Below are 108,902 nucleotides of genomic sequence, written 5' to 3'. Positions count from 1 at the left end.
GGCCACCGCCGTACGCGACCGACTGCCCTCCGGCACGCCCGGCATCGTCGGCGTCGGCACGGCGGCCGGTGTCGTCGTCGTAGCCCTGAACCAGGCTGCCGGTGAGGCGAATCTGAACGCCGCCGCGCTGGTCAAGCGGCTCCTCGGCGGACGTGGCGGCGGCTCGCGGGAACTGGCCCAGGGTGGCGGCCTGGCGGCCGACCGCCTCGCGGACACCCTGGCGGAACTGCCCCGCCTGGTCGGCGACCGCTGACGCGTCACCGCTGGCACCACCGGCCGGATCACGGTGGCGCTGCCCGACCGGGTCCTCGGGCCCACCCGCAGCCGAAGCTCTGCGGGTGGGCCGACGGGCGATCGTTCCGGGTGGTGGTCCCGTTTCGGCGACGGCCGTTCGAACCGGTACGGATCATGTCTCCACGGCGCGGTGATGTGTCCCGGCGCCGCTCGCGAGGCCATCCCTCGAACGGCTGACGGGAAGACGGAGACGTGATCATCGGTCGGCGGGCGCCGCGCCGGGCTCGAAGCGGATCGGGGCCTGGAAGCGGGCCTTGCGGGCCGCGCGGCGGAAGACCGTGAGCACGGCGGGACCGGCCAGGCAGACGCAGACGAAGTTGGTGACGGCGCGTCCGGTGTCCCAGCCGAGGGAGGTGGCCAGGTCGAAGGCGAGGTAGCGCTGGAACTGCTCGGTGAAGGGCAGACCGGGCAGATAGGCGATCGAGCTGTTGGGGTCGAGGGAGAAGGGCCAGAAGGAGAGGTTGAGGAGGAAGCCGAAGAGGTAGCCGGAGACGGAGCCGTAGACGGCGAGCATGGCCACCTCCCCCCGGCCGGTGGCCTTCGGGAGGAAGCCGGCGAGCATGCCGACGAAGGCGCAGCCGAACATCTGGTAGGGCATCCACGGGCCCACACCGCCGGTGATCAGGGCGGAGGCGAAGAGGGAAGTGCAGCCGAGGGTGAAGCCGAAGCCCGGTCCGTAGACCCGGCCGGCCAGGACGAGGATGAAGAAGACGGTCTCGATGCCCGCCGTCCCCGCTCCGAGCGGTCGGACGGCGGCGTTGACGGCCGACAGGACGCCGAGCATGGCCAGTGCCTTGGAGTTGATGCCGCCCTCGGCGATCTCGGACATGACGACGCAGAGGACGATGACGAGCAACACGCCGAAGATCAGCGGCGGGGCGTAGTTCGAGCCGAACTTCCCGGGTGCGACGAGGAAGGGCCAGAAGAACGCGACGATGCCGAGGAAGGCCGCCATGGCGATGACGATTCCGGCGCGCGCGTTGATCCGGATGGCTGCGGCACGTGCGGTCATGAGGTCGGGTCCGTCCCGTCGCCGGTGAGGGTGGCGGCCGCCTGGGCGACCGTGAGGTAGGGGAGGGGGGCGAGGATCTTCGCGGTCTGGGGTGCGAAGACGGGGGAGGCGACGATGACCTCGGTGGTGGGGCCGTCGGAGACGACGTCGCCCTCGGCCATGACGACGACGCGGTCGGCGGCGCGGGCGACGAACTCGACGTCGTGGGTGGAGATCACCACCGCCCGACCCTCGGCGGCGAGGTCGTCGACGATGCGGATCAGCTCGTCCTTGGCGCGGTAGTCGAGGCCGCGGGTGGGTTCGTCCAGGAGCAGTACCCGGGGCGCCGCGGTCAGCTGGATCGCGAGGACGAGGGCGAGCTTCTGGCCCTCGGACAGGTCGCGCGGGTGGGTGGCGTCGGGGATGCCGGGGGCGAGTCGGTCCAGGAGGGCGCGGGCCCGGATCCCGTCGAAGGCGACCGCGGACTCGGTGTCGGCCTGGTCCAGTTCCTGCTTCACGCTCTCCAGGTAGAGGAGGTCGGTGGGTGTCTGCGGGACCAGCCCGACCAGCTGCCGGGCCTCCGCGGCGGACAGTTTCCGCGGATCCCGGGGCGGCCGGGCGCCGCCGGGGGGCGTGACGGCCACGGAGCCGGCCTTGCGGGGGCCCGAGCCCTGGAGGGCCCACAGCAGGGAGGACTTGCCGGAGCCGTTGCGGCCCATCAGCGCGGTGATCTCCCCGCCGCGAAGGTCCAGGTCGACCTCGCGGACGGCCGCGACGCCCTGATACGCCACCGTCACCCCGCGGGCCTTCAGCAGCGTGGCGGCGTCGACGGTGGGCGCCGGGCGTACCGGTGGCGCAGTGGTTCCGGCGAGGCGGGCGCGCAGGGGTGCGGCGGCGCGGCGCGCGTCGCGGATGGAGAGCGGGAGCGGGTCCCAGCGGGCGGCGCGGCCGAGCTCGACGATGGGCGGGGCGATGGAGGACGTACGGAAGACCTCGGCGGGCGGGCCGCAGACGACGCGGCCGTCCCCGGGGAGGTGGATGACGCGGTCGGCGTACTGGACGACGCGCTCCAGGCGGTGTTCCGCCAGCAGGACCGTGACGCCGAGGTCGTGGACGAGCCGGGTGACGGCGGCCAGGACCTCCTCGGCGGCCGTCGGGTCCAGGGCGGAGGTGGGCTCGTCCAGGACGAGGACGCGGGGGTGGGCGGTGAGGACGGAGCCGATCGCGACGCGCTGCTGCTGGCCGCCGGAGAGTTCGTGCAGGGCGCGGTGGCGCAGGTCGGCGAGGCCCAGCAGGTCCAGGGTCTCCTCGACGCGCTTGCGCATGGTGGCGGGCGGAACGGCCAGTTGTTCCATGGTGTAGGCGAGTTCCTCCTCGACGGTGTCGGTGACGAAGCCGTCGAGGGGGTCCTGGCCGACGACCCCGACCACGTCGGCGAGCTCGCGCGGCGGATGGTGGGCGGTGTCGCGGCCGTCGACGAGGACGCGGCCGTACAGGGTGCCTCCGGTGAAGTGGGGGACGAGCCCGTTGACGGCGCCGAGGAGGGTCGACTTGCCGACGCCGGTGTGGCCGACGACCAGGCAGAGTTCGCCTTCCTCGACGGTGAGGTCGACGTCGCGCAGGACCGGCTCCACCGTGTCCTCGTAGTGGACGGTGACCTGGTCGAAGGTGATCACTTGGCTACCTCGGTGCGCTGTGCGGGGACGGTCGGCCGGGCGGGGGCCGTCGGGGGTGGTGCCAGGAAGCCGGCCGCGCCGGCGAGGAGGATCGCGGCCGCCGGGACGAGCGGCAGGGTCGGCCAACTGAGCGGGTAGATCGACGGGTTGAGCTCGGCGGCGTCGAAGCCCGCATTGCCGAAGAGCAGGACGGCGGACAGCACTCCGCATCCGGCGACAGCCCACTCGGCGGCCCGCCAGGGATCCGGCCGGTACGTGGTCCGGGTGACGCGGCGCCCCCCGATCCGCAGGCCCGCCACGCAGAGGGCGGCGCCGATGCCCAGGGCGGGCAGGCCGAGCAGCTTCGGCGCGGTCGCGTCGAGGAGCCCGTACGCCCCGGCGCACAGGCCGCACATGCCGAGCAGCATGAGGGCGCCGGTGGCCCGGCGGGAGCGCCGGGTGGCGGTTCCGGCGCGGCCGTAGCCGCGGGAGTCCATGGCGGACGCGAGGCGCAGGGATCGCTCCAGGGCGTCTTCGAGGACGGGCACGATGATGCCGCGCAGGGCGCGCAGCCCCTTGGCGCGCCCGGCACGCAGCCTGCGGGCACGGTGCACCCGCTGGACGCTCGCCACCAGTTGGGGCGCCACGCTGATGGAGACGGTGACGGCCACCCCCAGCTCGTACAGGGCCCCCGGGAGCACCCGCAGGGCGCGCTTGGGGTTGGCGAGGGTGTTGGCGGCGCCGATGCAGCACAGCATGCAGGCCAGGCGCAGCCCGTCGGTCGCGGCGGACAGCAGCGCCTCCAGGGAGACGGGGCCGCCGAGCTGGATGCCCGCGTACCAGTCCGGGGTGGGGATGCGGGGCAGGGAGAAGAGGAAGTGGTCGCGGGGGGTGATGCCGGTGGCGAAGACCGCCCGGAAGGTCACGCGGATCGCGACGACCGTGAGGGCCAGGTACAGGTAGTACTTGAAGCCGCGGGCCCAGGGGGCCTCGGTACGGCGCATGGTGATGACGTACCCGAGGACCGCGAGGACGAGGAAGAGCAGCAGCGGGTTGTTGGTGCGGCTGACGGCGGTGGCGAGCGCGAGGGCCCAGATCCACCAGGCGACGGGATGCAGGGTGCGGGGCAGACGGCGGCCGCCCGTGTCCGGCGCGGGGCCGGACACGGGCGGGGTGGCCGCGGCCGTGGTGGTGCGGGACACGCCGGCTACTCCGTACGACGGCGGCGCTTGGCCGCGTACACGGCGGCGGCGCCGATCAGGAGCACCAGCGCCCCGGTGGCGACGGCGGGCAGGTACGAGCCCGCGTCGTGCTCGGCGTCCGCGGCGGGAGCGGCCTCCACGACCTGGGGGCCGGGGGCCGCAGCCGCCGCCGCGGGAGTGCCGGACGGCGGTGGTGCCGAAGGGGACCCGGTGCCGCTCTGGGAGGGGCTCGCCGGTGCCGAGGGGCTCACCGGGGGAGAGGGGCTCGCCGGGGGCGGGATGCTCACCGGAGGTGTGGGGAGGGGCGGCGGAGTCGTCGCCGGACGGGCCGGGGGCGGGTTCTCCGGCTTGGGCCCCGTGTTGACGTCCGGCGGCAAGGGTTTGGCGGTGCGGGTGTCCTGGGGGGCGGGGCCGCCGGTGGGGCGGGCGTTGTGGGCGCGCAGTTGGTCGGGGGTGACGGCGGGCTTGCCCTCGGTTCCCTCGATGTCGGTGCCGCCGAAGATCCACAGGTCGACGCTGCCCGGCTTGGGCTTGTAGAGCATGGCGCCGAGCTGGCTGTACTGCCAGGTGTTCTGGCCGGGGTCGGCGTGCCAGTACGACCAGTAGGCGGAGGCCGGCGGGGTCAGCACGCAGTCGTCCTGCTGCGGCGTCGGGAACTGCCTGCCGCCCTGGTGGCCGCTGTAGCCGATGCGGCAGATGAAGGCGGGGCCGTCGTGGCCGGTGCCGGTCGTGGCCCAGCCGCCCTGGTTGAGCAGCTCGTACCCCGTGGTGGGCGTCGTGCCGCAGGACCGGTAGACGGGTCCGCCCCAGCGGCTGAAGTCCACGGCGAGGACCACCCCGGAGGAGGTGGTGCACTGCCCCATCGGCTGCGGCGCGGCGCCCGCCGGGGCGGAGGTGGCGGCGAGGGCCGCGACCGTCAGCCCCAGCGCGGCGGCCGTCCGACCCAGGGCCCGTACGACGCGGTGACTCCTCATGCCCGCCCCCCGGGGGTCGGGCGGCGGCGCTTCGCGGCGCGGGTGAGGCCCCAGCCGCCGAGGGTCAGCAGCAGGGCCGTGCCGGCGAGTACGCCGACCCGGGCTCCGGTGGAGGCGAGGGGACCGCCCGCGGACCCGGTGCCGCCCGCGGAGCCCGTTCCGCCCGCGGACCCGGTGCCGCCCGCCGATCCGGTGCCGCCCGCCGAGCCCGTGCCGCCGCCGTTCTCGCCCGGGGTGACGATGACGGGTGAGCCGTTGCCGCCGGAGGTGCCGCCCGAGGTGTTCGCGGAGCCGCCGCCCGAAGTCCCCCCGGACGGAGTGGGGATCGGCTCGGGGGTGGTGCCGCTCAGATCGCCGGTCAGTACGCCGAAGGAGATGCCAGTGGCCCCGCCGACGGCCTGGGCGGAGGCACGCAGATCGGAGCCGGGCTGGCCCCCCTTGACGACGTTGAAGCCGCCGTCGGCGTTCTGCTGGCTCGCCAGGAACGTGCGGGCCTTGGCGATCTGCGCGGCGTACCTGGGCGCGTCCAGGGAGAGCCCCTGGACGGCGAGGGCGGCGGAGTTGACGGAGTTGCCGGACGCGCCGGGGAAGCCGCCGTCCTCCTTCTGCTGGGCCGCGATCCAGGCGAGCGCCTGGTCCACGGCGGCCTGGGACGCGGCGTCGGGGAGCAGGTCGACGGTCATGGCGGCCATGGCGGTGGAGTCCACCTCGGGGCCGCTGGGTTCGCCGATCAGGCTGACCCAGGCGCCGGAGGGCGTCTGGAGGCTCTTGAGGTAGGCGATCGGTTCGGCGGCGGCGGCGTTCTCACCGGCGCGGAGCTGGGCCATGACACCGAGGGACTGCTTGAAGACGGAGGTGGCGTAGTGGTAGTTGCCCTTCGCCGCGCATTCCTGGACGGTCGAGGTCTTCTCCGCGCAGGTGATCTTGGCGAGGGCGGCGATCAGGTCCTGGCCGCCGAAGTCGCGGGGGTCGCGGCCGACGGCCTGGGCGAGAATGGCCGTCTTGCCGATGGAGCCGCCGCTCGCGTACTTCGTGCCGATGAGGGTCCAGTCGTGGATGCCGCGCTTCCTGCCGTCCTTGCCGCCCTTGTCCATGAAGTCGACGATGCGGCGCAGGGCGGCGTTGTCCCCGCCGGTGGCGGCGAGGGAGTAGGCGCCGTCGATGGTCATCCCGTAGTCGGCGAAGCCGGTGCCGGGCTCGCTCTCGTAGAAGCGGCCCTGGACCAGTTGGGAAGGGGCGGTCAGGTAGGCGACGCCCTTCCTCGCGTCGGGCCCCTCGCCCGCCGGCGGAGTGGTCGGCGGTGTGGCCGGCTTGGCGGTCACGGCGGCGAGATCGCTGCCGGCGCCCGCGAGGGCGGCGGTCGCGGTGGGGTACAGCCTGGGCTCGGTGTCGTCCTCGCCGAACCCGAATCCGCCCGTCGCCAACTGCCGCTTGGCCAGCCAGGAGACGCCGGCGTCCGCGAACCTCTCGTCCCCGAGGGCGCGCAGCGCCTGGGCGGCCCAGGCGGTGGCGGTCGGGTTGCCGGTCGTCTCGTAGTAGACGGCGGGCCAGGCGCCGGTGGGCAGCTGCGACCGCTTCAGGTAGTTGCGGGCCTTCTGGAGCACCGCCTCGTGGCCGCCGCCCCGCTCCAGGGCCAGGGTGAGCAGACCGGTGGCGCCGGCCTCGCTCTCGCATCCCGGGCTTCCGGGCCGGATGAGGATGCTGGTGAACCCGCCGTCCTCGCACTGGAGGGCCGCCAGTCGGGCCACCGAGCCGGCCGGCGGCGTCACACCGGCGTTGACCAGGGCGATGACGGCCATGGCCTGGGCGTCGGCCTGACCGGTGGTACGGAAGTCGCCCTTGGTGAAGCAGCCTTCGACCCTCTCGCCGTCCCCGATGTCGCGGGGGCAGGCGTACTTCACGAGGTCGCCGAGCAGGTCGTGCCCGCCGAACGCGCGAGGATCCTTGCCGGTGGCCTCCGCGACCAGCGCGAGCCGGGCCGCCGCGGTGGCGTCCGGGATCGCGTCCTTGCCGGCCGGGTAGGCGTACGCGTCGGTCTGCGCGGGCGTGTCGAGGAAATCGGCGATCTTCCTGGCCACGGGGCTCTTGCGGTCCGCCGCCACGAGGGCGAAGACGGCCTCGGTGGTGAGGAGGTGGTTCGGGGTGGTGGAGCCCTCGTCGACGACGCGGTCGCCTTCCTTGAGCGTCCCGGTGACCCAGCGCGTGGCGGCGGGGACGTCGATCCGGCCGGCGGGCACCTTGGGCGGGGCCGTCGGGACGGTCGGGTCGGGGGTGGTGTAGCCGCGTACGTCGTCGGGGGTGAAGGACGGCTGCCCCTTCGTGCCGCCGCCGACGTCGGTGCCGCCGTAGACCCAGGCCTCGACGTCGCCGGGCTTGGGCTTGCGGGCCATGGCTCCCAGCTGGCTGTAGGACCACTTGCGCTGCCCCGGCGAGGCCGTCCAGTACGACCAGTAGGCGGTGGCCTGCGGGGTCAGGACGCAGGCTTCCCTTTCCGGCGTGGGGTACTGCGTACCCGTGCCCTTGCCGATGCGGCAGAGGAAGGCGGGACCGTCGTGCACGGTGCCCGTCATGCTGAAGCCGGCCGTCTGGAGCAGCTCGTAGCCGGTGGTGGGAGTGGTGTCGCAGCCCTTCTCCACCCTGCCGCCGAACGGGGCGAAGTCCACGGCGACGATCGCGCCGGTGGTGGCGGTGCACCGCTCGATCGGGTCGGCCGTGGCGGGCCCCGTGCCGCCCACGAAGGCGGCGCTCGCGGCGGCCAAGGTCAGCAGCGCCGCTGACATGAGCGACAACAGCCCCGTGCTCCCCAGGTGTCGCTCTGATTGCTGTGCGGTCCCCACCACGGCCCCTCGTGTCGGCCGGGCGGACCAGTGCGTGGCGAAAAGGGCCTCCGCGGCCCGTGGGGTACACGGGGAAGGGAAGCCGTTCGAACCACGCCGTAGTCCGCGACGGCGTCTCTCGCTGCAAAAACCTGGCTCCAGGCATTCCGACTCGCCCGGACGGTGCCGGGCCTACGGTTGCGGGTCAGCGCCGGATTTCGACCGGCTTCCCCTGGAGCTGAGTGCTTATCAGTCGGAGTGGAACACGCGGATAAAGACAGCGTCAAGGTGGTCTGCGTCTCATGTGACACACCGTCGGCCGCTCCTGCCCGTGCCGGGTACGGCGGCTGGCGGACCCTTGATCACTCGGGTAGCGTCCTGGGCTGCCACATGGGGGAACCCGGCGCGAATCCGGGGCTGACGCGCAGCGGTGTGGGACGGCAGGGGGCCGTCCCGAGCCCGAATGCCCATGCGGCGAGGCACATCACAAGCCGTACCACGCGATCGGACGGCCGCCGCCGAGCTCCGGGCCGCCCGCCCGCCCGAGCCACGGCCTGGTCGGCGTCCCCCATTCCAGGAGCAGGCCATGTCCCGTACCCGTACCCGCACCTCCTCCCGCCGTCTCACCCTGGCGGTGCCCGCCGCGCTGGGCGCGCTCGTCCTCACCGCGCTGCCCGCCTTCGCCACCTCCTCGCCCGCCCAGATCGCCACGTCCAAGACGAACGGTGTGGCATACCTCAAGTCCCTCCAGGCCGCCGACGGTTCGTACGCGGGCGCGGGACTGTCCAACGAGTGGGCGTTCACGGCCTTCGCGGCCACCGGCACGGCCGTCGCCGACGTCTACCCGGGCGGCGACACCACCAAGAACGCCCGCACCGTCTACCGCAACCTGCTGTCGACGGCGGGCTGGCCGCAGGCCTCCCCGGTGGTCACCGACTACGAGCGCGGCGCCCTCAACGCGTACGCTGCCGGCATCGATCCGGCCCGCGTCTCGGCCTCCCGCAACCTGATAGCCAACATCTACTCCTACTGGCAGACCGCCGAGGCCGGTTACTTCGGCCCGTCCGGGAACTTCAACGGCACGGTCTTCGCCGCCCTCGCGCTGGGTGGCGCCAAGACCCAGGGCGGCGCGAAGCGGGTGCCGCAGGCGCTGACGGACTCCATGGTCACCCGCATCCGGGCCAACCAGCACGTGGACGGCGGGTGGACCTTCAACAAGGCCGAGGGCAATCCCACCGTCCTGAACTCGGCGAGCGACGTCGACATGACCGGCGCCGCCATGGCCGCCCTGTGCGCCTCCGGCGTCCCCAACACCGACACCGACGTCGTCCAGGCGAAGAACTTCCTCAAGAGCACCCTCGTCTCCGGCAGCGGCGCCTTCAACTCCCTCTACGGGGTCAACACCAGCTCCAACGGCTGGGGCGTGGCCGGGTTGAACGCCTGCGGCTTCAACCCGCAGACCGGCGACTTCCTCACCGGCAGCGGCAAGACCCCGATCGACTTCCTCATCGCCAACCAGTACAACCCCGCCGGCGGCTTCAAGTACAAGCCGTCCGACACCACCCCGACCGCGTACGCCTCCATCGACGCGCTGCGCGCGGTCGCGGGCGGCGGCTTCACCACCGCCCCGCCCGTCCCGGTCACCCCCGGAGCCCCGCAGTGGGTCGCCCAATCCACCTTCACCGCGGGGACGGCGACGAAGCTGGCGGTGACGATCGACGACGGCGCGGGCGGCCTCAAGGTCTGCTCGGTGTCCTTCACCCCGACCGCTGCGACCACCACCCTCGGTGACGTCCTCAACGCGGCGGTCACCTCCGCCGCTCCGTCCGGTTGCGTCACCGGCGTCACGCCGTCGTCCGGCACCGGGGCCGTCACGGCGATCAACGGCAAGACCAACAGCGGCTCCAACACGTGGAAGGTGAGCGTGGACGGCTCCTCCTTCGCCGGCGCCGCCCGCGACAAGGTCATCAACGTGGGCGACACCATCGCCCTGCGGTGGGGCGCCTGACCGCTCGCCGGCAGTCGACGAAGGGCCTGCTCGGCGCGCTGGAACCAGCGCGCCGAGCAGGCCCGACGGGCGATCGGAAGGCAGTCGGACACGTCGTGCGTGTCCGAGGGGCGAGGACTAGAAGGACGTCCAGGTGAAGGCGACCTCGTCACCCGCGTTGATCTTGAACTGGCAGCCGCCGACCGGGGTGGGGGCGCCGTTGACGGAGATGCTCCAGTAGGCGGATCCGCCACCGCTGACGTTCTTTATCGTGTCGACGGAGAAGTCGTCGAAGGATGCGTACCAGGTGCCGTCCCAGGCGAAGTGGTTGAGGCGGGCCGCGTCGTCGAGGGCCGCCGTCGGGGTGGGGACCTTGGAGGGGTTGGCCCCGCCGTTGGTCCCGTCGCACTTGTGGGTGCCGCCGGTGGCGGTCGTGACGTCGTGCCCCTTGGTCTTGATCTTGCCCTTGAACAGGAGCCCGTTCGGGCCCTGGACGGTGAGTTTGACCTTGACGGCCGCGTTCGTGTTCGGCTTGGGGGCGGCCTCGGCCACGGCCGGAGCGGTGGCGAGGGCGAGACCGAGAGCGACCGTGGTGATCACGGAGCGGCGGGCGAGGAGGCGGCGCATGGTGCCTTCTTCCTGAGAGGGACGAGGGGTCTGACCCGGCGGTCCCTCCGACACACGTGCCCGTCCTCCCGTCCGTCTCCGTGAGGAAACGGGCAGGGGACACCGACCCGGCGTGGGGGCTTCGCGCTGCAGACCATGACAGTGGGAAGCGGTACGCATCGCACCCCGGGTACTCCGACTCACGGTGCCTTCGACCCCGTTCACGGTTGCAGGTCAGCGCCGGATTCCCACCGGCTTCCCCCAGTCGTGCGCGCATTCGGTTGTGAGCTCCCGCCACGTGGGCCGGAGCAGAACGCATCGTACGGCCTGACGGGCATGCCGTGGAAGCGATTCGCGAGAGGGGGCCTCGGGTGGCTCCGCCGGCGTGGTTCGTCGAAGTGGTGAAACACCACGGGGGAAGCTGATCTGATGGTTCGTCGGGCCGTGCTGATATCGGGCAGCTCGCAGGTCGCACACGCGTGGACGGCGAGCAGGCCCGGACGTCGGCGAAGTCGAGCGGACGGGCTTCCGCCTGGCGGAGCGCTTCGGTCTGGGCAGGGCGACGTGGAGCGAGTACCGCTTCGGCGCGAAGATCATTCCGTTACCGCGCCTGACCTACCCGCCCGTCAGACCGAGATCCGCGCCACGATCCTGGGTTGCGACATCCTGATCCTTTCCACCCCGATCTGGCTCGGCCACCCCTCCAGCGTCGCCCAGCGCGTGCTGGAGCGTCTGAACGCGGAACAGGGCGAGAGCGACGACGCGGGGCGCGTGCTCGCGGGGGTGAGTGAGGTCCACACCGGGCCCGGAGACGATCGCCCTCAACCGGATGCCCTGCGCGGCGAGCATCTGGGCCGGGCCCCGCGCGCTTTCGCGCGGAGGACGGTTTCGAAGGCGTTTGCCGTCGAGGTCGCGGCGTCCTGTCGTGCCGCGGGCGATCCCCACGAGGGCCGGGCCCGGCGCCGAGGCCAGGCTCAGCCCACGGTGGTGCCGTGCGGTGGCCCGAGGACGAGGACGCCTCACTCGGAGTCGGCGCTGGGGACGGCCAGGGGTTCGCGTGGGGCCTTGGGCTTCTCCGCTTCGAGTCGTTCGCCGAGTTCGGTGAGCCGGTTGCGGCCCATGGCCTTGCGGACGTCCGGGAACCAGTCCTGTTCCTCTTCCTCCACGTGGTGGCGGACCTGTTCCATCAGGACGCTCATCTTGGCCTTGAACCGTTCGTCGGAGGCATCCATGGCCTTGAGCTCCGACAGCATCCACACCACCGCGTGGTGCTCCTCGACGCTCTCCAGGATGTGGTCGGTGGTGTCCGGTGCGGCCTCGCGGGCGGCCGGGTAGAAGACCTGCTCCTCGATCCAGGCGTGGACGGTGAGTTCCTCGATCACCTCGTCCACGATCCGGCGCCGTTCCCCGGTGTCCTCGTCCCCCGTCTTCTCGAAGCGCTTGAACAGCTTCTCGACCGTCTTGTGGTCGTCACGCAGAAGCACGATGCCGTCCATGGAATTCCTCCCGGCTGATGGTCGTGAGCGGGGTCTCGCCTCGTCGCGCCGCCCTAGGCAGGTCAGGGGGATGTCCTCGCGATTCGCTCGCGTGCAGGGTGCTCGCGGCGGTCGAGGTGTCGGGGACGGCCCCGGTGCGGCCCCGGCCGGGGAGGCCGGGGCCGCGTGGGATGGGGTCGTCGGCCGCACGGCGGTCCCATCTGGTCGTGCCGACCGCCGTGACCGGGGAGAGGAGGGGGCTGGTCGGCGCGACCGTTCGGGATGGTCCGTGACCCGGCGTGTGCCCCCTTTCGGGCGGGGTACACACACCGTCGTCGCCGGCCTGAAGCTCGCTTTCCGCTTCCGTTCGGTGGGTGGGGGTATAAGGGAGGTAACCAGCCTGGTCTGGTGGGAGACCCCGCGCCGCTGAACGGTCACCGTATGTGGCCGACGTAGGGTGCGGGTGGTCTCGCTCGGCTATCACGGCCTCGATTACCGTGTGCTTGACGGCCTTCTCCGCCCCGTCGATGGGGAGCCGACCGTTTAGGGCTCCGATCCGATGGGCGGATCCGAGATGTGTGACAGCGGCTTCGACGTCGACGTGCGCGTGCACGCCGACCGTGTGGTGATGAAGGTCGAGGGCGAACTCGACATGGACACCTGCCCGTGTGTCGCGGCCGCGGTGGCCGCCCTCGGCCTCCAGGGCCGCGTGTTGATCGTGGACCTCTCGGCGGTGTCCTTCATGGACTCCATGGGCGTCAACACCCTGCTGCGGATTCGTGAGCAGGCCCGGAGAGAAGGCTGGTCCCTGGAGCTGTGCGGAGTCCCCGACCAGGCGTCGCGCGTGTTCGAGCTGACCGGCACCCGGCGCCTGTTCCGCTTCCTCCCCGACTCCGACGTCGAGGCTGTCCGCGTGGACGGCGAATCAGGCAACTGAGCCGGGCTCCTCGCGGCCACGACACCGCGCCGAAGTGCGATGGCGGACCCGGTAGGCCCCTGTGGGAGGCGGACCCGGTAGGCACCCTGTGGGAAGGGTGGGCGGCCACCCATTTGTGGCGGTGTAGGCCCCCCTCCCAGGCTGTCCGCCGCTTTCCGCGTGCAAGGACGGCCGATGGGGGAAGGCGTACGGGACCCGCACACCCGAGAAGGGACGGACATCATGGTGCGACCGAGGATCGTGGTCGTCGGCGCGGGCTTCGCCGGCGTCTCCTGCGTACGCCGCCTGGAGCGGACGCTGTCACCCGAAGAGGCGGAGATCCTGCTGGTGACCCCGTTCTCCTACCAGCTCTACCTGCCCCTGCTGCCGCAGGTGGCCTCCGGGGTGCTCACTCCCCAGTCGGTGGCGGTGTCGCTGCGCCGCAGCCGCCGTCACCGGACCCGCATCGTGCCGGGCGGAGCCGTGGGCGTGGACACGCGGGCCAAGGTCTGCGTCATCCGGAAGATCACCGGGGAGCTGGTGGACCAACCGTACGACCACCTCGTGCTCGCGCCGGGGAGCGTGACCCGTACCTTCGACATTCCCGGTCTGACGGAGCACGGCCGCGGCATGAAGACGTTGGCCGAGGCGGCCCACCTGCGCGACCACGTCATCGCCCAGCTCGACCTGGCCGACGCCGCCGCACCGGGATCGCCGGAACGGGCCTCACGACTCGGCTTCGTCGTCGTCGGCGGCGGCTACGCCGGCACCGAGACGGCCGCCTCCCTGGAACGACTCACCGCCAACGCCGTCGCACGCTACCCCCGGCTGGACCGGAGCGAGATCAGCTGGCACCTCGTCGACGTGGCCCCGAAGCTGATGCCCGAGCTCGGGGACCGGCTGGGCCGGGCGGCACTCGACGTCCTGCGGCGGCGCGGCATCGAGGTCTCCCTCGGCGTCTCCGTCGCCAAGGCGGACGCCGAGGAGGTGACCCTGACGGACGGAAGGGTGCTGCCCTGCCGCACCCTCATCTGGACGGCCGGCGTCGCCGCGAGCCCGCTCGTCGCCACGCTCGGCGCCGAGACGGCGAAGAGCGGACGGCTCGTCGTCACTCCCGACCTACGGGTCCCGGGGGCGGACGGCGTGGTCGCACTCGGCGACGCGGCCGCCGTGCCCGACCTCGCCGGCGGCGCGGAGGGCGCGGTGTGCCCGCCGACCGCGCAGCACGCGGAACGCCAGGGCAAGGTCGCCGCCGACAACGTCGTCGCCACGCTGCGCGGTACACCGCTGCACCGGTACGCCCACAAGGACCTCGGTTTGGTCGTGGACCTCGGGGGCCGCGACGGCGTCTCCCGACCACTCGGCATCGACCTGCGCGGCATGCCCGCCCAGGCCGTGGCCCGCGGCTACCACTGGGCGGCCCTGCGCACCGGCGCCGCGAAGACCCGCGTCATGACGAACTGGCTCCTCAACGCCGTGGCCGGCGACGACTTCGTCCGTACAGGCTTCCAGACGTACAAGCCGGGGACCCTGCGCGACTTCGAGTACACGGATCGGTACCTCACCCCGGAACAGGTTCGGGCTCGCACGGCGGCCGAAGGAGACTGACCGTCCGGCAGGTCGCGCCGGACATCGCCGGGAGGTAGAGCGGCGTCGGGCGCCCTCCGCCGTGCCCCACACCGCGACGGCCGGCTGTAGAAGCCCGTACGAGAAGCCGCCCTGGGCACAACATCGGCTGCCACACGGCTGACGGCGCGGTCGCGGGGTAGGCGCGCCGTCACGACGACATGACCACCTTCGAACACCGCCGGCGCCGCGCTGAGCACGACGGACGTGTCGCCCGTTCCGGCGAAGAGACGAAAGGCAAGGTGTCCACGGCATGAGCACGGTGGAGCGGCATCACCAGGCTGCCGACGACTCGGTGGGCGTCCTGGTGTCACGCGCCTCGCAGCAGCTGTCCGAGCTGGTTCGCGAGGAGATGCGATTGGCACGGGCGGAGATGGCCCAGAAGGGCAAGCGCTACGGCAGGGGCGGCGGTCTCTTCGGCACGACGGCGATCATCGGCCTCCTGGCACTCCAGGCTCTGACGGCGACCTGCATCGCCGCTCTCGCGCTGGTTCTGCCGGTGTGGGCCGCGGCCCTCGTCGTCACCGCGGCCCTGGGGGTCGTGGCGGCCGTGACCGCCCTGGCAGGAAGGAAACAGATCGCCCGGGCCGGCACCCCGGCTCCCGAGCAGACCATCGACAGCGTCAAGGCCGACCTGGCCGAGATCAAGGAGAAGGCACACCGATGAACGACGACGCCCGCACCCACACAGGCACCCCCACCCCCACACCCGCATCCGACAGCCAGGACCCCGACGACCTGCGCGACCGGGTCGAGCGCACCCGAGACGAGCTCGGCAAGACCGTCGAGGCCCTCGCCGCGAAGGCCGACATCAAGGACCGGGCCAAGAAGAAGACGGTCGCCGTCAAGGACCAGACCGCCGAGAAGGCGGCGCTGGTCTCCGAGCAGGTCGGCGACACGGCGCAGCACGCCGCCGAACGGGTGAAGGACATGACCGCCCAGGCGGCGGTGCAGGCGCGTGAGAGCGCCGCCACATACGGCCGCTACGCCACGGAAACGACACCCGACCCGCTTCTGGAAGCGGCAGGCCGGGCCGCGACGGTCGCACGGTCCCGTCGGACTCCCCTTCTGGCGGCTGCGGCCGGGGCCGTCGCCGTCTTCCTGTTGGTCCGCCGCAGCCGGAGTCGGGGGCGTCGATGAAGGCATCCAAGATCGCCTACAAGCCCGTCGGGTTGGCTCTGGGCGTGCTCGGCGGCGCGATCGCGGGCGCCGCCTTCAAGCAGACGTGGAAGATCGTCGAAGGGGAGGGTGACGCCCCTGACGCCACCGACGAAGACCGGACCTGGCGGCAGATCCTGCTCGCCGCAGCCTTGCAAGGGGCGATTTTCGCCCTGGTCAAGGCCTCCGTCGACCGGTCGGGAGCCGTAGCGGTACGGCGCCTGACCGGCACCTGGCCGGGCTGACAGCCGCGGTGCCGGCCCCCCAGGGACCAGGCCGGCACCGCCTGCCCGACGCACCTCCGGTGGCGACGGCCCGAGCACCGAGGCCCGGCAGCCGGTTCGGTGTGAAGGAGCGGGCCCGCTTTCGAGCCCGTGGCGACCACCGACTGGCACACTTCATAAGGAGGGTTCGGCCAACCAAACCACCCCTCATACTCCGAAGACAGCCTCGATGGGCGGAGGGAGCGGGGGAGCGCATGACCAGCAGGCCCGGCTACGTCGAACAGGCCGTACGCCACGGTGGCTTTCCGCCGGCGCGTTTCCGAGGCACCGTGCCGTGCGGAACGGGCGGTACGAGGTGAGCGGGCACGGCTTCAACAGCGACCGGGAGCATCGTGCGCTGGAGCTGCCGAAGCCGCTGCTCCTTCCCATGGCAGGGGCTGTCCTGGTCTTGCACGGTGGTCGCGCCGACTCCCTTGAGCCCCCGCCCTTCCTCAACCTGCCGGGCCTGCGCATGCGACCGTTCGTCCGCGCCCTGAACCGATCCCCTCTCCTCACGAACGTTCTGGTCGCCTCCGTCCGATACCGGCTGCGAGGCTGGAACGGGCATCGAGCCGACCCCGTCCAGGACGCCGAAGACGCCCTCGAAGAACTACGGGATGTCGCAGGGGCGCTTCCGGTGGTGCTGGTCGGGCATTCCATGGGTGCCAGAGCGGCACTGCGGGCAGCGGACGATCCGCAGGTGCGCGGCGTCGTGGCCCTGGCCCCCTGGTGCCCGCCCGGCGAGCCGGTGTCTCACCTTGCGGGCCGCACGATCATCGCCCTTCACGACGAGGCCGATCGGATCACATCCGCGCGCGACACCTGGAACCACCTACGCCGCGCTCACACGGCCGGAGCCCGTACCCGGGCCATCCGCATGCCGCGTGGTCGCCACACGATGATCCGCGATGTGCGGCTTTGGCACCGCCTCACCACAGCTTGCTCGGCGGCGGTTCTCGGTCTGCCCGAGGGCTTCGGGCCCGGGCGCCCGGACGAGCAGGTCTGGGGACCACAGCCGGTCGATGCGGCCGACATCATCCGGCCCGGCATGTGATCGTTGGCCTCGCTCCTGGAGACCCACGTATCGGCCGATCGAACAGGCTCCGGGCATTGCCGAGTTCTCATCCCGGTTGCCTGATGCTCTCGATGATGCGGGCGAAGGCCTCCTCTCCGTGGCCCGCATCGATCTGGCGCTGGATGAGCCGTTGGACCATGGTGACCACCTCCGTGCTGATGCCCTGGTCGGAGCTGGCGGCGAGGAGGTCGGCGAGGTCGGAGAAGCGGAGGCTCTGTTGTCCCTCGACGGTGTAGTCCCCGCCGTCGATGACGGCGGCGAACCCTTGGAACGCGCCGGTCATGGAGGTCAGCCAAGGTGTTGCCCTGGCCGCGAACTCTGCGGCCGTGACACCGGCCGGCGCGACCATGGCGGCGCCGTGCATGAATCCGGCGAACATGACGTACATGCCCGCCAGCAGGGCGAGGTCGTACAGGGAGGCCAACCCGGCATCCTCGCCGAAGTAGGTGCTGGTGCCCCACAGGTCGAGCAGCGCCTTGTACCGGTGGAAGGCAGCGGCCGATCCGCTGTAGAGGAGCGATGAACCGGGTCGGCCGATCATGTGAGGAACGGCCATGATGCCGCCGTCCAGATAGGTGACCCCTGCCCGGGCGGCCCAATCGGCCAACTCCCGTGACTGATCCGGCGACGTCGTCGTCACGTTGAGCAGGGTTCGTCCGGCCAGCTCGGCGGAGAGCGGATCGAGCACCTCGTGGACCGACGCGTGGTCCAGCAGGCATGCGATCACCAGTCGGCCGGCCCGCACCGCATCGCGGGCCGTCTCGGCGGTCATGGCACCCTGAGCAACGAGTTCGTCCGCCTTCCCCGGTGAGCGGTTCCAACAAGTGGTGGGGTAACCGGCGTTCACCAGCGCTCCCGCGAGAGCGCTGCCCATGGCCCCCAGCCCCAGAACACTCACCCGCACCGTGCTGTCAGTCGTCATTTCCGGCTGCTCCCATCGTGTTCGCGTTCGATTGGATCCTCTCCCCAGCCGGTAGGGTTGACCAGTACGGACTAATTGGTCAGGTACTCACCTCCGAGTAAGTACCCCTGGAGGGCTGATGGCAACGGCAGCGCGACGCGGTCCCTATTTCTGCGGAATCGACGCGGCGATGGACGTGGTGTCCGGAAAGTGGAAGTCGCTCATCCTCTGGGAGCTGCACCATCACGGGACCCGGCGGTTCGCCGAACTCCGCCGCGGCTTGCCCGGAGTGAGCGAGAAGATGCTGACCCAACATCTGCGGGAGATGGAAGCGGACGGGCTGGTGCATCGCGAGGTGTACCGCGAGGTGCCGCCGAAGGTCGAGTACTCCTTGACGGAACAAGGCATGTCGCTCAACGTGGCTCTGAGCTCCTTGGGCGAATGGGGTACCGAACGCATTCGGCGGATCGGAGCACAGAAGGTCTTCGGTGACGTGGACTCAACAAAGCGCTAACGGAAGAGAATTGTCGGGACCGTGGAGGTGGGTACCTCGTTTGTCGCAGGGCGAGCGGGCACGGAGCCACGTACAGGGGCGCTCTAACGGCGAGCGGAGTCGCTGGAGTGCCGTCCCTTCGAGTGAACGCGAGACCTCTGGGCGTACGGCCCTGCGGGCCAGGGGCATGTGCGGAGCGTGAAGCATGCTGAAGAGGGTCCCGATCCGGCACATGTACGTCCCCGGGGTGTCGACGATCTGACAGTGGAGGCCTTGGGCTCCTTGTCGAAGGCGCTGGAGACGGTCGAGCGAGCACGTGGGCACCTGTACGGATTCCACCAACTGACCGGCACGGCCGACCTCGAGTTGGATCGTGCCGTGAGATTGCTGAGGGAAGCAGGGCACGACGGGTGGGCCCAGCGCGTCCACGAGGAGACACTCGGCCGGAACGTCATCCCCGGGCACTGGACCTTTCAGATCGTGGAGGCGTACAACCGCACCTACTACGAGCCGTTCCGGGAACTGGAGCGGCAGGCCCTGCAAGCTCTGGTCGAAGGGCGCGACCACCTCTACGAAGCGGAGATGAAGGAAAAGCGCCGAACCAAGGGGCATCCCGATCACACCGCGCGCCCCACGTGATCCGTACGTGGAGCAAGCGGGCTTCGAGTCGGCTCACCTCGAAGGGCGCTGCTTCGAGGCGCCTCCCCACGCGCTGGGTGGGAAGGCGCGGGCTGCCTTCCTGTCGCGCGCCATGACCGTGCCGCACCACGTCCAGACCGCTGATCGACGCAAGCCCTGTCGATCACTTCGGGCGGAGTACGAAGCCACTGCGGGGAAGCGTGGGCATACGGGACAGGGGAATCCGGAGGTCCTGGTCGGGGACTTCGTAGTCGAGCCGAGCCAGTTCCGTCGCGAAGGCCGCGAGGACGGAGACGGTGATGTCCTCTCCGGGGCAGCGATGGCCGTGGGCCGGGTCCCCACCCCCTTGGGGGACGAGAAGGGTCAGCGGGTCCTGCGCCCCCTCGGGGGAGGAGAAGCGGCGCGGGTCGAACCGGTACGGATCCTCCCACAGGGCCGGATCGTGGTTCTGGCCGTAGAGGTCGAGCAGGACCAGGGCGTCCTTCGGGATGGGTTCACCGTGCCAGGTCAGGTCCCGTGCCGCGAGGCCCGCCACGAAGGGGGCGAAGGGGTAGAAGCGCCGTACGTCGTGGGCGAACGCCTCGGCGTAGGTGCCGGCGACGTCCGCGCGCAGCAGGTCGCGGTGCTGGGGCCACCGGTGCAGCGCGTGGGCGGCGAAGGTGGCGTACCAGGCGATGGCGACCGTGGGGCGGATGATGTTCAGCAGTTCGACCGCGGCGGTACGCGGGTCCAGGAGCGCCCCGTTCAGGTCGCGGTGCCATGCCACGGCCTCCAGGGCCGAACCCGTGGAGTTCGCCTCCGGGGTGGTGCGCACATCGGTGATCAGGTCGGCGAGAGACTGCTCCTGATGGCGCCGTGCCCGGCGGGCGCGCAGGTGGCGGGGGCCGGGGGTGGCGAACCCGTCGACCATGGACGTGCAGTCGCGGGCGAGGTCGGAGGCCGCCGCGTCGGAGAGGGGGGTGCCCGTCCAGTCGCGGACGGCGAGGGCGAGGACCTTGGCGGTCTCGTCGAAGAGCACCACGTGGTCGTGCCGGCGATCGGCCATGGCTTCACGCCAGCGTCGCGTGAACTGCTCGCCCAGCCTGGCGACCCCTGAGCCGTCCTTGAGGAGCGAGACGAACATGGCTTTGCGCGCCCGGTGGACATCGCCGTCCAGGGTGTGGACGGCGCCCTGACCGAACAGGGTGTCCAGGACGGGGTCGGGCAGGGCCGCGGTGCGTACGACGTGCTTCTCGTCGTAGAAGAAGGCAACCGCTTCAGGGCCGCGCAGGGCGATCGCGGGCCGCCCCATCAGGCGGGTGCGGACCGTGCCGTCGGGGCTGCGGCGCATCCGATCGGGCAGCCACGCGTAGCCGTGCACCAGGACTGCGAGCGTGCTGTCGTTCCACGGGGCGGCCTTGGCATTGTGGGATGAGGACATGGACCGCGCCTACCCGGCGCGGCGTGGGGCACGCGTGCGACGGCCCGGTGTCACTCGCGCGCGCGGCCGGATGCGGCCGGAGGCGTCACACGCGTTGGGCGTGGTGGAGAAGGGTGCGCAGGCCGTGGGCGCGCAGGGCGGACCGTGCGGCGTTCGCGCCGGGTGCTCCGTGGACGCCGCCGCCGGGATGGGCGGCCGCGGAGGCCAGGTAGAGGCCCTTGACCGGGGTTTCGGGGCGGCCGGTCCCGGGCGTGGGGCGGAAGACGGCCTGTTGGTGGAGGGCGGTGGTGCCGTTGTTGACGGCTCCGTTGTGGAGGTTTTCGTCCATGGCCTGCAACGTGGTGGGGGCCAGGATCCGTCGGGCGCCGACGAGCCCGCGGAAGCCGGGTGCGAAGCGTTCCACCTGTGCTTCGACGCGGTCGGCCATGGCTTCCTGTTCGCGGGCGTCCCAGCGGCCGGTGATGCGGTCGAGGCCGGCGTCGGAGGTGATGTGCTGCGGGAGATGGGTGTAGGCCCACGCCGATTCCGTGCCGGCCGGCGAACGGGTGGGGTCCGCAGTGGTCATCTGGCCGAACAGGACGAACGGCTCGTCCGGGACCTGCCCCATGGCGACCTGGGCGGCGAAGCGGGTCAGGCCGTCTACGCCGTCCGCCACGTGGATCGTCCCCGCATCGCCGGCCTGCGGCGCCGTCCACGGCACCCGGCCGGTCAGCGCCCAGTCGACCTTGAACGTCGCGAAGTCCCACTGGAAGCGCTCCAGGTCCCGCAGCAGTCGGTAGGGAAGGTGCTCCTCGCCCACGAGGTGCCGGTACAGGGAGAGCGCCGACGTGTCCGCCAGGACCGCCCGCCGCGCACTGACGCTTTCCCCGGCTGCCGTTCGGACCCCGACCGCGGTGCCCGCGCGCACGACGACGGACACGACCCGTTCCCCGCAGCGCAGGACGCCGCCCTTGCGCCGCAGGCGGCTCACCAGCGCCGCGGTCAGGGCGCCGGCGCCGCCGACGGGTACGGGAAAGCCGTGGCTCTGGCCGAGCATGGACATCAGCCAGCCGAAACCGCCGCTGCCCGCCGCCTCCGGGGCCAGGTCGGCGTGTAGGGCGTTGCCGGCCAGCAGGAGCCGACCCCCGGCCCCGGCGAACTCCTCCTCGCCCAGACGGCGCACCGGCAGGGCCAGCTTCCGGGCCAGCCGCAGCCCCCCGGAGGTGCGGAGCTTCGCGGCCAGCCGGAGTCCGGAGCGGATCGGGGGGAAGGGCGTGAACAGGGCCTGGACGAGATCCGGCCCCACCCGTGCCCACGTCCGGTAGAGGTTCTCCCAGGCGTCGGCGTCGGCAGGGGCGAAGCCGGCCAGACCGGCGCAGGTGTCCCGCACCCGGCGCTCCAGCACCGCGCACCGTCCGTCCGGCAGCGGATGGGCCAGTACGGAGGGGGCACGGCTCCACCGCAGGCCTTCCGCGGCCAGGTCGAGACCCGCGAGGACGGGAGATGCGGCGGCAAGCGGATAGAAGGCGCTGAAGACGTCCGAGACGTAGTCCGGATGCACGCCGCGGTCACTGCGTACGGCTCCTCCGGGTTCCTCCTGCGCCTCCAGGACCTCCACGCTCCACCCGGCATCGACGAGCAGGTTGGCGGCCACCAATCCGTTGGGGCCGGCGCCGATCACCACCGCGTCAGGCACGGAGCACCTCGTCGGGCTGTTGCTCCACGACCCTGGCCAGGCGGGCCAGCATGCCCCGGTGGCGCAGCTGCAGGGCGGCCTCGACGACAGGATTGTGCAGGGAACCGCCGAGGCCGCGCAGGGGGTGCTCGTCGCAGACGACGAGGGTCTCTTCGCCCCAAGGCCGGAGCTGGAGGAAGATCCTCGCGGTGCCGAGCGCATTGAACGACGCCTCCAGCTCCAGCTCCTTGCCGCCTTCCCGGTGGCGTACCGTCGTCACCCCTTCGGTCGACCAAGGGCCCAACCGCACGGTGTAGCGCAACCGCGAGCCGACCTGCGGCCACAGCCGATCGAGGGGTGTGGATTCGGACGGTCCCACCACCCACTCCCCGTACAGGGTCGGGTCGGCGAGAACGGCCCATACGCTGCGAGGGGGACGCCGGATGAGCTGATGACGGACTGCCACGGGAACTCCTCCTGCTACCGGAACGGGAACTGTTGGTCGGGGCGGCTCACGCGCGGCCCGAGCCGGGGGAGGCGGGGCCGCCCGGCCCCGGCGGCGCGTCACGCGGTCAGCGACCGAGGGCGTTCTTGAGCTGCTGCTTCGTCATCGTGGAGCGGCCGTCGATGCCGCGCCTCTGTGCCTCCTTGTAGAGGTCGTCCTTGGTGCGCTCGGAGGAACCGCCGCCGCGGGACTTCTCGCCGCCGCGCTGCGAGGCGGACTTGCCCTGCGTGGAGCTGCGGCTCGCGGTGCTGCTCTCTCCTGAGCGGGCGCGTTCCTTGTTCACGGTGCGGGAGGCCATCTCCTTCGCGCGGCCTTCCGACATGCCGCGCTTCTCGCCCGACTCCTTGATGTGCTCGTACTGACGCTCGCGCTTGGGGCTGGAACCTCGGGGCATGACGGACACCCTTCGTCGACGGTGTGATGCCACGGTCATGGTGCGCGTACCCGGATCACGCCGCATTGCACGCATTTCGGACCGGTATCTCGAGCCGCGAGGCCAAGCCCCGCAGTTCGTCACGGCCATGGGCGCGTGGGGCGCGTGACGGCGGGACCTCTGACAGGCTCACCCTGTGCCCGCTCGGCGGCGGGTCGCCGCCCACGGGTTCCGTTCGTGTCGCCGACCGTCAAGGAGAGCTCGTGCAGACGTTCCTGCCGTTCCCGTCGTTCGAGGCGTCCGCGGCCGTGCTGGACGTACGAAGGCTGGGAAAGCAGAGGGTCGAGGCCGTGCAGGTCCTGCGGGGCCTGATCGTGCCGGGTTACGGCTGGCGCAGACACCCGGCGGTGCGCATGTGGGCGGGGTACGAGGAGGCACTCGTCCGGTACGGACTGGAGATCTGCGGGGCGTGGACTGCCGAAGGGCGCGCCGACAGCTGCGCCGTCACCCTGATCGACGACTTCGGGTCGTGGCAACCGGGAGGCGCCCCACGCACCCAGGAGCGGCTCGCCGCCGCCGGAGACCTGCCACCGTGGCTGGGCGCGCCGGATTTCCATCGAAGCCACCGGTCCGCGCTGGTGCGCAAGGATCCGGCCTTCTACCGTGACCGCTTTCCGGGGGTACCGGACGACCTGCCCTACGTATGGCCCCGATCCGACCGAGAGGCGGACGGGCCTCCATGAGCCGGGCACTGCGACGAGGGGATCCGGGCACCGTGCCACGCGGGGGACGGGCGGCTGCGGGGAAGTCCAGGAGTTCCGCTGCGCCGGCGCGGCGACCGTCACCCGTTCGGGGCAGGAGGGGTGGGCGGGAGGGGCAGAGTGGCCCAGACGGTCTTGCCCCGGCTGTCGGGCAGGATGCCCCAGTGCCGGGCGAGGCGGTCCACGAGGAAGACACCGTGGCCGCCGATGGAGTCCGGCCGGTGTGCGTGCAGCCGAAAGAGGTCAGGGTTGGGGTCGGTGACGGCGATGTTCAACACGCCGCTTTGGTGGGTCAGGCTCAGGCTCCGGATGCCGCCGGCGTGCCGGACGGCGTTCGAGAGCAGTTCGGCGGTGATCAGGAGGGCGTCCTGGCCTTGGTCGAGCAGGTTCCAGTCGGTGAACGTCTGGCGGGTCCAGGTGATCGCCTGATCGTAGGCTTCCGGCCCCTGGGACTCGTCCAGAACCAGTTCGCGGTGGTGTATCGCGGAGGGCGGTGGGTCCATTATCGGTCCCGGAGGCTGAAGGCGGGTGGTGCTTCGCGCCTGCCCCGCCGCCGGGCGCGTACTCCGACCGCAGCGCGCCGGTATCACCGTCGGTATCGGGCGGCCGCTTCGGCGATCGTGGCGTGGATGGCGAACGACTCCGTCGCGCCGGTGACGTCGAGGACGCGTCGGACGGCGGCACTGGGCGAGACGAGGACCAGCGGTACGCCGAGGGAGCGCGCTGTTTCCCGTAGGGCGAGGAGGAGGTTGAGGCCGTCGGCGGTGAACAGCTCCACCGCGTCCAGATCGACCGCCAGCAGCGCCGGAACGTACGCCAAGGCGTCATTCAGCGCCTGCTCGCCGATGGCCTGGGTACCGAGGTGGAGGTCACCGGCCAGAACGCACACGACGACGTCATCGACGCGCACGGTGTCGGTCTTCAGCCCCGGGGCGGGCATCGGAAGATCGGCTGCGGTGCTGCTCATGAGCGCCTCCTCGCCTGTCCCTCCCAGGCACTCGCGCGGAGCGCGTGGGTACCGCCCCGTGGCGGTCGCCGCCGGGACCCCTCCACCGTACGCCCCGCACCCCGGGGAGGGGCCGACCCCCTGGGAGCACCCACGTGGCCGGAGTGCCAGTCCCGGTGACGGATCCCGCCCGACGCGTCAGCCGCGCGGAGACCGCTCACGAGAGCCCGACGTCACCCGGTCCAGGACTGACCGCCACCGAGTCCGGGTAGCCGATAACCGCCGCGTCCCGGCGCCGGCCCTGGTGGTCGACGCGTGACGAAGACGCCGAGCCGCAGACCGCTTCCGCGAGCGGGCCTACATCTTTCCGCTCCCTCGACCGTATGTCCGTCAACCACGAAGCCTCCACGAGGAACTGCTTCCATGATCGGCTACTACATCCACCACCACGGCCTCGGCCACCTCCACCGAGCCCAGTGCATCGCCCGCCACGCCCGCACCCCGATCACAGGCCTCTCCAGCCTCGCCCCGCCCCCGGACTGGCCCGGGCCCTGGATCCGCCTCCCGCTCGATACCGGCGGCCACGCCGCCGTCGACACCTGCGCCCAGGGCCGACTGCACTGGGCACCCCTCTTCCACGACGGATACGCGGACCGCATGGCAGCCCTCGCCGGCTGGCTGGGCCGAACCCGGCCGTCCCTCGTCGTCAGCGACGTCTCCGTCGAAGTGACCTGCCTCGCCCGATTGATGGGAATCCCCGTGGTCGTCGCCGCCATGCGCGGGCAGCGCCTCGACCCTGCCCACCGGCTCGGCCACGACATGGCGCTACGCCTCCTCGCGCCCTGGCCCGCCGCCGTCCCCGAACCCGGCTGGCCGTCGCGCTGGTACGACAAGACCGTCTACGCGTCCGCCTTCTCCCGCGACGACGGTCGCACCCCTACCCCTCCACCGCGGGACGGGATCCGCCGCGTGCTGCTGATGCTCGGAGCGGGCGGCAGCGACATCACCTGCGAGCAGGTACGCGCGGCCAGAGCGGCGACGCCGCAGTGGCAATGGGATCTCCTCGGCGGCCCGGGCGGCGCGTGGTCGGGCGACCCCTGGCCGCGGATCTGCGCCGCCGACGTGATCGTCACCCACGCCGGCCAGAACGCCGTCGCCGAATGCGCGGCCGCCCGCCGCCCCGCAGTCATCCTGCCGCAGGACCGGCCCCACGACGAGCAGCACGCCACAGGCCGTGCCCTCCACGGAGCCGGGCTGGCCGTGATCCGCCACCATTGGCCTGAGCCACGGCACTGGCAGGCCGTCCTGGACGAAGCGATGACCCTGGGCGGCGAACGCTGGACCCGCTGGGCACCCGGTGACGGCGCGCAGCGCGCCGCCCGGGCCCTCGACGGCCTGGCCGGGACCCCCTGGCCGTGAAGCGCCCTGGATGAGGGAACGCGCCCACCCAACAGCCCCCCGGGCGTGGCGAGCCGTCCTCGACTTCGGCCTTGCGTAGCCGACGGCCGACGGTTCGTCCGGGGCAGCCGACGTCTGCCGATGCTGCCGTATCCCCGACGGCCGTGCGTAGGCGCCCGGTCCGAAGCGCGAATCCCTTCGAGAGCTGGAGGCGTGATGAAGGCAGTGACGTGACAGGGACGACGTGAGGTGAGGGTGGAGACCGTTCCCGACGGAGGATCATCGACCCATACAGCTTGGTGTAGCCGAAGAGGCCGGCGCCGTTTCCGTGTGCGTGGACCTGACGTCTCGCCCGCGCGGCCGGGCGCGGTGTCCAGGACTACGACCTTTCCCAGTACGGCGACCAACTCGCCGCCGCAGTCCGTGACGCCACCGGCGGCCGCGACCCCGACGCCGTGATCGACGCCGTCGGCATGGAGGCCCAGGCGGCAGCACGGCGAAGACCGCCCGGCCCCTCACCGGATGGCTTCCCGACGCCATGGCCGGGGCCCTCATGAAGAAGGGCGGACCGACGGGTGGTCAGCCCTCGATGCCGGTGGCGGTGTGGGAGGCACCAACCGGTTTGGACTCGGGGGAGCCGCGTTGGCGGAGGTAGATGGACAGGACGACCATGGCGGCTACCGCGAGGAGTTCGGACTGCCAGTTCTGCAGGGTCCGGCTCCAGAAGTCGGGGGTGGCGAGGTAGGACCACCAGCCGATGGGGTCCTCGAGCCGACGCAGCCTCTGGTCGTTGTAGGCCGCCGTGCCGGTGATCGACTGGGCCAGCCAGGACAGGATGAACAGGCTGCCCATCACGATGCCCAGCGATCGGGCGTACAGGGTCTGGCGCCAGTCCTTCGTTCCGGCCCACCGGGGCGAGTCGGGCCGGGCGTGGTCGCCCATGCGTTGGTCGCGCTCGCTCTCCGGGCCCGCTTCGTGGACTTTCTTCGACTCCGGTGACCCGCGCTGGACCAGGTAGACCGTACCGAAGATGTACAGGAAGAACTGGAGGAACTCCGACTGCCAGTTCTCCGTCACGTCGACGGCGAAGTCCGAGGACGTCAGGTACTCGGCGAAGCCGAGCGGTTGCAGCCCCTCCACGGTCATCTGCTCGTTGAACTCGGCCAGGCCGGCGAAGGCCTGACCGCCGAGTACCACCAGAAAGGCGATCCCGAAGGCGAGAGTGAGGCTGTTCTCCCGCCAAAACCCCGCTCGCGCCGAGTGGTTGCTGTCGGTCATCGCTGGAGCACCCCGATGGAGATGAAATAGCCGAGCCCGCCGACGATGATCACGAGGCAGGCGACGAACAGACCGCGCATTCCTTTCACGCCCCCTTGATCAGGCAGTCGTAGGGCCGGTCCGCCTGCGGGGTGCAGCCCGCAGCGACGATCCGCCAGCCGCCGCTGAAGAGGGACAGGAACAGCGTGTCGCCGGCCATCCGCACCTGCGCCTGTCGACCGTAGGTGAGCACCGCTCGGACTCCTGCCGCAGAGGGGAGATCCGCGGCCGCGAGTGCGGCCGGGCAGCCTGCCCGCTCGTCCTGCTCCAACTGCGCGCGGCTCTCGGGAGCGAGCAGTTCACAGGCCTCGACTCGGTTCCCCGTGGCCAGGGCGGTCTCGAAGGCGGTTGCCGTCGAGGCCGCCGCTTCCTGTCGTGCCGAGGGCGCCCCGCAGCCCGTCACGGCGCAGACCAGTGTCAAGGCCACGAGCAGCCCGTGGCGATGACCACCGGCCCGGGGCGGGCGAGGGGGCCTCACTCGGAGTCGGCGCTGGGGACGGCCAGGGGGGCGCGTGGGGCTTTGGGCTTCTCCGCTTCGAGTCGCTCGCCGCGTTCGGTGAGCCGGTTGCGGCCCATGGGCTCGCGGGCGGCCGGGTAGAAGACCTGCTCCTCGATCCAGGCGTGGACGGTGAGTTCCTCGACCACCTCGTCCACGATCCGGCGCCGTTCCCCGGTGTCCTCGTCCCCCGTCTTCTCGAAGCGCTTGAACAGCTTCTCGACCGTCTTGTGGTCGTCACGCAGAAGCACGATGCCGTCCATGGAATCCTTCCCAGCCGGTGTTCTCGAGCGCCGCCCTGCCTCGCTACGCCGCCTGAGGGCAGGTACGAAGCGGTAGACCCATCCATCCTCACCCCGATGCGCCCTACGCGAGCGCAATGGCGCCCGGGGCAGGCCCGAGGTCACCCGGTGGCCCCACCACCGACCGGGAGCGGCTCCGGGGGAGGCATCCCCTGACCTACCGGCAGCCGCGGACGAGCTCGTCAAGCGCGCGGGAGCCAGCCGGCGGCGAAGTCGGCATGGTCGCGTGTGCGCTGGGTCCGGTCCTCGAGGAGCCGGCGGAAGCCCGGCAGGGCGTAGCGTTCCCCCATGTCCGTGCCGGGTCCCGGGATGCCGGCCATCGTGGCCATGAGCTGCCGGGGCTGGGCTTGCCAGCCGGTGACCAAGACCCTCAGGGCCCGGCCTTCCGCACGACGGTGCAGGTCGAGAAGGTGGAAGAGGCCGTCGGCGTCCATGGTCGCGATGCCGCGCAGGTCCACCAGAAGATCTCGCTCGTGTCCGACGTGGTTCTCCAGGGCGCGCGGGAACACCCCTTCCGCTTCCTCGTCGAGTGCTCCGGTGGCGCTGAGGAGGATGGTGCTGCCCGAGTACTGGATTTCCACGCTGATCACTGCATTCGTCCCGTCTCCCGAAGGCGCCGGGGCCCTGGGGATCCCATCCTGGCCCGACGTGGTGCCGGGTGGGCGTGAGGCGCGCCTGGGGCGCCTGTCGCACGGCGTGCGCGCGACTACTCCGTTCGGGTGGATGGCTCCGAAGGCCGGATGCCGATGCGCGAGTGATCCCCGCGGCGTGGTCGCACGCTGCGGGGATCACCGTCACCGGTCGGGGGGCGTCAGGCCGGGCACTGCAGGCCGGTGCGGGCGGACTGCACGGCGCTGTCCAGCGTTTGCGCCTGGGGCTTGAGCTTGGTGGCGGCGTCATTGGCGGTGGCGTCGTCCGGCAAGTCGTCCCAGGTCTTCTTCAGACTGTCCGCCGCGGACTTCACGGCTTCCTTCTGCCCGGCATTCCATGTCGCCGTGGACTCCGAGACGTTCTCCCAGCTGTCCTTGACGCCGTCGTACGCGTCCTCGACCTGGTCCTTCGTCGCGGAGGTCGGGTTGAGCCCGAACAACGCGCTCGCGTCGGAACGGAGTTTGTTCAGGTCGGTGCACAACTGTGCTGCCGCTTCGCTCTGGTTGGGGGTCGGTTCGGCCGCGGATGCGGCTGACGCTCCGCCGAGAGACAGGACCAGCGCTGCGGCTGCGGTCACGGCAGGACTCGGAATGTGCCTCATGGGTTTCCCCTCGTTCGGGATTCCTCGGGTCGTCCCCGCCCCTGACGTCCCCGAGCTTCCGACCATCCACGCTGACACAGCGCACCGGACCCCGCAATCCGCGCTGGTCGGGATGTGCGGCCTTGCCGGTGGGCACCGTCGAGTCTCGTGGCCGCGTCACGGAGTCGGGGGCTTCTCGTCGTGGGTGAGCGCGGTGAGGAGCTCGCGGGCCCTGCGGAGGGAGCGGGGCCTGGGCGGGTCCCGCCAGGGATCGTTGGCCGGCAGGTCGTCTACGGTGGCCAGGGTCCAGCGGCGGGCGGTGAGCTCCGGGTCGTCGAGATCGTCCCAGGCGATCGGGGCCGCGATGGGGGCGCCGGGCAGCGCGCGGACGGCGTACGGGGCGACGGCGGTCTGAGCGTAGCCGTTGCGCCCGACGTCGAGGTAGAGGCGGCCTCGGCGGTCCTTCTTCCTGGGCTCGGTGGTGAACCGGTCGGGGTGGCGGGCGGCCAGGACCTCGGCGACACCGCGAGCGAAGGCCCGTACGTCGTCGCAGGGGGCGCGGCGGTCGAGGGGGACCAGGACGTGCAGTCCGCGGGAGCCCGTCGTCATGGGCAGGGAAGGCAGTTCCAGCTCGTCCAGGAGCCGGTGGAGGCCGATCGCGGCCTCCCGCACCGGTGCGAAGTCCTCACCGGCGGGGTCGAGGTCGAACACCAACCGGTCGGGTTGGTCGGGCCGGTCGGCTTTGGCGAGGAATCGGTGCGGGGTGGTGCACGCCTGGCCGGCGAGGTACAGGAGGGTGGCGGTGTCGTCGCACAGTACGTGGGTGACGGAGCCGTGTTCCTTGGGCAGCTCGGCCCGGTGGACCCATTCAGGGAAGTGGGCGGGGGCGTCCTTCTGCATGAAGGCGGGGCCGTCGATGCCGTCGGGGTGCCGTTCCAGCATGAGGGGACGCCCTCGTAGGTGGGGAAGCATGCGCGGGGCGACCCTACGGTAGTAGTGGGCCACATCGGATTTGGTGATCCCATCGCCGTGGACGCCGTCGGGGAAGAGCACCTTGTGCGGGCGGCCGATCTCGACGGCACGGCGGCCGACTCGGATGCGTTCAGGTGGCTCGGGTCGCTGTCGCGGGGTCATCGGTTCCTCCCGGGTGCCGGGGCCGGCGCGGCGGTTCGCTTCCGCGGCGGTCCGTTCGGTGGGGGAGTTCTGCGTGACCTACCGGGGCGCCCCGGTAGGTCACGCAGAACTCCTCCCTCCCTCGGCTACCCGGCTCCACTACCGTCACCCGCAGCCCACTGTCCGTAGCGCGGGCGCGGGCGGAGGGCGTGGTCGAACGGGGCGGTCGCGCGCCGCGTGGGGCGGCCGGTAGGGGGCAGGTGCGGGATACGGACCGCCGGGACCGGCCCGCGTGGCCGATCGAACCTCGGGAGACGCATCATGACCACCGCACGCGAGATCATGACCCCCGGTGCCACCTGCATCGGGGCGGAGGACAGCATCCTGGACGCCGCGAAGAAGATGACCGACCTCGGAGTGGGTGCGTTGCCGATCTGCGGGAGCGACCAACTCCTGAAGGGCATGCTCACCGACCGCGACATCGTCGTGAAGGTGCTGGGCGTGGGCAAGGACCCCGCCACCTGCAAGGCCGGCGAGTTCGCCCAGGGCGAGGCGGTCACCATCGGCGCGGACGACGACGCCGCGGAGATCATGAGGACGATGGCCGAGCACAAGGTCCGGCGCCTGCCCGTGATCGACGGACACACCCTCGTCGGTGTCGTGGCCCAGGCCGATGTCGCCCGCTCCCTGCCCGACCCCCAGGTCGGCGAGCTCCTCGAAGCCCTTTCCCGCTGACGCGCGGGCACGAGCGACCGGCTGAGGCGTGGCACTGTCCGTGAAGGTCGTCCACGCGTGCCCTGATCGCCGCCCCGATGGGGAAGGCGGCGGTGGAGGGTTCGGGCGACCTGGTGGTGTGCGGCAGGTCCTCACGCTCTGAGGCCCTGTCGGGCACCGCCATCGGGTCTTGCCTCCCCGTACGCGGCATTGGCCGCCGGCGCCGTCCATCGGGTCCATCGGTCGAGCGTGGCAAAGCTCTTGCGCCGACGCGCTGACGTTGCCGCACGGCCCGGTGGCCGGATCGCGCGTATCGGGGGAGTCGTGTCGACTTCAGGGTGTCAGCGACGGGCGCTCTTTCCGGTCAGTAGCCTTTCGAGCGGCCAGGTCGTGATCAGCCGATCCGCGTCGAGGCCGATCCGGGCCGCGCGGGCGTAGCCGGTGCTCTGCCAGTGCAGTTGTTCGGGGGCGTGGGCGTCGGTGTCCACGGCGAAGCGGCATCCCGCCGCGGCAGCCCGCGCGAGGAGGTCGTCCGGGGGGTCGCGTCGTTCCGGTCGGCAGTTGATCTCGACCGCGGTGCCCGCCTCCGCGCACGCGGCGAAGACGGCGTCGGCGTCGAAGCGGGACTGCGGGCGGCCCCGACCGGTGATGATGCGGCCCGTGCAGTGCCCCAGGACATCGACGCGCGGGTCGCGTACGGCGGTCACCATGCGGGCGGTCATCGGTTCGGGTTCGGAGCGGAGCTTGGAGTGCACGGACGCCACGACGACGTCGAGCCGGTCGAGGAGGTCGTCTTCCTGATCGAGCGAGCCGTCGTCGAGGATGTCGCACTCGATGCCGGTGAGCAGCCGGAAGGCCGGGCCGAGTCGGCGGTTCACGGCCGCCACGGCGTCCAGTTGGCTCCTCAGCCGGTCCGGGCTCAGGCCGTGGGCGATCGTCAGCCGCGGCGAGTGGTCGGTCAGAACGGCCCACCGGTGGCCCAGGGCGCGGGCTGCCTCGGCCATGTCCTCGATCGGGCTGCCGCCGTCCGACCAGTCGGAGTGCAGGTGGCAGTCCCCGGTGCTCGCGGCCGCGAGCACCCACGCCGCCTGTGCGTCGGTGCCGGTCTCGGCCTGGAGGCGGGCGAGGTAGCGCGGAACCGCCCCGGTCGACGCTTGGGCGATGACTTCGGCGGTCACCGGGCCCACCCCGCGCAGTCGTCCGACCCGATCGGCGTCCAAAGGGCCCGGCGGCAGGCTGCGGACGGCATCGGCGGCGGTGTGGAAGGCCCGCACTCGGTATGGGGACGATCCGCGCCATTCGAGCAGGAAGGCGATCTTCCGCAGGGCTTCGTCCGGGGTCACGGCAGCGGTTTTCCGCCGGTGGCGTTGACGATCTCGCCGGTGATGTAGGAGGCCTGGCCGGAGGCGAGGAAGACGTACGCGGGCGCCATCTCCGCGGGCTGCGCGGGCCGGCCCAGCGGGGATTGCTCGCCGAACCTGGTCGGGTCGGGCATGGTCGCCGGGATCAGTGGGGTCCAGACCGGCCCCGGCGCCACACCGTTGACCCGGATGCCACGCTCGGCGAGCATCTGCGCCAGGCTCTGGGTGAAGGAGACGATCGCGGATTTGGTCATGGCGTAGTCGAGGAGGTGCGGGCGGGGCTGGTAGCCCTGTACGGAGGCGGTGTTGATCACGGAGCCGCCGCGCGGCATGTGGGCGAGCGCGGCCTTGGTGAGCCAGAACATCCCGTACAGGTTGGTCTTCATGACCCGGTCGAACTGCTCGGTGGTGATCGCCTCGATCCCGTCGGGCTGGGACATCTGGTAGGCGGCGTTGTTCACGAGGAGGTCGACGCCGCCCAGCTCGCCGACAGTCTTGTCCACGAGGGCGGTGCACTCGTCCTCGTGTCGGATGTCGCAGGCGACGGCCACCGCGGTGCGGCCGGCCTCGCGGATCAGGCGGGCGGTCGTCTCCGCCTCCTCGGCCTCTTCGGGCAGGTGGGCGAAAACGACGTCGGCGCCTTCCCGTGCGAAGGCCAGGCACACGGCCCGGCCGATTCCGGAGTCGCCTCCGGTGACCAGCGCCTTGCGGTCGCTCAGCAGTCCGTGGCCGCGGTAGGTGTCCTCCCCGTGGTCCGGGCGGGGATCCATCGCCTCGGTCGAACCGGGGTGGTCCTGGTCCTGCTGCGGGAACGGGGGCCGGGGATGCAGCGTCACCGGATCGGTGAGGCGGGGCCGGTCGTGGGAGGCCATCGTGGTTCCTTCCGTCAGGTGCGCGGTCGTGTGGAGCGAACGGGTGGCCGACGTGAGGCGGCACACCAGGCGCGCGGTGTGCGAGACCAGGACCCGGCCCTGGCCGGGGGGCCGGCCGGGGATCTCGTCGAGGTCCGGCTACCCGGATGGGTACCGCGTATCCGGGTCTTCGGGCGGTCCGGGCGCTTGGCGTTTCCGGGTCCGGGGGGCCGGGCGGTGGGGCCGGTCGCATGGTCCCACTACCGGTCCGCCGAGCCGGGTTCCGCCATCCGGCGGTGCCCCGCGGCTTTGACGCTGTCGGGCAGCACCTTGTTGGCCAGCCCTTGCGCCTTGGTCTTCAGCGATCCCGCGACGACCTTGTCCTTGCCGGCGAAAAGGGCGTCGAGCCCCTGCTCGGCCACCTGGGCGGGGTCGTCCTTCTCGTCCCGGCCGACCTTGGTGTCGCCCATGTCGGCGCGGCGGAAGAAGTCCGTGTCGGTCGGGCCGGGCATCAGGGCGGTCACCGTGAGGGGCGTGTCCCGGAGCTCGTTCTGCAGGGCTTGCGAGAAGGACTGCAGGAACGACTTCGAGGCGTTGTACACGGCCTGGAACGAGCCCGGCATGGTGGAGGCGATCGAGGACGTGATCAGCATCCGCCCCTGCCCCGCCGCGGCCATCGACCGCAGCAGGCGTTTGGCGAGGTGCACGGTGGAGCGTACGTTCAGATCGATGATCTCGAACTCATCCTCCAGCTCCGTTTCGAGGAAGGCTCCGCCTCTCCCGACGCCCGCGTTCAGCACCGCGACGGCCACCGGCCGTCCGCCGGCGGTGATCGCTTCGACGAAGCGCTCCGCCTCCGCGTACTCGCGCAGGTCCGCGCGGACGGGTTGCACATCGGCTCCGGTCCGCCTCTCGATCTCCGCGGCGGCGGAACGGAGTCGTTCCTCGTTCGCGGAATTCACGATCAGGTCGAAGCCGCGTTCGGCGAGCTGTCGGGCGAGCTCGAACCCGATGCCGCTGGACGCTCCGGTCACCACCGCGAGTTCTCTGTTCCGGGTCATGCTCTGCACCTACCCGCACGGGGCGAACCATGCCCGGCGCTACGATTCTGTGGCAATCCAGTCACCGCTCACGGGATCGAGGCGGACCAGCCCCATGCGGGAGAACGCGTGGAGCCAGCCGTCCATGGGCCATCGGCCCCACCGGCGGCGGAAGAGGGCCCCGTTGCGCAGGATGTCGTCGAGGTGGTGGACCGGCGGGTTCCGCACGGCGTGGTACTGGTGGTAGGTGGGCGCACCGCCGAGCCAACACAGGTCCACGCCGGCGCGGTGTGCGAGACGGGCGAAGTCGGTGTCCTCGCCGCCGTAGCCGGTGTACGCCTCGCAGAATCCGCCGATCCGCCGCCAGGTGTCCGCCGTGAGCGCGAACGACAGCGACCAGAAGAGGTCCGGATCGCCTCCGGTCAGCAGCTCGCCGGGCGCCGGGGTGGGACGGCCGGGGTGGGGATCGGCCAGTTCGGGCAGTTCGGCGAGCCGGTACCCGCCATCGGGCGGGGGAGGCAGGTAGGCGACGGTCCCGCACAGTAGTACGCCGTCCCGGGCGGCCTCGGTGTACCGGCCCACGCTCTCGGGCGCCGGGACGCAGTCGACGTCGAGGAAGACCAGTACGTCGGCGCCGAGTTCGAGCGCGCGCCGGGCTCCCGCGTTGCGGGCGCGGGCCAGAGGCAGCTGCCCTGAGGCCGGCACGGCCACGGGCACCACCGTCGCCGCGGGTCGGCCCCGGGCGGCGAGGGCACCCGCCACCGGGTCGTCCATGGTGACGACCACGTAGGTGTCGGGCATCCGGGCGGCTTCGGCGAGGGCTGCCTGTTGGAGGGCGAGGTGCCGGTGACGGCCCGCCACCAGGGTGATGACCGCGACGTGCACGGCGGCCCGGGGCGCGTCCGGCCCGCTCGACGTCGCTCGCCCGCTCGACCCGGGCGCGTGGGATCCGATCACGACAGCAGCTCCTCGTAGAAGGCCTCGTAGCGGTCGGTCATGTGACGCACGGAGCAGAAGGCCTCGGCCCGTTCGCGGCAGGCGCGTCGGCTGAGCACGGTCGCACCGCCGACCGCCGCGGCGAGCGCGGATACGTCCGGGTAGGGGACGAGCCGGCCGCAGTCGGGGGTGAGGATCTCGGCCAGGGCTCCGCGATCGAAGCCGGCCACCGGTGTCCCGCATGCCAGGGATTCGGCGACGACCAGCCCGTACGGTTCGTCCCAGCAGGGGGTGACGAGGGTCGCGCGGGCCGAGCCGACCAGTGCGGCCAGCTCCGCCCGGCGCAGGTGGCCGGCGTAGCGGACGCGCGGGCCCAGTCGGGGCGCCACGCGCTCGCGGAAATAGCGTTGGTCGCCGACGGGGCCCGCCAGGGTGAGGGGCAGGCCGGCTTCGGTCGCGGCGGCGATGGCGAGGGCGGGTCCCTTCTCGGGCACGATCCGCCCGTACCAGACCAGGTCGCCGCCCCCGGGCCCGGCCGGCCAACGCCCGAGGTCGATTCCGTTGTGCACCACCCGTGCCGATCGCACCAACGGCTGCCAGGAACGCGCGGTGTGGGCACTGACCGCGGTGAAGACCCCCGAACCCGTCGCGTCGGTCTGGATGGCGGACTCCAGCCACGGCGTGGGCGGCGTGTGGAGCGTGGTGACGACGGGCGCCGCAACGGCGGGAGCCATGGCCACGGGAAGGTAGTGCAGGCTGTTGTTGTGGACGATGTCGTAGGCGGATCCGCCGTCCTCGCGGGCCAGGTCGAGCATGAGCCGCAGGTAGGCGTGGTGCTCGTCCATCGCGCTCGGGTCGGTCATGCTCAGGTCCGCCCGCGCCGCCGCACTGAGTAGTGGGAGGTGTACGGCGAATTCCCGTACGCCCAGGTTCGGATCCGATCCGGGCGCCGCGAACAGGGCGATGCTGTGGCCCCGTCCTTGCAGGGCGGAGGCGAGTGCCCAGGTGTGCGCCTCGAGCCCGCCGGCGAACGGCTCCCTGATGGGGAAGCGCGCCGAGGCGATGAGCGCGATGCGCAGGGGGCGGGTCATGCCAGGCAGCGTTCGTAGAGCGCCCGGTGGGCCGAGGCCAGGGTCGTACGCTCGACTTGGCGTGCCTCGGGATCGGCGCGCGGTGCCGGGCGGTGGGCGTGTGCCTGCCGGACGGCGGCGTCCAGGGACCGAGCGTCCAGGCCGTCGGGGCCGTGCCGGTAGAGGTGGCAGGGCCGCTGCTCGGCGTAGTAGCCGCAGTCGGGTACGGCCACCGCGGTGCCGAGGTCGTAACAGGCTTCGAGCCAGCCCGAGTGGGTACCGAAGGCGTACGGCAGTACCGAGAGGTCGAGGGAGCTGAGGTAGGTCCACAGCTCGTCGTCGTCGAAGTAGTCGTGTACGCGCAGGTCCACCAGACTCGCTCCGGCCAGCTCGGCCAACCCCGCCACCACCTCGGGTGCGTAGGCGCGGGTGCTCGGGTCGTGTGTGTCGCGGTGGATGTCGACCCGCAGCCGCGCGCCCGGCAGTCGTGCCACCGTGTCGGCGAGCGCCCGGATCACGGGCAGCGGTGCCATGTTGGGTCGCAGGCTCTTGGCGTGCACTCCGATGACGAAGCCCGCGCGTGGTGGGCGGGAACGGGAAAGCTCCGGCTCCTCCACGATGTGGGGGTGGGGCAGAACGTGCGCGGTGCGCCCCCAGCGCGTCGCGATCTCGGCTGCCGCACCGGGGGTGAGGGTGATCAGGGTGTCGGCGGCGGGGATGAGCACGTCCAAGGCGGCGTCGTGGGCGCGGCGGTCGGGGTGATGAGGATTGCGCAGGTCGTGGACGGTTTGCACCAGGGGCTTCCCGTGTCGCCGCAGCTCGGTGACCAGCTCGGCCAGTTGGCCGGGACTCTGGGCGTCGAACCCGAAGTGCAGATGGTAGACGTCGAAGTCGTCGTGGTGGTCGCGGACCCAGGCCGGGTCCAGCATCACCGGCGGCCACCAGCGCTGCGAGGTGCTCGGAGCGCCGTTGGGGCGGGGGTCCGGCAGCATCGAGATCCCGTCGGAGCCGTCCGCCGCGTGTACGTGGCGCACGTACACGTGTCCGGCGGGTACGGAGGCCACCCGGATCTCCTCGGGTGCGTCCGGGTGTGCCGGCCGACCGTGACGTGCGGGCAGGGCCGAGGCCTGGACGGAGGACATGCCGGGCTTCTAGTCCTCGCCCCGGATGATGTTCCCATCCGTCGTGACATCCGCGGCTTCCCGACCGTCGGCGCTCTCGGGCCGGGGCGGTCGTATGACGGCGGGACGACAGGTCCGGACGCCTTCCTCGATCGGTACGCGGTTCCAGACCGGCGGGGTCAGTGCGTGGGCCACCATGGCCAACATCCCCTTCTTGCATATCGTGCTGAATATAACGATTAGTCCCTTTGTTGATGGTTCGCATGTACCCCGGATGGTGAGGGCCATGCACCGCGCCGGAGCCGTCGGTGCCTCCGCGTGGCGGCGATCCATCGCGCGACTGTGACGTGTGGCACCGGGCAGGGGCCCGGGGTGGAAGGGATGGACATGAAACCCACCGCACTCATCGTGATCGACATGTTGAACACCTACGAGCACGAGGACGCCGCGGCGCTGGTCCCGTCCGTTCGCGAAGCCCTTCCGGGCGTCCGGACGCTGCTCCACCGGGCTCGGGGCGCCGGCGCCCCGGTCGTCTACGTGAACGACAACTTCGGCCGCTGGCGTTCCCACCACGGCGAGATCCTCGAGGCGGCCCGAACCGGCCGGCACGGAGACCTCGTGGAGCCGATCGCACCGGACGAGGAGTCCCTGTTCGTCGTCAAGGCGCGGCATTCCGTCTTCTACGAGACGCCCTTGGCCTATTTGCTGGGCCGCCTCGGCGTCGATCGGGTGGTGCTCTGCGGGCAGGTGACCGAGCAGTGTGTCCTGTACTCGGCCCTGGACGCGCACATCCGGCATTTCGACGTCGTCGTGGCCGTGGACGCGGTGGCCCACATCGACGCGGGCCTGGCCGAGGCGGCCTTGCGCATGATGGAACGCAACATGTCCGCCAGGCTCCGATCGAGCGGTGACATCGTCTTCGACGACGAGACCGCGTCAGCCTGACGGCGGCAGGGGGCGGGCGGGGCCACTCGGCCGTAGCCGTAGTGGAAGGGAACGAAGAGCACGCACGGGCGGATGGACTCGATGCGCAGGCGGCCGAGCAGGGCGCCGCACCGGGTGACGACCTCGACCAGGTTGCCCTCGCCCATGGCCCCAGGCGGACGGCGTCGGCTTCCGCGAGTCGGGGCACCCGACCCATTTTGGCGCGGGTTCGAACCGTTCCGATTTCCTGTCGGTGGTTACCTGGCCGTTCGTGCCCTCGGGGCCCGCTCGGTACACGGCCACTGGGTGGCGCTCGGGCCGCTGAGCTTCTCCTGGCTCAGAACCGTGTGGGCGCACGGACGCCCGCCCTCGCGGGTGTTCTCCGCCGCGGGCTGACCGTTCATCTGTTGCGCCCCCGAGCCGGACCGGCCGAGCATGCCGCGGATCAGGTGGAGGTTGTTCACCTGACGTCGATTCACGGCCGCTCCTCCACATCCGTGCACCTGGACCGTCGGTCGTCGAGCGGGGTGAGCATCGCACTGCCGCCGGCGGCCCAGGCCGCGGAAACGTGCCCGGCGAGACGGTCTTCCACCAGCACCGTCGCCGCGCAGCCGAAGGCGATGTCGGCCTCCAGGCCCGGTTCGTCGGCGAGGAGTCCGCCGATGACCTCGCGACGCACCACCTGCTCGTGCACGGCGTCGGCTTCCACGTGTTCGGCGTAGAAGCGCTCGGCGGCGGCCCCCGCCCCGCAGCGTCGCATCGCCTTGGCGAGCCGCCTGGAGCCGGGGGAGGAGGTGACCTCGACGCACGCGAAATGCCCGACGAGCGCCCCTCGGAGGGCCCTGTGGAGTCCGAACAGCGACATCAGGTTCACGGAGGCGAGGACGGGCGCCGGGGCCCGGTCGAGGTAGCGACCGTAGGCGGGGTCGAGGCCGAGGTCCACCATGAGGTCCGCGAACAGCCGCGCGTGCATGTCCTCGGCCTGACCGGCGCCGAACTCGTCGTACTCGATGGCGACCATGGCGGCCTTCGCGCGGCCGGTGAGGCGCGGGATGACCCAGGCGTGCGGGTCGGCTTCCTTCAGGTGGTACAGGGAGCGCATCGCGGCGTACTCCCGGAGCTGCCACAGCTCCCCTTCCTCCGCCAGGTGGTGGCTGAGGCTGCCGGAGAGGTCCACGGGCTCGACGAGGAGGGGTGCGAAGGCTTCGTTCACCGAGCGGGGCGCGTCGGCGGTGGCGGCGCGCAGCGTCCCGAGGAAGCGCTCCTCCAGTGCCTGGCGCAGACGCAACAGATCGGGGTCCCACTCGCGGTCCTCGCCGACGCCGTGGAAGCCCCGGTAGTGCAACTCGTAGAGGAGGTACAGCGCCAGGTGCAGGTCCTCACCCCACGGGTCGGCCCGGTGGACCGACGGGGACGCGCACGCGGGCGCCTCACCCGTGCGCAGGGCCTCGACCACGACGCGGGAGAGTTGCCCGCGCCCTTCGACCAGGCGGGGGGCTCCGGCCGTCGTGAGGGTGCTCGTGGAGGCAGCGGTCATGAGGGGGTTCCGTCCTGGGGCGTGGGCGTGGGCGAGGTGCGTGCGAGGGCTCGGTGGCCGGTGTCGTACCAGGGGTTGCTCCGGCTGCGGCGGCAGGTGCGGACGGCGACCGCGAAGCGGTCCGATCGGCACCGGGTCCCGTTGTCGAGCACGATCTCGGCGGGGACCTCCACCAGCACCGGCCCCCGCGGGCCCGGGGCGAGCGCCACGGTGCGCGCCGGATTGCGGCCTGTGGCGGGCCGGCGACCGCCGTTGTCAGAGGTACTGGGCACGGATGACCACCAGCTCCTCCAGCTCGTCGGATTCACCCGTCAGGCCCCTCTGCCTCAGCCAGGCCCGCCGCGACCGAAGGACCGGCCCCCACGGCACGAACGCCCGCGTGGTGACCTCGGCGAACAGCCCCGCCCGGGCGAGCCGGTCGAGGGTCGCCCCGACTCCGCACAGGCCGGAATGCACCATGAGCAGGACTCCGTCCGGCCGCAGCAGCGCGGGGGCGCTCACACAGATCCGGTCGATGATCGCGCGCCCGTCGTGGCCCGCGTCCCACGCCCGCTGGGGCCCCCGTACGGGAACCTCCGCTGCCGGCGCCGGCACGTAGGGCGGATTGGACATCACCAGGTCGAACCGCCGGCCCTTCACGGCCGACGCGAAGTCCCCATGGACCACGCGCAGGGGCAGCCGCCGCCGCAGGGCGTTCAGGCGCGCGGTGGCCACGGCCATCCACGAGACGTCGACCGCCGTGACTTCGGCGCCCCGACGCGCGGCCTGGAGGGCCAGCGCGCCGGTCCCCGTACCGATTTCCAACACGGCGGCCCCGGGCCCGAAAGGTTCCCGGCTGAGAGCCTCGGCCACCAGGCGGGTGTCGCCTTGTGGTCGGTAGACACCCGGCAGGGCGATCAGTCCTTCGGGCAGCGTTTCCCGAGTCAACGCCGTATCGGCCACGGTGCACCTCCGCGGGATGGGAGTGGGCTGTGAGGGGGGCCGAGCAACAACGGCCGCCCCCGGCAACTGCCCCCTCAGGAGCCACTCACTCGGGGAGCGCGGATCGTCTCGTCTGACGGGCGCGCACCGCCCACACGCCGCACGGCGCGCACGCGGAGGGCTCATTGCTCGGCAGCCGACGAGCCCCACCCGGTCAGGCGGCCGTCCCGGGGCGCACCATCGAGAACGGCTTCCGTCGCGCCATCGGACCGCCTCGACGGCGTGCACGTCGCGGTGGCGGCGGCGCGTTCCCCGCGGTCGGGAGCTCAGGCGTCCTCTCCAGCCCGGGCCGCGGCGGGTGTGGAGCCGGCTACGGCGGGCAGACGCCGGCCGCGACGACGCGCGTCGGCCGACGGGCCCGACGCACCGCCTTCTTCCACCGGCCACCCGTGCCAACGGGAGGGAACATGACACTCGGCGCCAACGACCTGGTCACCTACCGGGACGGCCGCGATGAGCTGCACCGCGGCCGGATCGAGGAGGTACGGGACCCGGGTCCGCACGCGGTCTATCGGATCCGCAACGAGCGGACGAACGAACTCCAGGTCATCACCCAGGGACAGCTCGAACAGGACGCCGGCCCCGATGCGGACACCTCCGTCGGCTGAGCCGCGCACCGAGCCGGACCCGCGCCGCCACGCGAAGGCGTTCAGGGAGGGGGATCACCCAGGGGCAGGGAGGACCCGTCGTTCACGGAGCGGATGACCTCCTCGTGGAGGTCGCGGCTCGCCGCCTCGTCGGCGCAGGGAACCGGGCTACCGGCGAGGGGCAGCCACTCGGACGCCCCGCTGTACTGCACGGCGACCTGCGCCAACCCCTCGGCCTCGATCCACGTGGTGTGGATGTCGAGCGCACCAGTGAGTGCGGGGCCGCCCCCGCCCGTCCGCACGCCGTCGCGGCCCGCGAACACCTGACGTGTGGTCCATGACGCCCAGCTCATCCGACCTCCCGGCAGTCCGTTGTCCCCCCAGTGTGCCCCGCCGACCCCCGTCCGGCCTGCCGCCCACGCGTCGAGAAATCGACCTCGGCTTGAAAGGCGCAGGTGCGGGCAGGTGCGGAACATATCGATCGCCCGTCCGTACCGGCTCGACCGTGCCGGCCGTACCGGCACAGGAGTGCAGAAGCATGGTGTACACGACCGGGTCCGCCGAGACGAGAGGGATCTCGGTGACGTCCCGAAACGCCGGGGTACGGGCAGGTGGCAGCCCGTGTGCGGCCTGAGCGGAGAGGTGCGGTTCGACGGTGGGCGCCCCGATGTCGCAGCCGTCGAACGCATGACGGATGCGATGGAGCCGCGGGGCCCCGACGGCAGGGGGATCTGGTCGCAGGCGGCGACGGCCCTGGGGCACCGGCGCCTTCGGATCATCGACCTGTCCGAGTGGGGCGCCCAGCCCATGGTCGACGCGGCGCTCGGCTTGACCCTGGTCTTCAACGGCTGCGTCTACAACCACCGTGAGCTGCGCACCCTCCTCGAAGGCCTCGGTCACCGCTTCTTCTCCGACTCCGACACCGAGGTCGTCGCCAAGGCGTACGCGCAGTGGGGGCCCGACTGCGTCCGGCACCTCGTCGGCATGTTCGCCTTCGCCGTCGTCGAGCACCACACGGGCCGCCTGGTCCTGGCCCGTGACCGACTGGGCATCAAGCCCCTCTACGTCACCGAGGACGCAGACCGCCTCCGCTTCGCCTCCACGCTGCCGGCCCTCCTGGCGGGCGGCGGAGTCGACACGTCCATCGACCCCGTTGCCCTCCACCAGTACCTCAGCTGGCACGGCACCGTCGTCGCACCCCGCACGGTGCTCAACGGCGTACGCAAAATCGCGCCCGCCACCGTCCGGATCGTCGAGCCCGACGGCAGTTGCCGCGACCACTGTTACTGGCAGCCTCCCTACACCCGGCGCTCCGAGCTCGGGAACGACCCCGTGCTGTGGCGGGAAGCCGTACACGACGCACTGCGCACGGCGGTACGGCGCCGCACGGTCGCGGACGTGCCCGTGGGCGTACTCCTCTCCGGCGGCCTGGACTCCAGCCTCATGGTGGCGATGCTCGCCGAGGAGGGGCACGAGGGCGTCCCCACCTACGCCATGGGATTCGAGGCGGAGAACGGTGAGGACGGCGACGAGTTCGCGTACTCGGACCTCGTGGCCCGCCGGTTCTCCACCGACCACCACCGGTTCCTCATCCCGTCCGACCGCCTGCCCACCGCCCTGGAGGCGGCGATCACTGCCATGAGCGAGCCCATGGTCAGCCACGACGCCGTGGCGTTCCACATGCTCGCGGAGCAGGTCTCGAAGGAGGTCAAGGTCGTCCTGTGCGGACAGGGAGCGGACGAGGTGTTCGCCGGGTACGGCTGGTACCCGGGGATCGCCCGCGCCACCCGGGCCAAAGCGGACGACGCCTACGCCCACGCGTACTTCGACCGGACGCACGACGACCTCACGGCCATGCTCCATCCGGACTTCGCCGTCGGCCGCGACACGTCAATGGACTTCGTCCGCCACCACATGGCCACCGCCGGCGCCGAATCCGCCCTGGACGCCGCCCTGCGCATGGACGTCCACGCCCTCATGCCGGACGACCCGGTCAAGCGGGTCGACAACATGACGATGGCCTGGGGACTGGAAGCCAGGGTGCCGTTCCTGGACCAGGACCTCGTGGAGCTGGCGGCAGCGTGCCCGCCGGGGTTGAAGCTGGCGAAGGAGGGCAAGGGCGTGCTGAAGGACGTCGGACGCGCCGTGCTGCCACGGGAGGTCGTCGACCGCCCCAAGGGCTACTTCCCGGTCCCGGCGGTGCGCCACATGGCCCGGCCGGTGCTGGCCCGAGTACGGGAGGCCCTGACGAGCCCCGAGGCCCGTCGGCGCGGCATCTTCGACGCGCGAGTCGTGGACCGGCTGCTCGCTGAACCCAACCGGCACCGCGCCCGACGCGGTGCCAACACCCTGTGGCAGGTGGCGTCGTTGGAGATCTGGCTCCAGGCGCACGCCATCCGATGAGGTGAGGGAACCGAGTGGTGCGAACCGCTCGGACACGGAAGTCTGGGAGAGGTGGCCATGCCCCTGGAGCGGACCAACAGAGTGGATCACGCACCCGCCGCCGCGGCCGGAACCGAAGCGACTCGGGGGCTGGGCCCCACCGAAGCGCAGACCCGGGCCGGCCCCGCGCCGGTCGCCGTTCCCGCTCCGGTCGCCGCTCCCGCGCCGGCGCGGCTGACCGACCACACGGGCCCCGACCCGACCACCGTGCTCACCGCCCACGGGTGCTGGTACCCGTCGGCCGATCCCACCGGTGAGCACGTCGTCTTCATCTGTGACCGGGCCGGCGTACCCCAACTGTGGAGCGGAGCCGCCCGGGGGTCCGAGGCCCACGTCCTGGACCGCGACCCCGATCCGGTGACCGAGGTCTCCTGGTCCCCCGACGGGCGCTGGATCGCCTATACCTCCGCGCCGGGCGGAGGCGAACACACCCGAGTCCTGGTGGTCCGCCCGGACGGGACCGGACGTCAGGTCCTCGCCGGAGCCGAGCCGGGAAGCTCCGCCCACCTGGGGTGCTGGACCCGCGACGGCTCCGCCCTCGCCGTGACAGTCGCCCAGCCGTCCGTGTCCGGCGCGCGGCACACCGGAGCCGGACACCTCACGTGCGACCGCGACGGTGCGCCGGGGGCCGGGGGGTGGACCCCCGGCACGGCCTGGTCCGAGCGGGGCGGCGCTGCGACGCTGCTCGGCGCCGTGCCGGCGACCCCCTCCTTCGCGCCGCCGCACCGAACGCCGTCTTCCGGGTACGCGGAGGACAGCGCACTGGCTGCCTACCTGGTCGACCCGGACGGGGCGCACGCCCCCGTCCTGCTGTACGCGGAAGCGGGAGCGGCGTCCCTCCGCGTGTGCGACACGACCCCCGACGGCCGCTTCGCGCTCCTGCGACGGGGCCCAAGAGGCCGGCGTGAGGCCCTCGTACTCGACACCGCCTCGGGTCGCCCCACCTTCTGCCTCCACGTCGCCGACGGCGACCCCTGGATCGGACGCTTCTGCGCCGACGCACGTGGCGTGTGGCTGCGCAGCGACGACTCCAGCGAGTTCGCGGCGCTGTTGAGGGTCCGGTTGGACGAGGACGGCGCCGGCCGGGGCCCGTCCGTCACGGTCGAACGGGAAGGATCCGACCTCGACCTGCTGAGCGTGCCCGACCACGGCAGGTGGGCCCTGCTCGCATGGAACGTCCACGGGGCCACCGAACTGGAGAGCGTGCGCCTTCCACCCGGCCACGAGGACCGCCCCGTCGGACCGCGACACCGAGCGGTCCTGCCGCACGAGGTGGTGACCCGTCTCGCGCCCCTGGAACGCGGCGGGCTCTTCGCCGCCCTGGCCGGCTCTCGGCGCAGGCCCGGCATCTGGGAACTCGGCCCGGGCCTGGCCCCCGTACGATCCGGCTGGTCCGCCCGCGACGAGGACGCGGTGCCCCCCGGGCGTCCCCCCGTACGCCCCGTGCCCCTGCGCTGTCGCGCACGGGATGGGCTGCGGCTGGGGGGCTGGTACTACCGGGCGCCCGGTCGGGATCCAGGACGACCCGCCCCGTGCGTCATCCACCTCCACGGGGGCCCCGAAGAACAGGAACGGCCGGTGTTCAACCCGCTCTACCACGAGCTCCTCGGCCGGGGCCTCGACGTCTTCGCCCCCGATGTACGGGGCTCCTCCGGCTGGGGGAGGTCCTTCGTGGACGCCGACCTCGGCGCCGGCCGCTTCGCCGCGATCGACGACGTCGCCGACTGTGCCGCCCACGTCGTCGCCCTCGGCTACGTCGACCCCGTACGGCTGGGCGTGATGGGCCGCTCCTACGGCGGCTACCTCACCATGGCCTCACTCGTCCGGCACCCGGACCTCTTCCGCGCCGGGGTCGCCGTCTGCGGGATGTCCGACTTCGCGACGTTCTTCGCCGGCACGGAACCGTGGATCGCCCGGTCCGCGATGGCCAAGTACGGCCACCCCGAACACGATCGGGAACTGCTGCGTGCCCTCTCGCCCATGAGCCGCATAGATCAACTACGTGCCCCCGTACTGGCCGTCCACGGCGAACACGACACCAACGTGCCACCGACCGAATCGGAGCGGTTCATCCGCGCCGCACGCGAGCGCGGTGTACCGGCGCGCATGCTGACGCTGCGCGACGAGGGACACGAGTTCCTCCGGGCCGACAACAGGAGGCTCTACCGGCGGGCCGCCGCGGACTGGCTGGAGCACCACCTCGGCGGCTCGACCACTCCCTGACCGGCACCGACACCGACACCGATACCGACACCGGCGCCGCTCGCCGCTTCCGGAAGGCGGCGACGGCGGGCCGCTGCCGGTACCTGCGCGCGTCGTCACCGTCAACCGTCCCCACATCCCGCCGCGCCGTCGTCCATGCGGCGGCTCAGGCGGATCCGTCCTCGGGCTTCCTTCCACGCGTGCTGCGCGCGCGGGCTCGGTCCACACGTTCCGGGTCCGCGGACGGGCCACCGCCCGACCCGGTTCTGGATGCGGCTCCCGGCCGGCGACCGTGTTCGTCCACCATCGCTCCCTCGTCGGGGAGCAGCTCCGGGCGGCTGTCCTGGCTCTTTTCACCCACAGCCCTCCGCCTCCCTTCGGTCTCGATCGGGTGGCCGTCGTCTTCAGTCGGTCGGCTCTTGGGGCGCGGTGTTGCCGGGGCCGGCATCGGGGCGCTCCCCCTCCTCGTTCCCATGCGTCTCGGGAGCACCGTCTCCGGGGCTCTCGGCCCCGGCGCGCGGGAGGTCGGGGGCACCCGGATCCAAGGGCGGCAGATCGGGGGTGACGGCATCAGGCTTTTCGGGGACCCGCGCGGGAAGTTCCGGTTCCGGCGTGGTGCTGTGCATGGCAGCCTCCTTTGTACATGCGCGGGGGACAGTGCGACGGCGGGAGCGTTCCCCGCCGCCTCGGCTCGCATATGCCCCGCCTCCTGCGTCTCATCCGCGCCCTCGTGTGCGGTCCCGATCCCCTGACCGGTGCACCGCGCGACTCTCACGGCCCCGACACGATGGATCCGTTCCGGAGCGTCCGTGAGGGATGAGGCCCGCCGCACGTCACGCATCCGGTGGCCTCTACTGAGGCGGACGGAAGCCGTACGCGTCCCAGCGCGGACCCGCACGCGCCGGTACTGCCGGGCCCGCCCGGCCCGTGTCAGTCGCCCGGGCCGAGCCTGACCGCCGCCTCCGCCGCGACCTCGTAGGCTCCCGCGACGGCCCGGTCGATGTCACCGTCGACCGGTTCGAAACGGACGGAGACGATCACGTTGCTCCGGCGGAACCACGCCTCCCCGATCACCCGGTTCCCGCTGAGGTACCGGATCCGGGTGAAGGCCTCGTCGCCGAAGTCCGAGAGCTCCGTGGCCATGGGGCCGGTCTTCCCCTCCGCCCACTGCTTCTCCCGCCGGAAGTCGGCCCGCGCCCGCGCCTCGTCCTGCCGGCTGACCCCCACCCGCAGGACGGGCCGCGCCTCGCGGCCGGGAGCCGCCCAGTCGCAGTACGGCCTCGTCTCGATCCCTTCCGGGGACCCGGTCCGCAGCCGGGCCGACGTCGCCGGCGACACGAGCGAACAGGGAGGCGGGTCCGCGGCGAAATCGCCCTGGGGCGCCCGCTCCCGGTAGGTCCAGACCCCGAAGGCCATCGCGGCGCACCCGGCCACGGCCACGGCCAGGACGAGGCGGCGCACACGGCCGGGGCGGAAGGGTGACGTCACCCGTGCAGCGTAGCGCCGGCGGCTCCTACGGTGACCCGGCGCGCCGGGAACTGCCTCTCACGCATGCACGGCGCGGGCGGTGCCCCCGAAGTCCTCCGGCGCCGCACGCCGATCGGCCGCCGGCGCCGTCCGTGCGGCGTGGGCGTCCGCCAGGGCATCCACCAGGGCGTCCGCCACCGCGTCCACGAGCGGGTCGGGGGCGTCCTCGCGACGCGCCAGCACCACACGGCTCGGTGGGTGGCCGTCGACCGGGACGAAGGCGATGCCCGGGCGGGCGTGCCGGCGCGCGGCTCCGGCCGGCAGGAGCCCGGCCACCCCGTCCCACACCACCGCGTGCAGGCATTCCTCGACGGACGTCACCACCGGGCCGGGGACGTCCTCGTCGGCCGCGAGCCAGTACGCCCGCCACCGCGCGTCCGTTCCGGCGGGGAGGCGAAACCGCGGCCGACCCGCGAGGTCCGCCAGGCGCAGTCGCGGACGCGCGGCGAGCGGGTCGTCCGCCGGCAGCGCCGCCACCAGGGGCTCCACCGCGAGCGCGCGGACGGCCAGACCGGCGGTGTCGAAGGGGAGCCGGGTCAGCGCCAGGTCGACCCGACGCTCGCGCAAGCCGCCCGTCGGATCGGTGAGGGGCGCCTCGTGAAGCCGTACCCGCAGCCCGGGACGCGTGCGGCGCAGTACGGCGAGGGCGTCGTGGCCCGCGTCCAGACCCGCTCCGGCGACGGTACCCAGCACGACCTCGCGCGCGGACTCCGCGGCCCGCACCCGCTCGCGGGCCCGCTCGGCCCGCGCCAGCAGGTCACGCGCCTCCGGGAGCAGCACCTGCCCGGCCGCGGTCAGGCGCGCACCGGTCGGGATCCGGTCGAACAGCCGGCACCCCAGGTCCGCCTCCAGGTCCCGGATCCTGCGGCTGAGGGGCGGCTGGGCGAGGTGGAGCCGTACGGCGGCACGGCCGAAGTGGCCCTCCTCGGCCACCGCGACGAAACAGCGCAACGCCCTCAGGTCCATGACCGGCCACGATACCGACATCGGCACCGCCCCTTCGAAGCCGGTCTTGGACACGGAACAGGGGTGCGAGGTGAGGTGGAGCCGTCCGCCGAACCACGGCGGCGCACCCGGCCGGGGGCACGTCCGCACGCGCACCCCACCACCACCCTTCGATCCCGATCGATTTCCGCGAGGAGCACCCATGTACGCCCACCCCGACGACCTCCACCGTGCCCGTTCCGTGGGCGCCGCCGCCGCGCCCGAGTTCGCGGCCTGGCTCGCCTTCCAGAACGCGGTCGACCGCGAGGACGGCGTGGTGCCGCGCCGCTACCGCGAGCTGATCTCCGTGGCGGTGGCCCTCGTCACGCAGTGCGCGTACTGCCTCGACGTCCACACCGCGGCCGCCCGTCGGCACGGCGTCACGGCCGAGGAACTCGCCGAGACGGCGTTCGTGACGGCTTCCGTCCGCGCGGGTGGCACCCTCGCGCACGCCCTCCTCGCTGACCGGCTCTACGAACAGCACGGCCACCGGCCGCCGTCCGCCGACGCGGCGAGCGCGGCCCCGGCCTGCCACTGACGGCCGAACCGGGACGGTCCCGCCACGGCTGACGACCGACGGGACCCCGCGCCCCGGGCCCCCGCGCGGCCGGTGTCAGGGGGTGACGAGCGCGAGGTCCTGGACCACCTCGGCCGACGGGAGCCGTGCGAACGCCGCGCCCGGCACGATGAGTTTGCCGCGCCGCCGGCCGCTGCCGACGAGGACGTACGGCAGCTCGACGACGGCCGCGTCCACCAACAGGGGCCAGGTCGGGGGAAGCCCCAGCGCGGTGATGCCCCCGTACTCCATGCCCGTCGCCCCGACGGCCGTCTCCATCGGCGCGAACGACACCTTCCGCGCGCCCAGTCGGCGGCGTACGGCACCGTTCACGTCGACCCTGCCGTTCGAGGGGACCAGGCACGCGGCGAGGGTGGTCTCGCCGCCCCGCTTCGCGGCGACCACCACGCAGTTCGCCGACGCGTTGAGCAGATCCCGCCCGTAGTGGGCGACGAAGGCTGCGGTGTCGGCGATCGCCGGGTCGGTGTCCACGTACAGGAACTCCTCCACCCGCACGGCTCCGGACGACCAGCCGCCGATCGCCTCGGCCACGGGTCGGGGGAGCCGGCCGAGGCTGGTGGAGGCGGGGACGGCGTTGTCGAAGCGGTCGAAGACTCCCAGGGGTGCGCGCATCCCCGCACGCTAACACCGCCGGCGGCAAGCCCTTCGTGCCGTCAGGTCATCGGCCCCGACCGCGCCCGCGCCCGCGCCGGCGCCCGGCCGCGTCCGGCCTCGGGCGTCACCCGGCCACCGGGCCGTCACCCTCGCGCTCGTCCACGTCCCTACGCGGCATGATCGCCCAGCCGGGCGCGACCGGTGACCGGTACCCCCCTTCGCTCGGCGGTCCGAGACCGGTCAGGAATCGAGAAGCGCCCGTCGAGGCCCGGCCCCTAGCGTGAAGGCATGGCAATCACCGCTTCCACCGCAGCCCACCTGTCCCTCGCGTCCGTCACCCTGGAGGTGGCCGACCCCGAGTCCGCCCGCCGCTTCTACAGCGCCTTCGGCGTGGACGCGTACGTACGCCTGCGGGCGTCCGAAGCGCCCTCCACCGGATTCCGCGGCTTCACCCTGGGGCTCACGGTGTCCGGGCCGGCCACCGTCGACGGCTTCTTCCGCGCCGCGGTCGACGCGGGCGCCACCGTGCTCAAGCCCGCCGCGAAGTCGCTGTGGGGCTACGGCGGCGTCGTCCAGGCGCCCGACGGCACGATCTGGAAGATCGCCACCTCGGCGAGGAAGGACACCGGCCCCGACACCCGCGCGGTCGACGAGGTCGTGCTGCTGCTCGGCGTCGAGGCCGTGAAGGCCACCCGGCAGTTCTACGTCGACCGGGGCATGACCGTGGCCAAGAGCTTCGGCGGCAAGTACACCGAGTTCGCTCCCGGCGCCGCCGGCTCCGTCAAGCTGGCCCTCTACAAGCGCCGCGCCCTGGCCAAGGACCTCGGCGTCCCCGAGGCCGGGGCCGGCTCGCACCGCATCGCCCTCGGGGCCACCGCCGACGCCTTCACCGACCCGGACGGTTTCACCTGGGAGCGTGCCGCGTAGCGCTGCGGGCGTCGCGTGCAGGCGGTGAGGGTCAGACGGCCCCGTCGAGGGTCCTGGCGAGGTTGTCCAGGACGTGGGGCCAGCCCTTGCCCATGCCCGCCAGCGCCTGGCGCCCCATCGGGGAATCGAGGTCGAAGCCCGCGTGGGTCAGGACGAGACGGGTGCCGTCGCCTACGGGGTGGAGGGTCCAGGTGATGGTGGTGTCGAGGGTGCCCTCGGCGAACCGGTAGGCCAGCAGCCGCTCATCGTCCACCTCGGTGACCTCACACGGCTGCAGGCCGAAGTTGTTGCCCATGTCGAAGCTGAACCGGTGTCCGACGACGGGCTTGATGTCGCCGGCGGCCCACCAGCGGGCGTGGATCTCGGGGTCGGTCAGTGCCCTCCACACCGCCGCAGGGGGGTGGGGGAGGAACTTCTCGCAGGTGATGGTGTCGTTCTGGGTGGTCATGTTCCGTTGTCCTCGTCCAGGAGATCGGACAGCGCCTGGAGGCGCTGGTTCCAGTAGTGCTCGAACGGATGGAGCCACTCGCTCACCTCGGCCAGCCGTGCCGGTTCGAGGTGGTAGTAGCGGTGCCGGCCGCGGGGTTCCTCCCGCACCAGCCCGGCGGTGCGGAGCACCGCCAGATGCTCGGAGACAGCGGGTCTGCCGAGTTCGAACATCCCGGCGAGCTCGCCGGTGGAGCGTGGCCCTTCACGCAGGCTTTCGAGCAGTCTGCGGCGCACCGGATTGGCCAGCACGCCGAACACATCCGTAGGCATGACGACAGTATGCGTCGGAAAAATCCGACGCGTCAAATATTTCCGACGCGTCGGTCGTAGTCGCGCGGCCCGCTGTTCCCGCCGGGTCCGCGCCTGGCGTCCACCGCGGGTGCGGTGCCGACCGGGCGCCCGCACCGGCCTCAAGGCGGTCCGCGACGATCCCGGTATCCCCGGACCGTGGGGACCTCGGCGCCCCGAGGTCCCCACGGTCCCGGGTGACCGACCCCGGTTCAGCCGGCGGTGCGCCGGGGGCGGCGGCGCTTACCGGTCCCGATGATCAGTCCGCCGCCCGCGGCTGCCACCAGGCCGGCGATCCCGAGCAATCGGGTCGCGCCGCGACCGTCGGCTCCGGTTTCGGCCAAGCGGCCGCCGGCGTCGCCCGGGGTGTCCACGGGGGCGACGGCCCCGCCGCCCGTGCCCTGCCCGTTCGGGGGAGACGTGTCGCCGGGACCGGAGCCCTGACCGGCGCCGGGGGTTTCGCCCTGGCCGGGGCGTTCCCCGTTCCCGTTGCCGGGCTCTTCGCCGGGGCCGGGTTCCTGGCCGTTTCCGGGTTCCTCGCCCGGGGCGGGTTCGGGGTCCTCGCCGTTCTCGGACGGAGCGACGATCTTCGACAGGGCCGAGACGCTGACGGACTTCACGTCCTCGTGCGGCACGCTGCTGCCGCCGATGGTGAAGAAGATGTCCGTGAGCGGGGCCTGTGCGCTGAACCGCGCGCGGACGGGGATGGTGAGCACGCCCGTCGGGATCTCCAGGTCCTGCGCGACGGGCGTGATGGGCTGGCCCTCCATGGGGAGAAACGACAGGTCGTGTCAGGCTCCTTGCAGGAACGCCTGGACGGAGACGTCCTTGGTCGGCACCTTCTCGTATGACCCGAACGCCAGGACGATGCTGTACCGCTCCGCCTCGCTGCCCTGGGAGTGGTCCACGGTGATGGCGAACTCCCCCCAGTCCCCGCCCGCCTCGAAGGAGCCCGGCACACCGGTCACCCCCAGAACGGGCACTTCGGCGGATCGGCTCTCCTTCTTCTCCCCCTTCTTCGGCGACGGGGTGGGTGTGGCGGCGGGCAGCGTGGGGTCGACCGGCGTGGGGTTGGGGTCGACCGGCGTGGGGGCGGGCGGTGTGGGGTCGACCGGCGGATGCTCGGCCGACGGAGTTCCTTCCGCCGGGGGATGGGCGGACGCGGTGGGCTCGGGCCGTTCGGCGGAGGGTTCGGTGTCGGTCGCCGGATCACGGTCCGTCACGGTGGCCTGGGTGCCGGTTCGTTCGGCGGCCTCCGAGGGTGCGGCCCCGAGGGCCATCGGTGTCATCGCGGCGACCGCGGTGGCCATGGCCAGGTATTTCACGTTCACGTTGCTCGTCCCTACAGGGTATGGATTGCTCCGTTCAGTCTCGGTAGGGGAAATGTGAACCAGTAGGCGGGTTCTGCTGTTGCCTCGTGTTGCCCCGCGCATCCCGACATCCACGGCAAGAACGGATTCCCCTCCATGGCAATCGCCGCCCGCAAGACGCTCGCCGCCGCCGTACTGGCCCTGACCGCCGCCCTCCTCCCGGCCGCCGGCGCGGAAGCCACCGGCACCCTTGCGCCGTCCCTGCGCGCTCCCGGCATCTACTGCCTGGCCAACGCGTGGAACACCCCCGACATCGCCACGCGGCCGTGTGACGCCGCCGACCGCGGCCAGCACTGGACTGTCTCGGGCCACCAGATCTCCCTGCGCAACGCGCCGGCGTACTGCCTCGCCAACACCTGGAACACGCCGAACGTCTCGGTGAAGCCGTGCGACCCGAAGGACCAGGGCCAGTACTGGAACGTCTCGGGTCAGCAGATCTCCCTCACCTACGCACCGGCCTACTGCTTCGCCAACGCCTGGGGAACCCCCAACCTGTCGACCAAGCCCTGCGACTCCGCCGCCCCCGGCCAGCGCTGGGCGGTCTTCAACGACCAGATCAGCCTCGCCGCCGCCTGACCGCACCACCGAGGGCCCGCCGAGTCCGGCGGGCCCGCCCGGCGGCGCCCGTGACCAACCCGGTGATGAATCGTTTATCCAGACGTCGCGTCATGCACGACCGCTCCCCCCTTGCGGTGACGGCGACTCCTGGCCCCGGGACGCCCCCCGTCCCGGGGCCCTTCCACGAGACGTCCCGGGCGGCGACCGACAGGGACCCTCGCGCACACCCGTACCGGCGGGGAATGTGACACTCGGGGCGTGAGCACATTCCGCGAGTCGTACGAGTCGTCCCCGGCCGGCGAAGGCCCGTACGCCTGCCCCTGCTGCGGGCTCCCGACCCTGGCAGACCGCGTCCAGTGGGAGATCTGCCACGAATGCGGATGGGAGGACGACGGCCAGGACGACGCCGACGCCGACGAGGTGCGGGGCGGTCCCAACGGACCCGACAGCCTCACCACCGCGCGCCTCCGCTACGCGCACTACGCCGCGACCACCAGAGCGAGTGACCCGAGGTCCCTGGCCAACGGCGGTCACGGACGCTGGCGAGAAGCCTGCCTCGAACACCGCCGCTCCCGTGGCCTGCCGGACCGCTTCGTTCCCCTCACACCCCCGTAGCCGCGCCGGGTTCCGCTCCCCGAAGCTCGGCAACGTCCGCGTCAACGAATGATCTTCTCCCCATCGAATCGGAACGCTCCTGGGGGTGAATCCGTCGCCGCTCCCGTGAGATGGGTGGATGTGGCCGGCAGGGTGGGGCGAGTGGGCGAGTGGTGGGCAGGTCGGCTCGGTGCCGGTCGGGCCGAAGGCCGCTGTGCTCGATCGGTGGGGTGGCGGGGCGACCTGTCGTAGAGAGCGTGGGGCGTTCGTGGCTCGGTGGATCCTGGTGTGTCTGATCCTGGCGTTGTGCGGGTCGGCCGCGTTGATGGTGCGGCAGGGATGCATGGGCGAGATGTTCGCGCTGTCGTACCGCATCGGCGTGTTCACGACGCTCTTCGGCCTGGCCGTGGTGGCGCCCGAGACCGCCGGCGCCCTGGCGGACGCGTTGACGTAGGCCCGGCGCGGAGCCCGAGGTGCCACCGGCGAGTGCCCGGCCCCGGCGCACGGGAACCGATGCTCGCGGCCGCGCGGCCCCGCGGCCCGCCCGCGCGGGTTCGGGCCGCGACACGAGTCGTGCGTACGGACCCCTCGGACGGGCGCCCGTCTCGGGACGGCCCGCCACCCCGACGCCTTTGAGGACATCACACGTCCGCGATGCGGAGCATCCTGAAGGCATGACGACCGACCTTCCCGCCCGGATGCTGCGCCTGCTGTCCCTGCTGCAGACCCGACGCGAGTGGTCCGGCGCCGAGCTGGCCGAACGCCTCGGCGTCACCACCCGCACCGTCCGCCGTGACATCGACCGCCTCCGCGGCCTCGACTACCCGGTCGAGGGCACCACCGGTCACGCGGGCGGCTACCGCCTGGCAGCCGGCGCCGCGATGCCCCCGCTGATCCTGGACGACGACGAGGCCACGGCCACCGCGGTCGCGCTGCGCACCGCCGCCGGACAGCTCACCGGCATGGAGGAGACCACGCTGCGCGCCCTGGCCAAACTCGAACAGGTCCTGCCCGCCCGTCTGCGCACCCAGGTCGCGGCCCTGCAGCAGTCCACCGCCACCATCGAGTGGGAGCGCCGGGGCCCGCGTATCGACGCGGCCGTCCTGACCGTGCTGGCCGCCGCCTGCCGTGACCGGGAGACCGTCACCTTCGCGTACACGACCCGTGCCGGCAGGGGCGGCGACCGCAGGGTCGACCCCCACCACTTGGTCGCCTCAGGCGGCCTCTGGTACCTGCTGGCCCACGACCACGGCCGCGACGGCTGGCGCGTCTACCGCCTCGACCGCATCACCGCCCTCACCCCGACCCGTCACCGCTTCACCCCCCGCCCCGTGCCCGGCACGGACCCGGCCGCCTACGTCGCCGGGAAACTCGCCTCCGCGCCCGTCCGCCACCGGGCCATCGCCACCGTCGACGAGCCGGCCGAATCGCTGAGGGCCCGCACCCGCGGCCTCGCCACCCGCATTCGGCCGTCGAGCCCCGGCTCCTGCGCCGTGGACTGCTCCGACGACAGCCTTTCCGGTGTCGCCCGTACCCTCGCCGGCCTCGACGCCGACTACACCCTGGACGCCGACGAGGACGTCCGCGACCACCTGCGCACCCTGGCGCGGCGCGCCCTGTCCGCAGCCGGGTAAAGAACACGCCTTCCACGCTGCGCCTTGAGGACGAGGCGGTCCCCAAGCGGGGTCATCGACCTGGCCCCCTCGCCGCCGCACGCGGCCTGGAGATGGACACCCAGTTCCACACCGTGCGCGGCCTCGCGCTCGGCGGTCGCTTCGGAGCCAAGACCGTCCGCTGACCGCACGCGCCGGTGGGCGGTCCGGGGGAGCCTCACGCCGTGCGGCGCTGTCCGGTATCCGCCGTTCCGCCGGAAAACGAAATCCGCCGGCCGGTGAGCGACGTTCTGCCTCCTGGCAGGGCTGAGGCGTCGTCGTCGCGGGGGTAGGTTGGAGGTATCCGTTGGCGATACCCGTGCCGCCGTGTCCTCCTCGTAGGGGGGTGCCTCGGGTACGGACCTCTCCGATAGCACGGCCTTCGAAGGCCGCGCACTTCTTCCCCGCGACTGCCGGGGGAGGGAGGGTGTCCGACCGATCAGGGCGGTAGCCATGAGTACCCGACCCACCCGTACCCACGTGTCCACTGTGGTGGCAGGGCGGTGCAGGCCCAGCGTGGAGATCGACACCATCGCGGGCGTGGAATGCGCCGATCCCAACGAACCCCCGTTCACGGTGTTGCTGCGGGCGCGCGGCGAGTTCGACATGGACACCGTCCACCTCCTGACCGACGCCTTCGCCGCGGTCATGGTCGAGCGGACGATCCTGGACGTCACCGGGGTCACCTTCGCCGACTCCATGCTCCTCAACGCCCTGCTCGGCGTGCGCGCCCGTCACCACCTGGTGCTGGCCGGCCCGCTGCCGGCGCAATTGGAGAAGCTGCTCACGCTCACCGGCACCCGCGATCTGTTCACGATCGCGCCCGATGTCGCGACGGCTTACCGTGCGTAGCGGCTTCGGTAGGCCACGGCCGGACCCGGTGGAGGTCCTCGCCGAGATCGAACGGGTCGTCGAAGAGGCGCGCGCCCAACTGGGGCAGCACCTGTGGGAACCCACGCCCACCGACGTGGCACTGGCGCGGCGGACGGCCACCGCTCTGGACGCGGCCGTCGGCCCCGCACACCGTCAACGGCACCTGGAGCGGATCACCCGCCTCGAAGCGCTCCGCGAGGCCCTGGCGGCCCTGGCCGTGACCACGGCCCGCACCCACGGGCACCTGGCCTGGTTCCTCGCCCGGTGCAGCAGCGCGCTCACCCCGGTCCTGCACTGGCGCGCGCTGCCGGCCCCGGGCGGGCAGGCCTTCGGCGCGCGGTTGCCCACCACGGGGGAACTCGAGGACGCCGAGGAGGCGGTGCGGGCGCCGGCCCGGGTGCTCGCCCGGACGGGCGCGGAGCGGGACCGGGCGTCAGGGCCCGGGCGCGCGCACGACGGCCGTCGGCCGATCCCGGTGGCGGTCAGGGACAGGGACGACGCGCCCACCGCCCCCGAGGCGCCGTAGAGCCGTACTCCGTCGCGTCAGTGGCTGGTGAGTTCGCCGCTGAGCTTGCCGTGGAGCTCGGCGCTGGGGTCGTTCAGGCCGATGATCTCCACGCTCTTGCCGCGCTGGGCGTACCTGTTCTCGATGGCGTCCAGGGTGGCGACCGAGGAGGCGTCCCAGATGTGTGCGGCGGAGAGGTCGATGACGACCTGGTCGGGGTCGCCGGCGTAGTCGAACCGGCCGACGAGGTCGTTGGAGGAGGCGAAGAACAGCGCGCCCGTCACGGAGTACACCACCGTGCCGCCGTCGAGGTCGGTGACCGCGGTGACGTCGGCGAGGTGGGCGACGCGCCTGGCGAAGATGACCATCGCGGTGACGGAACCGACGACGACGCCGATGGCGAGGTTGTCGGTGGCGACCACGCAGATCACGGTGATGACCATGACGGCGATCTCACCGGCCGGCATGCGCTTCAACGTCTTGGGGGCGATGGAGTGCCAGTCGAACGTCGCGAAGGACACCATGACCATGACGGCGACGAGGGCGGCCATGGGGATCTCGGAGACGACCGGGCCGAAGACGATGCACAGCACCATCAGGAACGCGCCCGCGAGGAAGGTGGACAGGCGGGTTCGGGCGCCGGAGACCTTCACGTTGATCATGGTCTGGCCGATCATGGCGCAGCCGCCCATGCCGCCGAAGAAGCCGGTGACGATGTTGGCGATGCCCTGGCCGACCGACTCGCGCGTCTTGGAGGAGTGGGTGTCGGTGATCTCGTCGACCAGCTTGGCCGTCATCAGGGATTCCATGAGGCCGACCAGGGCCATCGCGAAGGCGTAGGGGGCGATGGTGGTCAGGGTGTGCATCGTGAACGGCACGTCCGGCAGGCCCGGGACGGGGAGGGAGGACGGCAGGTCGCCCTTGTCGCCGACGGTGGGCACGGCGATCGCGGCGGCGACGGTGATGACGGTCAGGATGACGATGGAGACCAGCGGCGCCGGGATCACGGTGGTGACCCTGGGGAAGAACACCATCAGCGCGAGACCGCCGATGGTCAGCGGGTACACGGCCCACGGGACGGCGGTCATCTCGGGCACCTGGGTCATGAAGATCAGGATGGCGAGGGAGTTCACGAAGCCGACCATCACCGAGCGCGGGACGAACCTCATCAGCCTGGCGACACCGAGGGTGCCCAGCACGACCTGGATGACGCCGGCCAGGATGACCGCGGCGACGAGGTGGCCGAAACCGCACTCACGGTTGAGCGGCGCGATCACCAGGGCGACGGCGCCGGTGGCTGCGGAGATCATCGCCCGCCGGCCGCCGACGACGGAGATGACCACGGCCATGGTGAACGAGGCGAACAGGCCGACCGCGGGGTCGACACCGGCGATGATGGAGAAGGAGATCGCCTCGGGGATCAGCGCGAGCGCGACGACGAGGCCGGCCAGGACCTCGGTGCGCCAGACCTTCGGGTCGTTCAGCCAGTCCGGGCGCAGGCCGCGCGGTCGCGTGGTCGGGGACACAACGGGAGAGGACAAGGAAGCGGGTACCTGTCGTGCTCGGGCACACCTTGCCCAGGGCAGGTCGGGGCGTGCGGGAGAACGCGGGAGGCCGGGTCGGCGCCCCGCGGACGGCCCGCGGCGCGGCGGGCCGGACGTCGAAGAACGGGACGGAGCCGGGCCGCGCGACGCGCGGGAGGACGGCTCACATCAGGAGGAGGCGAAGCGTCACGGCGGGCAGGCGGCGGCGATCGGCGTCGTGGGCTCGCGCACGCTCTCTCCTGCGGGAATCGGATCTTCGCCGGGGGCACCGTCGGCCCCGACACGGCGGTGGTGGTGCACCATTGACCGCCCTCGCCATCGGCAACTCTACCCGGGCCGCCACCGAGCCGGTCGACGCACCCCGTGTCCAGCCGGCCCGCGCCGAGGACTTCGACGAAACGCTCCGCACGCGCCCGCACCTGGCGGCGCCGGCCGGGTCCTGCCCCGCGGCGACCCGCCGTCCGCCGACTGTCCGGCCTCGCCCCTGCCGGCGGTGGGGCGCGATCCTCACGATCGCCGGGGCCGTCCTCGCCATTCCCCGGACGGCTCCCACTGCGCTCGAGGCGTGGGCCAGGAGATCGTCTTCCGGTCGCGTCGGGGCGGGTTTCCGGACGAATGATCAACAGCGTCGGCAGCCGACGGTCACCCCGTGCGTACCGTGCGTCGTGTTCGGGCGGGGTCCGCCGCCCGTTCCGGGACCGACGCGAGGAGACCGACGTGACCGACACCGCCAAGCCCCAGGAAGACGACCAGAACCTCTGGCGGGCCCTGTACACGCCCGCCGGCGGCTGGAGCCCGGCCGTGACCTTCGCCGACCACCTGAGCTTCGCCGCCCCCGTGCTCGCCGAGGTCGACGGCACGATCCACTGCGTCCACCGCGGCGCCCGGGAGGAAGGCGACGGCGAGAAGGTCCTGCCCGTGCGGTGGACCTCCTTCACACCCGCCTCCATACGGCCGTACGAGACCGCGCTCGACGAGGCCGCCGCCAAGCCGCTGCCCAAGGAGGCCACCGAGGAGCAGGCGGCCGCCTGGCAGAAGGAGGTCCAGGACGCGGCCGACGCGCTGGAGCGGGCGCGCAAGTGGACGCCCGACGCCTACATCCACGGCGTGGAGAGCGCCGAGACCCCCACCCTCGTCAACGACGACGGCACCCTGCGCATGGTCTTCACCGGCACCGGCGGGTACTACACCCACGGCAAGCCGCAGCTGTTCGAGACCGAACTCGGCCTGGTGGACGGCCGGCCCCGCTGGAGCCGCCCCAAGCAGATCACCCACCACGGCTCCGCCCTCGCTCCGGCTCTGGCCGTCCTCGACGGCAAGGTCCACCTCGTGTACGTGGACCTGTACGCGGACCGGCTCGTCCACCTGGTCCGGAACGCTGAAGGGCGGTGGACCCACGTCCTGGACGAGGAGGGGAAGGCACCGCAAACCCCTCGCGTCGACTCCGCGCGGCTGCGTCGGGAGTGGCAGGAGTCCAAGGACGGCATGCGGGCCAACCTGTCGCTGGCCGCCCACGACGGGAAGCTGCACCTGGTCCGCAACGGCTTCGGGCTGCTCTTCCCCGCCGTGTTCGACGGCAGGACCTGGACGGACGGCAAGCCCCTGCCCGGACCCGTACCGGTCGAGGAGGGCAAGGGGATCGACGCCGCCCTCTCGTACCGCACCGCGGCACTGGCCTCCTTCGACGGCAAGCTGCACGCCGTCTACCCCTCCGCGCGGACCGACGCGGGCGACGCCCTGCGCCACTGCACGTGGACCGAGGAAGGCGGCTGGACCCGGCCCGTCGTGCTGGAGGGCCACGACTCCAACAACACCCCGGCCCTGCTCGGCTTCGAGGAGGGGCCGGCCGAGGGAGCCCGCCAGGCCCTCCTCCTCGTCCACCGGGGCATCGACCGGTACGTGCCGCCCGCCCCGCCGGTCCCGCCGGCGCCGCCGAGCATCGCGGACGTGGTCAGCCGGGGCGCGACCGTAACCGGCGGGACGGTAACCGACCACGGCAGGGGTGCCTGGAGCCGCCTGCGCCACGACGTCGCCCTGACGCCGGCCACCCTCAAGGACGGCAGGAAGGCCGTCATCGCCACCTGGGACGCGGTGGCCGAGTACTACTGGGGCTGGTGGTGGTACCGCGACGGCGGCACCCGCTTCTCGACGGTCCGGGTCGGCGGCGGCACGCTGTGGATCAAGAAGCCGTCGGACAAGAACTTCCTGAAGTACGCCGACTTCGGCGGCGGGGCCTTCTCGAACGGACACCTCCGGGTGGACGTGCTGATCACCGACCTGGAGCCGGGGACGTACGAGATCTCGCTCAGCAGCTCCAACAGCAAGAAGACGGGCGGCTACTGGTGGGACGAGCACCTCTTCAACGGGCGGACCGACCGTGAGTACTGGACCGAGTTCGACCTGAGCCGCTGCACCGCGACCGTCACGATCTGACGGAGCCGCGCCGTCCGGCCCGGGGCCCATCGCCCCGGGCCCACCCGGTCCGAAGGTGTGCAGGTCAGGGGGCAGCGGTGAACCGTGCTCTCGCGCGTCCGTACCCCACGGAGCCAACCAACCGGCCCTGCCCGTGTTCGTCGACCCGCATCACGCCCAGCATGCCCTGCGCGCCCTGCTCACGCGTAGGAAGCCACACCCGTCCCACGGGCTCCTGCTTCTGCCGTCTGACGGCTCTGATCCCGACCACGAGGCCGGGCGCCGGCGTCCGGGGCCCGGCGGCGAGAGCCGACTCCCGGATCTTCCCCGGCCCGCCGATGGTCGCCCCAGCCCGTGCTCGTCCCGCCGGAGCCAACCGCCCCCGCCGATCTCCTGGCCGCGCGACCGCGCACCGACGCCCACGTGCAGGAGGTCGCCGTCCGGCCCATTGGCGGGATCACGGCATGAAACGGCACGGCGCGGGCAGGTGCTGCCCCAGACGGGTCGGTGCGGTTCCCGGCGAATGACCCAGTGTGTGAGGGCGGTGGTAGGGATGAGCGTGCGAATGTCCACCGCGTCCGGCCTCTTGCAGCCCACAGAGCTACTGGACATCGCCTACGATGCCGGCTGGGACTACCCGAACTGGCGGGCGCGGCTTGCCGATGCGGAAGGTGAGAGTCGGTGGATTCGGCTGTTCCGCGCCGACGGTGTCAGCGTCTGGGCCCTCAGCTGGAGTAGCCTGCCTCCGGGTTGCGCCTACCTGGACCACGAGGGAGTGCGGGGAGCCGTGTTCGTGGCTCGAGGAGCCCTCACGCACGAGCGGGCCCGCCTCGGATGCGCACCACACCCCGAGGAAGTAGGTGCCGGCCAGGGTTTCTGCTTCGACGAGACCTTCTACCACCGCATGCACCCGGTAGGCGACGCCGGTCCCACCGTCACGGTGCACGTGTTCGCACGGGCTGATCTGGTTGGCGGGGGCAATTCCGTGCAGGACGATCCCGTACTCGGTTTCGGTCTTCCGTGAGGCCTGCGCCGAACGGCCGTGAGTTCCTCGGGTCGGTGCCACCGACCCGGTGGGAGATCGTCTTCGTATGGCGGATCGCGCCGAAAGAAGGACAATCCCATGAGCAAGCCGCAGAGCCAGTACCCCAGTTGCGGCAACTATGACACTTCAGCAGCCTTGCCCGCCCCGGATCGGCATCTGGAGACCATCGCTGCCCCGGAGGGAGCCCGCGAACGGGTCAACCGGAGGTGGGGTGAGATCCTCCAGGAGACCCGGGTCGCCCAGACCGGTGGTCAGATTCTGTTCGGGCTGCTGCTGAGCATCGCCTTCACGGCCCGGTTCGAGAGCCTGTCCGCCTTCGGGCAGGGCTTGTACATCGTCACCGTGGTGCTGGGAGCCTCCTCGACGGCCGCGCTGATCGCGCCCGTATCCATCCACCGGTGCCTGCGCGGCCTGCGTCTGAAGCACGAAGTGGTGGAGGCCGCGGGCCGCATGATGGCCTACGGGATCGTTTTGTTGGCGCTGACCATCGCCTGCACCCTGCTGCTCATCCTCACCATCGTTCTCCCCGGCCCCTCGGCCTTCCTGATCGTCGCGAGCGTCATGTTTTGGTTCATGCTGTGTTGGTACGTTCTGCCCCTGCGGCTGCGCCACAGAGCCGGACGGCGCTCCGCTGACCGGGGCTGAAGGGCCAGCCTCCGGCTTCTCCGCGGTGGGGCGGGCTCACGCAGAGGCGGGGAAACGCTCCCAGACACGGTGGGCCGCGAGCAGTTCCATGAGCAAGCGCATTCCATGGGCGCACGGTGACCACGACGCGCGGTTCGCCGACGGAGATCCCTGCGGCCTCGAAGAGGTCGCCGGCTCGGCCCAGGCCGACGAGAGCCTTGCCGTGTTGATAGGTCCCCGTGAGGAGAGCGAGGACTCGGGGGTCGCCGACGGGCGGCTTGGTTGCTCCGGCCTTGGCGTCACGCGCTCCGTATGCGTCGGCTCCCGCTCCCGGGAAGCCGGCGAAGACCAGGGCGTCGGATGCGACGGAGCGGGCGGTGGCGAGGCAGCCCAACCTCCTGTGGGGGCCAGGGCGGCTATCCGTCTCTTGGCGACAGAAGCGGAGCCGGGCCGGGCTCCGGGTCAGGGTGCTGGAGCGAGTACGGCGTCTGGGGGCAGGCGCCTGCGCACCAGGTCTTCGGCGAGGTCGGCGGGCCGCTGGTGATGGACGGCCGCGTACGCTCTCAGCCGCTTTCCGGCTTCGGCAGGGGTGATGTGGGCGGACGCGGCGAGCATGCCCGTGGCGATGTCCATCACGCCCTTGGCCGAAAGAGCCGCCTGGGTGCGGGTGACGATGTCATAGGGCCGTAGTGGTTCGCGGCTCCATGTCAGTGCGGAGGTCGTCGCCGTGCCGGCCAGTGCTTGTAGGAGACGGGAGTCTTCCGGTGAACAGGACGTGGGGGTGCGGGCCAGGAGGTTGAGGGAACCGATGTTCTGGTCGCGCAAGCGCAAGGGAAAGCAGTGGGCGGCCGAGAAGCCGGCGGCGAGGGCCAGGGGAGTGAAGACGGGCCAACGGTCTTCGCTCGCGGTGAGGTCGTCGGCGTGGATGGGCTGCCCGGTGTTGTAGGAGTCGATGCACGGGCCTTCGTATACCTGGGCCTGGAACATCTCGGCCAGCTCGACCCGTTCCTCGGTGACGACCGCCGATTGCAGGCGGCCGCGCGCGTTGGCGAGCATGATGCCGGCCGCGTCCATGCTGGTCAGGCGTACACAGTGGTCGACCAGGCGGCGCAGCAGAGTGAGGGGGTCCACGTCGTCGGCGACGGTATCGGTGAGGCTGACGAACGCCTCGGTGATCGCCTGTTCGCGGTTCATGTCTGTCACCGTCTTCTCTGCTTCGGTCAAGCTGTGCGGCGTGAGCCTAGTCATCGAACCTGACCCTCCCGGCCAAGACATCACGCGCCGCTTGCGTGACGCTCTGTCCCTGGGCGAAGGCACGGGCCCGCAGTCGCGCAAGGGCTTGTGGGGCGTCCAAATCCAGGAACACCATGATCATGCCGGTCGCCTGGTGGACCTCCTCATGGTCGTGTTCCGCCGCGCCCAGCCAGGAAGCGTTCTCGCCCGCCGGCTCCTGCGCCTCCAGGGCGAGCAGCGCGGTGGTGATCGCGTCGGCTGCCGGGAAGGCGAAGGAGCGGTCCCGCTCGGAGAGCGGGCCTACCCGGTCTCGGTAGAGGTCCAGCGTTCCCACCGCCAGACCTGCCGAGCTCAGGGGGATGGAGAACACCGCGCGAACGCCGAGCGCGACGGCCTGCTGGGCGAAGACCGGCCAGCGGCGCGCGTCCTTGCCGCCCGTCAGGTCTGCCGCCAGGACCGGCGCTGTGAGTGCCAGGGCGCTGCGGCATGGACCGTCGCCGAGTGTGTACTGGGCTTCGGCGAGCTTGCCCGCCACCGGATCGCTGGACCACCACAGTGTCTGGCTGTCGTTGTCCCCGCTCAATGACACGGACGCGCCCGTGACGTCCAGCAGGTCCACGCACGCCCGGCACAGCGCTGCGGGGGTGTCGATCCCCGCGATGTCCGCCATGCACTCCGCGAGGACCTGCGACAGCCGCTTGAGGTCCTCCGAGCCGAACGGCGCACCCGCGCCCTCAGGGAAGGCCGAGTCCCCCACGGCACACCACCTCCCGCGTCAGGGCCTTACCACCATTCTCACCCATCCCCCCGGCAGGACGAGTTCCGACACCGCGGCGCCACGTTCAGAAGCAGGGGTGTGCGGGGTGACGAGCCTGCCGAATGCCCGCCGCCTGGCCCACCAGTGCCCGTACTCCAAGGAGGCGGCGCAGCTTCCGAGCCGGTGCTGTCTCCTCGTCTCCTGGACCGGTGGTGCCGCCTGAGGCGCAGCCGGCCGGTGCGGCGCGCAACGCCGGTGCGGCATGCCTTGTCCCTCCCGCCGAATGGCCGGAGGGCGCCAGGGCCACCACGATGATCTGCTGTGTGGCGGCCCACGCGTCGACTGCGGCCAGGGCGTCTTCGGGCACGGGGTACGGAGCGCAGTCGAGGTCCAGGACCGCCGAAGCCACGTCGGCGCGGATCCCCGTCAGCAAATGTACGAGGCGCTCCTGGCAGGCCGCGCCGCCGGCGCGATCTCTCGTCGCGCACAGCGTCACCACCGCCACTGAACCGTAGAGGTGCACCCGTACCGCGTAGGACGTCACAGCGGGCTCCCCCTCATGCGGGGTCCCAGCCTTATAACGGAAGGCAGCCACGGCTGCGCGGAACACGGCCGGCCTGGCGCGTGTTCATGTCCGGCGATCAAAGCGCATGCCGCTGCTGGTGTCCGCACACGGCGGCGAAGCCTCAAGCGACGGAACCAGAACGGCCCATCTCCTCCACCATCCCACACCTACCCCCGACGCGAACTCCGCCATGATGGACTGCCGCCTGCCCATCGGCCCTGTCCATGAGGGAGCCCTCACAATATGCGTAGCCCGGCCGAGTCGAGCGCGACGTGCGTGGCGCGCTTGGGCCGCCGCCGGTGGCAGGACCCTGTCCGCGAATTCGTGCGATTTGGTCCCGGAGGGACGCCTGCCACCGCGGCCCTACGGTCTTTCGGCGTATCGGATCCACGGTTAAGGCGCTGCGCGGTTTGCGCTTCGGCGCCGGTTGCTTGTTGATGGTCCTGGCTTTGCGGGTGGTGGTCGTCTTGGTCGTACTCTGGGTGCGGAGGTCGCAGGTCGCTGCGGTTTCGGCGCGGGTGGCTTTGGCCTCGCTGACCGTTTCCGGAGCATGGCCATGAGGTCGACGACCTCGCCGGGTCCAGTTTCGGGCTCCTCGGCAGCCGGCGGTCGGGGCGCCGGGGCCTTGGCCGCGATGACCTCTTCCAACGCAGCCCGGTCCTCGTCGCGCATCTCGCCCAACTCCAGACCGGTGAGGATGTCGGCCAGGCGGTGCGGATCTGTCGCAGGGAGACCGCGGGGCTCGGTGGCCGGGAACATGTTGATCGGGATGATGACCTTCCCTAAACCAGGGCCCTTCTTCCGGTGGGAACGCGGGCGCTGCCCCGCCCGCGTTCCGCACCCCGGGCCTTGCCCAGGCGCCATGCGTCAGGGCGCCATTTAATGGATGTATGCGACGCAACGGCAAGCGCAGGGCGCTGGCATTGGCCGCCGGCCTCGCTCTGGCGGCAGGTACCGGTGCCGCCGCACCGTCGCCGAGCCCTGGCGGCTTCGACGTGTCCAGGGCCCTGGGCGCCCTGGAAACGCAGGTGCGGGACGGTATACGGCGCACCGGGGTGCCGGGTGTCGCGGTGGCCGTGGTCCACGACGACAAGGTCGTCTACCTCAAGGGGTTCGGTGTCCGCAGCACCGAAGCCCCGGACGAGAAGGTCGGCCCGGACACCGTCTTCCAGCTCGCCTCGGTCTCGAAACCTGTGGCCACCACCGTCCTGGCGCAGGCCCTGGGCGCCGACGGCTTCGACGACCCGCTCAAGGGGATCACGGTCAAGGACCCCTGGGTCAGTTCGCACCTTACGGCGGCCGACCTGCTCTCGCACCGCTCGGGTCTGCCCGACCACTCCGGAGACCTGCTCGAGGACCTGGGCTACGACCAGTCGTACATCCTGTCCCACCTGCGCTACGAGCCCCTCGGCCCGTTCCGCACCAGCTACGCGTACACCAACTTCGGCTTCACCGCGGCCGCCGAGGCCGTCGCCAAGGCCAAGGGCGTGCCCTGGGACAAGCTCTCCGACGACCTGCTCTACAAGCCCGCCGGGATGGCCCACACCAGCAGCCGCTTCAGCGACTACGAGAAGGCGGCCGACCGCGCCCTCACCCACGTCAAGGCCGACGACGGCACCTGGAAGCCCCTCTACACCCGCGACGCCGACGCGCAGACCGCGGCCGGCGGTGTCAGCTCCAACGCTCGGGACATGGCCCGCTGGCTGCGCCTCCAAACGGGCGGCGGAAAGATCGACGGCAAGCAGGTCATCGACAGCGCCGGCCTGGCCGAGACCCACGTCCCGCACAGCATCAGCCAGGCCGCCGCCGCACCGAACACCCAGCCCGGTTACTACGGCCTGGGCTGGAACGTGCGCTACGACGACCAGGGTCGACTGCGCCTGAGCCACTCCGGTGCCTTCGCACTCGGCGCCAACACCAACGTCACCCTGGTCCCCGCCGAGAAGCTCGCCATCGTGGTGCTGACCAACGGCGCCCCCACCGGCCTCCCCGACACCATCGCCCTCGACTTCTTCGACACCGCCGAGCACGGCGAGCCCACCCGAGACTGGCTGCCCGTGGTGGCCAAGGCGTACGCGGAGCAGCTCAACGAGGGCGGCTCGGACACGGACTACGCCAAGCCGCCCGCCGACCCCAGGCCGGCCCGCTCCGACAGTGCGTACACCGGTACGTACACCAACCCGTTCTACGGGCGGGCCGCCGTCACCGCCGCCCCGGACGGCGGACTGGTCCTGCACCTGGGACCGAAGCCGCAGAACTACCCGCTCACCCACTACGACGGCAACACCTTCAGCTTCGAGACCGCCGGCGAGAACGCGGTCGGACGCACCGGGGTGACCTTCGTCGACGGCCGGATGCGGGTGGAATACCTGGACACCAACGGGCTGGGCACCTTCGAGAAGACCGGCTAGCGCACGGCCGGATCGCGTCCTTGCGGACGAGGCCGGGGGACAGGAGGATCCCTTCGACCTGACAGGTGCGTCGGAAGAGGGGGCAGCGATGGGGCTGTGGAGGTTACTCGGAAGGGCCGGGCTGGTGATGGCCCTGGCCGGGGCCGGGACGGCCGTGAGCGGGGTGGCGGAAGCCGTTCCCGAGGCGCCGCACTTGGTGGTGAAGCGGACGAACGGACTGCTCGACGGGGACGTCGTCGAGTTCACGGTCAAGGGCGGCCCGCCCAAGGCGTACGTGTGGGTCGAGATGTGCGCGCCGGACACGGTGGCGGGGGCCTGCGACGAGGACACCAGGCGACAGTTCCGGGTCCTGCCGGACGGTACCCTGCGGCCGTCACCGAAGAAGCTCTACGCCCAGGTCGCCACGGGCGCCGGCACCTTCGACTGCCGTACCGCCACCCCCGCGAACCCGTGCCGGCTGGCTCTGACGGACAACACCGGCGCCGTCCTCACCACCGTCCCGCTGGGCTTCCGGCCGCGCGGCGAACTGGAGGCCGCCCCCACCGTCCGCGTCGACCCGTCCCGGGAGTTGGTGGACGGCCAGTCGGTACGGGTCACGGGCCGCGGGTACGAGCCGCAGTACCACTCGGTGGTCATGGAGTGCCTCGCGGGCTCCACGGAATACGCGGACTGCCGCACCCGGGGCCGCCCGCCGGCCACCACCGACCAGGGGCGGCTGGACGAGACGATCGAGGTCTCGACGACGTTCACCACCAACGTCGGGCGCACGATCGACTGCCGGGTCGCGCCGGGCTGCGAGGTGGTCGTCTTCGGCACCCGCGTCCGAGGCCCGCACTCGGTATCGCACCCCCTGACCTTCGCCCCGGTCGAAGCCCCAGCCGGCGGCTGACGGCGCGGAAGACCGCGGAACCCGAGGAACGCGGCACCCGGAGACGGAGCCGGCCCACGCACCGCGAGCCGGCCGCTCCCGCTCCGGCCCGCGGCCTCGGGTGCTCAGGCCCGGCCGCGCGAGCGGTCGGGCCCCTCGAAGTGTGCGTTCCCGTACGCCTCGTGGTCTGCTTGCAGCGACCCGGTCTCCTTCACGATCTCCCCCGTACGGCCTCGGCGCGCGCGTCGTCGGTGCGCGGAATCCGGGTGCGACGAAAACCCGGTGCGACCAACCTCCCCCGTCCGGCACGATGGACCCCATGACCATGTACCGAAAGGCCGATGCCGCGTAGACGGCCGCGCGCGTCGCGCGCCGCACGACCGCTGTCCCGCGTCTGGGGACCGCCCCCGCCGCACCGGATCCACGGACTCTCCGCCGGGGCGAGCCGTGCCGTCCACCTGGTCGAGCACCTGGGAGACAGCCACCACCTCCACCTCGGGGCCACGGACCGGGCCCTGCGCCGGTACCGCGAGTTCCTGAGCCGGCCGGGCAAACGCCCGCTGTACCCGCAGGAAGCGTTCTGTTCGTGTCCCGGGTGCTCCTTCGACGACGTCAGGCACGCGCGCGACGTGCTGGAGGAGGCCCTGGAGAGGCTGCCGGTACGAGCCCGCGCCGAGCTGCGCCGGTTGGTGGAGCCCCTGGACGCGGCGTTCCTGCGCCGGACCCTCCCCGACCCGTTCGCGTACCGACGCGCGTGGCGCACCGAGTTCTGGTGGTACCGACGACTGTCCGACCGGTCGGATTGGGGGTGACGGGGCCCCGGGCACGCCGACGGCGCGCCCTCGTCCCAGCAGGTGATGTCCGGCGGATCACGGCCGGGCCCCCGCCCGGCCGTGATGCGCCACCCCAGGGACGAACCTGCCGAACTCCGGGGCCTGCCGGCGTGGCTTCCCCCTCGCTCGCCTTCAACGGACAGGCACACCAGCGGGCGTCATCGCATCCGCGATGAACTCACCCGCGTCCCGAACTCCGAGGGTGCCCGTTTCGAACGGTGGCGACCACAGGCCGTCCATCCGGTCGCGCGCCGCGCACGCCCCGGGCCGGCCGAGTGTCAGCTCGGGCGCTCGTAGTTGGTCAGGACGCAGCCCTCGACCTGGGCCTTCTCCAGCCGGTGGCCGGCCGGAGCGGTGAAACCGGTCTCGCAGTTCAGGTACAGGAACTGGAGCTGGTACAGCCCTCGGCGGACGTTCGCGTTGTTGGTCTCCACGGCGATGTTCGTGCCGACCAGCAGCCTGCTCGCCGTGGCCTTCAGGCGACCGTCGTCCTTCAGGTCGGCCAGCTGCGCCGCCTTGGCCTTCGTCTGGAGGGTCTTCATGTCGGAGACGGTGTCCAGCCAGCTCAGGTTGTGCGCGCGCTGCTCCCCGCCGAGCCGGCCGCAGACCGCTCGCTGCTTGACGCCCCAAGCGCTCGGGGGGCCGTCGACGACCGGCATGTAGTCGATCGACTGCACCTGCTCGTCGGTGACCTCCATGCTCGTGCAGTCGACCGTCTGCGGGCTGACGAGCTTTCGCAGCTCGGCGATGCTGCCGGCGCTCGGCAGGCCCGGGCTGCCGATGGACGGCTGACTCGGCTTCGCGGCCCCCTCGGTGGAGGGGTCGCGTACCGCCCCGCGGTGAGGGCTGCCCTGGCCGTCGGGGCTGTTGACGTAGTCGGTGAGGAAGCAGCCCTCGACCAGGGCCTTCTCCTTCTTGAACCCTTCCGGGACGAAGACGTCGGGGTTACAGCTCAGGATGCGCAGGTCGGAGTTGGGCGGATCGACCAGGGACACGGCGGTGGCGGTCTCGAGCGCGGTCAGGGCGAAGGTCTTGCCCACGACCGTGCGGCCGGCGAGGTCGGTGTCGTACCGGCCCTCGGCGAGCAGCTTCGCGGTGTTGTCCTTCGCGGCCTGCTGGAAGGCCTTCATGTCCGGGGTCAGGAAGAGGACGATCTCGCCCCGCGCCTTCTTGTCCGTGCAGACGCCGCGTTCCGTGATGCCCCAGTCCCCGGCGCCGATGAACCCGCTCAGCGGCACCCGGCTGTCGTTCGGGTCGGTGCTGAGGTTCTCGCAGGACGTGTACTGCCGTACGTGGGCCTGCGCCCCGGCCAGCGTGGTGGGCGGGGCGCCGGAGCCGGTGGCCGTGGGGGAGGCGGGGGCGGTGCCCCGAGCGCTCGCCGCGGGCGGGCCCGGCTTGGGGGAGTCCTCGCAGGCGGTGGCGAGGGTGGTGAGCGCGGCGAGGGCCGCGGTCGCGGCGGATATCCGCTGGAGGCGCATGGGTGTCTTCCGTCGGCTGGGCAGGGCACGGGGGGCGTGCCCATGCTAAGGCCACCCGTCTGGGAATCGATCTTGGCGCGGGGCGGGGCGGGGCGAGTTGACGGAGGTGACGGGGAGTGGATTGAGCCGAGGCCGATCCTTTGGAGCGGACACCCTGACAAAGGCCGGGCGCAGCATCGGACGGGTCGACTCGAGCTACGACAACGCCTTCGCCGAGTCGTTCTTCCAGGGCCTCACGTGCGAGTTGCTCCACGGGAGGCGCCGAACCTCGAAGGCGCGGACGTGGCTCGAGCTGTTGCGCCGGCTTTCGTCGGACAACCGGCGCCGTCGCCACTCCGCACGCGGCTACCTCACTCCAGCCGAGTTCGAACAACCACTGATCACGACACGCACGCTGTCACGAGCAGACGTTATGGACAGGTTTTTGTGTTGTCCGTTGCTCGGGCTGCTGCGGTCGGTGGATGGCTATGAGCCCAACTCCGGCAGCCGTTCACCCATGGCCGCCGAGCGACCCTCGGCAAGCCAGAACGCGTAGTCGCGCAGGTACTGCCGAAGGCCTTGATCCAGGTGGGCGAGGTAGGCCCGTGCGCCGGCCGCTGCGTCCTGGAGGGCTGCGACCTCGGAGGTCGCACACTCGCCGTACCCCACGCGCAGGGCCCATTCCCGGACTCTGTCGCGCTCGCGCCACCAGTCCTGGACCAGTTCAGGGGTCCAGTACGAGTCGCCGTCGCCGCCGTACGCTCCGAACGGGTCGCATTCCGCGGCACAGGTCAGCTCGTGAACATCCCCTGCCGTGATTGGCTGGCGGTAGACGAACTCGCTGCAGTACTCGTCCTCGTACGCGACGTGGTGTGGCGCGCATTGCCGCCCGGTCAGGCAGTTGTCGGTGTTGGCCGTGTAGAAGGGGCCCGGGACGCTACGCCAGTCACGACTGGCCCAACCCTCGGGTGCAGGCCCGGACCAGTCGCGGCTCACCAGGCCGCCGCGCCAAAGGGGGTGGTGCTTGCCCACCATGGCACGGGTGGTCGGTATCGGGTCCCAGTAGGTCATGCTCCGCAGGATGTCAGACGGCCGCGACATGGTGGTGTCGCGTGGCAGCCCCTGCCCGCCGCCCCGGTGCCGCTGTCTGCCGGGACGACGGCCCCGGGCGTCACGACGTCCCGGGCGTCCGGCATCAGGCTGTTGCGTCCAGGCCAGGCCAGGGCGCCGGGCCGCCGAGCGCTTTCGGGGTGCGGCGGGGCGGGGCCGGCAGCGGATCCACCGCGCGTACACCGAGATCGGTGACCGGCTGGACCTGGGACGCGTCCCGGAGCCCCCGCACCGCTCCCGCTCCCTGGTCGTGGTCCCCGTCTCCGGACCGTCACGCCTGACCAGCCAGGCCCTCACCGCTGCCCTCTCGCTCGGCGACGAGGTCCTCGCCATCACCGTCACCCATCCCGCCGACGAGGGTCGACAGGCCGCCGAAGCCTTGCGCCGAAAAGGGGAGTTGTGGAATCCCGCCGTCGCGTGCCCGAGCTCTCCTCGGGCACGCGCTCGCTCGGCCGTCCCGAATCCGCGTACGTGCGGGAGTGGGCGCGGACCCGCCCGGACGCCCAGGTCACCGTACTCATCCCGGAGACCGAACCCGCCCGCCTGTGGCAGCGGCCGCTCCTGAACCACCGCGGCTCCGTCGTCGCCCACACCGTTCGCCGCGACACCGACGCCGGCATCTGCCGATTCCGCTTCCGCATCTCGTCCGACACGTATTGACGCACCTCTGACGGCGGCTTGACGCGACCTGCGCGCCGCCGTCAAGACGGCGCCAAATCCCGCCCCTACACACGCATGTGTGGGGGAACGGGCAGTAGTTTCCTGCCTGTTGCGCCGCCGGGGTTCTCGATCACTCACATGACGGCCGAGGGGGTCCATGGAGACAGTCCCCGGCGGCGACGCTCCTCATCAGCGCCCTGAGCCCGCTTCACCAGGGGGTTGTCACACCTCCGAACCCATCCGGAAGGTCGCTTCATGCCTCCTGCCTCCGCGCAGTACATTCCTCCAGGTCTCGGGACCCCTCCGCAAACTCCGGTCAACCGGCCGTCCCGGAAACGCTCCGGCCAGGCGAACGTGCTGGATCCCGATCTCCTCACGGCCTCTGCCCGGGAGGCCGTCGGCAAGCTGCATCCGCGTCAACCGGTGCAGAAGCCGGTGCTGTTCGTTGTAGCCGCCGGATCCGCCTCGACCACGCTCTCGGCGCTCACCCCCCCGTCGGTGTCCGCCTGGGTGATCAGGGTCTGGCTGTGGTCGACCGTCCTGTTCGCCAACCTGGCCGGGGCCGCCGGCCTTGTTGTGGAACAGGTAGCGGCCCAGGAAGCCGGTGTGCCGGTCCTGTCGACGGTCAGCGTTTTCCGTATCGGTGACCGCTTTCGTGGCGGGCAATTCCCCCTCGCGCGGTCACGTTTCCCCCAGGGGACGCTGATCTCGCGCACCTGAGAGTTGTCAGCTGAGCCTACGGGGCCCACGAGCGACGAGCGGGCGGCTGTCATCCTCGGGCAGGACAACGAGAAATCGCCATGCGCCGTCCTCCACCCGGGCAAGGCCGGTGCTCATGGTGGTGTTGAAGGCGTTGAGGGCGGCCTCGGCCCCCTCGGTCAGTGAGTCGAGACCCGCGTAGTGTCTGGCGAGCTGAGAGGCAGGACCTCGGAGCCACAGGCACACTTTCGCCCCTCTACGCAAGGCGGCGAGGAGGTCGTCGCGGGTTTGTCCCGGGTCGGCGTCCTGGAGCCTGTCGTGAAGTCGCTCCTGAGCGCACGGCTTTGTCGGAGCCGCTTCGGCTTGCCGGCGGCAAGCCGGACAAGCATGCGGTTCTGCTGGTTCGAAGAGGTGCATGTAGCGGGTGACCTGCTCCTCCGGAATGCCGCAAAGTGTTCCTCTCTCGGCCATCGCGTGGTCGATGCCAGGAACGTCGATCAGCTCGCCGGCGCCGAAGCCGGCTGCCTCCCGTGCGGTCGCGAAGGACCAGCCGTCATCAGCGTCATGATTCACGCGAGCGAGCATGCCACAGCGGACTTCCCTGGTCAGCCCTGTTTCACGGCAAGGACGTTCTCGGATTGAGTGGTTCGGACACCAATGAGGACTCCGCCCGAATCGTTGGGGATAGCCATGGGCATGTCCGTGCCGGGGCGAGTGTCCTGGCCAGCGCGGAGGCGTCACCGTCCCTCGACCGGAAGCAGCGGCACTTCCTGTACTTCAACTACTCACACCCGTAGTGGCCCGTGAGTTCAGGGGAACTGAAGGCGTCTCGTCGGGAACCCGAGGGTCTGGTGCCCTGATTCCTGGGTGCGACCCCTTGGGTTGGTCGTGAACCTGCCGGGGGGCGTCTCGTGCGGGATCCGTCTCACGCTTCGTCGCGGTGAGTGAGGTGGCCGTTGGTCAGCCGCCAGTAGTGCCGGTGGTCAGTCAGTTGCCAGGTCTCGTCGGCGGTGACCGCCTGCGCGATCCATTCGTGGAGTTGCGGCAGGGCCTGCGCTCGTAGAACAGCGCGGGTGACTGCACGTTCAGTGGCATCGACGGGGTGGACGTCTATACGGAACCCGACCATGTCCGGATGGATCCCGCGGCCGTAATTGCGGGGCTTCGGAGCGACCCATGCTGCTCCCAGGACGATGGTCCCGCTGTCATGTCCGGTGAGGAATGCCAGGTCCGTGACTCGGGTCATGTAGGGGCCGAGGCACTCGTTGATGTCGGTGGTGGTCAGTGGCCAGGCACGTTGCCGGGGCAGTCTTCGCTTTCGTGTGGACATGGCAAGCAGGATGACAGATGGTCACTGTCGACTCTCGGGTATTTGTCCGGTGGGCTGCTCCGGCAACGCTCGTGCGGAGTCCGCGTAGCGCATCGCGGTCCTCTTCTCGATCCCGAAAACCTCGGCCAGGTGGAGCGGGTCAGGGCCTCTGACCATGGCCTCTGACCATGGCCTCTTCGAGCTGTCGGTCGACGCGGAGTCTCTTCAGGGTCGCTTCCTGTCGCCGCGTCGCAGCGCTGGTCCCGTAATTGCCGGCCCGAATCAACCTTCAGCACGGTCCGTTTGCGGACCAAGGGCACCCGCGGTGCCGGCTCCCGCGCCGCCGCGCTCGCGATGGCCTTCGAACTCATCGAGTCGGCCCGGACCCGCCGGCGCGCCGTGAACGCACCCCACCTGGTTGCCCTCGTGCGGGCCGGAGCCCGCTTCGAGCGCGGAATCCACGTCGAACGCTCTGAGATGATCGCGTCATGAGGCAGAGCACCGATGAACACGACCTCGCACAGGACCCAGAAACCCATCGCGTTCCGGTCTCCGGTGGCGGGTGGCTGTGGGCCGAACACCGCGGAACGGGAAGCCCGGTGGCACTGCTGCACGGCGCCGGCATGGACGCCCGCCTGTGGGACCTCGTCGTCCCCGCGTTGGCCCGTCACCACAGCGTGGTTCGCTTCGACGCCCGCGGCCTGGGCCGCTCCACGCCGCCAAAGGATCCGTTTGACGACGTGGAGGATCTGCTCGCCGTCCTGGACTACTTCGGACTGGATCAGGCTGCGCTGGTCGGGCTGAGCATGGGTGGGGAGACGGCACTGGATTTCTCCCTCGTCCACCCCGCGCGAGTCAGCGCTCTGGTCCTCGTCGGGGCCTCTGTCAGCGGCCACACATGGCCGCAGGACCCTGAATCGTCGGCCTACGCCGCAGCCCGTCGCGAGCGGGACGCCGCACGGCTGGCCGAACTGGAACTGTCGATCTGGGCGCCCCTCGGCGTCACCGCCCCGGGCGGAGAGCTGATCAAGTTGATGATCGAGGACAACGCGCAGCGGCGCATCGTCAGCGAACAACACTTCGCGGATCTGGGCCGGAACGCCGCCGCCGGCCTCGACCGGATCGCCGTGCCGACGCTCGTCATCCACGGCGACCGCGACCATTCAGAGATCGCGGTGATCGCCGACAGGCTCGTCGCCGACATCCCCGACGCCGGCGGCGACCTGGTATCCGGAGCCGACCACTACCTACCGCTACGCGCACCCGAACGCCTCACCGAACTACTGCTCGCGCATCTGGCCCGACACCGCCATCAGCAACAGTCAATCCACAACTTTTGACAACTATTCTATGACCTCACCCACTGGGCTTGAACGCCCGCCATGCCCTTCACCTCCGCTCATCCGGCGGGTGGTGAGCCGTCCCGCCGACATCGGCCGCGTACGTCGAAGCCGCCAACCGCCGGGCATGGCCGTGCCCCGACCAGGGGGGATCCGGTCGGGGCACGGCACAGGGAGCCTCACGGCTCGCGGGGGAGTGGTGCGGTGGCGCGGGGTCAGTGGCGGAAGGTGTCCTTGACGTCTTCCTTGGCCTGGCGGGCGTGGCCCTTGGCCTGTTCGCCGCGGCCTTCGGCGGCCATCCGCTCGTTGCCGACGGCGCGGCCCAGCATCTCCTTGGCCTTGCCCTTGACCTGCTCGCCCTGAGCCTTGCTCTTCTCCGTGCCCGACATGGGGACCTCCTCGTCGATGTACCGGCTTGGTCGTGACCAGCCGCCTGCTCGCGATCGCCGCCCTCAAACCCCGCGGCGTCATTTCCATCTGACGTGCATGGCATTCAGGGTGCTTGACCGCCGCGAGCGGCCGTCCGGTCGGTCGCCCGCTCGCCTGACGGAGGAAGATGACGGGCACGCACGTATGCCCGCCTGCGCGAATAAGAAACAGTTAAAAATCGGGTGCATGGGTGGGGTGGGGGCGGGCAGTCGGCGTGTCGGAGGTTGATAATCATGGTTCCCCTGCTTCTCGTTCTTCTGCTCGCTGTGATTCTTTTCGGTGCCGGTTTCGCGGTGAAGGTTCTTTGGTGGGTCGCGATCGCGGTGCTGGTGTTGTGGTTGATCGGGTTCGTTGCCCGTCCGAAGGGCAGCAGCGGTCGCTGGTATCGCTGGTAGTCGGACAGGGATCGCACGCAGGCCGGTGGGCCACCCCCTTCTGAAGGGGGTGGCCCACCGGCCTGTTCGCCCCGAAGTCGGGAAGGCTGCGCCGCCGTGCGCAGCAGGTCCGTACGCGAACGCTCGGGCCTTGTCCTGCATGCTGCTGCGCGCCGGGTTGCCCTGTCGGGTCGCCTTCGGGTCCTTCTCGGCCGCCTTGGCGCGTATGCCCTGCGCGATGCGCTCGCCGATCGACTTGTCGATGTTGGACCAGTACCGGAAGGGCGCTTCAGGGCCGGCTCGGTCACCCCGTTCAGGAGGTGTCCCACGACGTTGTCCACCAGCCGGTCGCGGACCGCGTCGTCCAGGACCTCGCGGACCATCGTGCCCGCCTGGCCCCAGTCGTCGTCCTCGGCGTGCGACACGTAGGCGCTGCGGGTGATCGCCCCGTCGGTCTCCCAGCTCGGCGGCCGGCCGTACCGCTCGGTGTCGGCCGTCGGGCCGACCTTGGAGTTCGGGGCGTAGACCGGGTTTGTCGTCTTGCGGAAGGCCATCGCGCGGTCCTTGGAGTAAGTGTGCACGTCCACGACCGGGGCGTTCAGGTTCAGTTCAGGTTGTGGCCAAGCTGCTGCCGCGGGCCCAGCTGCTGGACAGCGCGGTGAAATCCACCCGGACCGGTCTGAAGTGCCCGGGCTGACGGACGCGGTCGGACCCATGGTGGATGGCCCGCGCGGCACCCAAGACCCGCCGATTGAGGGCCGCCTCCCCACTTGGGAGGCGGCCCCAGGTCACGGGCAGTCGCGCCCCGGCCGGTCAGCGCCCGGGAAGTCCCACCTTGTCGGGTGTTCGACCTTGCTGGGCCCCGCTCCTCTCTCCGGGGCGAGCCCCAGCAGGGGCGGCACCCCGCCTGAGGGGCGGCGACGCTGTTGCCGGTGGGGCCGTCTACGAGCCGCCGACGGTTCCGTCATCGTGGGGGCCGCGCCCGGTCGCTGTCGGGCGGTCGCGGCCTCGCGGTGTGCGGCTCTGCGGGGTGTTGGCGGTCGGGGTGCAGGCCGGGGCCGAGAGGCGGCCCGGCCAGGGGAGTGGGGGAGAGGACCGTGGGTTCCTCTCCGGCCTCGAGGAGGGTGTCGGCGGCCCCCACGATGAGGGGGTCGGGGCGGCCCACCGCCGCCTCGTTCTTTCGGTCGTAGTCGATGCGCCACAACAGGCTCCGCATGGCTTCGAGGCGGCCGCGTCGCTTGTCGTTGTTCTTGACCACCGTCCATGGAGCGTGGGTGGTGTCGGTCGTGCGGAACATCTCGACCTTCGCGGCCGTGTAGGCGTCCCACAGGTCCAGGGAGGCCAGATCCGTGGAGGACAGCTTCCATTGCCGGACCGGATCGACCTGCCGGATCGCGAAGCGGGTTCGCTGCTCGGCGCGGGAGACCGAGAACCAGAACTTCACCAGCAGGACCCCGTCCTCCACGAGCATGGCCTCGAAGGCCGGGCATTGCCGCAGGAACAGCTCGCACTGCTCGGGGGTGCAGAATCCCATGACCTTTTCGACCCCGGCGCGGTTGTACCAGGAACGGTCGAAGAAGACGATCTCACCGGCTGCTGGCAGATGGGCGACGTACCGCTGGAAGTACCACTGGCCGGCTTCCCGATCGGTCGGTTTGCCCAGGGCCACGATCCGGGCACCGCGTGGATTGAGCCTTTCGGTGAACCGCTGGATCGTGCCTCCTTTGCCTGCGGCGTCCCTGCCCTCGCAGATCACCACCAGCCGCGTTCCGGTCTCCTTCACCCAATGCTGCAGCTTCAGGAGCTCGATCTGCAGGATCCGTTTGGTCTGCTCGTATTCCGCCCGCCGAATCTTGCGGTCGTACGGATAGTTCTCCCGCCAGGTGCGGATCGGCGCGCCGAAGGAGTCCAGGAGCACTGGCTGCTCCGGCCGGCGGTCGTCCACGCTCAGTCCGGAAAGCAGGTCTTCGGCCACTCGGTCGTGCGGGTGCGGATCGCTCACGGCCCTCGTCTACCCGTGATCGCCACCCGGATTCCCGCGACCGTCGAAGACGGCTGAGCCGAGCTGTCGACCCCGGCTTGTGGGTCGCGCGTGCGAGGAGTGAACCGGCCCGTCGAGGGCAGTCGCCGATCGCGCGTGCCGTCCCCACGACGCAGGGAGGCGATCATGAATGCCGCTGTTCCCCGGGACCCCGAGGCCCTCAAGCAGCTCATCACGCGCGAGGTGGCGTTTCTGCGTGCGACGGCGGACGCCTCGGCAGGCCTACGCCGGAACCCGGTCGGCCCGGCCGGGAGCGTGGAGTCCGACACTTCCGTGGCCTGTACATGCGGCCAAAGCTCCGACCGCAGCCACTCCTGCGCGAACGGACCCGCAGACCACGACCCCTGGGCCTGCGTGTGTGCGACCCTCCCGGCCATTCCCGTCTCGGCAGCGCTGCTGGCCCCGATCGCCACAGCCGATGGCCTGACCGATGATTTCGTCATCCGAGCGGGCAACCATGTCCGTTCCGTCGAATGGCTCGACGCCCCCGACCACTTGGTGGGCAAACGACTGCGTGAGGCCCGGCCCGGAGCGGACGGGTCAGGGCTTCTGGACGCCCTCCGCGAAGTCCTGCACACCGGCGTGGCGCTGCGCGCCTTTCCCGTCGACTACACCGAGCGACGCCCGGACGGTCTGCACCGCGCCAAACTCCTCTACGACGCCGCGTCCTGCTCCGGCCAGATCCTGGCGACATGGCGCCCGGCCCACAACCCGGCCGAGCTCATGTCCATGGAAGCCCAGTACATCGCCTCGATGGGATGGGCCCACTTCGACCTCCTCTCCGGCGAGACCACCTGGTCCGAGGGGCTCAGCACCATATTCCGCACCGTGCCCGGACACCCCCTGGGACTGCTGGAACTATGCGACGCGGTCCTCCTGGAGGACGTACCGCGCTGGGGCCGACTCCTGCGAGCCCTCTTCGACGGAGAGGAACCCCCGGGAACAGAGATCCGCTTCAGCGTGTACGGCGACATCCGAACCCTCCACGTCATCGGACGTCCCGTCATCTCCACCGACGCACTCCCCTGGGCCCTGCACCTGATCGCACGCGACCTCACCCCGGTCATCCGCAGTCGCCAGCGGCTCGCCGCGACCCGCCGACAGACCGAACGACTGCGCGAGCAGGCGGCGGCCGAACACCGGGTGGCCGCCGCGCTACGCGAAGCGATCCTGCCCAGACACTCCTCCGAGCTGGCCCGCCGAGGCTACGCGGTCGCCGCCGCCTACCTGCCGGCCGAAGCCGAAGCGGCGGTCGGAGGAGACTGGTACAAGTGCCGTACGCTGCCCGACAGGCGGATCCTGCTGGCCATCGGAGACGCCTGCGGGCACGGGCTCGAAGCGGTGGCGCGCATGGCCCAACAGCGGCACGCCCTCGCCGGCCTGGCCCACACCCCCGACAGCGACGCCGGACAACTCACGACCTGGCTCAACGAACTCGTGTGCGCCGACACCTCGGCGGAAACGGCCACAGCCGTCATCGGACACATCAACGGCGACCGACACCTGTCCTGGGCCTGCGCCGGCCATCCGGCACCCCTTCTGCTGCGCCACGGCAGGGCCACCACGCTCGACACCCACCACCGCGGGCCGCTCCTGGGAGTCCTGCCCGGCGAGACGTACCCGACGGCGGAGGTACCCCTGGAACCGGGCGACCTGCTGGTGCTCTACACCGACGGACTGGTCGAGCGACGAGGAGAGGACCTCGACGACAGCATCCGAGCTCTACGCGAACGCCTGGCAGGGTGCACCGGCCGCGATGCCCGCGACACCCTCGACGCACTGGTCGCCCCCTACGCCGATGGCCGGCTGGAGGACGATACCTGCCTCCTGGTGGTCGAGGTCCTCTGAAGGAGCGAGGGGCCGTTCGGCCGAGCGGCAGGGGACCCCGATCGGTGAGCGAGTCCGGATCGTGCCGCTGACAGGACTGAATCCGGCGGTCTCCGGTTTGCCCCAGCCATTCGGGGCAGGCGCAGGTACGACCACGGCGCGGCCCTTGAAGGTCGCGCTCCGAGAATGACGACGTGGAGGGATTGTTCCCATGACCGAGAACGTGTGGGGTTACCGCGAGACGTCGGGCCGTACGGTCGGATCCGACCTGACGGGCTACAAGGTCGAGGCGGCCGACGGCAGCATCGGCAAGGTCGACAAGCATTCCGACGAGGTCGGCTCCTCGTACATCGTGGTCGACACCGGCCCGTGGATCTTCGGCAAGGAGGTTCTCCTGCCGGCGGGCACGATCGACCGGGTCGATGCGCGGGAGGAGAAGATCTACGTCGGCTGGACCAAGGAGCAGATCAAGGCCGCTCCGGAGTTCGACAAGGACAAGCACCTCGGCAACGAGGACTACCACCGACAGGTCGGCGGCTACTACGGAGACCTTTCGAACCGCCTCTAGATCAGACCCCATGACACGGCAGCCGCTCGGCGGCTCAGCTGTGGGGCGGCAGCCACTGGACTGTCGCCCCACACATCTCTCCTCCGCGTGGTTGAGCGGCCGCCGAGGCACGGGCAGCGGACCGGGTCCCATGGTCCGGATCACCCGCAGGTTGTGGAGCATCTCGCCGGTGCCCACCAAGCACTACGTGAGGGCGGGCAAGAGGTGCTCTGACCAGGCGGTGAAGAAGCCGTCCTGGTCGGGCCCGATCTGTCCGGTGTAGACGGCGTCGAAGCCGGCGTCGATGTAGCCGCGGATCGCCGTGACGTGCTCGTCGATGTCGTCGCCGCACGGGACGGCGGCCGACACCTGGTCTCGGGTGACGAGCCGGCTCGCCTGCTCGAAGTGGGCGGGGGTCGGCAGGATTTGGGCCAGTTCCCCGGGCAGCTGCTCGTTGGGCCACAGCCGGTGCACCGTGTCCACGGCCTTGTCACGATCTGGGCCCCAGCACACCTTCAGCCCGCCGATGACGGGCTTGCCGGCGCCGCCGGCATTGCGGAAGCGGCCGATGGCCTCCTCGTCCGGCCCCATGGTGACGAAGCCGTCGCCGATCCGTCCCGCGAGTTCTGCGGCCTGGGGCCCGAATCCCGACACGTAGACGGGCAGCCGGCCTGCCGGAGGCGTGTAGAGGCGGGCGTTCTCGACGGTGTAGTGCGCGCCCCTGTGGGTGACCTGGCGGCCGGAGAACAGGGCGCGCATCACTTCCACGGCTTCCTCCAGCATGGCGGCGCGTTCGTCGAACGGCGGCCAGTGGTCGCCGAGCACATGCTCGTTGAGGGCTTCGCCGGTTCCGACGCCGAGGGTGAAGCGCCCGTCGAGCAGGACGCTGGAGGTGGCTGCTGCCTGGGCCGTCACGGCCGGATGCATCCGGACGGTGGGGCAGGTCACCAAAGTGGTGACCGGCAGGCCGACGGTCTGGGACAGGGCGCCGATCATCGACCAGACGAAAGGACTGTTGCCCTGGGCGTCGTTCCAGGGGTGGAAGTGGTCGGAGATGGCCAGCCGTGTGAATCCGGCGTCCTTCGCCCGGCGCGCCTGCTCCAGCAGCTGCGCGGGGGTGAACTCCTCACAGGCCAGGAAATACCCGAACTCCGTCATCGTTCCCGGCCTCCCTTCCGGTCCTTCCCCGGACCGTCATGGGTGCTGCCCGCCCCGGCCGCGTCCTCCTGTGCCTCGATGCTCGGGCTCAGGGCGTCTGCGGCCTCCTTGTCGTGCTTGCCGGACAGGGCTGCCTCCGCCTCCCGGCGGCTTTCCCTGTCCCCGCTCTCGCCCGGGGCCTGCGACGGGGGAGTGGGCTTGCGGTGGGCCGGATCCCGCGGTGTGTCCCGGCCGTCACGAGTGTCGGTCATGAGATGTCCTCTCCTTGATCTTCGCCGGATGCCGGGCGTCTACCCGTTTGTCCCCCTCGCACGCGCGCGGGGCGAAAGCGGTGACGTACGGCGTGGTGCGTGGCCCGCCCCGTGCGCCGGGTGGGCTCGGGCGTCACCGGCAACCGCGAAGACGTGGGCGAGGTCGTCAACGGCCGCCTTGCCGACCGCCCGGGCGTGCTCCACCTCCTGATCGTCCTCATCGCCTTCCGGGAGCCTTCATGTTCGCCACGCATGCAGGTCTGTGATGCCCCGGCACCCGCCGCCCAGGATCGAGGGCGAACGTGCCCCGGCCGGGATCGGAGTCGCGCCACCTGCTGATTGGTCTGGTAGCGGCGGCTTCGCCGGGGTAGGCGCCCGGCATGGAAGCCACTGAGAACACCCCGCTGCGCGCCGTCGCGCTGGTCTGCACCCTCTCCCCGTCCCCCGAACCGTCGAGCTCGCAAATGCTGGCCGAGCAGACCATGGAGGCGCTGGCCGGGCACGGCGTGACCGGCAAGGTCATCAGGATCGCCGACCACGACGTCCGTACCGGTGTCGCGACCGACCTGGGGGAGGGGGACGCCTGGCCGGAGATCCGCGGGACGATCCTGGGCACGGACATCCTGATCCTGTCGACGCCGATCTGGCTGGGGCACCCCTCCAGCGTCGCCCAGCGGGTCATGGAGCGCCTGAACGCGGAGATCGGCGAGAGCGACGAGGAGGGCCGCATGCTCACCTACGGCAAGGTCGCCGCGGTGTGCGTCGTCGGCAACGAGGACGGCGCCCACCACGTCAGCGCCGAGCTGTTCCAAGGGCTCAACGACTGCGGCTTCACCCTGCCCCCCAACGCCGTCACCTACTGGGTCGGCGAAGCCATGCAGGGCACCGACTACCAGGACCTCGACAAGACCCCCGATAAGACCGCCGCCGCCACCGAGACCCTCGCCGCCAACACCGCCCACCTCGCCCGCCGCCTGAAGTACGCCCCCTACCCGCCCTCCTGACAGGCCCTGGCCCCGGTGCCTGCCACCTCGTGCGGTGGCAGGCACCGACTGCCGCGTCGCAGGGCCGAACGCCGCCGTTCGCGCTCCGGTCCCCGAAGAGGCGTCAGGCGAGCGCTTGCTTCAGCTGCTCCTTCGTCATGTGGGAGCGGCCGGGGATGTCCCGGTCGCGGGCGGCACGTTTCAGTTCCCGCAGGCTGGGCTCGGCGTGACCGCGTCCGGCGCCCTTCCTGGCGGAACCGCTGCCGTTGTGGCGGTCCGGGTGCAAGACGACCTTGGTCCAGCCGTCGTCACGGTTGTCGAAGTGCTCATAGGCTGCCGGCGCCTCCTCCAGGGAGAGTTCGTGGGACACGAGGAAGCCGGGTTCGGCTTTGCCCGCCGCGATGAGGTCGCGAAGGGCCCGGTTGTAGCGCTTGACCGGCGCCTGGCCGGTACCCATCCTCTGTCCCTTGAACCAGAGCATCCCGAAGTCGATGGGGATCTTCCCCTGGGCTTCGAGCGCTCCCTGCTTCTCCTTCGCCCCGGGGTCCTCGGGGATGAACACGCCGACGACACCGAGGCCGCCCGTGAAGCGGACCGCGTCGATGAGCCCGTTCATGGTCAGCGCCGGGTCCTCCTCACCCTGGGGGTCATGGGCCTGATAGCCGACGCATTCGCAGCCGTTGTCCGCCCCCAACCCCAAAGTGGCCTCCTTGACCACCTCGGCAGGATCCTGTTCGGCCGTGTTGATCGCGATGGCGCCGATCTGTTCGGCCAGGCGCAGGCGGTCGGGCTGGTGGTCGGCCACCCATACCCGCCCGGCGCCCTTGAGCAGGGCCGAGTAGGCGGCCATCAGACCGACCGGGCCCGCCCCGTACACGAGGGTCTGGTCGCCTGGCTTGACCCCGGCCATCTCGGTGGCGTGGTAGCCGGTGGGGAAGATGTCGGCCAACATCACGTAGTCGACCTGCCGCTCGGAGGCGTCCTCGCCCAGGCGCAGGGCGTTGAAATCACCGTAGGGGACCCGCAGAAGCTCGGCCTGACCGCCCTGATAGGGCCCCATCTCGGCGAACCCGTACGCGGCACCCGCCATGTCGGCCTTGGGCTGCATGGTCAGGCAGTAGTTCGTCAGCCCCTGCTCGCACTGCTTACAGAACCCGCAGGCGATGTTGAACGGCAGCACCACCCAGTCGCCGACCTTCACCTTGCCGACGGCCGGGCCGACCTCGACGACCTCGCCGAGGTTCTCGTGGCCCATGGCCCGTCCGGTCTCGAAGGAGGTCCTGCCCTCGTACATGTGGAGATCGGAACCGCAGATGTTCGTCGTGGTGATCTTGACGAGGATGTCGCAGGGGTGCTCGATCGCTGCGTCCGGCACCTCCCTGACCGACACCGTCCGAGGTCCCTCGTACACGGCCGCTTTCATGACCACTCCTTCGTGGCGGACACCCGACCCGACCCGCGGGCGGGTGAGCGCCTGTCGATGGCCGACCTGCCCGAGAGATCAAGACGTCACCGGATCCGAGCAGGACGAATCTCTCCGCGCCTACCCCACACAGACGCCGCACACCGCCTGTGACGTGACAATCCGAAACCACGCCGCGGGCAGACCGTTCCCTGCACGGACCGCCGCGCGCATCCGCTGCGGTCCGTCTCTTGCCCGTTTTCCGCCGGTCCGCCGGGGCAGGCGGCCGTCATGGACCAGTCGAAGGCCCCCGTACTCGATGCCCTGGCGGCCTATCACGCCAGTGACCAGACACCCTTCACCCCACCCGGCCACAAGCAGGGACGCGGCACCGACCCCCGCGTGCGGGCCGTGCTGGGTGACGCGGTCTTCCTGTCAGACGTCCTGGCCGTCAGCGGCTTGGACGACCGGACCTCCTCCCACGCCGTCGTGGAGGAGGCGCAGGCGCTCATGGCCGACGCGGTCGGCGCCGACCACGCGTTCTTCTCCACCTGCGGCAGCTCCCTGTCGGTCAAGTCGGCCATGCTCTCCGTCGCGGGCCCCCACGAGAAGCTGCTGGTCGGTCGCGACGCCCACAAGTCCGTCGTCTCCGGGCTCATCCTCTCGGGCATCCGGCCCGTCTGGGTCGATCCCCAGTGGGATGCCGAGCGCCACCTCGCCCACCCGCCGTCCGCCGAAGCCTTCGAAGCCGCCTTCGCAGATCACCCTGACGCCCGAGGCGCGCTCGTCACGACGCCGACGCCCTACGGCACCTGCTCCGACCTGTCCGCGATCGCGGACGTGTGCCACCGCCGCGGCCGTCCCCTGATCGTCGACGAGGCGTGGGGCGCCCACCTCCCGTTCCACCCGGACCTGCCGACCTGGGCCATGGACGCCGGGGCGGACGTGTGTGTCACCTCCGTGCACAAGATGGGCTCCGGCCTGGAGCAGGGTTCCGTCTTCCACCTGCAGGGCGACCTGGTCAAACCAGAGGTCCTCAGGAGCAGGGAGGACCTGCTCGGCACCACCAGCCCCTCGGTCCTCGTGTATGCGGCGCTGGACGGCTGGCGCCGGCAGATGGTGGAACAGGGCAGGTCCCTCTACGACCACGCACTCGCCCTCGCCCACGCGACCCGCGACCGCATCTCCCGCATCGACGGAATGCACGTGCACGACCGCGAGGACTTCTGCGGGCCCGGCCTGGCAGCGGACATGGACCCCCTCCAGATCATTGTCGACATCAGCGCCTGGCAGGTCACCGGCTACCGTGCGGCGGACTGGCTGCGCGAGAACCACCAGGTCAACCTCCACCTCGCCGACCACCGCCGCATCAGCGCCCAGCTCACGCACGCGGACGACACCGACACCACCGACATCCTCCTGGCCGCCCTCACGGATCTCGCGGCGCACCGTGCGGACCTGGACACCGGGCGGCCCGTTGCCGTCCCCTCCCCTCGCGGCATGCGGCTGGAACAGGCCGTCCTGCCACGCGATGCCTTCTTCGGCCGCACCGAGCAGGTGTCCTGGGACGAAGCGATCGGCCGCATCGCCGCCGAGATGCTGACGCCCTATCCGCCCGGCATTCCCGCGGTGCTGCCCGGCGAACGCCTCACGAGCGACGTCCTGCACTACCTGCGCTCGGGCGTCGACGCCGGCATGGTCGTGCCCGATGCGGTCGACCCACGGGTGATTGGCGTCCGCGTACTCAGCGAGGACTGATCACGTCCTGCGCGACCACACCCGCCCCGGGGCCGACAGGAGCGGACGAGCGCGATCGCCTCCGCGCCCGGCGCCCCGGGCACGCCTCCGCCCGGGTGGGCGGCGGCGAAGGCGAGGTAGAGGCCCCGGACGGGGGTCGCGGGCCGGCCGGTGCCCGGCGCCGGCCGGGAGAATGTCGGCCGGACCAGTCCTACGGGTCGATTCCTTCGACGGCCGTCGCGTCCCCAGTACCGCTGAACAGGCAGGGGCGACGAGCGGCGGGCGTTCCGGTCGTCCCGCTGACCCAGCGCTGCTGCTCCCCGAACCCCCTGAGGTGTCCGGGCAAACCGAACGGGTAGCCGCCGCACAGGGCGGCGTACGGACGGGCGGTCCGCGAACAGCAGGCTGGATCAGCCCGACCCGTGGCCGCACCGCGCCCACCCCAGGAGGACGTATGGGCCGGAATCCGCTGAACGGCCGAGTCGCCGTGGTGACCGGCGCCGCGCGTGGGCTGGGAGCCGCCATGGCCAGGGAACTCGACAGACGGGGCGCGACAGTGGCCCTGCTGGGACTGGAACCGGAGCTGCTGGCCCGCGTCGCCGCGCCCCTGCACCACGACGCAGCCTGGTGGGAGGTCGACGTCACCGACGACACCGCCATGGCGGCCACGGCAGCCCGCGTGACGGCCCGGCTGGGCCCCGCCTCGGTGGTGATCGCCAACGCCGGTATCGCCGAAGGCGGACCGTTCGCCGACTCCGCCCCGGCCACCTGGCGCCGCGTCATCGAGGTGAACCTCATCGGCAGCGCCGTCACGGCCCGTTCCTTCCTCCCCGCGCTGCTCACCACGGGCGGCCACTACCTGCAGATCGCCTCGCTTGCCGCCATGGGCACTTCGCCGTTGATGAGCGCCTACTGTGCGTCAAAGGCGGGAACGGAGTCATTCGCCCATGCCCTGCGCGCCGAACTCGCGCACCAGAGGGTGGGGGTCGGCATCGCCTACATCAACTGGACCGACACCGACATGATTCGTGACGCCGACCAGTACGCGGTCCTGCGTGAGCTGCGCGCGCACATGCCCCCGCCCGCACGCAAGGTCTACCCGGTCGACCATGTGGCCGCGCGGCTCGTAACCGCCGTCGAACACCGCAGTGCCACCGTGTATGTGCCCGCCTGGCTTCGGGCCGTCCAGCTGGTGCGGCCTCTCCTCCCACCGATCGTGACCCGCGTCGCGCGCACCGAACTGCCCCGGCTCGCCCGGTCGGCCCCTTTCGCGGCCACGGGCGTGCTGGGCGCCGGTGGCCATGCGGACGAGGACGCGCGGTCGAAGCCGCGCTGACGCGCCCCGCCTGTCGCTGCGAGCCCGCAGCGAGGCTCCTCGGGTGGTGAGGTCCGTGCGCGACGATCAGGCCCTGGGCGTGTGGATCGACCGTCGCGGGGCCTGCCGTGCCGCGGGCAGGGATCGTGAGTGACGGGAGGAGGCGGACCATGGGCCGGACCGCACTCAATGGAGCGCAACATGGCGGTCGCGCTCCGTCCGAGCGGCAAGGTCACCTTCCAGGACGGCCGGTCGGCCTGACGGTGTCCCGAGGGCCCGCGCGCGGACCTGCGGCCGGGTCGTCGGCGCGTGCGACGAGGGTCAGGGAGGCCGCGGCGGTCTTGAACTGCGGTTGCTTCGAGACGGGGTCCCAGTGGGTGGGGATCAGCTCATTGGCCGCGCTCCCGGGTGTCCCCGGTGCGGGGGAGTTTCCACCCGGGGTGTCCCAGTAGCCGTAGTGGAAGGGCACGAACAGGACGCCGGGGCGGACCGTGCCGGTACGCAGCCGCCCGCGCAGAGCCCCGCAGCGTGTGGTGACCTGGACGAGGTCGCCCTCGGCCAGGTCCAGGCGGGCGGCGTCTGCGGCGGCCATCTCCACCCAGACCTCCGGGGCCGCCTCCACCAGCTCGGGGACCCGCCCGGTCTTGGTGCGGGTGTGGAAGTGGTAGATGGTGCGGCCGGTGGTCAGTTGGAAGGGGTGCTCCTCGTCGGGCCACTCGTCCGGCGGAACGTAGGGGGCGGGCCGGATGAGGGCCTTCCCTCGCGGGTTCACCGCCCGATACCACTCCTCGTCCAGTGGCTCGCCCGTCACCAGGTCCTTGCCGTACGTCTCGCACAGGTCCGGATGCGCCCACTCCACGCCGTCCGCGTAGAGGCGGTCGGTGCCGTCCGGGGCGTGATCGGTGCAGGGCCACTGGATGCCGCTGGGGCCGCGGAGCTTGGCGTAGGTGAGGCCGGTGTAGTCGCAGGGCCGCCCGGCGCTGCACCGCTTCCACGCCTCGAACGCCTCCTCGGGGCCGCTCCAGTGGACCAGCGGGGCTCCGTCCTTGTCCTGGAAGCCCATGCGGGCCGCGTAGTCGAGGAAGACGTCCAGGTCCGGGCGGGCGTCACCAGGCGGGTCCACGGCCTTCTCGCACAGGTGGACGGTGCGGTCGGCGTTGGTGAACGTGCCGGTCTTCTCGCCCCAGGTCGCGGCCGGCAGCACGACGTCGGCGAACTGGGCCGTCTCGGTCAGGAACAGGTCCTGGACCACCAGGAAGAGGTTGGCCTGGTCGAGGACGGAGCGGATCCGGACCAGTTCCGGCAGGGAGACGGCCGGGTTGGTGGCGCTGATCCACAGCATCCGTACCTCGTGCCGCTCGGCGAGCCGGAATATCTCCATGGCGTGGGTGGGCGGACCGTCGTGCGGGATGGTGGACGGCTCCACGTTCCACACCTTCGCCAGGCCGGCCACGTGGTCCTCGTTCTGCCAGTTCCTGAACCCCGGCAGGTCACCGTCGGCGCCGCACTCGCGGGTGTTCTCCGCGGTGGGCTGGCCGTTCATCTGGAGCACACCCGCGCCGGGGCGGCCGAGCATGCCGCGGATCAGATGCAGGTTGTCGACCTGCACGGCCGCCGCTGTCGCCTGGTTGGCCTGGTAGAAGCCCTGCAGGACGGTGGACAGCAGCCGGTCGGCGGTCCCGACCAGTTCGGCGGCCTCCTCGATCGCCGCCGCCGGTACGTCGCAGACGCCGGCCGCCCACCGGGGCGTGCACGCCTCGACCTGCGCGCACAGCGCGTCGTAACCGACCGTGTGCCCGGAAATGTAGGCGGGGTCGGTCCAGCCGCGGCGGATGACCTCGTGCAGCAGGGCGTTGAGCAGGGCCACGTTGGTGCCGAGCCGGGGTGCGAGGTGCACGGTCGCCCGGCGGGCCACCGGGGTCAGGCGCGGGTCGACGCACAGCAGCCGGGGCGGGTCGGGGCCGTCCAGGCGGTCCAGGATCCGCATCCACTGGACGGCCTGGGTCTCGGCGATGTTGTGGCCGAACAGGGCGATCGCGTCGGCGTGGTCGATGTCCTCGTACGAGCCGGGCTGGCCGTCGCTGCCGAAGGACTCCTTCAGCGCCTCGGCGGCCGTCGCCGTGCACAGGCGGGTGTTTCCGTCCAGGTGCGGGGTGCCGATGCCGGCGCGGGCCAGGACGGCGAGGGTGTAGTACTCCTCCAGGAACAGCTGGCCGGAGGTGTAGAACGCGAGCGCCTTCGGCCCGTGCGAGCCGATGAGCTCCAGCGACCGGGCGACGACGCGGTTCATGGCCGTGGGCCAGTCGCTCTCGACGAGGCGTCCGTCCTCGCGGACGAGCGGGCGGGTCTGCCGGTCCGCGGAGGCGTTGGCCTGCCAGGTGAAGAGGTCCTTGGGCTCCAGCCGGCCCCGGTTCACCCGGTCCCCGGCCCGGCCGCGAACCCCGACGATCCGCCCGCCGCGGACGGCGATGTCCATCGCGTCGCCATCGGAGTGCAGAAGCGAGGCAGCCCGCACCCACGCCTCGACATCCGCCACAGCCACCCCTTCGGCCAAGCAGGAGTCCACCCGCGCGGGCCACGGCCCGCCCGATCCGTAGGGGGTTCGGGCTCCCCACGGATCGGCGATCCGATGACCGGACACCTGCGCCGTATGTCGCATCACAGCCGCTCCTTCGCGCCCTTGCGGCGTTGCCGTCGAACCATGTGCCGATAGGCGGCGCCTACCCGCAGCGCGTCACCCGACACCGCCGGCCGCCGGCCGCTCGGTGGCGCGTGCGTGGGGGCGCTCGGGTAGGCGATCGGCATGTACCCGTACGCCGACAGCACCACCGCCTTCCCGAACCACGGCTACGCCTGGGCACCCGCCCTGCGCCGCCGCCACGGCAACGCACCGGCGGTCCCGGCGCGGCTGATGGGCCGCCCCGCCGTGCTGCTGCGCGGCCCGAGGCGGTGGACGTCGGTGTCTTGGGCTGCGTGGCGCGCGGCGAGGAGCGCGTTCAGCGCTGAGGAGTCGCAGAAGGTGAGGCCACTGCAGTCGACCGCCAGTGGTTTGGCCGCGGAAGCGTGAGTGAGGGCTTCGCGAAGGGCGAGGTGCAGGGTGGGTGCCGTGTCGATGTCGATCTCTCCGGTGGGTCTGATCGTGACGGCGTGGTCCAGGACCTCCATGTCGATGCGGTTGCCGCCGGGGTGCCGGGGAGGCTGTCCGGTCAAGGTGATCACTCCTTGCGTTGACGACGGTGCCCCCGACGTCGGGGGTGCGGGTCACGTACTGCGCTGATCGTGGGCGTCCCTGCGGAGCTGGTCGGTGTGTCGGGTCATGGCGTCAACGCGCTCGGCGAGCTCGGCGTCCTCGGGCCGCAGGTGGGCGCGGGTGCCGGTCAGGGGGCGGACGAGGCGGGCGGTGTCGTCATGGGCGAGGGCCTGGTTCAGGTCGCCGATGGCGCCCTCGGCGTCGTCGGCGAGGCCGGGAAGGGCGGTGATCTGGCCGGCGAGGCGGCGCAGGTCGGCGGCGTTGTCGCGGGCCCAGGCGTCCACGCTGCGATCGGCGGCGCGGGCGTCGCGGGTGGCCTGGACGCGTTCCTCGCCCGTACTTCCGGCCTTCCCCGGTCGTAGGCGCAGGTAGCGGCGTTCGGCGGCCTGGCGGCTGGCGACTCCGAGGGGTCCGGCGAGGTCGGCCCAGCTGGCGCCCTCGCTGCGGGCGATTTCGATCAGGCCGGTCTCCCAGCCGCTCAGCTGCTGGCGGACCTCGCGCAGCATCAGCAGGGCGGCCAGGGCGGGGTGGGGGCCCGCGCCCGCCGTCGACGGTGCCGCCGGTGTACCCGTGGAGGCTTCCTGCGCTTGTCGGACGGCCTGGTTGATGGTCGCCAGTGCCGCTGCGGCGGCCGGATAGGTGATGGGTGTGGTCGGCTCTCCGGCCTCGTTCATGATGCTCCGTCCTCTGTCATCCCCCAGACGACTTCCTGCTTGTCGTCGTTTCGATGACATGCTACAACGGTTCCACGTTGAAGCGCATTGGCAGTTTCTGCCTGAACCAATCGGAGGTGTTTCGCGATGTTGATGCGCACCGACCCGTTCCGCGAGATGGACCGGATCGTCCAGCAGCTGTCGGGTTCTTCAGGGACCTGGTCGAAGCCGTCGGTCATGCCGATGGACGCCTACCGCGACGGCGACGTGTACGTGATCGCGTTCGACCTGCCCGGTGTGAGCGCCGAGGCGATCGACATCGACGTCGAGCGGAACATGCTGACCGTGAAGGCCGAGCGCCACCCGGTCGCGAAGGCCGACTCCGTCAAGATGGAACTCTCCGAACGGCCTCTGGGTGTCTTCTCCCGCCAGATCGTCCTCGCGGACACCCTGGACACCGAGCGCATCGAGGCCGACTGCGACGCGGGTGTCCTCACCCTGCGGATCCCGATCGCCGAGCGTGCCAAGCCCCGCAAGGTCAGCATCGGCGCCGGATCCGGCCGCAAGCAGATCTCCGGCTGACCCGCCCCCCTCAGCCGGTCGCGGTGGGTGGGAGAGCCCCCGGCGCCCACCCACCGCACGCTCTGGACCTCCCCCCTCCCCGGGGACCGTGATGTCGATGCGCAGGGAGCCCCGTACCTGGCCCACGCCCAAAAGTGCGGTGAGTACGGAACCGTTGAGGAAGCCGACCGGGTCGCTCGTGTCGTTCTGGCCCGGCTCGGCGTGCACCTCGTCGGCAGGGTCCGGGCCGAGCCCGCCGCCCGCCTTCCGGAAAAGGGCGACCTGACCCTTCTCAACCCGCCGCAGGCCGCCGAGCCGCTCTCACCACAGCGATTCCTTCGTGCGACCGCCGCGTGGAGCGAAGTCGCAACCGAGAAGACGGCCTTGCGGGACGTCGGCGCCGTACTGTCCACCGCGACCGCGGACGCGGGCGATGGCCTCACCCACGACATCCTGCTCCGGCTTCCACCCGGCTACGACCTCCTCTTCGGCCCCCCAACCCGCCTGACCGTCCCTCCCCTGCCCGCGGCAGGAACCCTCAGCAGAGAAAGGCAACCGCAGCCATGTACGACCAGCCTCGACCGAACACCGCCCAGCAGGCCATGACGTTCGAGCAGATGCTGGAACGCGTGCGCTACGAAGGTGCCTACCCCACCCGCGAACGCGCCGCGGAAGCCGTTCACCACGTTCTCGCCGCCCTCGGCCGCCAACTGACCGGAGACGAACGCGTCGACCTCGCCCAGGCCCTGCCCGTCGAAGCAGCGCTCACCCTGACCGCCCAGATCCCCGACATCGAACCCCTCACCGGCTGGGGCTTCGTCAAGGACCTGGCCGCCCGGACCGGTGCGAGCCCAGCCGTCGCCCGCTGGGACACCGGCGCCGTCCTCGTAACCGTCGCCCGCCTTGCCGGCCCCGACCTCCTCGCCCGCATTCTGCACGGCTTGCCCGACGGCTATGCCCTCCTCTTCGGCCAGGCGGAACTGCGACAGCCGCAACACGCCGCCGCATAGAGCGAGCGATCGACAGTCCGCACGCGAAGACGATCGTCGTCGACGATTGCGCCGTGGTGGCGCCACGGGAACGCACAAACGGGGCGCCGACCACGCCGGCGTGCCGGGCGAACCTGGCGGCCGGTGTCCCAGGGGAGCCGGGGGAGCGGGGCTACGTGCCGTACCGCACCGGTGACGGGATGTCGCCAACAGCTCCCGCACGCCGCCACGACGGTCCCGACACCGCTCGGCCCGGCGGCGTTCGGGCAGGGTGATGGCCTGCGGCGCCCGCACCCGGTCGCAGCAGGGCAGGTTCTCCGTCAGCCCTGAGGTGCGACGACCGTGAACAAGCCCCCTTCGGGGTCCCGAAGGGTGATCGACCTGTCGGCAGGCGTGCTTTCGACCGGTGATGCGGGCCCGCCGCCCGCGCGGATCGTGGCTGCGACGGCGGCCTCGAGGTCGGGCACACGGAAGTGGACGTGCCAACGAGGGCGGACATGCGGGTCGGGGTCCTCGTCCACACCTCCGCCGCTGATCTGTGCGACCGTTTCGTTCCCTTGGCGCAGGACGACGCGGTCGTGTTCGAAGGCGGCCACGCAGGATCCGGGTGCCCCGGCCCAGTCCAGCACCTCGCCGTAGAAGATGGCGGCCGCGAAGGCGTCCCGCGTGCGAAGTTCCAGACAGGCGGGAGCCGGCCCGCACCCCACCTGCCAGTCAGTGAGGACTTCGCCCTGCCACAGTCCGAAGACCGCCCCGGCCGGGTCCGCAGCCAACACGGCCCGTCCCCTGCCAAAGGAAATGGGGCCGACTGCAACAGTCGCACCGCGCTCGCGGACGCGGGCGGCGGCGAGGTCCACGTCGCCGGCGGCGAAATACGGCGTCCAAGCGGCGGGCAGGGTCAGATGGTCGGCTAGCATCCCGAACCCGGCGATCGGAGTCCCGTCGCGGCAGGCGACGGCGAACCCTCCTCCGCCGTGGGTACTGCGGAAGGTCCAGCCCATGACGGCCCCGTAGAACCGGCGCGCGGATGCCAGATCTCGGGTTGTAAGGCTCACCCAGCACGGCGCGCCACCGACCTCACGGCTTGGCCTGGACAGAGCTCCGGACCGGAGCATGACGCTCACCCCACAGAGGTCGGTTTGTGATATCCAGGCGTTTGCCCCTTTTGGGGTGCATCGGAACATCTTCAGGCAGCCGAGCCTGGCCGGGCCGGCCGCAGCACGATCCCGCTCGGCTGAGTCAGGCCTCGGAGTACTGGAAGTTCCAGCCCACCCCACAGCCCCGTCACCACCTGGCGCACAAACGTGCTGGGCAGCATCCGCGTAATCGAGACCTGTGCCCGGACCGGGGTGGCCACACGGGTGCATGCCTCGTCGGTCGGCGCGTACTCGCCGGGCCCCGAGGACGGGCGCCCGGTCGACGAGTCCTGGCCGACCCACGGCTCGCCCGGCGCCGCCTACACACGAGAGAAGGCCTACCTGGAGCGCTACCTCGACGGATTCCGGCTCGCCCACGGCATCCGGCTGGTGCGCATGCGCCCCGCGTTCCTTTTCAAGCAGGAGTCGGCGAGCGAACAACGCCACATCTTCGCGGGCCCGCTCCTGCCCTGGCGCCTCATCCATCCGGGCCTGCTCCCCGCTCTGCCCGCCATCTCCGGCCTGCGCTTCCAGGCACTGCACACCGATGACGCCGCCCAGGCCTACCGGGCAGACGTCGGTCGGTCCGTCAGCGGGCTGGACGCCGACGCTGTGCGAGGCGGAGGGGCGCGGCAGAGCCCCGACGAGGGGACCCGGGCAAGCCGGCTTCTGTGTTTCCGTTTCCGCAGCTGATCGAGCCGGTGCAGCCGGTCGACCCGTGGAGGGCATCGGGACCTTCGTCTCAGAAGCAGTCGTCACCCGTAGCGAGGGAGCGGAACGAGCGGAACGAGGGGAGCTGCTGAGCAGGCACGGGTGTCACGACGGTGGGAGCCGGTTCGCTGCCAGGTGGGTTTCGGCGGCTGTCAGGGCGGCGTGCGCATTACGGCACCCAGTCAGGACGCACAGCGTGTACAGGGTGTTCTCCAGCTCGACGCGCTGGGCCGCGTCACCGGGTGCGGCGAGCGTGCGGCGGCGGACTGCCTTGAGGTGGTTGACGTGCTGGCGCAGGACGAACGAGGAGGGGCGCAGTGCCGGGCCGACGGGCGGTACCGAGGCGCTGCGGGCGCGTGCGATCTCGGCGTGCACTGCCTGCTCGATGTGGCCGGGAGCGGACGGGGCGCTAGTGCTCCGGTTGTGCAGGGCGATGACCGTCCTGGCAGTGGCATCCGGGGTGACACCGCCCGCGCGCGTTACGTTGTGGAGGATGCGGTGCGCGTCGACCGCCGTGCAGGGAACGAGAGCCATCAGGATTCCGACCGCGTGACCGGAGCGCTCGCGCTCACCGAGCGCCGCGCGCAGGGGTGTGTCGTCCATCGGCGTGCTCCCTCGCTAATTCCCTGCAGGCAGCAGGCCCCCCTGTTTACAACTGCGCCGGCTGGTGATCTGCCGAACCCGCGCGCCACGCCGAAGGGCCTGGTGGCCCACGGTTGACCGGAGGTCAAGCGGACGCTGCTTCGGCTCCGGTCGGACGCCTGGCGCACAGCGCACGGTCGCCCCGGACGAGCGCCACGACCGGAACGTGGTTCGAGCTTGGCGTCGTAAGAAGATCCTTGAGCAGGTGGAAGGCTCAGGGTCCCGGAGTTGCCTTGCAGACGCCGACCCTTCCGGAGGACTCGGTGTGGGGCCCGTTGCCCGCGGACGGTCGGATCAACCGCCGTGCGACGTCTCCGCGGCGAGGTTTTCGGGCCTGCTCAGCTGTCGGTCGGGACTGGGGCGAAGAGCGGCACTTCCTCGGCGGTGACGTCCAGGCGCAGCCGCTTGAAGCGGACGGGGTGGCGGTGGAGGCCGACGGCGGTGTCGGCACTTATCTCGGCGACGAGTTCGGGGTGGACGAGGGTGACGTCGAGGAGGTCGCGGCTGCCCCCGGCCGAGGCGAACCGCATGCCGGCCCAGGGATGGTGAGGTGTCGCTTCGGTGAGGTTGCCACCGACGAGGCGGGCGGCTTCGGCGCGTAGGGGGCCGGTGCGGCCGATGGGGCACAGGTGGCCGTGCGCGTCGCGGCGGCCGAGGAGGAGCAGCTGGGGGCGCGGGGTGGTCCCGGTGATCGCGCCGATGATCGCTTCGGTGGTGTCCCGGCGGCGGAGTTTGTACCAGCCTCTGTGCCCAGGCTGGTAGGGCTGGTCGAGGGCTTTGACCACGATGCCTTCGACGCCGGAGAGCTCGGTCCACTGCTCCAGCCAGTGCTCGGCCTTGAGCAGGTCGGTGGTCATGGGGCACAGCGTCCACGGGGCCGCCAGGCGATGGTCGGCGAAGAGGGCTTCGAGCCGCAACCGCTGGCGGTAGGGGTGGTGCAAAAGCTCGATGCCACCTTGCTGAAGGATGTCGAAGGCGATGAAGAGGGCGGGCAGGTTCTGGGCGAGCCCGCGTCGGGCGGTGCGGTTGCGGGCGGCGATGCGTCGTTGGAGCCCTTCGAAGGAGAGCCGGTGTGCTTGGGCGTCCCAGACGACGAGCTCGCCGTCGAGGACCAGGGCGTGCGGCAGTTGCCCTGCGGCGGCGACGAGGTCCGGGAACCGGTCCTGGATCTCCGCCCCCCCGGCAGGTTTGGATCCGAAGTTCGCCGGTGGCGGAGGAGGAGGTGAACAGCAGGGCTCGGTAGCCATCGAATTTCTGCTCGAAGGCCAGCTCGCCGAACATCCCGGGGCCGGGAACCGACTCCACGGCCTGCGCGAGCATCGGCTCGACCGGCGGCTGCAACGTCACGCGGAGGCCTCCTCTCCCTTTACGTCCGGCCGCAGGACAGGGCCCTGGGCCCTCACGAGGTCGACCACGCCGGTCGGCTCGGCCGCCAGCTCGCGGGCGTCGTATCCCTCGCGGTTACGGCCGGGGGTTCCGTGTGGGAGCCGATGGGCGCGGTGAACGGTGTGGCCGCCGGTGGCCGTGCACAGGCTCACCGGCAGGCTGACCGGCCCGAACGACAGGTTTCCGCTCCTACGGTACGAGGACGAGTCGCGTGGGCCCACCTCCTCCGGTCGGCCGGGCCCCCTGCTTTCCGGCAGACTGCTTATACCCTCGTTTGAACCCCGTAGTCGGTCGGCACGCCAGGCTCTGCGGTGTATCCACCCGTGGGCTTGACACGGTCGGTGAGAGCCGTTCGACAGCCCGTCCGCGGCATCGCTGGGCCTGGTCATGGCGCTTCTGTTCGTCGGGTCCTGGTTAGCGCAGTCGGTCTCGGGAACGTCGGCGTACGACGAGCAGCGGCTGAGGCAGCTCCAGGCCCCCGTCGGTTGGGGCGAGTACCTGACCCGGCCCGACTTCTGGAGCCGGACCCTGCAGAACTGGCAGTCCGAGTGCTGGCGGTCGCGGCGATGGTCATCCTCTCCGTGTACCTGCGCCAGCGCGGCTCACCCACACCTCGGCTGCGTCGAAGGCTGACGGTCCTTGGCCCGGGGCCCTGCGGATCCGGTCCAAGTAACGATCGCCTGTGCGGCCAGCCAACCCGCATACCGATCGCCCGTTCGGCCCGGCCCGAGCCTGGTCGCAGGGCTTCGTGGGTGAGCGACCCCGGCGGGAGTCAGAGCTTCTCCGGGTCCAGCCGTTCCAGGGGCTGTAGTGCCGGCCCCTGAAGGATGCCGCCGCCGATGCCGAAGCGGGAGCCGTGGCAGGGGCACTCCCAGGTGCGTTCGGCGTTGTTGAATGCGACGAGGCATCCGAGATGGGTGCAGACGGCCGACACGGCGTGCAGCCCGCCCCGGTCGTCGCGGTGCACGGCGCAGGGCTTGCCGCCCGCCCTGACCACCGTTCCCTGACCCGGGCGCAGGTTCTCCACGGGGCCGTTGGTGCCGTTGCCGAGGGTGTCCAGGCGGTCCTTGACGAAGTGTTTGCCGGTGTCCCATTGGGCCTTGAGGAGCTCCGGGGCGGAGCGCAGCGCGGAGCCGAGTCGGGCGGGATCGTACAGACCGTCCCACGGCTCTTCCTCGCCGCTGACGAGGGACGCGATGATCGTCCCGGCCAGTACTCCGCCCGTCATGCCCCAGCCGGCGAAGCCCGTGGCGACGTAGACGTTCTCACCCCCGCCGGGTACCCGGCCGATGAGGGGCAGGGTGTCCGTGACGCTGTTGTCCTGCGCCGCCCACCGGTGGGTGACGGTGAAGCCGGGGAAGCGCCGCTCGGCCCAGGCTTGCAGGTGTGCGTACCCGGCCTCGGTGTCTGCCCCCTCGCCCGGGGTGAACGCCTCTCCCGTGACGATCAGGAGACGGCCGTCGTCGAGCGGCGCTGTGCGGACCGACCGCTTGCCGCCCTCCTCGGTGATGTACATCCCCCCGGGGTCGAGGCCGGCGCGAAGGGGGCCCGCGATCACCAGGTCGCGGTGCTGGGTCAGCCGGGCGGCGAGCAGGGCGTGGTCGAAGACGGGGTGGTGGGTGGCCACGACGACGTGCCGGGCGGAGACGGTGGCACCGGTATCGGTGGTGAGACGGCACGGATCGCCGTCGTCCAGGGCGGTCACGCGTGTGCCCTCGTGGATGCTGCCCCCAGCGCGATGATGTCGGCGGCGAGGCCGCGCAGGTACTTGAGTGGATGGAACTGTGCCTGCTCCTCCACCTTCACGGCTCCGGCGATCGGGAACGGGAGGCCGGTCTCGGTGACGAAGGAGGCGTTGAGACCGGCCGCCCGGGCAGCCTCGGCCTCCGCGCGCAACGCCGCCACGCCGTCGGGATCGCGGCCGTACGTGTAGGCGGGGCGCTCCTCCAGTTCGCAGTCGATGCCGAGTTCCGCGGCCACGTCGAAGACGTGCCGGAGCGCGGCGCTCTGCGAGGCGGCGTACCGGCGCGCGGCGTCTTCGCCGTGCTCCGTGCGGAGCGTGTCGTACACGGTGGTGTGCAGGGCGGTGAGTTTTCCGGTCGTGTGCCCGGTGACGCCTCCCGCGAGCCTGTCCGCTTCCAGCACGACGACCCGAAGACCCGCGCGGGCGAGTTCCCACGCCGTGCTGAGCCCGACGATGCCGCTGCCGATCACCGCCGCATCCGCCTGAGCCGCCCCTGAGAGAGGGGCGAAGGACGGCAGGTCCGCCGTCTGCATCCAGTACGAGCGGCCGTCGTTCGAAGGTCGGTTCATCTCCGGCGACTGCCCAGTGGGGGAGGGCTGATGCGCGGACCGCACACGGGTGACACACCGTGCCGATACGAGCACAGGGGCGTGTAGTCCGGACGAATCCGGTTGATCCGTACGACCGGGGGCACGCGCACCCTGACGAGCGAAAGGACAAGCCGGACAAATGTGGAGCCGTGTAGCTGCGGTCCGCAAGGAGGCGTCATGAGAGCACTCACCTGGCACGGCAAACGCGACGTACGCGTCGACACGGTGCCCGATCCCACCATCCGCGACCCCGACGACGTGGTCGTCAAGATCACGACCACCGGACTCTGCGGATCCGATCTGCACCTCTACGAGGTACTCGGGGCCTTTCTCGACCCCGGCGACATCCTTGGGCACGAGCCCATGGGCATCGTGGAGGAGGTCGGGGCGGCGGTCACGTCCCTGAAGCCGGGGGACCGGGTCGTGATCCCTTTCAACGTCTCGTGCGGCTCGTGCTTCATGTGCGACCAGGGGTTGCAGTCCCAGTGCGAGACGACACAGGTGCGTGAGCACGGCACCGGAGCCTCGCTCTTCGGCTACACCAAGCTCTACGGTCAGGTCCCCGGCGGCCAAGCGGAGTACCTTCGGGTCCCGTTCGGCAATTCCCTCCCGATCCGCGTCCCGGACGGCCCGTCCGACGACCGTTTCGTCTACCTGTCCGACGTGCTCCCCACGGCGTGGCAGGCCGTCGAGTACGCGTCCCTGCCGCCGGGCGGCAGCGTCGCCGTGCTGGGCCTGGGTCCCATCGGTGACATGAGCTGCCGCATCGCCGCCCACCGCGGCGCCCGTACCGTCATCGGCATCGACCTGGTTCCCGAACGCCTCGGACGGGCCCGCCGGCGCGGCTACCACACCCTCGACCTGCGCGAGTGCGGGGACGACCTGGGCGAGGCGGTACGGGACCTCACGGCGGGGCGGGGGCCCGACGCCGTCATCGACGCCGTCGGAATGGAAGCCCACGGAAGCCGGATCGCCGCCGCCGCGCAGGGCATGACCACCCTCCTGCCGGACGCACTGGCGGCGGCCATGATGAAGCGTGCGGGCATCGACCGGCTCTCCGCCCTCTACACGGCCATCGACCTCGTCAGGCGCGGCGGCACCGTCTCGGTGTCCGGGGTGTACGGCGGCGCGGCCGATCCCATGCCCCTGCTGACCATGTTCGACAAGCAGCTGAACCTGCGCATGGGGCAGGCCAACGTCCGGCGCTGGGTCGACGACATCCTTCCCCTGCTCACCGACGGGGACCCGCTCGGCGTCGACGACTTCGCCACGCACCGCCTGCCCCTCGCACAGGCACCGGACGCGTACGAGATGTTCCAGAAGAAGCAGGACGGCGCCGTCAAGGTCCTCTTCACCCCGTGAACCGTCCGGCAGACCACTCAACCCACCGAGCAGGAGACGACATGAATACGAAGCACACCCCCGCGGCGCCGGAGCCGGGCGAGGGCGCCCTGCCGGGCAAGCCGGGGCCCGTGTCGCCACCCGTAACGGAGCCCACGCAACCCGCGGAGCCGCTACCGCCGAAGACGGATCAGGAGGGCCCCGAGACGGTGAGCCCCACGGGACAGGCGACCGGCGCGGACCAGGCCCGTGTCGCGCAGAGCGGTGCGTATCTGACCACCGCCCAGGGCGCACGGCTCCACGACACCGACCACTCGCTGAAAGCCGGAGCGCGCGGCCCGGTTCTGCTCCAGGACCATCATCTGCGCGAGAAAGTCACGCACTTCGACCACGAGCGGATCCCCGAACGCGTCGTCCACGCGCGCGGCGCGGCGGCGCACGGGATCTTCCAGGGCTACGGCACGGCGGGCGAGGTGTCCAAGGCGGCATTCCTCGCCAAAGACGTGCAGACCCCCGTGTTCGTACGGTTCTCCACCGTGCTCGGCTCCCGCGGTTCGGCCGACACGGTCCGCGACACCCGGGGGTTCGCGACGAAGTTCTACACGGACGAGGGCACCTTCGACCTGGTAGGAAACAACATTCCGGTCTTCTTCATCCAGGACGCGATCAAGTTCCCCGACATCATCCACGCCGGAAAACCGCACCCGGACCGCGAGATCCCGCAGGCACAGAGCGCGCACGACACGTTCTGGGACTTCGTGTCCCTGCACACCGAGGCCACCCACCACACCCTGTGGAACATGTCCGACCGCGGCATCCCGAGGTCCTACCGGATGATGGAGGGCTTCGGGGTCCACACTTTCCGGCTGGTGAACGCGGCAGACGAGAGCGTCCTGGTGAAGTTCCACTGGAAGCCCAAGCTGGGCGTGCACTCCCTCGTCTGGGAGGAAGCACAGCTGATCAACGGCATGGACCCCGACTTCCACCGCCGCGACCTCTTCGACGCCATCGAGTCCGGCGCCTTCCCGCAGTGGGAGCTGGGCATCCAGGTCTTCCCCGACACCGCCGACCAGACGTTCCAGGGGATCGACCTCCTCGACCCCACGAAGATCGTCCCCGAGGAGCTCGCACCGGTCCAGCCCATCGGCCTGATGACCCTGAACGCCAACACCAAGAACTACTTCGCCGAGACCGAGCAGGTCGCCTTCCACCCGGGCCACCTGGTCCCCGGCATCGACGTCACCGACGATCCGTTGCTCGCCGGTCGGCTCTTCTCCTACCTCGACACCCAGATCAGCCGACTCGGCGGCCCGAACTTCGGGCAGATCCCGATCAACCGGCCGCACGCCCCCGTCAACGACATGCTCCGCGACGGCATGCACCAGACCGCCGTACACACCGGCGTCGCCCCCTACCGGCCCAACAGCCTCGACGGAGGATGCCCCTTCCTCGCGGGCGCCGACACGAGCGCCTACATCGAGACGCCCGCCCCCGTCCCCGAGGCGAGCAAGGTCCGTGAAGCACCCGCCTCGTTCTCGGACCACTTCACCCAACCCCGGCTGTTCTGGCTGAGCATGACCCCGCCCGAGCGCGAGCACATCATCGCCGCCTACACCTTCGAACTGAGCAAGTGCCATGAACAGGCCGTCAAGGAACGCACCCTGAAGGTGCTGGCGAACATCGATCCCGAGCTGTGCGCACAGGTCGCCGATGGCCTCGGCCTGCCGACCCCTGAAGCCACCGTGCCGCTCGTCGCCACCGATCCCAGCCCCGCACTCTCCCAGCTGGGCGGGACCTGGCCGACCGACGGACGGGCGGTCGGCATCATCGCCGACCCCACGGCCGACCTGGACGGCGTACGGACCGCCCGGCACGCCGTCCTGAACGCCGGCATGGTGCCCCTCGTCATCGCTCCGACCGGCGGTGCCCTGGATCCCGACGGCGAACCGATCGCCGTCCAGCGCACCTTCGGCACCGCCCGTTCCGTCGAATTCGACGCCCTGCTCCTGGCCGCGGCTCCCCAGGCCGGCGCAGATGCCTACGGCGCCCGCGACGCGAAGGCCGGTACCGCCAGGCCGCCTGAGGCCGCGGACCCCCGAGTGCTGCTGCTCGTCACCGAGGCGTACCGCCACGGCAAGGCGATCGGCGGCTGGAACGGCGCCCGGCAGCTGCTCGAAACGGCCGGTATCGCAGCGGACGAGCCGGGCATCGCCGTGGGCGAGGATGGTGCGGCGGTGCTCGCAACCGTGACCGCCGCACTGGCCGAACACCGAGCGTGGGACAGGTTCCCGCCCGCCGGCTGATCTCGGCGAGGACGCCGGTAAACGGACCCGCCGCCACCGTGGCGGCGGCCGGGTCCGTTGCGGGACCGCCCCCGATGGGGCTGCCCAGCGCTTCGCCCTCACCGGGCCGACGGGGGAGGGGGCGATCCGCACCGTGAGGAGGACGGTGTCGTCGTCGCCCTTGCTCATCCGGCGGGGTAAGGCGGACTACCTGGACCCCCCGGACGGTCTCCTGCTGGGCGCCGCCCATGATGCCCGGTACACGCAAGCCACCCTTGACCTGAACGAAGGCGACCAGCTCTTGCTGTACACGGACGGCCTGGTCGAAGAACCCGAAGAGGACATCCATGACGGTCTGACCCGCCTTGCCGACACGGCCGCCGCCGCACACGCCGAAGGCGGGCGCGTCCTCATCGATACTCTTCTGGCCGCTCTGCCCGACCGCAGCCGACGCCGCGAGGACGTCTGCATCGTCCACATCACTGCCCGTTGACCAACGAAGCCGTCCCGTTTCGACCGAGGGCCGCTCCAGGACACCGGAAGGCACAGGAACGCGGAACCGGCCGCCCCCGGGCCGCGCGCCCCACCCGGGGGGCGGCTGGTGCTCCATCGCCCCGCGCGCCTGCGGCGCAGACCGTGCCGTCCGCCTCCGTTGCACATCACGTCGGTGTTCCACACGCCGCGCCGCCCTGCGCCGGGGCACGAATCACGCGGCGGCCGCCGGGAGCGATCCGCCACGACGCGCCGTGTCGTCTGGTCTCGCGGCTGCCGTGCGGGCAGGGTGGGGGGCGCTACGTGACGGAGGTCCAGTGCAGTAGCTGCCTGTAACGCGTTCGGTTGGGTTCACGCGGACCGCGGTGGACGACCGGGTTGTGGCCCGCGCCTCGGCGATACGGGGCCGGCGGCGCGGGCCGGGACCCGGCGCGTGGGGGTTTGGCGGCCTGTCAGACCTGGCCGCGCCATTCGCCCGTGGCGGTGCCGCGGCCTTCGATGAAGTGCTTGAAGCGCTTGAGGTCTCCCTTGACCTGGCGGTCGACGAAGCCGAGCTTGTCGCCGATGTTCTCCGCCATCCCCTCGGGGTCGAAGTCCATCATGAGGGTGACCTGGGTATGGGTGGGGTCGATGGGGTGGAAGGTGACGATGCCGGACTGTTCCGTCCGGCCGGCGACGGTCACCCAGGCGACCTTGGTGTCGGGGATCTGTTCGGTGATCTCGGCGTCGAACTCTCGCTCGACACCGGCGATCTTCGTGACCCAGTGCGTGAGGGTGTCCGTACGCTGCTCGATGCGCTCGACGCCGTCCATGAACTGCGGGAACGACTCGAACTGCGTCCACTGGTCGTACGCCGTGCGGATCGGGACGTCGACTTCGATGGATTCCTTGACCTGCGACATGATCGGCTCCTTCGATCGGGGATGCGGGAGGGGCATTGGGCGGTCTCGGGTCCGCCCGACGCCCCCGTGGGGCATCACATGCGTGCCCGCTCGCCGCCCGCCTGCCCCGGGATCCGGCGGTGACTCCTCGAACGAGCCCACTTTCCCCACCGAACGGAGCCCGGCGTTCGCCACCCGACCGGACGGGGCCGCGCTGCGGTCATCCAAGGTGGCGGGACAGGCGCCGGGCGAGGAGGTGAGGCAGGGCCCGAACCAGGGCGGCCGCGGCCAGGCCCACCGCGGCGCCGGCGGCGACGTCGGAGGGGTAGTGCGCGCCGCTGTGAACTCGTTGGACCGCGACCATCGCGGTCGCGCTCGCGCACGCGGCGCCCGCCGGGGGCCAGGTTGGCGCGACGGCTGCGGTGAAGGCGACGGCGGCGGCGGTGTGCCCGGGGGGAAAGGAGGAGCTGTCGGGTCGCTCCTGGACGTCGTGGTGGGGGACCCAGTCCTTGGGCGGTCTGCGTCGTGAGATCAGCTGTTTGGCGACGCCGTTGGACAGGACTTCCGCCACCGTGGTGGTGAAGAGTCCTGCCGCGGCGGCTTTGCAGTGTTGGTCTCCCGGGCGCGGCGCAGTCTCTGCAGGGCGTCCCGGCAGACCGCCGGCAGGTCGGTCGTGCTCGTGGCCATAGGGGGCGTCCGTCCTGGGCGGGTGCGCGGGGTGTGGAAGGGGGTAATGCCGTGGGCGTTGCGATACGGAGTTATGGCATCCCAGCGGGCGGCGATGGCGGCGCCGGTGGTCCATTCGGCGGATCGTCGGCGGCCAGGTCGTAATGCTCGCGCTGAAGCTGGATGTGGCGGAGGTGCCCGGGGGGTGGTGTCGTGGGCGCGTTGGAAGGCGGAGGAGTGGCGGGGCCCGCCCACCCGGGCCGCGCCCGTGATGGTGGGGCGCGGCGGTCGGGGCCTTCCGGTCCGGGGCCGCAGTGCCCCGGACCGGAAGGTTGATGGGGTTGCCCTGTCGCCCGGGAACCCCATCGTGGTCGTACGGGTGCCGGGGGAGGAACACGGTACGACCCTTCGGGATGGTCTGTAGTGGGGCGCCTGCCCGCGGAACCGTGGCCTACACCCGGCCGGGCCGGTGGCCGGTCGCCCGGTGTGGCGACAGGCCGGCTCGCCGGGGCTGTGCCTGTAATGGCGGCTACTTCGTTTTGAGGGGTGTGCGTGCTGAGTGACCATGTGTGCAACGGTCAGGATTTGATCGTCACCCTCCGTGCCCCCTTGGGGGTCCATCACCGTATTCCGTGGGTGACGGGCATTGAGGGCCTTCTGGTGGATCTGGATCCCGCCTGTCTGGTGGTGGAGCTTCCTCCGCAGGACGCTTCGGCGTCGCCGGCGACGGTTTCGGCCGTGCTGCGGGCCCACGCCGTGGCCGACCGGCGCCAGGTGGCCATGGCGGTGGTCTGCCCTCCCGGGACGGCCCGGCACCTGCTGCGGGCCAACGCCCCGACCCTGCCCGTACACGCCGATCTCGGCACCGCACTGCGCGCCGCGCACCTGCAGGCCCGCCGCCTGGCTCCCCAGGAAGTGAAGCACGGCCGCGCTGGCGCCGACCAAATGATCGGAAATGTGGGAGGGGATGGTTGTTCGTTTGGTGGGTAGTCTGGTGCTAGCCGTTGGCGATTCCCGCGCCGTCGCATCCTCCTCTTCGGGGGGTGCTTTGGGTACGGACCTCCCCGATCGCGTGGCCCCCGAAGGGTCGCGGACTTCTTCCCCGCACGGTCGGGGGAGGGAGGGCCACCCGACTTTCAGGGACGGTCGGCATGACGCCATACCCCAACACCGACATCACTTCTTCGGAGCCGGGCCCGCCCCCGCCGCCTTCGCCGGCGGGTCGGTGTGTGCCGCGTGTCGAGCGTGAGGTTCTCGCGTCGGTGGAGTGTGTGGAGGAGCCTGCTCGGGTGGTGTTGTTGCGGGTGAGTGGCGAGTTCGACATGGACACCGCCTACCTGCTGACGGAGGCGTTTTCGGCGTGTACGGCCGATCGGATGATCCTGGATGTCCGCGGTGTCACCTTCGCCGACTCCTCTTTCCTCCATGCCCTCCTGAACGCCCGCCGTGATCGTCAGCTGGTGTTGGTGGGTCCGTTGCCGCGTCAACTGTCGAAGCTGTTGACGATCTCGGAGACGATCAACCTGTTCACGATCATCGAGGACGTCTACACGGCCCATCGGTGCCAGCCATGACGACCGCCGAAGACCCGCGTCCGTTCATCCGGCACCAGACCGGGTTCCAGGACGCGCTCTGTGGCCGTACCCGCGCTCCCGGCAAGCCCGGTGCGGCTGGGCTTCCCACCGGGGAGATCTCGAACGCGGTGGGGCGCACTGTCGCGGAGGCCCAAGCCCAGCTTGCCCGGGGGTTGTGGGAGCCGGTTGCGGCCGATGCGGTCTTGGCGGGGCAGACGGCTCAATCCCTGCGGGAAGCCGTCGATGTGGTGGAGGTCCAGCGGGGCCTGGATCGGATCGACCGATTGGAGCGCCTGCGCGAAGCACTGGCCGCGCTCGCCTTGGCGGTGGCCCGTACCCATGGTCAGCCGGCCTGGTTCATGGCCCAGTGCAGCAGCGAGCTGGCACCGGTGTTGCGCTGGCGGGCCCTGGACGCCCCGCCCGGTCACACCTTCGGGACCCGTCGTCCCGAGGTTGGCGAGCTGGCGGATGCCGAGGCCGCGGTGCGCCTTTCAACCGCCGCCCTGGCCCGGATCGCCGACCGTGCCGCGGGTTCGGCCGACGATGAAGGCTGACGCCTCGAAGGTGGGGTGGTGTCACCGGTTGGGGTGAGTGGGTTTCGTGGGGTGGGCAGAAGACCGATAGCGTCCGGCGACGATGAAAGGCGGGCGTGAACCCGCGTGTCCTGGAGGGTTGCCATGGCCCCAGACCCCTTGACCGTGAGTCGGTCGTCGTTCACGACGACCGACCGGGACGCGGTGCAGGAGTCCGTGCTTCGGCAGTACGCCCACCCGCGATTCTCCGCACCGCCGGGCACCGCGTTCCGGATGAGTACCGACCTCGCGGCTGCCGGGCCGCTGACCATCGGCCGTTTCCATGTCGCGGCCCAGGTGACAGGAAGGGCCTACGGCATGGAGGGGGCGGTGTTCGCGGCGGTCCACCACGGCACCTGCACCATCCACGCCCCGGGTCGCCAGCTTCCCGTGCCGGCGGGCGGGGTGTTCGCCTACCCCCACACACCGGCGATCTACGAACTCGACGACCTGGACATCGAGGCCCTGACCCTGCCTCCCGGGGCACTGGAGCAGGCCGCCGCCGCGGCCGGGTTCGACACCGTCCGCCTCCTGGCCATGAACGCCCTCCACCCCCAGGCGGCCGCCGCGTGGAGCCGAGCCACCGTCTACACCCGCGACCAGCTGATCGACCCGAACACCCCCCTGGCCCACCCCCTCCTGCAGGCCGCCGTCGTCGGCCACCTCGCCCACCTGGCCCTGACCGTCTTCCCCAACACCACCATGACCGACATCCACTACCAACCCCCGGGGACAGTCGGTCCCGCGACCCTGCGCCGGGCCGTCGCCTTCATGGAACACAACGCCGACCGACCGATCACCCTGGCCGACATCGCGCAGGCGGCCGGAGTGACGGCCCGCGCCCTCCAGTACGCCTTCCAGCACGCCCACGGCACCAGCCCGCTGGGATACCTGCGGCGGATCCGGCTGGAGCGCGCCCACTACGAACTTGCCGTCGCCGACCCCACCGACGCGGTCACGGTCGCCGCCGTCGCGGCCCGCTGGGGCTGGGCCAAACCCGGCCACTTCACCGCCGCCTACCGCCGCGCCTACAACACCCTGCCCTCCCACACCCTGCGCACCTGAACCAGCGCTCCCGGGTGTGCGTGCGTGGCACCCGACGGGCGCGGCCCCCCCGCGGGGGGCGCCCCCCGCCCCCCCCCGCCGCGCGGGGGCCCCGCCGGGTCGGCTACGGCAGCGCGTTCGCGCTGTCCACGGCCTTCAAGCGGGT

General features: G+C 71.4%; 108 protein-coding genes, 8 pseudogenes and 2 riboswitches (1 of these 118 running past the window's edge). Of the genes and pseudogenes, 55 read left to right on the top strand and 61 right to left on the bottom strand.

All coding sequences use genetic code 11. The annotated features are described in order from the left end of the window. Window positions 1–253, top strand: partial view of an alanine--tRNA ligase gene (gene alaS, locus ACZ6ZI_RS22525; RefSeq protein ID WP_469523614.1) — the 3' end only. It extends 2,393 nt beyond the left edge of the window; 253 of the gene's 2,646 nt are visible here — the last part of the coding sequence; its start codon lies off the left edge, out of view; the stop codon is at window positions 251–253. A gap of 237 nt (window positions 254–490) precedes the next feature. Here the strand turns inward: alaS and ACZ6ZI_RS22520 are convergent, their stop codons facing one another. Genes ACZ6ZI_RS22520 through ACZ6ZI_RS22500 form a run of 5 tightly spaced genes read right to left on the bottom strand, consistent with a single transcriptional unit; the run spans window position 491 to window position 7,896 of the window. Continuing rightward, window positions 491–1,306: an ECF transporter S component family protein gene (locus tag ACZ6ZI_RS22520; RefSeq protein WP_469523612.1), complete on the bottom strand. Its 816-nt coding sequence runs from the start codon at window positions 1,304–1,306 to the stop codon at window positions 491–493. Next, window positions 1,303–2,961: an ABC transporter ATP-binding protein gene (locus ACZ6ZI_RS22515; RefSeq protein WP_469523611.1), complete on the bottom strand. Its 1,659-nt coding sequence runs from the start codon at window positions 2,959–2,961 to the stop codon at window positions 1,303–1,305. Before ACZ6ZI_RS22515 ends, ACZ6ZI_RS22520 begins: the two co-directional genes overlap by 4 nt. Then, a complete protein-coding gene (locus ACZ6ZI_RS22510) occupies window positions 2,958–4,142 on the bottom strand; it encodes an energy-coupling factor transporter transmembrane component T (protein WP_469523609.1) in 1,185 nt (394 codons plus the stop codon). Before ACZ6ZI_RS22510 ends, ACZ6ZI_RS22515 begins: the two co-directional genes overlap by 4 nt. A 5-nt stretch (window positions 4,143–4,147) precedes the next feature. Then, the gene (locus ACZ6ZI_RS22505; protein WP_469523607.1) at window positions 4,148–5,116 is read right to left on the bottom strand and encodes a hypothetical protein; all 969 of its coding nucleotides are present in this window, start codon (window positions 5,114–5,116) and stop codon (window positions 4,148–4,150) included. Beyond that, window positions 5,113–7,896, bottom strand: coding sequence for a prenyltransferase/squalene oxidase repeat-containing protein (locus ACZ6ZI_RS22500; RefSeq protein ID WP_469524007.1), 2,784 nt, complete (start codon window positions 7,894–7,896; stop codon window positions 5,113–5,115). The genes ACZ6ZI_RS22505 and ACZ6ZI_RS22500 overlap by 4 nt, the downstream gene beginning before the upstream one ends. A 393-nt stretch (window positions 7,897–8,289) precedes the next feature. Further along, a riboswitch (cobalamin riboswitch) is annotated at window positions 8,290–8,418 on the top strand. A gap of 100 nt (window positions 8,419–8,518) precedes the next feature. Here ACZ6ZI_RS22500 and ACZ6ZI_RS22495 point away from each other — a divergent pair. Beyond that, window positions 8,519–9,940: a prenyltransferase/squalene oxidase repeat-containing protein gene (locus tag ACZ6ZI_RS22495; RefSeq protein ID WP_469523605.1), complete on the top strand. Its 1,422-nt coding sequence runs from the start codon at window positions 8,519–8,521 to the stop codon at window positions 9,938–9,940. A gap of 117 nt (window positions 9,941–10,057) precedes the next feature. Here ACZ6ZI_RS22495 and ACZ6ZI_RS22490 read toward each other — a convergent pair whose 3' ends face one another. Beyond that, entirely contained in the window at window positions 10,058–10,546 is a 489-nt protein-coding gene (locus tag ACZ6ZI_RS22490) for a DUF4430 domain-containing protein (protein WP_469523603.1), read from the bottom strand. 167 nt (window positions 10,547–10,713) lie between these two features. After that, a riboswitch (cobalamin riboswitch) is annotated at window positions 10,714–10,787 on the bottom strand. 374 nt (window positions 10,788–11,161) lie between these two features. Between ACZ6ZI_RS22490 and ACZ6ZI_RS22485 the strand changes: the two are divergent. Continuing rightward, a pseudogene (locus ACZ6ZI_RS22485) lies at window positions 11,162–11,302 on the top strand (NADPH-dependent oxidoreductase); the annotation flags it as partial. A 242-nt stretch (window positions 11,303–11,544) separates the two neighbouring features. On the opposite strand, the gene ACZ6ZI_RS22480 reads toward ACZ6ZI_RS22485, so the two are convergent. Then, window positions 11,545–12,021 (bottom strand): hemerythrin domain-containing protein, encoded by a 477-nt coding sequence (locus tag ACZ6ZI_RS22480; protein ID WP_469523601.1) that lies wholly within the window; start codon window positions 12,019–12,021, stop codon window positions 11,545–11,547. A 553-nt stretch (window positions 12,022–12,574) separates the two neighbouring features. Between ACZ6ZI_RS22480 and ACZ6ZI_RS22475 the strand changes: the two genes are divergently transcribed. The 6 genes from ACZ6ZI_RS22475 (at window position 12,575) to ACZ6ZI_RS22450 (ending at window position 17,017) form a co-directional block, all read left to right on the top strand. Further along, complete coding sequence (locus ACZ6ZI_RS22475) at window positions 12,575–12,937, top strand: STAS domain-containing protein (protein WP_469523600.1); 363 nt, start codon at window positions 12,575–12,577, stop codon at window positions 12,935–12,937. Window positions 12,938–13,159: 222 nt separating this feature from the next. Continuing rightward, complete coding sequence (locus ACZ6ZI_RS22470) at window positions 13,160–14,524, top strand: NAD(P)/FAD-dependent oxidoreductase (RefSeq protein WP_469523599.1); 1,365 nt, start codon at window positions 13,160–13,162, stop codon at window positions 14,522–14,524. Between the two features lie 271 nt (window positions 14,525–14,795). Next, window positions 14,796–15,209 (top strand): phage holin family protein, encoded by a 414-nt coding sequence (locus ACZ6ZI_RS22465; protein WP_469523597.1) that lies wholly within the window; start codon window positions 14,796–14,798, stop codon window positions 15,207–15,209. Next, on the top strand, window positions 15,206–15,682 hold the full coding sequence (locus ACZ6ZI_RS22460) for a DUF3618 domain-containing protein (protein ID WP_469523596.1): 477 nt from the start codon (window positions 15,206–15,208) through the stop codon (window positions 15,680–15,682). The genes ACZ6ZI_RS22465 and ACZ6ZI_RS22460 overlap by 4 nt, the downstream gene beginning before the upstream one ends. Next, on the top strand, window positions 15,679–15,945 hold the full coding sequence (locus ACZ6ZI_RS22455; RefSeq protein WP_469523595.1) for a DUF4235 domain-containing protein: 267 nt from the start codon (window positions 15,679–15,681) through the stop codon (window positions 15,943–15,945). The genes ACZ6ZI_RS22460 and ACZ6ZI_RS22455 overlap by 4 nt, the downstream gene beginning before the upstream one ends. A gap of 406 nt (window positions 15,946–16,351) precedes the next feature. Then, a complete protein-coding gene (locus ACZ6ZI_RS22450; RefSeq protein ID WP_469524006.1) occupies window positions 16,352–17,017 on the top strand; it encodes an alpha/beta fold hydrolase in 666 nt (221 codons plus the stop codon). A gap of 67 nt (window positions 17,018–17,084) precedes the next feature. Here the strand turns inward: ACZ6ZI_RS22450 and ACZ6ZI_RS22445 are convergent, their stop codons facing one another. Beyond that, entirely contained in the window at window positions 17,085–17,960 is an 876-nt protein-coding gene (locus tag ACZ6ZI_RS22445; RefSeq protein ID WP_469523594.1) for an NAD(P)-dependent oxidoreductase, read from the bottom strand. Window positions 17,961–18,078: 118 nt separating this feature from the next. On the opposite strand from ACZ6ZI_RS22445, the gene ACZ6ZI_RS22440 reads away from it, so the two are divergent. Together ACZ6ZI_RS22440 and ACZ6ZI_RS22435 are read left to right on the top strand one after the other, a co-directional pair. Then, entirely contained in the window at window positions 18,079–18,453 is a 375-nt protein-coding gene (locus tag ACZ6ZI_RS22440; RefSeq protein WP_469523593.1) for a winged helix-turn-helix transcriptional regulator, read from the top strand. A gap of 177 nt (window positions 18,454–18,630) precedes the next feature. Further along, window positions 18,631–19,071 carry a hypothetical protein gene (locus tag ACZ6ZI_RS22435; RefSeq protein WP_469523591.1) on the top strand — a complete coding sequence of 147 codons (441 nt, stop codon included), beginning with the start codon at window positions 18,631–18,633 and terminating at the stop codon, window positions 19,069–19,071. Window positions 19,072–19,234: 163 nt separating this feature from the next. On the opposite strand, the gene ACZ6ZI_RS22430 is transcribed toward ACZ6ZI_RS22435, so the two are convergent. The 4 genes from ACZ6ZI_RS22430 to ACZ6ZI_RS22415 all read right to left on the bottom strand — a co-directional run bounded on the left by ACZ6ZI_RS22430 (window position 19,235) and on the right by ACZ6ZI_RS22415 (window position 23,044). Continuing rightward, window positions 19,235–20,491 carry a cytochrome P450 gene (locus ACZ6ZI_RS22430; RefSeq protein ID WP_469523590.1) on the bottom strand — a complete coding sequence of 419 codons (1,257 nt, stop codon included), beginning with the start codon at window positions 20,489–20,491 and terminating at the stop codon, window positions 19,235–19,237. 85 nt (window positions 20,492–20,576) lie between these two features. Then, the gene (locus ACZ6ZI_RS22425; RefSeq protein ID WP_469523589.1) at window positions 20,577–22,166 is read right to left on the bottom strand and encodes a phytoene desaturase family protein; all 1,590 of its coding nucleotides are present in this window, start codon (window positions 22,164–22,166) and stop codon (window positions 20,577–20,579) included. Continuing rightward, window positions 22,159–22,611, bottom strand: a complete 453-nt coding sequence (locus ACZ6ZI_RS22420; RefSeq protein WP_469523588.1) for an SRPBCC family protein — start codon at window positions 22,609–22,611, stop codon at window positions 22,159–22,161. The genes ACZ6ZI_RS22425 and ACZ6ZI_RS22420 overlap by 8 nt, the downstream gene beginning before the upstream one ends. Window positions 22,612–22,717: 106 nt before the next feature. After that, window positions 22,718–23,044, bottom strand: a complete 327-nt coding sequence (locus ACZ6ZI_RS22415) for a plasmid stabilization protein (protein ID WP_469523586.1) — start codon at window positions 23,042–23,044, stop codon at window positions 22,718–22,720. A 242-nt stretch (window positions 23,045–23,286) separates the two neighbouring features. On the opposite strand from ACZ6ZI_RS22415, the gene ACZ6ZI_RS22410 reads away from it, so the two are divergent. After that, complete coding sequence (locus ACZ6ZI_RS22410) at window positions 23,287–23,766, top strand: MSMEG_6728 family protein (protein ID WP_469523585.1); 480 nt, start codon at window positions 23,287–23,289, stop codon at window positions 23,764–23,766. Window positions 23,767–23,864: 98 nt separating this feature from the next. Here ACZ6ZI_RS22410 and ACZ6ZI_RS22405 read toward each other — a convergent pair whose 3' ends face one another. Both ACZ6ZI_RS22405 and ACZ6ZI_RS22400 read right to left on the bottom strand, forming a co-directional pair. After that, a complete protein-coding gene (locus ACZ6ZI_RS22405; protein ID WP_469523584.1) occupies window positions 23,865–24,287 on the bottom strand; it encodes an ATP-binding protein in 423 nt (140 codons plus the stop codon). An 83-nt stretch (window positions 24,288–24,370) separates the two neighbouring features. Beyond that, entirely contained in the window at window positions 24,371–24,751 is a 381-nt protein-coding gene (locus tag ACZ6ZI_RS22400; protein ID WP_469523582.1) for an STAS domain-containing protein, read from the bottom strand. A gap of 402 nt (window positions 24,752–25,153) precedes the next feature. Between ACZ6ZI_RS22400 and ACZ6ZI_RS22395 the strand changes: the two genes are divergently transcribed. Further along, a complete protein-coding gene (locus tag ACZ6ZI_RS22395) occupies window positions 25,154–26,149 on the top strand; it encodes a glycosyltransferase (protein WP_469523580.1) in 996 nt (331 codons plus the stop codon). Window positions 26,150–26,707: 558 nt separating this feature from the next. Here ACZ6ZI_RS22395 and ACZ6ZI_RS22390 read toward each other — a convergent pair. The 6 genes from ACZ6ZI_RS22390 to ligD all read right to left on the bottom strand — a co-directional run bounded on the left by ACZ6ZI_RS22390 (window position 26,708) and on the right by ligD (window position 30,608). Further along, window positions 26,708–27,406: a DUF6766 family protein gene (locus tag ACZ6ZI_RS22390; protein WP_469523579.1), complete on the bottom strand. Its 699-nt coding sequence runs from the start codon at window positions 27,404–27,406 to the stop codon at window positions 26,708–26,710. Between the two features lie 85 nt (window positions 27,407–27,491). After that, window positions 27,492–27,872, bottom strand: coding sequence for a hypothetical protein (locus ACZ6ZI_RS22385; RefSeq protein WP_469523578.1), 381 nt, complete (start codon window positions 27,870–27,872; stop codon window positions 27,492–27,494). Window positions 27,873–27,919: 47 nt separating this feature from the next. Continuing rightward, a complete protein-coding gene (locus ACZ6ZI_RS22380; RefSeq protein ID WP_469523576.1) occupies window positions 27,920–28,204 on the bottom strand; it encodes a hemerythrin domain-containing protein in 285 nt (94 codons plus the stop codon). A gap of 221 nt (window positions 28,205–28,425) precedes the next feature. Next, window positions 28,426–28,833: an STAS domain-containing protein gene (locus ACZ6ZI_RS22375; RefSeq protein WP_469523575.1), complete on the bottom strand. Its 408-nt coding sequence runs from the start codon at window positions 28,831–28,833 to the stop codon at window positions 28,426–28,428. A 221-nt stretch (window positions 28,834–29,054) separates the two neighbouring features. After that, window positions 29,055–29,471: a hypothetical protein gene (locus ACZ6ZI_RS22370; RefSeq protein WP_469523574.1), complete on the bottom strand. Its 417-nt coding sequence runs from the start codon at window positions 29,469–29,471 to the stop codon at window positions 29,055–29,057. A gap of 180 nt (window positions 29,472–29,651) precedes the next feature. Next, window positions 29,652–30,608 (bottom strand): non-homologous end-joining DNA ligase, encoded by a 957-nt coding sequence (gene ligD, locus ACZ6ZI_RS22365; protein ID WP_469523573.1) that lies wholly within the window; start codon window positions 30,606–30,608, stop codon window positions 29,652–29,654. A 300-nt stretch (window positions 30,609–30,908) separates the two neighbouring features. On the opposite strand from ligD, the gene ACZ6ZI_RS22360 reads away from it, so the two are divergent. Next, window positions 30,909–31,322: a CBS domain-containing protein gene (locus ACZ6ZI_RS22360; RefSeq protein ID WP_469523572.1), complete on the top strand. Its 414-nt coding sequence runs from the start codon at window positions 30,909–30,911 to the stop codon at window positions 31,320–31,322. A 320-nt stretch (window positions 31,323–31,642) separates the two neighbouring features. Here the strand turns inward: ACZ6ZI_RS22360 and ACZ6ZI_RS22355 are convergent, their stop codons facing one another. From ACZ6ZI_RS22355 to ACZ6ZI_RS22330, 6 genes are all read right to left on the bottom strand, one after another. Next, window positions 31,643–32,644 carry a PHP domain-containing protein gene (locus ACZ6ZI_RS22355; RefSeq protein ID WP_469523570.1) on the bottom strand — a complete coding sequence of 334 codons (1,002 nt, stop codon included), beginning with the start codon at window positions 32,642–32,644 and terminating at the stop codon, window positions 31,643–31,645. After that, window positions 32,641–33,534, bottom strand: coding sequence for an SDR family oxidoreductase (locus ACZ6ZI_RS22350; RefSeq protein ID WP_469523569.1), 894 nt, complete (start codon window positions 33,532–33,534; stop codon window positions 32,641–32,643). Before ACZ6ZI_RS22350 ends, ACZ6ZI_RS22355 begins: the two co-directional genes overlap by 4 nt. Window positions 33,535–33,773: 239 nt before the next feature. Next, entirely contained in the window at window positions 33,774–34,574 is an 801-nt protein-coding gene (locus ACZ6ZI_RS22345; protein ID WP_469523568.1) for an SDR family NAD(P)-dependent oxidoreductase, read from the bottom strand. A gap of 39 nt (window positions 34,575–34,613) precedes the next feature. Continuing rightward, complete coding sequence (locus tag ACZ6ZI_RS22340) at window positions 34,614–35,510, bottom strand: glycosyltransferase family 2 protein (protein WP_469523567.1); 897 nt, start codon at window positions 35,508–35,510, stop codon at window positions 34,614–34,616. Next, window positions 35,507–36,580, bottom strand: a complete 1,074-nt coding sequence (locus tag ACZ6ZI_RS22335; protein WP_469523565.1) for a glycosyltransferase — start codon at window positions 36,578–36,580, stop codon at window positions 35,507–35,509. Before ACZ6ZI_RS22335 ends, ACZ6ZI_RS22340 begins: the two co-directional genes overlap by 4 nt. Next, window positions 36,577–37,701, bottom strand: a complete 1,125-nt coding sequence (locus ACZ6ZI_RS22330) for a glycosyltransferase family protein (protein WP_469523564.1) — start codon at window positions 37,699–37,701, stop codon at window positions 36,577–36,579. The genes ACZ6ZI_RS22335 and ACZ6ZI_RS22330 overlap by 4 nt, the downstream gene beginning before the upstream one ends. A gap of 366 nt (window positions 37,702–38,067) precedes the next feature. Here ACZ6ZI_RS22330 and ACZ6ZI_RS22325 point away from each other — a divergent pair, with 366 nt between their 5' ends. Beyond that, window positions 38,068–38,625 carry a cysteine hydrolase family protein gene (locus ACZ6ZI_RS22325; RefSeq protein WP_469523563.1) on the top strand — a complete coding sequence of 186 codons (558 nt, stop codon included), beginning with the start codon at window positions 38,068–38,070 and terminating at the stop codon, window positions 38,623–38,625. A gap of 236 nt (window positions 38,626–38,861) precedes the next feature. On the opposite strand, the gene ACZ6ZI_RS22320 is transcribed toward ACZ6ZI_RS22325, so the two are convergent. The 4 genes from ACZ6ZI_RS22320 to ACZ6ZI_RS22305 are packed head-to-tail and all read right to left on the bottom strand — an operon-like array spanning window position 38,862 to window position 41,068. Beyond that, window positions 38,862–39,083 (bottom strand): hypothetical protein, encoded by a 222-nt coding sequence (locus ACZ6ZI_RS22320; RefSeq protein ID WP_469524016.1) that lies wholly within the window; start codon window positions 39,081–39,083, stop codon window positions 38,862–38,864. Beyond that, the gene (locus ACZ6ZI_RS22315; RefSeq protein ID WP_469523562.1) at window positions 39,080–40,141 is read right to left on the bottom strand and encodes an iron-containing redox enzyme family protein; all 1,062 of its coding nucleotides are present in this window, start codon (window positions 40,139–40,141) and stop codon (window positions 39,080–39,082) included. Before ACZ6ZI_RS22315 ends, ACZ6ZI_RS22320 begins: the two co-directional genes overlap by 4 nt. Then, the gene (locus ACZ6ZI_RS22310) at window positions 40,138–40,413 is read right to left on the bottom strand and encodes a CDGSH iron-sulfur domain-containing protein (RefSeq protein WP_469523561.1); all 276 of its coding nucleotides are present in this window, start codon (window positions 40,411–40,413) and stop codon (window positions 40,138–40,140) included. Before ACZ6ZI_RS22310 ends, ACZ6ZI_RS22315 begins: the two co-directional genes overlap by 4 nt. Then, entirely contained in the window at window positions 40,397–41,068 is a 672-nt protein-coding gene (locus ACZ6ZI_RS22305; protein ID WP_469523559.1) for a HemK2/MTQ2 family protein methyltransferase, read from the bottom strand. Before ACZ6ZI_RS22305 ends, ACZ6ZI_RS22310 begins: the two co-directional genes overlap by 17 nt. 461 nt (window positions 41,069–41,529) lie before the next feature. Here ACZ6ZI_RS22305 and ACZ6ZI_RS22300 point away from each other — a divergent pair, with 461 nt between their 5' ends. Beyond that, window positions 41,530–41,730 carry a hypothetical protein gene (locus ACZ6ZI_RS22300; protein WP_469523557.1) on the top strand — a complete coding sequence of 67 codons (201 nt, stop codon included), beginning with the start codon at window positions 41,530–41,532 and terminating at the stop codon, window positions 41,728–41,730. A gap of 41 nt (window positions 41,731–41,771) precedes the next feature. Here ACZ6ZI_RS22300 and ACZ6ZI_RS22295 read toward each other — a convergent pair whose 3' ends face one another. After that, window positions 41,772–42,062, bottom strand: a complete 291-nt coding sequence (locus ACZ6ZI_RS22295; RefSeq protein WP_469523555.1) for a hypothetical protein — start codon at window positions 42,060–42,062, stop codon at window positions 41,772–41,774. A 268-nt stretch (window positions 42,063–42,330) separates the two neighbouring features. Between ACZ6ZI_RS22295 and ACZ6ZI_RS22290 the strand changes: the two genes are divergently transcribed. Beyond that, window positions 42,331–44,112 (top strand): N-acetylglutaminylglutamine amidotransferase, encoded by a 1,782-nt coding sequence (locus tag ACZ6ZI_RS22290; protein WP_469523554.1) that lies wholly within the window; start codon window positions 42,331–42,333, stop codon window positions 44,110–44,112. Between the two features lie 57 nt (window positions 44,113–44,169). Next, on the top strand, window positions 44,170–46,374 hold the full coding sequence (locus ACZ6ZI_RS22285; RefSeq protein ID WP_469524004.1) for a S9 family peptidase: 2,205 nt from the start codon (window positions 44,170–44,172) through the stop codon (window positions 46,372–46,374). 909 nt (window positions 46,375–47,283) lie between these two features. Here ACZ6ZI_RS22285 and ACZ6ZI_RS22280 read toward each other — a convergent pair. Continuing rightward, window positions 47,284–47,841, bottom strand: coding sequence for a hypothetical protein (locus tag ACZ6ZI_RS22280; RefSeq protein WP_469523552.1), 558 nt, complete (start codon window positions 47,839–47,841; stop codon window positions 47,284–47,286). 57 nt (window positions 47,842–47,898) lie between these two features. Continuing rightward, complete coding sequence (locus ACZ6ZI_RS22275) at window positions 47,899–48,867, bottom strand: LysR family transcriptional regulator (RefSeq protein ID WP_469523551.1); 969 nt, start codon at window positions 48,865–48,867, stop codon at window positions 47,899–47,901. 160 nt (window positions 48,868–49,027) lie between these two features. Between ACZ6ZI_RS22275 and ACZ6ZI_RS22270 the strand changes: the two genes are divergently transcribed. After that, window positions 49,028–49,402 (top strand): carboxymuconolactone decarboxylase family protein, encoded by a 375-nt coding sequence (locus tag ACZ6ZI_RS22270; RefSeq protein WP_469523550.1) that lies wholly within the window; start codon window positions 49,028–49,030, stop codon window positions 49,400–49,402. A gap of 75 nt (window positions 49,403–49,477) precedes the next feature. Here ACZ6ZI_RS22270 and ACZ6ZI_RS22265 read toward each other — a convergent pair whose 3' ends face one another. Continuing rightward, window positions 49,478–50,053: a YbaK/EbsC family protein gene (locus ACZ6ZI_RS22265; protein WP_469523549.1), complete on the bottom strand. Its 576-nt coding sequence runs from the start codon at window positions 50,051–50,053 to the stop codon at window positions 49,478–49,480. Between the two features lie 270 nt (window positions 50,054–50,323). On the opposite strand from ACZ6ZI_RS22265, the gene ACZ6ZI_RS22260 reads away from it, so the two are divergent. Further along, on the top strand, window positions 50,324–50,962 hold the full coding sequence (locus ACZ6ZI_RS22260; protein ID WP_469523548.1) for a glyoxalase: 639 nt from the start codon (window positions 50,324–50,326) through the stop codon (window positions 50,960–50,962). Window positions 50,963–50,993: 31 nt separating this feature from the next. Here ACZ6ZI_RS22260 and ACZ6ZI_RS22255 read toward each other — a convergent pair whose 3' ends face one another. The 4 genes from ACZ6ZI_RS22255 to ACZ6ZI_RS22240 form a co-directional block, all read right to left on the bottom strand. Continuing rightward, window positions 50,994–51,410 (bottom strand): SRPBCC family protein, encoded by a 417-nt coding sequence (locus ACZ6ZI_RS22255; protein WP_469523547.1) that lies wholly within the window; start codon window positions 51,408–51,410, stop codon window positions 50,994–50,996. After that, window positions 51,407–51,721 carry an ArsR/SmtB family transcription factor gene (locus ACZ6ZI_RS22250; RefSeq protein WP_469523546.1) on the bottom strand — a complete coding sequence of 105 codons (315 nt, stop codon included), beginning with the start codon at window positions 51,719–51,721 and terminating at the stop codon, window positions 51,407–51,409. The genes ACZ6ZI_RS22255 and ACZ6ZI_RS22250 overlap by 4 nt, the downstream gene beginning before the upstream one ends. 230 nt (window positions 51,722–51,951) lie before the next feature. Then, on the bottom strand, window positions 51,952–52,509 hold the full coding sequence (locus ACZ6ZI_RS22245; protein WP_469523544.1) for a hypothetical protein: 558 nt from the start codon (window positions 52,507–52,509) through the stop codon (window positions 51,952–51,954). Between the two features lie 21 nt (window positions 52,510–52,530). Then, window positions 52,531–53,070 (bottom strand): hypothetical protein, encoded by a 540-nt coding sequence (locus ACZ6ZI_RS22240; protein WP_469523543.1) that lies wholly within the window; start codon window positions 53,068–53,070, stop codon window positions 52,531–52,533. A gap of 135 nt (window positions 53,071–53,205) precedes the next feature. Here ACZ6ZI_RS22240 and ACZ6ZI_RS22235 point away from each other — a divergent pair, with 135 nt between their 5' ends. The 6 genes from ACZ6ZI_RS22235 to ACZ6ZI_RS22210 all read left to right on the top strand — a co-directional run bounded on the left by ACZ6ZI_RS22235 (window position 53,206) and on the right by ACZ6ZI_RS22210 (window position 57,312). Then, window positions 53,206–53,685, top strand: coding sequence for a ricin-type beta-trefoil lectin domain protein (locus ACZ6ZI_RS22235; protein WP_469523541.1), 480 nt, complete (start codon window positions 53,206–53,208; stop codon window positions 53,683–53,685). A gap of 240 nt (window positions 53,686–53,925) precedes the next feature. After that, a complete protein-coding gene (locus ACZ6ZI_RS22230; RefSeq protein WP_469523539.1) occupies window positions 53,926–54,282 on the top strand; it encodes a CPCC family cysteine-rich protein in 357 nt (118 codons plus the stop codon). Window positions 54,283–54,529: 247 nt separating this feature from the next. Continuing rightward, window positions 54,530–54,715, top strand: coding sequence for a hypothetical protein (locus tag ACZ6ZI_RS22225; protein WP_469523537.1), 186 nt, complete (start codon window positions 54,530–54,532; stop codon window positions 54,713–54,715). A gap of 220 nt (window positions 54,716–54,935) precedes the next feature. Next, the gene (locus ACZ6ZI_RS22220; RefSeq protein WP_469523535.1) at window positions 54,936–55,895 is read left to right on the top strand and encodes a helix-turn-helix transcriptional regulator; all 960 of its coding nucleotides are present in this window, start codon (window positions 54,936–54,938) and stop codon (window positions 55,893–55,895) included. Between the two features lie 471 nt (window positions 55,896–56,366). Then, window positions 56,367–56,765: an STAS domain-containing protein gene (locus ACZ6ZI_RS22215; protein WP_469523533.1), complete on the top strand. Its 399-nt coding sequence runs from the start codon at window positions 56,367–56,369 to the stop codon at window positions 56,763–56,765. After that, window positions 56,740–57,312: a hypothetical protein gene (locus ACZ6ZI_RS22210; RefSeq protein WP_469523532.1), complete on the top strand. Its 573-nt coding sequence runs from the start codon at window positions 56,740–56,742 to the stop codon at window positions 57,310–57,312. Before ACZ6ZI_RS22215 ends, ACZ6ZI_RS22210 begins: the two co-directional genes overlap by 26 nt. A 17-nt stretch (window positions 57,313–57,329) precedes the next feature. Here the strand turns inward: ACZ6ZI_RS22210 and ACZ6ZI_RS22205 are convergent, their stop codons facing one another. Further along, window positions 57,330–58,817, bottom strand: a complete 1,488-nt coding sequence (locus ACZ6ZI_RS22205) for a SulP family inorganic anion transporter (protein WP_469523531.1) — start codon at window positions 58,815–58,817, stop codon at window positions 57,330–57,332. Between the two features lie 735 nt (window positions 58,818–59,552). On the opposite strand from ACZ6ZI_RS22205, the gene ACZ6ZI_RS22200 reads away from it, so the two are divergent. The 3 genes from ACZ6ZI_RS22200 (at window position 59,553) to ACZ6ZI_RS22190 (ending at window position 62,937) form a co-directional block, all read left to right on the top strand. Then, window positions 59,553–61,268, top strand: coding sequence for a hypothetical protein (locus tag ACZ6ZI_RS22200; protein ID WP_469523530.1), 1,716 nt, complete (start codon window positions 59,553–59,555; stop codon window positions 61,266–61,268). A gap of 544 nt (window positions 61,269–61,812) precedes the next feature. After that, window positions 61,813–62,271 carry a cupin domain-containing protein gene (locus ACZ6ZI_RS22195; RefSeq protein ID WP_469523528.1) on the top strand — a complete coding sequence of 153 codons (459 nt, stop codon included), beginning with the start codon at window positions 61,813–61,815 and terminating at the stop codon, window positions 62,269–62,271. A gap of 99 nt (window positions 62,272–62,370) precedes the next feature. After that, on the top strand, window positions 62,371–62,937 hold the full coding sequence (locus ACZ6ZI_RS22190; RefSeq protein ID WP_469523526.1) for a DUF6328 family protein: 567 nt from the start codon (window positions 62,371–62,373) through the stop codon (window positions 62,935–62,937). Between the two features lie 441 nt (window positions 62,938–63,378). Here ACZ6ZI_RS22190 and ACZ6ZI_RS22185 read toward each other — a convergent pair whose 3' ends face one another. From ACZ6ZI_RS22185 to ACZ6ZI_RS22175, 3 genes are all read right to left on the bottom strand, one after another. Then, entirely contained in the window at window positions 63,379–64,140 is a 762-nt protein-coding gene (locus ACZ6ZI_RS22185; protein WP_469523525.1) for a GAF and ANTAR domain-containing protein, read from the bottom strand. A 16-nt stretch (window positions 64,141–64,156) separates the two neighbouring features. After that, window positions 64,157–64,906: a GAF and ANTAR domain-containing protein gene (locus ACZ6ZI_RS22180; protein WP_469523523.1), complete on the bottom strand. Its 750-nt coding sequence runs from the start codon at window positions 64,904–64,906 to the stop codon at window positions 64,157–64,159. A gap of 85 nt (window positions 64,907–64,991) precedes the next feature. Continuing rightward, window positions 64,992–65,450, bottom strand: coding sequence for a hypothetical protein (locus ACZ6ZI_RS22175; protein WP_469523521.1), 459 nt, complete (start codon window positions 65,448–65,450; stop codon window positions 64,992–64,994). Between the two features lie 911 nt (window positions 65,451–66,361). Between ACZ6ZI_RS22175 and ACZ6ZI_RS22170 the strand changes: the two genes are divergently transcribed. The 3 genes from ACZ6ZI_RS22170 (at window position 66,362) to ACZ6ZI_RS22160 (ending at window position 69,562) form a co-directional block, all read left to right on the top strand. Continuing rightward, the gene (locus ACZ6ZI_RS22170; RefSeq protein ID WP_469523519.1) at window positions 66,362–67,882 is read left to right on the top strand and encodes a serine hydrolase; all 1,521 of its coding nucleotides are present in this window, start codon (window positions 66,362–66,364) and stop codon (window positions 67,880–67,882) included. An 88-nt stretch (window positions 67,883–67,970) separates the two neighbouring features. Further along, complete coding sequence (locus ACZ6ZI_RS22165; protein ID WP_469523517.1) at window positions 67,971–68,771, top strand: neocarzinostatin apoprotein domain-containing protein; 801 nt, start codon at window positions 67,971–67,973, stop codon at window positions 68,769–68,771. A 320-nt stretch (window positions 68,772–69,091) separates the two neighbouring features. Further along, window positions 69,092–69,562 (top strand): hypothetical protein, encoded by a 471-nt coding sequence (locus tag ACZ6ZI_RS22160; RefSeq protein WP_469523515.1) that lies wholly within the window; start codon window positions 69,092–69,094, stop codon window positions 69,560–69,562. Between the two features lie 299 nt (window positions 69,563–69,861). Here ACZ6ZI_RS22160 and ACZ6ZI_RS22155 read toward each other — a convergent pair whose 3' ends face one another. Then, a complete protein-coding gene (locus ACZ6ZI_RS22155) occupies window positions 69,862–71,061 on the bottom strand; it encodes a hypothetical protein (protein ID WP_469523513.1) in 1,200 nt (399 codons plus the stop codon). A gap of 169 nt (window positions 71,062–71,230) precedes the next feature. On the opposite strand from ACZ6ZI_RS22155, the pseudogene ACZ6ZI_RS22150 reads away from it, so the two are divergent. After that, window positions 71,231–71,467: pseudogene (locus ACZ6ZI_RS22150) on the top strand (integrase core domain-containing protein); the annotation flags it as partial. Window positions 71,468–71,526: 59 nt separating this feature from the next. Here the strand turns inward: ACZ6ZI_RS22150 and ACZ6ZI_RS22145 are convergent. Then, complete coding sequence (locus ACZ6ZI_RS22145) at window positions 71,527–72,111, bottom strand: ferredoxin (protein WP_469523512.1); 585 nt, start codon at window positions 72,109–72,111, stop codon at window positions 71,527–71,529. Between the two features lie 199 nt (window positions 72,112–72,310). On the opposite strand from ACZ6ZI_RS22145, the pseudogene ACZ6ZI_RS22140 reads away from it, so the two are divergent. Both ACZ6ZI_RS22140 and ACZ6ZI_RS22135 read left to right on the top strand, forming a co-directional pair. Beyond that, window positions 72,311–72,810, top strand: a pseudogene (locus ACZ6ZI_RS22140) (amino acid permease); the annotation flags it as partial. A gap of 354 nt (window positions 72,811–73,164) precedes the next feature. Continuing rightward, a complete protein-coding gene (locus tag ACZ6ZI_RS22135) occupies window positions 73,165–73,530 on the top strand; it encodes a hypothetical protein (protein ID WP_469523510.1) in 366 nt (121 codons plus the stop codon). A gap of 6 nt (window positions 73,531–73,536) precedes the next feature. Here the strand turns inward: ACZ6ZI_RS22135 and ACZ6ZI_RS22130 are convergent, their stop codons facing one another. After that, window positions 73,537–74,082 (bottom strand): hypothetical protein, encoded by a 546-nt coding sequence (locus tag ACZ6ZI_RS22130; protein ID WP_469523509.1) that lies wholly within the window; start codon window positions 74,080–74,082, stop codon window positions 73,537–73,539. 352 nt (window positions 74,083–74,434) lie between these two features. Continuing rightward, window positions 74,435–74,839, bottom strand: coding sequence for a hypothetical protein (locus ACZ6ZI_RS22125; protein ID WP_469523507.1), 405 nt, complete (start codon window positions 74,837–74,839; stop codon window positions 74,435–74,437). 258 nt (window positions 74,840–75,097) lie between these two features. Between ACZ6ZI_RS22125 and ACZ6ZI_RS22120 the strand changes: the two are divergent. Together ACZ6ZI_RS22120 and ACZ6ZI_RS22115 are read left to right on the top strand one after the other, a co-directional pair. After that, a pseudogene (locus tag ACZ6ZI_RS22120) lies at window positions 75,098–75,310 on the top strand (IS256 family transposase); the annotation flags it as partial. After that, window positions 75,307–76,158, top strand: a complete 852-nt coding sequence (locus tag ACZ6ZI_RS22115) for an alpha/beta fold hydrolase (RefSeq protein ID WP_469523506.1) — start codon at window positions 75,307–75,309, stop codon at window positions 76,156–76,158. The pseudogene ACZ6ZI_RS22120 and the gene ACZ6ZI_RS22115, both read left to right, overlap by 4 nt. A gap of 215 nt (window positions 76,159–76,373) precedes the next feature. On the opposite strand, the gene ACZ6ZI_RS22110 is transcribed toward ACZ6ZI_RS22115, so the two are convergent. After that, window positions 76,374–76,547: a CsbD family protein gene (locus ACZ6ZI_RS22110; protein WP_469523504.1), complete on the bottom strand. Its 174-nt coding sequence runs from the start codon at window positions 76,545–76,547 to the stop codon at window positions 76,374–76,376. A 273-nt stretch (window positions 76,548–76,820) separates the two neighbouring features. Between ACZ6ZI_RS22110 and ACZ6ZI_RS22105 the strand changes: the two genes are divergently transcribed. Further along, the gene (locus tag ACZ6ZI_RS22105; RefSeq protein ID WP_469524003.1) at window positions 76,821–76,982 is read left to right on the top strand and encodes a hydrophobic protein; all 162 of its coding nucleotides are present in this window, start codon (window positions 76,821–76,823) and stop codon (window positions 76,980–76,982) included. A gap of 126 nt (window positions 76,983–77,108) precedes the next feature. Here the strand turns inward: ACZ6ZI_RS22105 and ACZ6ZI_RS22100 are convergent. Together ACZ6ZI_RS22100 and ppk2 are read right to left on the bottom strand one after the other, a co-directional pair. Next, window positions 77,109–77,572, bottom strand: a pseudogene (locus ACZ6ZI_RS22100) (catalase-related domain-containing protein); the annotation flags it as partial. 353 nt (window positions 77,573–77,925) lie between these two features. Beyond that, complete coding sequence (gene ppk2, locus ACZ6ZI_RS22095; protein ID WP_469523502.1) at window positions 77,926–78,963, bottom strand: polyphosphate kinase 2; 1,038 nt, start codon at window positions 78,961–78,963, stop codon at window positions 77,926–77,928. Between the two features lie 393 nt (window positions 78,964–79,356). On the opposite strand from ppk2, the gene ACZ6ZI_RS22090 reads away from it, so the two are divergent. Both ACZ6ZI_RS22090 and ACZ6ZI_RS22085 read left to right on the top strand, forming a co-directional pair. Beyond that, the gene (locus ACZ6ZI_RS22090; protein WP_469523500.1) at window positions 79,357–80,850 is read left to right on the top strand and encodes a PP2C family protein-serine/threonine phosphatase; all 1,494 of its coding nucleotides are present in this window, start codon (window positions 79,357–79,359) and stop codon (window positions 80,848–80,850) included. Between the two features lie 190 nt (window positions 80,851–81,040). Continuing rightward, window positions 81,041–81,397 (top strand): PRC-barrel domain containing protein, encoded by a 357-nt coding sequence (locus ACZ6ZI_RS22085; protein ID WP_469523498.1) that lies wholly within the window; start codon window positions 81,041–81,043, stop codon window positions 81,395–81,397. Between the two features lie 183 nt (window positions 81,398–81,580). Here ACZ6ZI_RS22085 and ACZ6ZI_RS22080 read toward each other — a convergent pair whose 3' ends face one another. Together ACZ6ZI_RS22080 and ACZ6ZI_RS22075 are read right to left on the bottom strand one after the other, a co-directional pair. Continuing rightward, complete coding sequence (locus tag ACZ6ZI_RS22080; protein ID WP_469523497.1) at window positions 81,581–82,534, bottom strand: TIGR03557 family F420-dependent LLM class oxidoreductase; 954 nt, start codon at window positions 82,532–82,534, stop codon at window positions 81,581–81,583. Next, window positions 82,531–82,785: a hypothetical protein gene (locus ACZ6ZI_RS22075; protein WP_469523495.1), complete on the bottom strand. Its 255-nt coding sequence runs from the start codon at window positions 82,783–82,785 to the stop codon at window positions 82,531–82,533. The genes ACZ6ZI_RS22080 and ACZ6ZI_RS22075 overlap by 4 nt, the downstream gene beginning before the upstream one ends. 380 nt (window positions 82,786–83,165) lie before the next feature. Between ACZ6ZI_RS22075 and ACZ6ZI_RS22070 the strand changes: the two genes are divergently transcribed. After that, entirely contained in the window at window positions 83,166–83,789 is a 624-nt protein-coding gene (locus tag ACZ6ZI_RS22070) for a flavodoxin family protein (RefSeq protein ID WP_469523494.1), read from the top strand. A 103-nt stretch (window positions 83,790–83,892) separates the two neighbouring features. Here the strand turns inward: ACZ6ZI_RS22070 and ACZ6ZI_RS22065 are convergent, their stop codons facing one another. Beyond that, window positions 83,893–85,191, bottom strand: a complete 1,299-nt coding sequence (locus ACZ6ZI_RS22065; protein WP_469523493.1) for a glutathione-independent formaldehyde dehydrogenase — start codon at window positions 85,189–85,191, stop codon at window positions 83,893–83,895. 270 nt (window positions 85,192–85,461) lie between these two features. Between ACZ6ZI_RS22065 and ACZ6ZI_RS22060 the strand changes: the two genes are divergently transcribed. Beyond that, window positions 85,462–86,928: an aminotransferase class I/II-fold pyridoxal phosphate-dependent enzyme gene (locus tag ACZ6ZI_RS22060; RefSeq protein ID WP_469523491.1), complete on the top strand. Its 1,467-nt coding sequence runs from the start codon at window positions 85,462–85,464 to the stop codon at window positions 86,926–86,928. 433 nt (window positions 86,929–87,361) lie between these two features. Further along, complete coding sequence (locus tag ACZ6ZI_RS22055) at window positions 87,362–88,243, top strand: SDR family oxidoreductase (RefSeq protein ID WP_469523490.1); 882 nt, start codon at window positions 87,362–87,364, stop codon at window positions 88,241–88,243. Between the two features lie 211 nt (window positions 88,244–88,454). Here ACZ6ZI_RS22055 and ACZ6ZI_RS22050 read toward each other — a convergent pair whose 3' ends face one another. The 3 genes from ACZ6ZI_RS22050 to ACZ6ZI_RS22040 all read right to left on the bottom strand — a co-directional run bounded on the left by ACZ6ZI_RS22050 (window position 88,455) and on the right by ACZ6ZI_RS22040 (window position 92,146). Then, entirely contained in the window at window positions 88,455–90,881 is a 2,427-nt protein-coding gene (locus ACZ6ZI_RS22050; protein ID WP_469523489.1) for a molybdopterin oxidoreductase family protein, read from the bottom strand. Window positions 90,882–91,069: 188 nt separating this feature from the next. Further along, window positions 91,070–91,432 carry an STAS domain-containing protein gene (locus ACZ6ZI_RS22045; RefSeq protein WP_469523487.1) on the bottom strand — a complete coding sequence of 121 codons (363 nt, stop codon included), beginning with the start codon at window positions 91,430–91,432 and terminating at the stop codon, window positions 91,070–91,072. A gap of 51 nt (window positions 91,433–91,483) precedes the next feature. Next, on the bottom strand, window positions 91,484–92,146 hold the full coding sequence (locus tag ACZ6ZI_RS22040) for an HSP18 transcriptional regulator (RefSeq protein WP_469523485.1): 663 nt from the start codon (window positions 92,144–92,146) through the stop codon (window positions 91,484–91,486). Window positions 92,147–92,272: 126 nt separating this feature from the next. Between ACZ6ZI_RS22040 and ACZ6ZI_RS22035 the strand changes: the two genes are divergently transcribed. The 3 genes and pseudogenes from ACZ6ZI_RS22035 to ACZ6ZI_RS22025 all read left to right on the top strand — a co-directional run bounded on the left by ACZ6ZI_RS22035 (window position 92,273) and on the right by ACZ6ZI_RS22025 (window position 93,696). Beyond that, window positions 92,273–92,707, top strand: a complete 435-nt coding sequence (locus ACZ6ZI_RS22035; protein ID WP_469523483.1) for an Hsp20/alpha crystallin family protein — start codon at window positions 92,273–92,275, stop codon at window positions 92,705–92,707. Between the two features lie 91 nt (window positions 92,708–92,798). Next, window positions 92,799–93,184 (top strand): annotated as a pseudogene (locus tag ACZ6ZI_RS22030) (DUF2267 domain-containing protein); the annotation flags it as partial. A 65-nt stretch (window positions 93,185–93,249) separates the two neighbouring features. Next, window positions 93,250–93,696, top strand: coding sequence for a DUF2267 domain-containing protein (locus tag ACZ6ZI_RS22025; protein ID WP_469523482.1), 447 nt, complete (start codon window positions 93,250–93,252; stop codon window positions 93,694–93,696). 299 nt (window positions 93,697–93,995) lie between these two features. Here the strand turns inward: ACZ6ZI_RS22025 and ACZ6ZI_RS22020 are convergent, their stop codons facing one another. Beyond that, window positions 93,996–94,676: a VOC family protein gene (locus ACZ6ZI_RS22020; protein WP_469523480.1), complete on the bottom strand. Its 681-nt coding sequence runs from the start codon at window positions 94,674–94,676 to the stop codon at window positions 93,996–93,998. Between the two features lie 303 nt (window positions 94,677–94,979). Between ACZ6ZI_RS22020 and ACZ6ZI_RS22015 the strand changes: the two genes are divergently transcribed. Then, entirely contained in the window at window positions 94,980–95,504 is a 525-nt protein-coding gene (locus ACZ6ZI_RS22015) for an NAD-dependent epimerase/dehydratase family protein (RefSeq protein WP_469523479.1), read from the top strand. Between the two features lie 123 nt (window positions 95,505–95,627). Here the strand turns inward: ACZ6ZI_RS22015 and ACZ6ZI_RS22010 are convergent, their stop codons facing one another. Together ACZ6ZI_RS22010 and ACZ6ZI_RS22005 are read right to left on the bottom strand one after the other, a co-directional pair. After that, window positions 95,628–96,125, bottom strand: a complete 498-nt coding sequence (locus ACZ6ZI_RS22010) for a DUF5133 domain-containing protein (RefSeq protein WP_469523476.1) — start codon at window positions 96,123–96,125, stop codon at window positions 95,628–95,630. A gap of 377 nt (window positions 96,126–96,502) precedes the next feature. Next, complete coding sequence (locus ACZ6ZI_RS22005) at window positions 96,503–97,411, bottom strand: ATP-dependent DNA ligase (RefSeq protein WP_469523474.1); 909 nt, start codon at window positions 97,409–97,411, stop codon at window positions 96,503–96,505. Between the two features lie 511 nt (window positions 97,412–97,922). Here ACZ6ZI_RS22005 and ACZ6ZI_RS22000 point away from each other — a divergent pair. Next, window positions 97,923–98,158 (top strand): annotated as a pseudogene (locus ACZ6ZI_RS22000) (DUF6766 family protein); the annotation flags it as partial. A 164-nt stretch (window positions 98,159–98,322) separates the two neighbouring features. Here ACZ6ZI_RS22000 and ACZ6ZI_RS21995 read toward each other — a convergent pair. Next, a pseudogene (locus tag ACZ6ZI_RS21995) lies at window positions 98,323–99,863 on the bottom strand (FAD-dependent oxidoreductase). 198 nt (window positions 99,864–100,061) lie between these two features. Here ACZ6ZI_RS21995 and ACZ6ZI_RS21990 point away from each other — a divergent pair. From ACZ6ZI_RS21990 to ACZ6ZI_RS21980, 3 genes are all read left to right on the top strand, one after another. Further along, on the top strand, window positions 100,062–101,246 hold the full coding sequence (locus ACZ6ZI_RS21990; protein WP_469523473.1) for a zinc-dependent alcohol dehydrogenase: 1,185 nt from the start codon (window positions 100,062–100,064) through the stop codon (window positions 101,244–101,246). Window positions 101,247–101,287: 41 nt separating this feature from the next. Further along, a complete protein-coding gene (locus tag ACZ6ZI_RS21985) occupies window positions 101,288–103,528 on the top strand; it encodes a catalase (protein WP_469523471.1) in 2,241 nt (746 codons plus the stop codon). 145 nt (window positions 103,529–103,673) lie between these two features. Further along, entirely contained in the window at window positions 103,674–104,000 is a 327-nt protein-coding gene (locus tag ACZ6ZI_RS21980) for a SpoIIE family protein phosphatase (protein WP_469523469.1), read from the top strand. 451 nt (window positions 104,001–104,451) lie between these two features. Here the strand turns inward: ACZ6ZI_RS21980 and ACZ6ZI_RS21975 are convergent, their stop codons facing one another. Beyond that, window positions 104,452–104,901, bottom strand: coding sequence for an SRPBCC family protein (locus ACZ6ZI_RS21975; protein WP_469523468.1), 450 nt, complete (start codon window positions 104,899–104,901; stop codon window positions 104,452–104,454). Window positions 104,902–105,100: 199 nt separating this feature from the next. Further along, the gene (locus tag ACZ6ZI_RS21970) at window positions 105,101–105,451 is read right to left on the bottom strand and encodes a phosphatase PAP2 family protein (protein ID WP_469523466.1); all 351 of its coding nucleotides are present in this window, start codon (window positions 105,449–105,451) and stop codon (window positions 105,101–105,103) included. Window positions 105,452–106,098: 647 nt separating this feature from the next. Here ACZ6ZI_RS21970 and ACZ6ZI_RS21965 point away from each other — a divergent pair. The 4 genes from ACZ6ZI_RS21965 to ACZ6ZI_RS21950 all read left to right on the top strand — a co-directional run bounded on the left by ACZ6ZI_RS21965 (window position 106,099) and on the right by ACZ6ZI_RS21950 (window position 108,757). Beyond that, window positions 106,099–106,536, top strand: coding sequence for a hypothetical protein (locus tag ACZ6ZI_RS21965; RefSeq protein ID WP_469523465.1), 438 nt, complete (start codon window positions 106,099–106,101; stop codon window positions 106,534–106,536). Between the two features lie 161 nt (window positions 106,537–106,697). Then, a complete protein-coding gene (locus tag ACZ6ZI_RS21960) occupies window positions 106,698–107,120 on the top strand; it encodes an STAS domain-containing protein (protein ID WP_469523464.1) in 423 nt (140 codons plus the stop codon). Further along, the gene (locus ACZ6ZI_RS21955; RefSeq protein WP_469523462.1) at window positions 107,117–107,674 is read left to right on the top strand and encodes a hypothetical protein; all 558 of its coding nucleotides are present in this window, start codon (window positions 107,117–107,119) and stop codon (window positions 107,672–107,674) included. The genes ACZ6ZI_RS21960 and ACZ6ZI_RS21955 overlap by 4 nt, the downstream gene beginning before the upstream one ends. A 252-nt stretch (window positions 107,675–107,926) precedes the next feature. Next, window positions 107,927–108,757, top strand: coding sequence for a helix-turn-helix transcriptional regulator (locus ACZ6ZI_RS21950; RefSeq protein ID WP_469523460.1), 831 nt, complete (start codon window positions 107,927–107,929; stop codon window positions 108,755–108,757). Window positions 108,758–108,902 lie beyond the last annotated feature (145 nt).

The sequence above is a fragment of the Streptomyces sp. NPDC103540 genome (genome assembly GCF_055584445.1).
The sequence above is the reverse complement of the archived record's forward strand: the minus strand, read 5'-3'. Positions and strand labels throughout refer to the sequence as shown.

Bases quoted from the DNA above. Each gene is read 5' to 3' on its own strand.
- ACZ6ZI_RS22520 (WP_469523612.1), bottom strand. From the start codon at position 1,306: ATGACCGCACGTGCCGCAGCCATCCGGATCAACGCGCGCGCCGGAATC.
- ACZ6ZI_RS22505 (WP_469523607.1), bottom strand. From the start codon at position 5,116: ATGAGGAGTCACCGCGTCGTACGGGCCCTGGGTCGGACGGCCGCCGCG.
- ACZ6ZI_RS22500 (WP_469524007.1), bottom strand. From the start codon at position 7,896: ATGTCAGCGGCGCTGCTGACCTTGGCCGCCGCGAGCGCCGCCTTCGTG.
- ACZ6ZI_RS22495 (WP_469523605.1), top strand. From the start codon at position 8,519: ATGTCCCGTACCCGTACCCGCACCTCCTCCCGCCGTCTCACCCTGGCG.
- ACZ6ZI_RS22490 (WP_469523603.1), bottom strand. From the start codon at position 10,546: ATGCGCCGCCTCCTCGCCCGCCGCTCCGTGATCACCACGGTCGCTCTC.
- ACZ6ZI_RS22480 (WP_469523601.1), bottom strand. From the start codon at position 12,021: ATGGACGGCATCGTGCTTCTGCGTGACGACCACAAGACGGTCGAGAAG.
- ACZ6ZI_RS22475 (WP_469523600.1), top strand. From the start codon at position 12,575: ATGTGTGACAGCGGCTTCGACGTCGACGTGCGCGTGCACGCCGACCGT.
- ACZ6ZI_RS22470 (WP_469523599.1), top strand. From the start codon at position 13,160: ATGGTGCGACCGAGGATCGTGGTCGTCGGCGCGGGCTTCGCCGGCGTC.
- ACZ6ZI_RS22465 (WP_469523597.1), top strand. From the start codon at position 14,796: ATGAGCACGGTGGAGCGGCATCACCAGGCTGCCGACGACTCGGTGGGC.
- ACZ6ZI_RS22460 (WP_469523596.1), top strand. From the start codon at position 15,206: ATGAACGACGACGCCCGCACCCACACAGGCACCCCCACCCCCACACCC.
- ACZ6ZI_RS22455 (WP_469523595.1), top strand. From the start codon at position 15,679: ATGAAGGCATCCAAGATCGCCTACAAGCCCGTCGGGTTGGCTCTGGGC.
- ACZ6ZI_RS22450 (WP_469524006.1), top strand. From the start codon at position 16,352: ATGGCAGGGGCTGTCCTGGTCTTGCACGGTGGTCGCGCCGACTCCCTT.
- ACZ6ZI_RS22445 (WP_469523594.1), bottom strand. From the start codon at position 17,960: ATGACGACTGACAGCACGGTGCGGGTGAGTGTTCTGGGGCTGGGGGCC.
- ACZ6ZI_RS22440 (WP_469523593.1), top strand. From the start codon at position 18,079: ATGGCAACGGCAGCGCGACGCGGTCCCTATTTCTGCGGAATCGACGCG.
- ACZ6ZI_RS22430 (WP_469523590.1), bottom strand. From the start codon at position 20,491: ATGTCCTCATCCCACAATGCCAAGGCCGCCCCGTGGAACGACAGCACG.
- ACZ6ZI_RS22415 (WP_469523586.1), bottom strand. From the start codon at position 23,044: ATGCCCCGAGGTTCCAGCCCCAAGCGCGAGCGTCAGTACGAGCACATC.
- ACZ6ZI_RS22405 (WP_469523584.1), bottom strand. From the start codon at position 24,287: ATGGACCCACCGCCCTCCGCGATACACCACCGCGAACTGGTTCTGGAC.
- ACZ6ZI_RS22400 (WP_469523582.1), bottom strand. From the start codon at position 24,751: ATGAGCAGCACCGCAGCCGATCTTCCGATGCCCGCCCCGGGGCTGAAG.
- ACZ6ZI_RS22395 (WP_469523580.1), top strand. From the start codon at position 25,154: ATGATCGGCTACTACATCCACCACCACGGCCTCGGCCACCTCCACCGA.
- ACZ6ZI_RS22390 (WP_469523579.1), bottom strand. From the start codon at position 27,406: ATGACCGACAGCAACCACTCGGCGCGAGCGGGGTTTTGGCGGGAGAAC.
- ACZ6ZI_RS22380 (WP_469523576.1), bottom strand. From the start codon at position 28,204: ATGGACGGCATCGTGCTTCTGCGTGACGACCACAAGACGGTCGAGAAG.
- ligD (WP_469523573.1), bottom strand. From the start codon at position 30,608: ATGACCCCGCGACAGCGACCCGAGCCACCTGAACGCATCCGAGTCGGC.
- ACZ6ZI_RS22360 (WP_469523572.1), top strand. From the start codon at position 30,909: ATGACCACCGCACGCGAGATCATGACCCCCGGTGCCACCTGCATCGGG.
- ACZ6ZI_RS22350 (WP_469523569.1), bottom strand. From the start codon at position 33,534: ATGGCCTCCCACGACCGGCCCCGCCTCACCGATCCGGTGACGCTGCAT.
- ACZ6ZI_RS22345 (WP_469523568.1), bottom strand. From the start codon at position 34,574: ATGACCCGGAACAGAGAACTCGCGGTGGTGACCGGAGCGTCCAGCGGC.
- ACZ6ZI_RS22335 (WP_469523565.1), bottom strand. From the start codon at position 36,580: ATGACCCGCCCCCTGCGCATCGCGCTCATCGCCTCGGCGCGCTTCCCC.
- ACZ6ZI_RS22330 (WP_469523564.1), bottom strand. From the start codon at position 37,701: ATGTCCTCCGTCCAGGCCTCGGCCCTGCCCGCACGTCACGGTCGGCCG.
- ACZ6ZI_RS22325 (WP_469523563.1), top strand. From the start codon at position 38,068: ATGAAACCCACCGCACTCATCGTGATCGACATGTTGAACACCTACGAG.
- ACZ6ZI_RS22315 (WP_469523562.1), bottom strand. From the start codon at position 40,141: ATGACCGCTGCCTCCACGAGCACCCTCACGACGGCCGGAGCCCCCCGC.
- ACZ6ZI_RS22300 (WP_469523557.1), top strand. From the start codon at position 41,530: ATGACACTCGGCGCCAACGACCTGGTCACCTACCGGGACGGCCGCGAT.
- ACZ6ZI_RS22295 (WP_469523555.1), bottom strand. From the start codon at position 42,062: ATGAGCTGGGCGTCATGGACCACACGTCAGGTGTTCGCGGGCCGCGAC.
- ACZ6ZI_RS22285 (WP_469524004.1), top strand. From the start codon at position 44,170: ATGCCCCTGGAGCGGACCAACAGAGTGGATCACGCACCCGCCGCCGCG.
- ACZ6ZI_RS22275 (WP_469523551.1), bottom strand. From the start codon at position 48,867: ATGTCGGTATCGTGGCCGGTCATGGACCTGAGGGCGTTGCGCTGTTTC.
- ACZ6ZI_RS22270 (WP_469523550.1), top strand. From the start codon at position 49,028: ATGTACGCCCACCCCGACGACCTCCACCGTGCCCGTTCCGTGGGCGCC.
- ACZ6ZI_RS22265 (WP_469523549.1), bottom strand. From the start codon at position 50,053: ATGCGCGCACCCCTGGGAGTCTTCGACCGCTTCGACAACGCCGTCCCC.
- ACZ6ZI_RS22260 (WP_469523548.1), top strand. From the start codon at position 50,324: ATGGCAATCACCGCTTCCACCGCAGCCCACCTGTCCCTCGCGTCCGTC.
- ACZ6ZI_RS22255 (WP_469523547.1), bottom strand. From the start codon at position 51,410: ATGACCACCCAGAACGACACCATCACCTGCGAGAAGTTCCTCCCCCAC.
- ACZ6ZI_RS22250 (WP_469523546.1), bottom strand. From the start codon at position 51,721: ATGCCTACGGATGTGTTCGGCGTGCTGGCCAATCCGGTGCGCCGCAGA.
- ACZ6ZI_RS22245 (WP_469523544.1), bottom strand. From the start codon at position 52,509: ATGGAGGGCCAGCCCATCACGCCCGTCGCGCAGGACCTGGAGATCCCG.
- ACZ6ZI_RS22235 (WP_469523541.1), top strand. From the start codon at position 53,206: ATGGCAATCGCCGCCCGCAAGACGCTCGCCGCCGCCGTACTGGCCCTG.
- ACZ6ZI_RS22220 (WP_469523535.1), top strand. From the start codon at position 54,936: ATGACGACCGACCTTCCCGCCCGGATGCTGCGCCTGCTGTCCCTGCTG.
- ACZ6ZI_RS22215 (WP_469523533.1), top strand. From the start codon at position 56,367: ATGAGTACCCGACCCACCCGTACCCACGTGTCCACTGTGGTGGCAGGG.
- ACZ6ZI_RS22210 (WP_469523532.1), top strand. From the start codon at position 56,740: ATGTCGCGACGGCTTACCGTGCGTAGCGGCTTCGGTAGGCCACGGCCG.
- ACZ6ZI_RS22195 (WP_469523528.1), top strand. From the start codon at position 61,813: ATGTCCACCGCGTCCGGCCTCTTGCAGCCCACAGAGCTACTGGACATC.
- ACZ6ZI_RS22190 (WP_469523526.1), top strand. From the start codon at position 62,371: ATGAGCAAGCCGCAGAGCCAGTACCCCAGTTGCGGCAACTATGACACT.
- ACZ6ZI_RS22170 (WP_469523519.1), top strand. From the start codon at position 66,362: ATGCGACGCAACGGCAAGCGCAGGGCGCTGGCATTGGCCGCCGGCCTC.
- ACZ6ZI_RS22165 (WP_469523517.1), top strand. From the start codon at position 67,971: ATGGGGCTGTGGAGGTTACTCGGAAGGGCCGGGCTGGTGATGGCCCTG.
- ACZ6ZI_RS22160 (WP_469523515.1), top strand. From the start codon at position 69,092: ATGCCGCGTAGACGGCCGCGCGCGTCGCGCGCCGCACGACCGCTGTCC.
- ACZ6ZI_RS22155 (WP_469523513.1), bottom strand. From the start codon at position 71,061: ATGCGCCTCCAGCGGATATCCGCCGCGACCGCGGCCCTCGCCGCGCTC.
- ACZ6ZI_RS22145 (WP_469523512.1), bottom strand. From the start codon at position 72,111: ATGACCTACTGGGACCCGATACCGACCACCCGTGCCATGGTGGGCAAG.
- ACZ6ZI_RS22125 (WP_469523507.1), bottom strand. From the start codon at position 74,839: ATGTCCACACGAAAGCGAAGACTGCCCCGGCAACGTGCCTGGCCACTG.
- ACZ6ZI_RS22115 (WP_469523506.1), top strand. From the start codon at position 75,307: ATGAGGCAGAGCACCGATGAACACGACCTCGCACAGGACCCAGAAACC.
- ACZ6ZI_RS22110 (WP_469523504.1), bottom strand. From the start codon at position 76,547: ATGTCGGGCACGGAGAAGAGCAAGGCTCAGGGCGAGCAGGTCAAGGGC.
- ACZ6ZI_RS22105 (WP_469524003.1), top strand. From the start codon at position 76,821: ATGGTTCCCCTGCTTCTCGTTCTTCTGCTCGCTGTGATTCTTTTCGGT.
- ACZ6ZI_RS22085 (WP_469523498.1), top strand. From the start codon at position 81,041: ATGACCGAGAACGTGTGGGGTTACCGCGAGACGTCGGGCCGTACGGTC.
- ACZ6ZI_RS22080 (WP_469523497.1), bottom strand. From the start codon at position 82,534: ATGACGGAGTTCGGGTATTTCCTGGCCTGTGAGGAGTTCACCCCCGCG.
- ACZ6ZI_RS22075 (WP_469523495.1), bottom strand. From the start codon at position 82,785: ATGACCGACACTCGTGACGGCCGGGACACACCGCGGGATCCGGCCCAC.
- ACZ6ZI_RS22070 (WP_469523494.1), top strand. From the start codon at position 83,166: ATGGAAGCCACTGAGAACACCCCGCTGCGCGCCGTCGCGCTGGTCTGC.
- ACZ6ZI_RS22065 (WP_469523493.1), bottom strand. From the start codon at position 85,191: ATGAAAGCGGCCGTGTACGAGGGACCTCGGACGGTGTCGGTCAGGGAG.
- ACZ6ZI_RS22060 (WP_469523491.1), top strand. From the start codon at position 85,462: ATGGACCAGTCGAAGGCCCCCGTACTCGATGCCCTGGCGGCCTATCAC.
- ACZ6ZI_RS22055 (WP_469523490.1), top strand. From the start codon at position 87,362: ATGGGCCGGAATCCGCTGAACGGCCGAGTCGCCGTGGTGACCGGCGCC.
- ACZ6ZI_RS22050 (WP_469523489.1), bottom strand. From the start codon at position 90,881: ATGCGACATACGGCGCAGGTGTCCGGTCATCGGATCGCCGATCCGTGG.
- ACZ6ZI_RS22040 (WP_469523485.1), bottom strand. From the start codon at position 92,146: ATGAACGAGGCCGGAGAGCCGACCACACCCATCACCTATCCGGCCGCC.
- ACZ6ZI_RS22035 (WP_469523483.1), top strand. From the start codon at position 92,273: ATGTTGATGCGCACCGACCCGTTCCGCGAGATGGACCGGATCGTCCAG.
- ACZ6ZI_RS22025 (WP_469523482.1), top strand. From the start codon at position 93,250: ATGTACGACCAGCCTCGACCGAACACCGCCCAGCAGGCCATGACGTTC.
- ACZ6ZI_RS22020 (WP_469523480.1), bottom strand. From the start codon at position 94,676: ATGGGCTGGACCTTCCGCAGTACCCACGGCGGAGGAGGGTTCGCCGTC.
- ACZ6ZI_RS22010 (WP_469523476.1), bottom strand. From the start codon at position 96,125: ATGGACGACACACCCCTGCGCGCGGCGCTCGGTGAGCGCGAGCGCTCC.
- ACZ6ZI_RS22005 (WP_469523474.1), bottom strand. From the start codon at position 97,411: ATGGCTACCGAGCCCTGCTGTTCACCTCCTCCTCCGCCACCGGCGAAC.
- ACZ6ZI_RS21990 (WP_469523473.1), top strand. From the start codon at position 100,062: ATGAGAGCACTCACCTGGCACGGCAAACGCGACGTACGCGTCGACACG.
- ACZ6ZI_RS21985 (WP_469523471.1), top strand. From the start codon at position 101,288: ATGAATACGAAGCACACCCCCGCGGCGCCGGAGCCGGGCGAGGGCGCC.
- ACZ6ZI_RS21975 (WP_469523468.1), bottom strand. From the start codon at position 104,901: ATGTCGCAGGTCAAGGAATCCATCGAAGTCGACGTCCCGATCCGCACG.
- ACZ6ZI_RS21960 (WP_469523464.1), top strand. From the start codon at position 106,698: ATGACGCCATACCCCAACACCGACATCACTTCTTCGGAGCCGGGCCCG.
- ACZ6ZI_RS21955 (WP_469523462.1), top strand. From the start codon at position 107,117: ATGACGACCGCCGAAGACCCGCGTCCGTTCATCCGGCACCAGACCGGG.
- ACZ6ZI_RS21950 (WP_469523460.1), top strand. From the start codon at position 107,927: ATGAGTACCGACCTCGCGGCTGCCGGGCCGCTGACCATCGGCCGTTTC.